Origin of the sequence: Liquorilactobacillus nagelii DSM 13675 (assembly GCF_019444005.1) — a bacterium.
GTDB classification, from domain to species: Bacteria; Bacillota; Bacilli; order Lactobacillales; family Lactobacillaceae; genus Liquorilactobacillus; species Liquorilactobacillus nagelii.
Map to the genome: position 1 here is coordinate 115343 of NZ_CP049304.1, position 115343 is coordinate 230685.

Genomic DNA, 115343 nt, shown 5'->3' on the forward strand with positions numbered 1-115343 from the left:
TAAAGCTAATCAGGAATTTATTCCACCTTATGGAACAGGCGGTTCATTGTATTTACGCCCATTTATGATTGGAACTGAACCAATGGTCGGCGTTAAGCCATCCAAAACATATGTATTTCGTGTATTTGCAACTCCAGTTGGAGCGTACATCAAAGGCCTGACTCCAATGCCATATTTTGTTAGCGAATTTGATCGGGCCGCTTATGCAGGTACTGGTCAAGCTAAAACAGCTGGAAATTATGCAGGTAGTCTTTATCCAGCAATGCAGGCTAAGAGCAATGGCTTTGCGGATTGTTTGTATCTTGATCCACGAGATCATAAATATATTGATGAATTTGGTGGGGCTAACTTCTATGGAATCACTAAAGATGGTCAATTTGTGACACCAAAGTCAGATTCTATCTTGCCATCGGTAACTAAGAAATCATTGTTGGAAATTGCTGGCGATTTGGGAATGAACCCCACAGAAACTCAAATTAAAATGGAAGACTTTGATCAATTTACTGAAGCCGGAGCGATGGGAACGGCGGCCGTTATTTCACCGGTTGGTTCTTTGACTTATAAGGATCAGAAATTTGTACCATTTAGTGAAACTGAAACTGGCCCAGCTACTAAAAAACTTTATGATGAATTAACTGGTATCCAAATGAGTGAACGTCCAGATAAACGTGGTTGGGTCCAGAAAGTAGAACTTTAATTTAATCAAGCGGAGGGAAAAAATGGCACGAAAAATCGGCGTGATCGGCATGGGAAATGTTGGCGCAACTGCAGCCCACTATATTGTGGCAAATGGTTTTGCTGACGAATTGGTGTTAATTGATAAACGTAGCGAAAAAGTCAATGCTGATGCATTGGACTTTGAAGATGCAATGGCAAATTTAAAGAGCCACACCAAGATTATTGTTAATGATTATGCAGCTTTAAAAGATGCTGATGTAATTATTTCTGCGATTGGTAAAATAGAATTGCAAGATAATCAAGATGATGATCGTTTTGCCGAGTTGCCTTTTACTCGAGCAGCAGCTAAAGAAGTTGGTGCTAAGATTAAAGCTGCAGGTTTTAATGGGATAATGGTAGTTATTACTAATCCAGTTGACGTTATTACTTCAATCTACCAAGAAGTCATTGGTTTACCAAAAAACCATGTTTTAGGTACAGGTACATTACTTGACTCGGCGCGTATGAAACGTGCAGTAGCTCGTGAGTTAAAAATTGATCCCCAGTCTGTTTATGGCTATAATCTAGGCGAACATGGTAATTCACAATTTACTGCTTGGTCAACTGTGCGCGTTTTAGGTCATCCAATTACTGAAATTGCCGCGAAAACAGGGTTAGACTTGGCAAAACTAGATCAGGAAGCACGTGAAGGCGGCTTTAAAGTCTTTCATGGGAAAAAATATACAAACTATGGAATTGCTACAGCAGCTGTCAGATTAGCACTTGCTGTTTTAACCGATTCACGGACAGAACTAGCTGTGTCAAATTACCGAAAAGAATGGGAAACATATCTGTCATATCCAGCTATTGTTGGTCGAGATGGTATTGTTGAACAACTTGATTTTGATTTAACTGATGAAGAAATCAAAAAATTAGCTCGGTCAGCAGATTATATTAAGACTAAGTTTGCTGAATCAAGATAAAAATAATTTTACCGCAGTCTGTCAAACGACAGGCTGTATTTTTTTGCCTTTATAAAAGTATATACTTTTATAAACATAGATATTGATATTTTTAAAAACTAAGAATATACTTTAGATGTTCTCGAGAATGAAAACGCTTAAAAGAAGGTGGGAGATTATTGACTGAGCGAAAAATGCCCTCCAATTTTTTCTGGGGAAATTCAGTATCTAGCATGCAAACTGAGGGGGCTTGGAATATTGACGGTAAAGGACTATCAGTTTATGACGTTCGACCAGAAACTGATAAAACTAGTAATTGGCAAGTTGCAATTGATGAGTATCATCGCTATCAAGAAGATCTGGATTTATTAAAAGCAATGAATTTGAATATGTACCGGATTCAAATTTCTTGGTCAAGAGTAAATCCAACTGGTGATGGTGAATTTAATGCAGCTGGGATTGAGTTTTATGATCGCCTGGTTAATGCAATGCTGCGAAAAGGAATCACACCAATGATTTGTTTATATCACTTTGATATGCCACTGGTATTGGCTAAGCAGGAAAATGGTTTTATTTCTCGTAAGACAGTTGCAGCATTTGTACGATTTGCCAAAAAAATTATTGATCATTTTGCGGATCGCGTTAAGTATTGGTTGACTTTTAATGAACAAAATCTTTATTTGACAAGTGCCAGTTTTCGAATTTCTGGTTACCTAAAGGGAAACAAAACTTTATCAGAGATGTACACGATTTTTCATCATACGATTTTGGCACATGCAATGATTGCAAATTATCTTCATCAAAAAGATGCTTCATTGAAAATTGGTGGGATGACAGCGTATACAGGTGTTTACCCTTTGAGCTGTCGACCGGCTGATGTAATGGCAGTTAGAAAACTGCAAGAATTTCAATTTGATAATTTAAATGAAATTTTTGTCAATGGACATTATTCAACGGAAGTATGGCATTTTATTACAGAAAAAAAGTTATCAGTTGAGATCACAGATTCCGATTTAAAAATAATTGCAACCAGTAAGGTTGATTTTTTGGCTTTTTATTACCGTAGCGAAGTTTTGGATGCAAGTAAACTTACGGATAAAATAGCACCTAATCTATATGCTGAAGTGGCAAGTGAAAATAATCCGTTTTTAGAAAAGAGTGAATGGGATTGGACAATTGATCCGTTAGGTTTCCGAAATATTTTGACAGCGCTTTATAATCGCTATCGACTTCCAGTTTTTCCAGTGGAAAATGGTATTGGTTTACGGGAAACTTGGAATGGCAAGGATGCAATCGCAGATAATCAAAGAATAGCTTATCATCGAGATCATATTAAAGCTATGAAAGATGCAATGTTTATTGATGGTGTTAAAGTACTTGGATATTTAGGTTGGGGATTAATTGATATACCAAGTTCACAGGGAAATATGGAGAAAAGATATGGCACCGTTTATGTTGATCGTGGCAACCATGAATTAAGGACAATGCGGAGGATTCCGAAAAAGTCTTTCTATTGGTTTAAATCATTACTTGAAAAAAATGGAGATGAATTATAATGGTAAAAAATAAGTTTGGCGATTTTGTTAATCAAAAAGTCTTACCGCCAATTATGAAATTTGTGAATACCAAGCCAATTACAGCACTAAAGGATGGAATGGTTTATGCTTTACCGTTTATTATTATTGGTTCAATATTCTTAATTTTATCAAACATTCCGATTACTTCGGTAGCTAATGCATTGAAAGCCTCCGGATGGTCTGCGGTTTTCAGTCAGGCTTATACAGCTTCATTTGGCTTGATTTCAGTTTGGGCTTCAATTGGGATTGCATATGTTTATGTTCGCAATGAAGGATATGAACCATTACCAGCTGGACTAACCTCTTTATCAGCTTTTTTAATTTTACAATTCTTGCAAGTAGATAATCCTTTGATTGCGACAATGGGCAAATCAGGTTCTGGAATTGCCAATGCTGCTGGCAGCACTGTTATGTCTGGCAGTCAGGTAGCTCAACATATTGATAAATTACCCCATGCTTTGCAAACATTTCTTTCAGCACCAGTAACCAATACAATTAATATTACTTGGCTTGGTGGACAGGGGATGATTGCTGCAATTATTATCGGTATTTTGGTCGGCTGGTCGTACACTAAAATGTTAAAGGCAGGTTGGAAAATAACTTTACCGGAACAGGTTCCAGCTAATGTAGCTAACCAATTTACAGCTATGATTCCAGCTGGAGTTATTTTAACAGTTTCGATGTTATTGTATGCATTTTTCAAGATGGTAATGAGTACTGATTTATTGCAACTAATTTATAAATTATTACAGACTCCTTTACAAGGCTTATCAGATTCACTTGGTGGTGCTTTAATTATTGCTTTCTTGGTTCCGTTCTTCTGGTTCTTCGGTGTTCATGGTGGGTTAATTATGGGGGCAATCACCAGTGGCTTGTTGATTCCTAATACATTTGATAATGCAAGTTTATATCATGCTGGAAAATTGAGTTTAGCTAATGGCGCACATATTGTTACTAACGAATTTTATAATAATTTTATTAATTTGACTGGTTCTGGAATTACTATTGGTCTAGTAATCTTCACTTTATATGCAGCCCGCTCAGCCCAGATGAAATCATTAGGAAAAATTGAGCTTGTCCCAGCTCTATTCAATATTAATGAACCATTTTTGTTTGGCTTGCCATTGGTAATGAATCCATTTTTAGCGATTCCATTTTTCTTAACTCCGGTAATTGTTGCCTTGACTACCTATTTAGTGATTTATTTTGGAATTGCGCCACCTTTGAATGGTGTTGCGGCACCTTGGACAACGCCACCAATTATTTCTGGGTTTTTGATTGGCGGTTGGAAAATGGCAATTTGGCAAGCAATTGTATTAGTTATGTCGACGGCAATTTATTTTCCATTTGCAAAGAAATACGATAATTATTTATTGGCACAGGAACAAGCAAAAGTAGCCAAAGAAACAAAATAATCAAAAGAAAGAGAGCTGATTTTCAATGAGTGAAAAAACAATTATGTTAGCCTGTTCAGCAGGTATGTCGACATCATTATTAGTATCAAAAATGCAAGCTGCAGCTAAGGAGGCTGGTAAAGATTATCAAATTTTTGCAACTTCAACGGCAGATATCGATCATCAATTGGAAACTGCAAAGCCAGATGTTTTGTTACTAGGGCCCCAAGTAGCTTATATGAAATCAATGGTAAAAAAGAAGACTGACCAAGCAGGTATTCCAATGGATGTTATTAATATGACTGATTACGGCATGATGGATGGAGCTAAAGTGTTAGCAGCAACTGAAAAAATTCTTGAAGGGAAATAAGGTAATGGATAAAGATAAGCGAATGCAGGTAGTCATGGGCTTGATTATGGCTGGTGGAAATGCTAAGGGTAGCAGTATCGCGGCAATTCAGGCTGCAAAAAAAGGTGATTTTTTAGCTGCTGAAAAAAACTTAACAGCTGCAAACCAGGCATTAAACCAGGCACATAATGTTCAAACAGAGATGTTAACTCAAGAAGCCCAAGGACAAAAGACGCCAGTTGATCTGTATTTGGTGCATGCGCAAGATCATTTGATGACAGCAATTGCTTTTAAAGATTTAGCCCAAGAATTTGTAGATGTTTATAAAAGAATTGAAGAGAATCATTAGTTTCTGGATTTTAAGCATAGGAAGGGAAGAAGATTAATGAAGAAATTTCGCTCTGATTTTTTGTGGGGAGGAGCTGTGGCAGCCCATCAATTGGAAGGTGCCTGGAGGACAGACGGGAAGGGACCGTCAGTAGCTGATGTAATGACTGCTGGTTCAGCTTCTCAACCGCGAAAAATTACCGCAGAAATAAAAGAGGAAAAAAATTATCCCAATCATCAAGCAATTGATTTTTATCATCATTATCAAGCAGACTTGAAATTAATGGCTGAAATGGGTTTTAAATGTTTTCGAACTTCAATCGCTTGGAGCCGAATTTTTCCACAAGGCGATGAAGTAACTCCTAACGAGGCTGGATTGGAATTTTATGACCGTTTATTTGCAGAGTGTCTAAAATATCAGATTGAACCCATCGTCACACTATCTCATTTTGAAATGCCTTATTATTTAGTAACGAAATATGGTGGTTGGCGTAATCGTAAAATGATTGATTTTTTTGTTAAATTTGCCGACACATGCTTTAAACGTTATCGAAATCAGGTTAAGTATTGGATGACTTTTAATGAAATTAACAATCAAACTGGCTATCAAAATGAGTTTTGTTTATTTACAAACTCAGGAATTAAGGCTGCAAGTGGTGAAAATGCTGAAGAGTTAATGTATCAGGCAGCTCATTATGAATTGGTTGCGAGTTCAATTGCAGTAGAACATGGACATCAAATTAATCCAGAATTTAAAATTGGCTGTATGTTGGCAATGGTTCCATTATATCCACTTAATTCTCAGCCACACAATATTATGATGGCAGAAAAAGCCATGCAAAAAAGATATTGGTTTACCGATGTCCATGTGAATGGCACGTATCCTAATTTTATGGAGACTTTTTTGAAACACCGTCACTATCGCAATGATATTACCTCAGCTGATCGTTACAATTTACAAAGGGGAACAGTTGATTTTATTGGTTTTAGTTATTATATGTCTAAAACAGTCAGTTTTAGTGAAGATAATCCAGCTTATGATTATGATGATTATAGTAATGACGTTCAGAATCCATATTTACCGGCATCTGAATGGGGCTGGACAGTTGATCCTGAAGGCTTGCGTTATGGGGCTAACTGGTTTAATGATCGCTATCATTTACCATTATTTGTCGTTGAAAATGGTCTTGGCGCGCGCGATGAGGTTACCTCGGATGGAAAGGTTCATGATGACTATCGAGTGAATTATTTAAGAGAACATCTAATTCAGTTGAAGAAAGCAGTTGTTGAAGATGGTATTGATATCATTGGATACACCCCCTGGTCGGCGATTGATATTGTTTCTGCGGGAACAGGTCAGATGGAAAAAAGATATGGTTTTGTTTATGTTGATAAAGATGATCAAGGAAAAGGTTCTTTAAAACGGATTCCTAAAGATTCTTTTTATTGGTATCAGAAGGTCATTGCTTCAAATGGGGAAAACTTGTAGATAATTACTTAACAAATAATTTTCATTGAGATGAAGTCAATAATGACTTCGTCTCTTTTCTTTAGAAATGTTTCTTTTTTTGAAAATTACAGCTTTTTGATTAATAAAGTATAAATCAAACTCAAAAACGATTAAAATAACATTTATATAGGAAATTAATTTTAAGGTTGGATGAATTAATGAAGAAAGCTAAATATCAAATAGTTGCTGAAAAAATTCGGCAACGGATTATAAAAGGAATTTATCAAGCAAAGCAATTGATGCCTGACCAAAATTCAATTGCTAAAGAATTCGATGTTAGTCGCTTGACTGTCAAGAAAGCTTTAGATATGTTGGCGCGAGAGGGATTGATATATAAACAGTCAGGATTGGGCACAATTGTTTTAGGCGTAATTCCAATTAAGGCAGCCAGTGATTCCCCGGCAAATGCATTTGATGGAATGAGTAAACAGCATATTGGTGAGAAAGTTGAAAGCAAGATTATTTCTTTTGAGGTCCATTTTCCGGATGATGATTTACAAGCAAAATTGGATATTGCCAAAGATGAACCAGTTTATGAAATTGAACGGTTACGGATATTGAACGGGGAGCCATTAATCCTAGAACATACTTTTATGCCAGTCAAATTAGTTCCCGGATTGAACGAAGAAATTATGCATCAGTCAATTTATGGTTATTTGCATCAGGATTTGCATCTGAAATTTGGTGGTGCTTATCGTAAGATTCGTGCCAGTCTACCAGATCAATTAGATTTAAAATATTTAAACGCTAAGGAAACAGATCCTATTTTAGAGTTTGAAGAAATTGTTTGGCTTAACAATGGAGAAAATATTGAGTATTCAACTAGCCGTAATCGTTATGATAAACGAAGCTATACTGTGTTAGATGTTAATAATTTTTAAGTAAAAAGGATAAAGCAATGGATGATCTCTTCTTAAAAGCACCAGTTCCTAAAGCATATTTTAAATTAGCTTTACCAGTGGTTTTAGGGATGGTTGCCAGTATGATTTATAATTTGGCAGATACTTTTTTTATTGCTAAAACACAAAACGCTAATTTAGTCGCTGGAGTGACTATTTGAACGCCACTTTTTTCATTAATGTTAGCTTTAGGAGATATTTTTGGCTTGGGTGGAAGTGCTTTGATATCACGTTTGTTAGGCCAACAGAAACATAATGCAGCACGTCAAGCAAGTAGCTTTTGCTTTTATGCTGCATTACTAGTTGGAGCGATAGTTAGTTTACTAATGCTACTAAATGAAAATTTTATTTTACGACTTCTTGGAACTACGGGAGCGACCTATCAATATGCGGCAGAGTTTTATCGGGTGATGGTTGCTGGCTCGGTTTTAAAAATTGTTTCATTAATTCCGGGAAATTTGTTGCGGACTGAGGGTTTAGCTCTAGAATCGATGATTGGAACAATGGTAGGAACAATCTTAACTATTATACTTGATCCAATATTTATTTATTTTTAAATTGCAGTTGGGAGCAACTGGTGCGGCATTAGCAACGGTTATTGGATATGCTTTTTCAGATTTAGTTTTAGTTTATTATGTGTGTTATCGAGCAAAGTTCTTAACAATCAAGCCAATTGGTTTAAAAGTTAATCGAGCGACTTTTAGCTCAATTTTAGTAATTGGGATTCCCGCTTCAATTACTAATTTAATGCAGAGTTTTGGCACAGCACTTTTAAACAATGCCCTCGCAAATTATGGTGCAGCTGCGATTGCAGCATTAGGAATTGCTTTAAAGGTTTATTTAATTGTCATGTTAGTAATGGTTGGTTTTGCTTTTGGCGCCCAGCCACTTTTAGGTTACAATTATGGAGCTAAACAAATGCATCGTTTGGAGTCAGTTATTCGCTTTGATCTATTAATTGAGGTAGTGGCAGCTTTTAGTTTAAGTTTATTTTTGATAGCTGTTGCACCGGCAATAGTTGGCTGTTTTATGCAAAATGCAATTGTTATTCGTGATGGTGCGCAGATATTACGTTGCTTGTTGTTGACAACACCGTTTGTTGGCGCAATTTTGGTTTTTACGACATTGTTTCAGTCAGCTGGTCAAGCACTGGGAGCTTTTTCAATGTCAATTTAACGTCAAGGTGTGCTTTTGTTAATGGTTTTGTTAGTCGCTGTTCCAATTTGGGGATACCCAGCAATTATTTGGGCACAACCAGCAGCAGATGTTGGTACATTCCTGATTGGAGGGCTATTTTATCGACGATTCAAACAAAAAATCAAAAAAATAATAACTAAAAAGCCGGGCTGAAACTAGCCTGGCTTTTTAAGTTGTAGCATGAATTAATTATTGAAGATCGATTGTTTTTATAAAGAATTAGCAACATTTTCCATCATTTTAGCCGTTTCGTTTAGTTCCTCCATAGATGCTAAAACCTGTTCAGCAGCAGCTGATTGTTCACCGATTGTATTAACTGAAGCTGTTAATTTACTAGAAAAGCTATTGACACTTTGATCAATCTCAATTAAAACATCTTCAATTTCACTCACTGATTTAGCTGTACTAGCCGAAAGCTTACGAATTTCTTGCGCAATAACTCCAAAGCCAGCCGACTTAGAATCAGAGGTATGAGCTGCAGCAATTGCAGCGTTGATTCCGAGCATATTGATTTTTTGGGAAACTGATTGAATAAAACTAACTACTTTTTGAATGTCATGCATTTTATTAGTAGTGTCTTCGGCCGTTTTAGCTAAGTCTTGATTATTCTCATTTAATGACTGGGCTCCAGTGGCAATTTCATTAATAGCAGTCGTGGTCTGAGATAAAGCAGTTGCCAAATTTTGAGCACGCTCAAGTATTTGTTGCTTGCGGTTTAAGCTTTTTCCGACTACTAAGACGCCAATTGTTTGTTTCTGGTTGATTAGGGGAAAGGCATATGATTGAAAAGCAACACCATAAACTTTAGCGGGTACTTCACGAATGACAGTTTTACCAGAAATTAGTGCATCATGGACTGCTCCACCATCAGGAACGAGATCTCCAACGTTAGAGTTGATCGGTAAATTAGAATTAGGAATAACTTGAATAAATTTTTGCTGATTTGCGATGGCCACGGACACATCATCGTTAAATAATTGTGGAAAAAGAGGCATTATTTGTTGATAGGCAAACAATTGCTGTTGATCACTGATTTCTTGTTTAGACATATTTAAAGCTCCCCTTAAAAAGTTCTTTTTATATTATGCAACACACAGGTGTAGTATCGGCTAAGAAAACAGCTTTTTAAACGAAAAGCAAAAATTGAAATGACATTATTAGCCAATTAGTTAGGGTTAACCCAGGTCTTAAATAAGTTTTATTTTATTTAACAAATTATAAGCACTTTTAAGTAATTAAAAATAGAAGTTGCAACAATTGGCTTGACAATTTTTGCCCCTTAAACTACCATAAAAGCCATAAGTTTAAGCATTGATGAGAAGAGTATGTTTTTGGCGAAAAAGAAAGCGACCGTTGATAGTGAAAGAACGGATTTCAAAGAAAACTGAAGATGAACTCTAAGCTGTAACCAGGTGCAAGCTTGGTCACCGGGGACACCCGTTACCATGGACGAGTATATTTTTATTGTACTTAAGAGGTATTATTTGTGAAGATAATACAAATTCGGGTGGTACCGCGTAATTTTACGTCCCTCCATGTTTTTTAACATGGAGGGATTTTTTTTGCAAGGAGTGAATAAATATGAGTGAAATTTCGCCACTTTCTGTTCTAGTGGTCAATTTAATGCCAGACAAAGCAAAAACGCAACAGCAATTAACTGCTTTTTTTAAGCAGAGTAAACTGACAATTAAGCCGACTTTTTGTTATCCGGCAACTCATCGATTTCGAACATCGAAGTCGCTAATTGATATAAAGAATTATGTTTCTTTTTCTGAAATTCTGCAGGCCAAATTTGATGGATTAATTATTACTGGAGCAGCGATTGAACAGCTACCATTTACAGAAATTGATTATTGGCCAGAATTATGTAGAATTTTTGAATGGTCCCAGACTCATTGTCGGAAGGTTTTGACAATTTGTTGGGCAGCCCAAGCCGGAATGTATTACTTTGGCGGCGTATCAAAGCATTTACTGAATAAAAAAATTTTTGGAATTTATCCAACGATAATTCAAAAACAACATCCATTATTAAACGGATTTAAACGAGAAATTACTTTACCATTCTCACGATACACTACTAACTTGAATTCTGAAATACCCGAATCATCTTTGCAGATTTTAGCTAGCTCTGCAGCAACTGGACCAGCAATTTGTGCAACTCGTGATGATCACAATTTTTTTGTTACCGGTCATCCTGAATATCAATCAACCACTTTATTAGACGAATATTTACGTGATCAACACCGGGGACGAGTTGTTGAACAACCAGCAAACTACTTTATTAGCAATTCAGTTGAAAAAATTAACGAGTCATGGCTGCCCCAAAGTCAAAGACTATTTAACAATTGGTTTAACTTGTTACAATAGGACAAAACAATAGGACAAAGCAAATTAAAGTGGTTTTAAGTATTTTTAAGGGAAAATCATAATTTATCAGTGAAAAGGGCTTACAAAATGATGGAAATCATTGTATAATGATACCAGTTACAAATTATAAAGGAGAGATTCCAATGGCACATATTTCTTTTGATAGCTCTAACCTCGAAAAATTTGTTCATGATAATGAATTAAGTGAAATGCAGGCAATGGTTACGGCAGCTGATACCGAATTACGGGAAGGCACCGGAGCTGGTAAAGATTTTCGCGGCTTCTTAAATTTGCCGGTTGATTACGATAAAGTAGAATTTGATCGCATCAAAAAGGCTGCTAAAAAGATTCAAGCAGATTCTGATGTTTTAGTTGTAATTGGAATTGGCGGTTCTTACTTAGGAGCACGTGCGGCAATTGAATTTTTGCATCATAATTTCTTTAATTTACTTCCAGCTGATAAACGAAATGCACCTCAAATTTTCTTTGCGGGCAATTCAATTAGTTCGTCGTATGTAGCAGATTTGGTAGATTTAATTGGAGATAGAGACTTTTCTGTTAATGTTATTTCAAAATCCGGGACGACTACTGAACCTTCAATTGCATTCCGAATCTTCAAAGAAAAACTAGTTAAAAAATATGGCGCAGCCGGTGCTAAAGAAAGAATTTATGCTACAACTGATAAAGCTCGCGGAGCACTTAAATCAGAAGCTGATGCTGAAGGTTATGAAGCATTTGTTATTCCTGACGATGTCGGTGGTCGATTCTCAGTTCTTTCAGCTGTTGGTTTATTGCCAATTGCTGCCTCAGGTGCTGATATTGACAAATTAATGCAAGGTGCTGCTGACGCACGAGCAGCATATGCTGATTCGGACTTAACTAAGAATGAAGCCTATCAATATGCAGCTTTACGTAATATTTTGTATCGCAAAGGTTATACAACAGAGATTCTCGAAAATTATGAACCATCACTTCAATATTTTGGTGAATGGTGGAAACAATTAATGGGTGAATCAGAAGGTAAAGATCAAAAGGGAATTTATCCTTCATCAGCTAACTTTTCGACTGATCTCCATTCATTAGGACAGTATATCCAAGAAGGCCGTCGAAATTTGATGGAAACAGTCATCAAAGTTGATAAACCAAATCATGATGTTGAAATTCCAAAAGAAAAGGAAAACTTAGACGGATTGGCTTACCTTGAAGGCAAATCAATGGATTTTGTTAATACCAAAGCTTTTCAAGGTGTGGTATTGGCTCACACTGATGGTGATGTTCCCAATATGATCGTTAATATTCCAGATCGAACTGCATATACATTGGGATACACGATTTATTTCTTTGAAGCAGCAGTTGCAATTTCAGGTTATTTAAATGGAATTAATCCATTTAACCAACCTGGAGTTGAAGCATACAAGCATAACATGTTTGCTTTGTTGAACCGCCCCGGTTTTGAGGAACTTAGTAAAGAACTTAACGGGCGTTTGAATAAATAAAAACTAATTATTTGATGGAATTACCGATTTCTAAGGTTAGTAGGAAAATTAACCTGGGAATCGGTTTTTTTACTAGATTTAAGTTAAATTACGACGAAGTTCTCAAAAAATTCCTTGTCTGAATTACTTTTAGTGTTAAGATGTTCATTAATAAAATTTTTCTGGAGGGGGTAAAAAATTGTCGCATAAGGATGGTATGTTTTTAAAATTGCTTGCAGGGGCAGCAGTTGGCTCCTTTGTTTTTAGTGAGTATCTATTTAAATTGGCTTTCAAACGGGTTAATGAAGTACCGGAAACATCGCCAGAAAAACAGAAGTATGCTGCTAGCTACTGGATGTTTGTTGATTGGTTTAAACATGTTAATAAAGAACATTGGACTTTTTCGTTAACTGGTGAAACTGAACAAATGTCGGCTTATTTTATTCCGGCAAAAGACCCACTGACTAAAAAGGTTGTGGTTATTTCCCATGGCTACAAAGGAAATGGCGAGACAATGGCCAACTTTGCTAAGTTGTTTTATGACTTGGGCTTTAATATTTTGTTGCCAGACGATCGGGCGCACGGCGAAAGTGCGGGTGAATATATTAGTTTTGGCTGGTTAGATCGGCTGGATTACTTACAATGGCTGAATAAAATTATTCAAAGAGTCGGCGAAACGGCACAAATTGTTTTGTTTGGGGTCAGTATGGGAGCCTCAACGGTTGAAATGCTGAGTGGTGAAAAGTTGCCAGTGCAAGTTAAATGTTTGATTGCAGATTGTGGTTATTCAAGTATCAATCAAGAAATGACATATTTACTCAAACAGCAGTTTCATTTGCCAAAGTACCCTTTTTATCCTTTAGTTAGTACAATTAATCATCATCGCTTAGGCTACTATCTTGGGGATGTTTCGGCAACGGAACAGCTTGAGAAAAATCAGTTACCGATTTTTTTTATTCATGGTGAAAAAGATAGTTTTGTACCGAGTGAAATGGCCTTGGAAAATTTTCGAGCTACCACTGCACCTAAAGAATTGTGGATCGTTAAAGATGCCACTCATGCAGAAAGTTACTGGATCAATCCACAAGTTTATCAACAAAGAATTGTAGCTTTCTTAAATAAGTATTTTTATCATTTAAATTCGAAGGGAAGTAGAAATGATGACAAAAATTGATGGTCACACTCATACTGAGCTTTGTCCTCATGGCAGCGGTGAAAAAACGGCGGCAATGATTGAACGGGCTATTCAGCTAGGTTTTGATAATTATTGTATTACAGAGCATGCTCCTTTGCCGCAGAGGTTTGTGACTGACTATCGTGGAGATCCGGCTGGACTAACAACAGCCTCCTTGTCTTGGAAACAATTAGATGAATATTTTTTATTGACAGATCAGTTAAAAAAGTTTTATCATGCGCAAATCAAAATTTCTGTTGGTTTTGAAGTAGATTATTTACCCGGCTATGAAACCGAAATCAAAGAATTCTTAAATCAAGTTGGACCTAAGACAGAACAAAATATTCTCTCAATTCATTTTATGCCAGGTAAAGAGGCTGGTTTATGGTGTGTTGATTATACTACAACTGATTTTGCGGCTGGCTTTTCCCAATGGTTTGATCACCCCCAAGAATTGTATCGACGATATTTGCGTTTGGTTTTACAAGAAGTTACGACGGATTTAGGAGAATTTAGTCCGCAGCGTTTGGGACATTTGAATCTGATTCAGAAATATCAAGATTATTTTCATTTTCCAAATGAATTTGATCAAGAAAATCTTGAATTAATTCACGAAATCTTATTATCAATCAAACAACAGCATCGAGAATTAGATTTTAATACAGCTGGTTTGTACAAACCTTATTGCAACGATTTTTACCCTGGAAAACAAATTACAAGAATGGCTCAACAAATGGGAATTCCATTAGTCTTTGGCTCGGATGCACATGCAATTGTTGAAGTTGGACGTGGTTGGCATTTACAGAGTAGTTACAAACATTAGAAAATAATTAACTGTTTGTGGTTGACAACTTAAAAATCAAAGCGTAGACTAATCATAAATTATTCATTTTATAATTATTATTTAATAATGAAGAACAGAAAAGTAACTGATAGTAGTTTGCACAGAGAGTTTCCGCAGCTGAAAAGGAAATCAAACCTATCAGTGAATCACATCTGGGAATTGAACAGCTGAAGTAAGTAGGTTGATTCCGGTCGGGCCGTTATCCTAGCTGATTAAATAGCAATGAGGCTTATTTTGAAAAAAGTAAGTAAATTGAGGTGGAACCACGGTTGAACGTCCTCTTGGCAAAATGCCAAGGGGACGTTTTTGTTAGGAGGGAAAAAATGCATAAGGTCAATTTACCATTAGGTACAAGAGATGAATTTGGAATTCGTGCCCGTCGTAAAACTAAAGTGATTAGTCTGATTGAACAAGAATTACAAGCAAGAGATTACATGAAAGTTTCAACGCCATTATTAGAGTACCAAGAAGTTTTTGCAGATTTTGATTTGAAGCAGTTAAGAACTTATCAATTGTTAGACCATAACAATGAAACAGTAGTTTTGCGACCTGACTTAACCTTACCGATTGCCCGCTTTTTATCGGCTAACAACTTAAAATTGCCGCAAAAATTTTATTACGTCGGTGATCATTTTAAAATTGCTCCACTACTTTCTGGTAGATACAACCAACTTACTCAAGCAGGTGTTGAAATGGTTGGCTATGGATCTAGTAAAGCTGAATGTGAATGTTTGCTGTTAATTAATCGATTAAGTAACTGTTTGCACTTGAATGATATTCAGGTTGAACTTGGGGATGCCCGTTTTGTTGATGCAGTGTTAACTTCAATTACTTCAAATGAAAAATTGAGTAAAAAAATTAAGCAAGCACTTTATCAGAAAAATTTACCAGTTTATCAACAATTGATTAAGCGATTTGAAGCTGATTCAGTAATGCCTTTTTTGAAAATTTGGCCACGATTGTTTGGCAGTTTTACAGCAGTCTCTCAGCAATTAAATAAGGTTGAATTGCCGACGGCAGCTAAACAAATCTTTGCTGAAACTACTCAATTTGCCAGTTGGGCACAGCGATTGCCCAATCAACAAATTATGCTTGATTTAAGTACAGCACCACCGCAAGATTATTACACTGGTTTAACTTTTAAAGTGTTTATGAAAAATATTTCGGATTATCTGTTTAGTGGTGGCCGTTATGATCAATTGCTTAAAAATTTTCAATCTCAATTAGAACCAGCTGTTGGAATGGGAATTGATATAGATTTATTAGTTGATCTGGAAACCTTGATTACTCGAAATAAAAAACATGATTTACTGTTTTTTGAACCAGATCAATTAGCAACAGTTGCTCAAATTTTTCAAAAATATCCCGAATTAGAGTTGAGCTTAGCTGATGATTTACGCCATGCTCAGCGAAATGCGAGAAATTTACAAGTTAAGCTGTATCGCTTAAATGCAAAAGGAGAGTTGGAAGATGTCACTTAAAATTGCTTTGACTAAAGGGAGGGTAGAACATCAGGTACTACCACTATTGGAGGCGGCTGGGATCAATTGTTCATTGTTAAAAGAAAAAAATCGCAAGTTGATTATTAATACTGCCAACGGTGAGTTTCAATTTATCTTAGCCAAAGGACCAGATGTTACTACTTATTTGAATGCTGGTGCGGTTGATATTGGAATTGTTGGAAGTGATATCTTGACTGAGCAGCGCAATCAACAAGCAGAGTTGTTAGATCTTAAAGTTGGACAATGTCAATTTGTTTTAGCTTCAACTAATAATTTTAATTTTAATCAACCGGGACGTAAGGTAATTGGGACTAAGTATCCATTAATTACTCAACGTTATTTTGAAAAACTTGGACGCGACGTTGAAATCATCAAAATTGAAGGCTCAGTTGAACTAGCCCCCCTAATTGGTTTAGCAGATGCAATTATTGATATTACAGAAACTGGCAGTACTTTACGCGAAAATAATTTATACGTTTATGACTATTTGGACTTAGTATCAACTAGATTAGTAGCAAATCGAATGTCTTTGAAGCAGCATGCAACTGAGATCTTTTCACTTGTTGATCGGTTAATGTCAGTAGTACAAGATTTAAATCAATCTGGAAATCAAGGGAGTCGAATTAAATGAAAATCTATCAAGAATCTTTAGCAAAAATGAAACAAATTGTAAAAAATTATACTCAGCAGACATCAGATTTTACAATTGAACGGCAAGTAAGTGAAATAATTGAAAATGTTCGTCAAAAAAAAGATCAAGCATTGCGGGAATATGAGTTGAAATTTGATCGAACATCAATTGAAGATTTCATTGTCCCTACAGCGGAGATTCAACAAGCCTTGCAAAAAATTTCTCCCGAATTGCGTCAGGCACTGGAGCATGCCAAAAAGAATATTATTAGTTTTCATGAAAAAGAATTAACATCAGGTTTCATTGACACGAGTGTTGCTGGAATTATTCGAGGACAAAAGGTTACCCCATTACAACGAGTTGGTATCTATGTTCCAGGTGGGACAGCGGCTTACCCATCGACGATTTTGATGAGTGCTCTGCCAGCTAAGATTGCAGGAGTTGATCAAATTATTATGGTTACCCCGCCGCAAAAGGGTGGAATTAATCCAGCTGTTCTAGCGGCGGCGGCAATTGCCGGTGTTGATAGTGTTTATCAGGTTGGTGGTGCTCAAGCAATTGCGGCTTTGGCTTATGGAACTGAATCGATTCCAGCTGTTAATAAAATTGTGGGACCGGGGAACATCTATGTAGCTACAGCAAAAAAACAAGTTTTTGGTCAAGTGGCCATTGATATGGTTGCTGGCCCATCGGAAATTGGTATTTTAGCTGATGAGACGGCTGATCCAGCGGAATTGGCAGCAGATTTGTTATCTCAAGCCGAGCATGATCGACGAGCAAGGCCAATGCTAATCACCGATAGCCTTAGTTTAGCAAAAAAAGTTAGTCAAGCAGTTGATCAACAGTTAGTTGATTTGCCACGAAGAGAAATTGCTCAAACAGCTGTTGAAAATCGTGGATTTATTGCGGTAATGCCATCAGTTTCCGAAATGTTTGATTTGATGAACGAAGTAGCACCTGAGCATTTAGAAATTCAATTAGCTGATCCAAGCCAATATTTGAGCTACATTCGTAATGCCGGTTCAGTCTTTCTTGGACGTTATGCTTCTGAACCGTTGGGTGATTATCTGGCAGGTCCAAACCATGTTTTGCCAACTGGAGGAACAGCAAAATTTTCTTCTCCATTGGGTGTCTATGATTTTGTTAAGAAGACATCATTTATTCAATTTTCTCAAGCAGCCTTGGCAGCTGATATAGCTGATATTACTAAATTGGCGCGGACTGAAGGATTAGAGGCTCATGCGCGAGCAGTTGAACAACGCTTTAAAAATCTGAAGGAGGAAAATTAAATGCGAAGTGCGACAATTACTAGAAAAACAGCCGAAACACAAATCATGGTTAACCTAAATCTTGATCAGCAAAGTGAAATTGATATTGATACGGGGATCGGCTTTTTTGATCATATGTTAACACTTTTTGCCAAACATGGACGATTCGGTTTGACCGTTAAAGCTCAGGGAGATTTAGAAGTCGACCCGCATCATACAGTTGAGGATACAGGAATTGTTTTAGGAGAATGCTTTAAACAAGCCTTGGGTGATAAAAAACAAATTGAACGTTATGGCACCGCCTTTGTACCGATGGATGAAACGCTCGGTCGAGTCTGTGTAGATTTGAGTGGTCGAGCCTACCTAGTTTTTCAGGCTGAGTTAGATAATCCCCGTTTAGGGAGCTTTGAAACTGAGACAACTGAAGACTTTTTTCAAGCATTAGCTTTCAGCAACCAAATGAATTTACACGCCACAATTTTATATGGTCGTAATACTCATCACAAAATTGAAAGCTTATTTAAGGCACTTGGTCGGGCAATGAGAACAGCAGTGACCATTAATTCTGAAATTCAGGGAGTTAATTCAACAAAGGGCGTGATTTAGATGTTGGTGATTATCGACTATGATGCTGGCAATACCTATAATGTAAAAAAGGCATTTGACTATCTCAAAATACCCACAACTTTAACAGCTGATCCCCAACAAATAAAAAATTGCGATGGAATGATTTTACCAGGGGTTGGCGCTTTTGGCCCAGCTATGGCAACATTACAAGAACGTGGATTAGCAAACTTGATTAAACATGAGGCACTTGCGGGAAAGCCGTTATTGGGAATTTGTTTAGGGATGCAAATGTTATTTGAAAATTCAACTGAGTATGGTAATCATGCAGGGTTAGGCTTGATTCCAGGAAAGGTAGTAGCCTTTCCAACTGAGACAAACTATCGAGTTCCACAAATGGGATGGAATCAAAATCAATTACTGCAATCTAAAAAGAATTTTGATTTTTTAGCGAATGAATATACCTATTTTGTTCATTCTTATTATGTTAAATGTGATTTAAAATACATTGTTACTGCAGCTGACTATGGCGTTCAAGTTCCAGCATTGGTCCGGCGTCAGCAAATTTATGGAACCCAATTTCATCCAGAAAAAAGTGGTGCAGTTGGTTTGCGAGTACTGCAGACGTTTGCGCAAAAGGCGGTGGCAAAATGATTTTTCCAGCAATTGATTTACAAAATGGTCAAAGTGTGAGGCTATTTCAGGGCGACTTTAATCAGCGGACATTGATTGAACAGAGTCCAGCGGTCCAAGCTGAAAATTTTGAAAAAGCGCACGTAGGTTATTTGCATTTAGTTGATTTGGATGGAGCCAAAACCGGAAAGCCACAAAATGCAACAGTAATTACGAGCATTCGGCAAGCTTTTAGCGGTTTGTTAGAATTGGGCGGCGGTATTCGTAATTTAGCAACGGTAGATTATTATTTAGATTTAGGAATTGATCGAGTCATTATCGGTTCAGCAGCCTTGAGCGATCCAACTTTTGTCAAGACGGCGTTGAAAAAATATGGTCCGAACAAGATTGCAATTGGCATTGATGGACAAAATGGAGAAGTTGCAGTGAACGGTTGGGTGGAACAAACTCAAACTAAGATGACATCATTGATAGCTCAAATAGCGGCAGCTGGTGCCAAAGTTTTCATTGTAACTGATGTTAGTCGTGATGGGACTTTAACAGGCCCAAATTTTGATTTATTAGCAAAACTGCAGCGTCAGTTTGACAACTGTACCATTGTTGCTTCTGGGGGAATTCGCAATTTAACTGATATTAAGCAACTACAACAATATCAAATTAAAGATGTAATTGTCGGAAAAGCGCTTTTTGTTGGTGGCATTTCATTAAAAGAGATTGCCGAGGTGAATGCTAGTGTTAGCTAAAAGAATTATTCCATGTTTAGATGTTGATCAAGGAAGAGTTAAGAAAGGGGTAAACTTTCTTAACTTAACTGATGTCGGAGATCCTGCTGAAATTGCAGCGGAATATCAACGACAGGGAGCTGACGAACTCGTTTTTTTAGATATTACAGCTACTAATCAGCGGCGTAAAACAATGACTGAAGTGGTTGAACAAGTTTCCCGTCAGGTTTTTATGCCCTTAACAGTTGGTGGGGGAATTACATCAATTGCAGAAATTCAAGCTTTGCTTAAAGCGGGAGCTGATAAAATTTCTTTGAATTCGGCAGCAATTAGCAATCCGAGTTTGATTACTGCTGGAGCAAAGAAGTTTGGTAATCAATGTATTGTTGTAGCAATTGATGTCAAGACAGATCAGGCTAGCGGCAAGCACTTTGTTTACACTCATGGTGGTCGGCAAAAAACATCATTTGAGGCAGTTGAATGGGCAAAACGCGCGGTCAATTTGGGTGCAGGAGAATTGCTTATTACTAGTATGGATCAAGATGGCATGAAGACCGGTTTTGCAATTGATTTGTATCGAAAATTAGGCGCAGCAGTTGATGTTCCCATTATTGCTTCTGGGGGTGCAGGAAATTTGCAGGATTTTGTCGATGTTTTTCAACAAGCTGATGTTGCTGGTGCTTTGGCTGCCTCGGTTTTTCACTATCGTGAGTTAACAATAGCTCAGGTTAAGGAGTCACTTAAACAAGCGGGGGTGGTTATTCGATGATTGAACCTGATTTTTCTAAGGGTTTATTGACCACAGTTGTAGTCGATCAAGCCACTAAGGATGTTTTAATGGTTGCATGGATGAACCGAAATAGTTATCAAAAGACTTTGGCGACAGGTCAAACATGGTTTTGGTCTCGCTCACGACAAGAGTTATGGCATAAAGGTGCCACTAGTGGAAATACACAGCAAGTTGTTGAAATGATTTTAGATTGTGATCAAGATACTTTGCTGGTGAAGGTAATTCCAGCTGGGCCAGCTTGTCATACTGGCCAGCGAAGCTGTTTTTTTAATCAAGTTAAAAATTTTTCTAAGGGGTTAGTTAATAATGAAACAAGAAATTGATGAATTATACCAAGATGTTCTAAAACGGCAGCAAAATCCGGTTAAAGGTTCGTATACTGATTACTTATTTGATAAGGGTTTAGACAAAATATTAAAAAAAGTTGGTGAAGAAGCAACTGAAGTAATTGTTGCTGCTAAAAATCCAGATAAAAGTGAAATTGTTTATGAAACAGCAGATCTTTTATATCACTTGATGGTTTTGTTAGTTGAACAGGGAGTTTCTTTTGACCAAATCAAAGAAGAGCTGGGTAAACGTGAAGGCCTGATGAGCAAGACACAAGAAAGACGGGAAATCAAAAAGCTTTAGATGTAACTAAGGAGGCTAAATTTTAATGAAAGAACAGGTCAAAAAAATTGCCAGTTATGTTCCAGAAGAACCGTTAGCAAGCGTAGAAAGGCGCTTAGGATTAAAAAAATTAATTCGTTTATCAGCTAATGAAAATCCTTTTGGTACTTCTGAAAAGGTCAAGGCTGCTGTAACTAGTTGGAGCTTTAGTGAAGCAAATCGTTATCCAGACGGTGATGCTCAAACACTTCGTCAAGCTGTTGCCCAAAAATTACAAATTCCAGCTAATCAATTAGTTTTTGGGGTCGGTTTAGATGAAATTATTACAATGATTTCGCGCATTTTCTTACAACCTGAAGATCAAGTGATTCAGACTAGTCCCACTTTTTCTGAGTATGCACTTCATACTCAAATTGAAGGAGCACAAACGATCGATGTTCCTTGTGATCCAATTACAGGCAAGCATGATTTGACAGCAATTTTGGCAAAAATCAATTCAAAAACCAAATTGATTTGGTTTTGTAATCCTAATAATCCGACTGGGGCTTATACTTCAGTAGCTGAGCTAGATAAATTTTTAAGTAAGGTCCCAAAAGAGACAATGGTAGTTATTGATGAAGCCTATATTGATTATGTGACTCAAAATTCAGCTCCCAGTGCGATTCCACTAGTTGGGAAATTTACTAATGTGATTGTTTTACGAACTTTTTCCAAGGTCTATGGTTTAGCAAATTATCGGGTAGGCTATGCCTATGCAGTTCCTAAAGTTATTAATTATTTACAGGCAATTCGCTTACCATATAATTTGAGTTCTATATCTCAAGTAGCAGCAACAGCGGCACTGGCGGACCAAAAATTTGTCACAGATTCAATTTTAAAAACTGTTCAAGAACGAGAAAAATGGCAAATCTTTTTTAAAAAGCAGCAGATTAAGTTTTTCCCCAGTCAGGCTAATTTTATCTTTTTTTACTATCCTGGAGCACTTGAACTAGCAGAGTATTTGTTGCAGCATGGGTTTCAACTGCGGAAAGGATTGGTAGATGACTGGTTGCGTTTGACTATTGGTGGTGAAACTGAAGGAGAGCAGTTGCGAAAACTAATGAATAATTATCGAAAATAGATTTTTGTCCTTTTTGGATACGAAACTGCCGAATTGTCTGTTACAATAATAACAGGAACCAGATGATTGATTAACTTCAGATGAGGTGAAGAAATGGCAGTTGAAATTAAATATGGTGTTATTGGATCAGCTAAGGATGTTGCTGATTTAGCAACAGCTTTGGCAGAAAGTCAATCAGCTAAGTTAGTTGGCATTGTTGGAAATAGTTCAACCGCAGCAGCACTAGTTGCACAGGATCCGCAAATTAAAGTTTATCCGAATGAGCAGGCTTTATTGCAAGCAGATCTTGATGTAGTCTATCTGGCTGCTTCTCAGCAATCGCGATTTGAAATTGCTAAAAAAGCGCTCAAAAATGGAAAACATTTATTATTAGAAGGGCCACTGACGCGCCATTTTGTTGGTGCTAGCGAATTATATCGCCTGGCTAAACAACAAAAAAGATTAATAGTTGAAAATCAAACCCCACTATTTTCCCCAATTGTTGCGAAAGTTAAGGAATTGCTAACGGATAAGCAGATTGGAAAAATTAAATTTATTGATGTTAAGTGTTTTCTTCCAAACATTCCAAATAATTTTAGTGATTTATCGGCTGGTGGTGGTGCTTTGTTTAAAGGCGGACCAGCAGTTTTGGGTATGATTCAAACATTAACTGGTAATAAAATTGACAATTGGAATGGTTTTGAAAGTAACCAAGTTGGTCAGGCCGATATGCAGTGTAACTTGTCGTTAACTGCAGGCAAAGTTTTAGCAAATGTGATGATCACAGCTGATTTTTCAATTGAAACTAATTTAACACTTTATGGAACTGATGGTACTATTCGTTTGCCAGAGTTTAATCAACAGACTGATACGGCTGTTTTGGAAAAGGCAAGTGGCAGTCAGCGCTTTGTAATTGAGAATCAGCAAGGACGCTTATTTTATGCAGTTGAACATGTAAATAATTGTTTGCAGCATCAAATGGCACTTAGCCCATTAGTTTCACCTGAACTTGCTTTAAATGGAATTAAAGTAATTGATTCGATGTATCAGCGTTGGTATGGTGATCCATTGAATTAATTTATTCTTAATAAAAATCAACTATAATGCATTTATGCTAATAGTTGTTTTTTATTGTGATAGTTGGTTTTATACTGCAAACGTTCTAAAATGAAGTCAGCAGTACAAGGAGGTTTACACTAGTGATTGCCAAATCAGTTGAACATTTGCTAGGTCAGCGACAAGATCGTTTTTTAATTCCCGCTGAAATTGTAGCTAATGTCCAGGACACAAACCATCTCGACCATGCATTTTTAGTTTTGACAAAAATTAAATATTCGAAAATTCCGGTTTTAGATAAACACCAACATTTTAAAGGGTTGTTATCTTTAGCGATGTTGACTGAAACGATGCTGGGGTTAAATGGAATTGACCCTTCAACTTTAGGACGAAAAAAAGTAGCTGATGTTATGCAGACAGAGGTACCGACAATTCAATTACCTTATGATGCCGAAGAAATCTTGCATTTACTAATTGATCAACCTTTTTTAGTCGTTGTTAACCGGGATAATATTTTTACCGGAATTGTTACCAGACGTGAAATTATGAAGGGAATTAACTTCGTTGCTCATGAATTGGAAAAAGATTACACTGTTTCTCCAAAAATACAGACAGTATTAGATACTAAAAATTAATTTTAGGGAGTAAGATAAATGGTTAAATTAGACGCTAATGAAATTATTAAAACAATTGCAACAGCAAAAAAACAAACACCAGTTAAAGTCTATTTGAAAGGTGAATTGGATCAGTTAAAGGTACCAGCAGAAGTTGAGGCCTATTTTGGCACTCAAGCTGGAGTTTTGTTTGGTGATTGGAAGGATGTTGAGCCGTTTTTAAAAGCTAATCAAAATCAGATTACGGCTTACCATCTTGAAAATGATGGACGCAATACAGGTGTACCTTTATTGGATAAGAAAAAATTCAATGCCCGAATTGAACCAGGGGCAATTATTCGTGATCAAGTTGAAATTGGTGATAAAGCGGTAATTATGATGGGAGCGATTATTAACATCGGAGCAGAAATCGGTGATGGCTCTATGATTGATATGGGTGCAGTTTTGGGCGGCCGAGCGATAGTCGGTAAAAATTGCCATATTGGAGCTGGAACTGTCTTAGCTGGCGTGGTTGAACCACCATCTGCTCAACCAGTTGTAATTGAAGATGATGTTCTAATTGGCGCTAACGCAGTTGTTCTAGAAGGTGTTCGTGTTGGTAAAGGTTCAGTTGTGGCTGCAGGAGCAGTTGTAACCAAGGACGTTGCTCCTGGGACGGTTGTTGCTGGCATTCCAGCTCGCAAGATTAAAGACACTGCTGACGTGGCAGCTGGCAAAACGGAGTTGGTGGATGATTTGCGCAACCTGTAAGTTCTTTAATTTGAAAGATTGGAAATGATGTTATGAGCTTAAGCGAACCAGAACTGATTTCTTTACGGCGTGAATTGCACCAAATTCCAGAAATCGGTATGGAAGAATATGAAACACAGGCTTTGTTATTACAAACGATTAAAAAAATGCCCCAGACTTGGTTAGAAATTAAAACTTGGAAAACAGCGATTTTAGTTCATGTAATTGGTCAAAATCATAACTATACAATTGGATATCGGACTGACATTGATGCTTTGCCAGTTACAGAAGCAACAGGTTTACCCTACACCTCAAAACATCCTGGGAAAATGCATGCCTGTGGACATGATATTCATATGACGGTGGCAATCGGTGTCTTGAGTTATTTTGCTGAGCACCAACCAACAACTAATTTGACTTTTATTTTTCAACCGGCAGAAGAAAATGCTAGTGGTGGAAAACAACTTTATGATGCCGGCATTTTAGATCAATGGATGCCTGATGAAATTTATGGCCTGCATGATAATCCGCAATTGCCGGCTGGGGTAATCGGTTGTTGTCAGGGAACTTTATTTGCTGGTACCTGTGAAATTCATGCTCATTTTATTGGTAAAAGCGGCCATGCGGCATTTCCACAAGATGCTAACGATATGGTAGTAGCGGGTGCAACTTTTGTAACACAGATTCAAACAATTGTCAGTCGAAATATTGACCCGATTCAATCGGGAGTGGTAACATTGGGCCACTTTTCTGCAGGAACGATCGGTAATGTGATTGCTGGCAGTGCTCAGATAGATGGCACAATTAGGGCTTTAACACAAAAAAATAATTTGAAAATTCAACAACGAGTCCGCAAGATTGCTGAAGCTATTGCTGCTGGATTTGAATGCCAGTTAGAATTAGATCTGCACCAAGGTGGTTATTATCCAGTGGAAAATAATCCGGAAACAACATCTGCGTTTATTAAGTATATGAAAAATACACCGGGTATTACTTTTCAAGAGACTAATCCAGCAATGACAGGTGAAGACTTTGGCTATCTATTAGCGAAAATTCCTGGGACAATGTTTTGGTTGGGTGTTGATAGTCCATATTCACTACATTCTGAACATATGGCACCAAAAGAAGAAGCTATTCAAAAGGGTGTAGCTGCTATTACCGGGTTTATTTTACAACGACAAACGGAGATTAATTAAAGAACCGAAAGTGAATTGAAATTCGTGATTTAATGAAAGAAGCTAAGAAAGTGGCTAGGTTAATAATTAACTTAGTCACTTTTTTAGCCTTTTTGGATTTTCAAGCAATTATTAATCGGCCGTTGTTAGATTTAGTGGTGAATTGGCAATTTTACAACCGGCTTTAGATAGTTCTTCAAGATAAGTTGCTAAAAAAATTCTTTGAACAGTATACTGAGCACCATTTTTGGTGTAGATAATTACTCGCAGTGCCAGTTGACCATGACCGTTATCAATAGTACCGAGTAAAGTCGGCCCTTGAGTAATTTCTGGATATTTCGGAGCTAGTTCTTGATTAACATTTTTAATAATTTTGGACATTTTAGTAATATCCTCATTGGGATCAAAATAAATATCAATTAAAGCTCGCATATCATTTCGTGAAAGATTGCTGACAATAGTGATATTGCGATTAGGGATAAAGTGTAAAGTCCCATCGTAATCAACAATTTGTGTTGTTCGTAATCCGATAGCATGAATTGTCCCGTTGATGGAGCCAATTTTAACTTCATCGCCAACATCAAATTGTTGCTCCAGTAGAATAAAAAAACCAGTTACTACGTCAGTTACAAAGCCTTGGGCACCAAGACCTAAGGCAACACTCAAGATTCCGGCACCGGCGATCAGTGTTCCAACTGGAATACCCAGTACTGAGAGAACCGCATAGAGATAGAAAAACAAAATACAATAATGAAAGATATTTAATGACAAAGTGTAAATTGTGTTCATCCGATTTGATGTTAGGTGTTGACCACGCTTAGTATGTTTAAAGCTATGACGAATGAATTTCTTCCCGATCCAATTGATTAGAAGAAAAAATATTGATAATAAAATAATTGATATTGCAACACTGATGATTTTACCAAGCACAGTGTCCCAATTAATGCTGGTGAAGTATTTAGTTAAAACATTAGTTTGACGATTCATTTGTTTTGATACAGTTGAGGTTACCGTATCAGCTTTTTTGCTTAAATAAAAAAAATACATTGTTTTTACTCCTTCGCGTCTTGTATTTATGATAACAAAAAAAAGTTCATTTTGCAGGGAACTTTATCAATCAGATGTATCCGCTGTTTTAATTGCAGTTTTAGGCCAGCAATGCTATTCTAAAAGCAAGTGAAAAGATGGGGAGGAAATATCATGACATTTACGTTTGGACAGCTAGCAGGTTTAATTGCGGCACTAGCGTTTCTTTTGCTGGTTATTTTTTTGTGTGCCGTCTTGGTAAAAACAGTAAAAATTATCAGAGAAACACAGCAAAGTATCAAATCATTGACGAGCGATGTTGATTCGATTTCACATGAAGTCGAGGCCTTATTAGCAAAATCAAATGATTTATTAAACGATGTTAATGGAAAAGTCAAAACAATTGATCCGCTTTTTCAAACAGTTGCTGATTTAAGTGAAAGTGTTTCTGACTTGAATGATGCTGGTCGTTCTTTGGCAACTAAAATGACCTCATCTTCGAAAAAAGTTGGCAAGACAGCAGTTGCTTGGAATTTAGCTAAGCACTTTTACCAAAAGCACAACGCAAAAAAGAAATATTAAAAAATTAAATTAAGTAGTCAGGAGGATTTTTAAATGGTTAAAAAGAGTTCAGTTTTCTTTGCAGTTACTGCCGGTATAGCTGCGTATGTGGTTACTAAGAAAGTTTTGCAAAATCAAGAAAATGTAAAAAATAAATTACAAGAGTTAAAGGAAGATGGAACTGAAGCAGGTGTCCGCTATTATCAATATGCACGAGAGTTTTTCAATGATGAAACTTTTAAGCCATCCTTTGAAGGTTTTAAGCAGAAGGTGGTTGATACAGCTAGTGATTTAAAAAATAATGAAAAAATAAATCAGGCATTTGCGTCGTTAAAAACGGCAACTGCTGATTTGCGTTCGGAACTGACGGAGCAAAAAAGAGCAGCTGAGGGTGAAAATTTAGCCGAGAAAACAAAATCAACTGAAGATGAAATTGTTATTGATGGTCGTTCAGCCTTTGGACAAGCTAAAGCAGCAGCTGACTTTGAAGAAGATCATCCAACAGAAACCTTTTTCCCACATGGAGAATAAAAAAATTAAATTGCGCAACTAATAAAAGCTTCCTAATCAAAACTTAATTAGGGAGCTTTTTATTGGCTATTTATTTAATTGGCAATACTCGCAAGTCTTTATTTGTGTGAGTGAAAGGCTCAACCCCGTTTTCCGTTACATGGACACAATCTTCAATTCGTACACCCGCTATGCCAGGAATGTAAATGCCTGGTTCAATTGAAAAGCACATCCCGGGTTGTAATTCAAGATTGTTTCCTTCCATAATTGATGGGAATTCGTGTTCACTTTGGCCCATTCCGTGACCTAAGCGGTGGATAAAGTATTCTCCAAAGCCAGCGTTGGAAATAATGTCCCGAGCAATTTTATCAAGTTCAGCAGCTCGCATTCCCGGTTTAGCAGCAGCTTGAGCAGTTAGCTGTGCTTCAAGGCAAACTTGGTAAATATCTTTTGTTTTTTGATCAATTTCACCAAATGCAACTGTTCGACTAGCATCTGAAATGTATCCCTGATAGACAACACCGAGGTCGAATAAAGTTAATTTGTTTTTTTGAATATAATCAGGTTTAGGTGCTCCATGTGGTTCAGCAGCGTTAGTTCCACTTTGAACGATAGTATCAAAACTAGTATGTGTAATTCCCTTTTTCTTTAGAGCATATTCGATTTCAGCAACAACATCTTGTTCTGTTCTGTGAGTTGATAGAGCATTAAAGCCAACTTTGAAAGCAAAATCAGCCCATTTGCCAGCAATTTTTAATTTTTCAATCTCAGCTGGAGTTTTAATTAAACGTTCCCGTTCAATTACTGGTGTTAAATTACCATTAAACTCAGCTTGCGGAAACTTCTCATGCAGCTGTTCAAAACGCGCTACGTTTAGATTGTTTTTTTCAATTGCCCATCTAACAGGAGCTTTAATACGTTGGAGAACTTGATGTTTAATTATTTCATAAGGATTTTCATGGTCTAAGTAGCCATAAACTGGATACTTCCAGCCAATTTCTTTAACAGCTTCAACTTCTAATGCTGGTGCAAAAATAAATGGATCTTGATCAGCAAAAACCAAAAGTGCTAAAGTTCTTTCAACTGGATCGCTAGCGAATCCGGTATAGTATTGGATGTTTTTGTAATCACTGACATAACCAATTTGATAGTTGTTACTACTTAACCATTCTTGTAGTTTCTCAAGATGTGACATTTCATCGCTTCCTTACCATTTAATAGTCTGATTATAACATAAAAAAATTTTTTACTGCAGACAGTAAAGCTTGATTCATCAATGAAAACTATATGAAAATAGATGATTTCATATGATTAACCGCTTGCAATTCCGAGTGCATTTTGCTAAATTAGACAGTGATAGTGAAAACAAAATGAAAGCGAGAACCTTAAAAATGGAAAAACATACAATTACGATTTATGATGTTGCTCGAGAAGCTGCTGTTTCAATGGCAACTGTTTCACGAGTTGTTAATGGTAACCCCAATGTCAAACCAGCTACGCGTAAAAAAGTTTTAGAAGTTATTGATCGGCTTGATTATCGTCCTAATGCGGTAGCTCGAGGATTAGCTAGCAAAAAAACTACGACTGTCGGAGTAATTATTCCTGATGTAACAAACGTTTATTTTTCCTCATTAGCTCGAGGAATCGACGATGTTGCCACCATGTACAAATATAATATCATTTTAGCTAATTCCGATGGTAATCCTCAAAAAGAATTATTGGTACTGAATACTTTATTAGCAAAACAAGTTGATGGAATTATTTATATGGGAAACAATATTAGTCCGGAATTAAGATCACAGTTTTCACGGAGTAAAACTCCAATTGTCTTGGCGGGTTCAATTGATGACAAAGAGGAGATGGGCAGTGTTCATATTAATTATGTAGCAGCTGTTGAAGAGGCTGTGGCTGACCTGTTGAATCATGGAAATCAAAGAGTAGCCTTTATTTCCGGACCACTGAGCGAACCGATTAATGGTGAGGATCGCTTAAAGGGCTATAAAAATGTCTTGGCTAAAAATGGAATTGACTTTGATCCGGAATTAGTTTTTGAAACAGATTACAGTTATCGTGCTGGGGAAATTTTATGGCCAGCCATTGTATCTGCTGGAGCGACTGCAGCTTTTGTCGGTGATGATGAATTAGCAGCCGGTGTTTTAAATGGTGCGCAAGATGCTGGAGTTAAAGTTCCAGAAGAATTTGAATTAATTACCAGCAATAATTCGAAGATCACAGAAATTGTTCGGCCAAAAATGTCATCAATTACGCAGCCTTTGTATGATATTGGAGCAGTTTCGATGCGTTATCTAACTAAAATGATGAACAAAGAGGAAATGACGGAAAAGACTGTTGAATTGCCTTATGGTTTTATTAAACGTTCAACAACTAAGTAAATTATTGTGAGGCAAAGAAGTTGATTAAGGTTTCAAAAAAGAATACGACAAAGTTATATATATTTATGGCAGTCGGAATTATGGCTCTTTTATTCATCAGTTCATCAATGACGTATCATCAGCAAACAACAGTTCCGTTATTGGAGCGCTATCTAGCAACAAAACCCTTTGAAAATCAGTTAGCTAAACTTTCATTTACTTATGGTGGCCAAACGATTAGCGTTCAAGCGGCAGGGTATTTTAAATTCGTTGAGTTTTTTATGCGTAAAGCGGCCCATTACTTTATTTATCTGGGGTTAGGGGCTTGTTTTACCCTAGCCTTACGGGAACGATTGGGTGGTAAAGTACTAACTATTTTTGTTTGTACATTAATGTCACTAGGCTATGCGGCACTTGATGAATTTCATGAAATGCTAACTGGAGGCAGAACACCACTGTTTCAAGATGTTATTTTAGATGGAATTGGTGCTTTAACTGGAATTTTATTGATAATTTGGTTGAAACGAAAGTAAGCGATTGTAAAACATATTTGCTTTCAGCAGTGGATTTTGCTAAAATTTAAATTGACTGTAACGTCGATTAGTGACTATTAATTTGGAAAGAGGTATTTGAAATGTCAGGACATTCTAAATGGAATAACATCCAGGGCCGGAAAAATGCTCAGGATGCCAAACGCGGTAAAATTTTCCAAAAATTATCACGTGAAATTTATATGGCGGCTAGAAGTGGCGGTCCTGATCCGGATGGTAACCCGCAATTACGCTTGATGCTTGATAAAGCGCGTGCTGCAAACATGCCGAAGGATAATGTTAAACGTGCAATTGATAAATCAACTGGTGCAGATGGTGCTAACTATGAAGAAATCACCTACGAGGGTTATGGCCCAGGAGGCGTTGCAGTCTTAGTTCATGCACTGACTGATAACCGGAATCGAACGGCTTCAGCTGTTCGGGCGGATTTCACACGCAATGGTGGTAATTTAGGCGAAACTGGTTCGGTTAGTTTTATGTTTGATCGACGTGGCTACATTGCAATTGCTCGTGAAGGATTAGACGTTGATGAAGATCAAATGTTTGAAGATGTCATTGATGCTGGTGCTGAAGATCTTCAAACCGCAGATGATGTTTTTGAAATTTATACAGATCCGAAAGATTTTACAGCAGTACGTGATGCGCTCGAGAAAAAATATGATTTGGCTAATGCAGAATTAACAATGATTCCGCAAAATTATGTACCTGTTCCAGCTGATAAAGTTGAACAGTTTGAAAGAATGATCGATCGTTTAGAAGATGAAGATGACGTTTCTGAGGTTTATCATGCTGGAGAGTTATCAGAAGATTAATATTTTAAAATAAGTATAAAAATGAGTCTAAGAATGAATAAAATTTGTTCTTAGACTTTTTTTGTGCAAATTAAAATTTGTCAAGAAAAAGCCTGCTTGTTGCGTATTTAATTGCCAGGGAGGTAAAAAAATGATCGAAAAGTTAATGTTAGAAATGTTACAAGACTTTATAGTTAAGAATGCAACAGATATTTATTTTATGCCAGTAGCAGCCGAATTTGAAATTAAAACTTTGATTAGAAATAAATTGCAAATGTATCGAAGGATACCTCAGAACTTTGGCCTACAACTAATCAATTTTTTGAAATTTAGAGCGGGATTAATGCTGAGTGAACATCGACGACCCCAAACTGGTTCTTTGATTTTCAATGAGCTGTCAAATTCAAAAAAACAAGTTTTTGGTCGGATATCAACAGTAGGTGATTTTCAAGGTAGAGAATCAATGGTAATTCGTTTGATTTATCAGTTATCTTTAGCAAAAGATAATTTTTTCTTTGAAGACCAATACGAACTACTCAAAAATCAATTACCAAAAAAAGGATTAATTTTATTTTGTGGACCGGTAAGTTCCGGTAAAACAACGACGATGTACCAATTAGCAGATTTATGTAAAAATCAACAGGTAATGACGATTGAGGATCCAGTCGAAATTTATGCCCCAAATTTTTTGCAACTACAAGTTAATGAAAAAGCTAATATGACGTATTTAAATCTCTTAAAAGCAGCTTTAAGACATCATCCAGATCTTTTAATTATTGGTGAAATTAGAGATCAGGCAACAGCTAAAGCAGTATTTGATGCTGCTTTAAGTGGTCATCTGGTTTTTTCTACACTTCATGCAAATTGTGCAGCTAGTGCGATAAATCGCTTAATTGACTGGGAAATTCCAGTAACTGATTTAATTGCAGCCATTAGATTAATTAATTATCAAAGGCTTTTACCAACAGTTAAACAGTCATTTAAAATTTTATGTGAACAAGTATTAATTAATTCAGCCGAATTAGAAATTTTAAAACGGGGCTTAATCTCTGATGAATGGGGGAAACAACTTGAAAGATGTTTTCAGAGTAACTGGATCTCTTTGTCAACTAAAAAAATTTTTGCAGCCGGATAGGAATGAGCATTGGAGTATTCGACAGCAGACAGAATTTTTCCAAACTTACTATGTCTTATTACGAGAAGGGTTTTCTCTAAAACAAATTGCTGCTGATTTGCCAGTATTATATCCACAAGATCGTGAAAAATTTTTAAAGATTTACGACTGTTTGAATAAAGGACAGACTTTGAGTAATAGTTTGCGTCCGTATATTAGTCAAGATGTTGCCAACCAACTGTGGATTGCTGAATCTCATGGTATGCTGCTGACCTGTTTAAAGCAATTAGCCAGATTTTATACACAAAAACGTCAGCAACTGGAACACTTAAAAGCAGTTTTATTATATCCGATTATCTTAGTTGCTATGATGTTGTTTTTGCTTTTTAGCATTACTTTTTACTTAAAGCCAGAATTACAATTGATTCAAACAACATCAGTACCGACAAATAGAATAATTTTACGGATTAAAAAAATTTCAATTATTTTGATGAGTATAATTTTGTTGTCATTCATTAGATATTTGTGGAATATCAAAAAGTTATTTAAAAAGCAACATTACCTTTCTAGGTGGGACTGGTTTTGTGATATTCCAGTTTTTAGTAAAATATTTCGCACATATGCTTACTATTACCTAGCTTTTAATCTGGGACTGTTATTGAAAGGGGGATTGGATTTACAAAGTATCTGTAATTTACTAGTTAGGTTTGATCACCGCTCGCTGTTATATCAATTTAATTTAAGTTTGCATAATTTATCAATTTCGGGTCAAGAACTGTCAGTCCTAGCTGATCAAAAGAAATATATTCCTCCTGAATTTCGGCTTTTCTTTAGTAAAGGAAGTACATTAGAAAATTTAAGTAATGAATTGTTGTTCTACGCAAACTTAACTTATGGTCGGTTATTATTTCAACTTAACCGGTTAATTGAATTGATCCAACCAATAATGTTTGTAGTAATTGGAATTGTAATAGTATTGACATATTTAAGTATTTTACTGCCAATGTACCAAAACTTAGGAGGTATAAATTATGATAATGGGTAAGAAAAAAGTTCAAGGATTCACCTTAATTGAAATGTCAATTGTTCTTTTCATAATTGCTCTATTAATACTAATTATCTTACCAAACATCGGCTCACAGCGACAGAGAGCTCAAATGGTAAGCGATCAGGCTTTAGTACATGTAGTTCAAACACAAGCAGATTTATATCGTGATCAGTTCGATACTAAAAATGTTTCACTAGAGGATTTGAAAAAAGAAGGTTTTTTGAGTGAATCTCAGTATAAAAAGGCAATCAAGGAGAAAATTCAAGTTCAAGAATAGAGGTTTCACTTTAATTGAAATGCTGGTTGTTTTGGCTTTAATGGGGGTATTATTAATAATTTCTATCAGGCCAGCGAATAAGACAACCGATAATTATCAAGAAAAAATTTTTTGGCAAGAATTACAGCATGCTTGGAATAATCAAATAACAACAGTTACTCAACAAAAATTAACGGGTAAAGTAGAATTTAACCAAGGAAAAGTAATTTTTTATGTGAATAGTTATAAAAATATGGTTATTAAAATTCCAGCAACATTAGAGATATATCGTGGTTATCGATTTCATATTAATTCGACTGGGCAAACGAATGGAGGTACAGTTGTTTTTAATTCGACTGATCGGCAGCGGAGGTTCTATTTGGTTGTTCAGTTAGGATGGGGGAAATATTATGTCAAGCAGGTCAACTAAATCAGGTTTTATAATGGCAGAGGCAATTATTGGAACAAGTTTGTTTTGTGTCGGTTTGACCTTTTTTTTGGAACAAAACTGTTTTTTGAAATCAAAAATTGAGCAGACTAATCTGGCCGTTACTCAGAGTGAAAAAGATGTTAATTTAAGTTTTCAATTGCTTAATAAACATTCAGCTAAAATAACTGCTGCAGGACAAGAGTTGTTAAAGCAAGTGGAAAAATAGATGAAAAGTTGCAGAGGATTTACTTTATGGGAATGTTTAGTTGCCTTAATTGTGGTTAGTGGTTTCACTTTGATTGTTCAGTTAGCATTGTCAACTATTCAACGGCAAACTTTTTTTCAAAGAGATGAAGATCGATTAAATTGGTATCGGTTTAAGTCAACTTTAACTGGAGATAATTTAGCATTACAATTTGTTTCACAAGATAAGCAACTAGTGTTATATAGTCCTATTACCATGAAAAAATATCAATTAATTTATAATAGTGAAGAACAGCTGTTAAAATTAACTGGTGAAAAAAATGGTTACTTGCCACTCCTTTATCAAGTTTCGACTTGTCAGATTAAGGTTCAAGATAGCTATTTATCAATTAAAGTAGGTATTCATAATTGTGAATATCAAATGAAATATTACTTATTGAAAGCTGGAGAAATCTATGAAAAATAGAAATAGTGGTTTTATAATGGTAGCTGCATTAACGTTTTTGACTTTAATTGCTTTATTATCGGGTGCTCAGTTGTTTGTTTACCAACAAAAACAACAAATTTTACACAGCCAAATTGAATATAATCGAGCAATAATCTTACGTAACATTGCGATTTCAAAACAAATTAAGGATCGGGCAACGATGAGTTTTAGTTATGGGGAGGTTTTAAGACACGGAAAATTTTATCAAGTAAAGTTCAGTAATGGTCGTCAAGTTGAATTGAATAGTCCAGTTGAATAATCAACATAAATTTCATCACCCTTGAATTACATTGAATAACTCTTTAAACTGTTTAAAGTAGTTATAAATACAATTGAGGTGAAATCATGAGTACAGGTGATATTGAACAAGGCTTAAAGTTATTTTTAAAATCGGTTGAATTATTACAAGAAACGTTAGATTCTTCTTTTATAGATGCAGTGATTGAATCTGGTGATAATTTAAATGATAAACAGGTTTTGGTTGAAAATGGAAAACCAGATCAATTGCAGCAAAAAGAATTGCTGAAAATTTATCAGGAAATGTCACAATTGGATTTAAAGCAAGAAGAAAAAAGAAAAATAATCCAGTTTGTTTTACTACGAGCCGAACATGTTGATAAAATTCAAACTAACCATCAATTGACTCCGGATGTTAGTGGAATTCTAATTAGTTCTTTATTACAAAACTTTTTGAGTAAAGATAAGCCAGCAATGATTTTGGACTTAGCAGCTGGAACTGGAAATTTATTGTTTACGATTGCTAATAATTTAAGTCAAACTGGTTTTAAAAAGTTAGAGTTAGCTGGGATAGACAATGATGATACTTTACTGGCGGTTGCTAGTATGAGTGCCCGTTGGCAAAAGTTAGCGGTTGAGTTATATCATCAAGATGCAGTTGAAGCATTGGTGACCTCGAAAGCCGATGTTATTGTAACAGACTTACCAGTTGGTTATTACCCAATTGATCAGCGAGCTGAGAGATTCACTACTCATGCTGCTAAGGGTCACTCGTTAGTACACTTTTTGTTAATTGAACAGGCCTTACTACAATTGAAACCAGGTGGTTTAGGTGTCTTTTTAATCCCCAAGGACGTTTTCAAATCGACTGATAGTAACCTTTTATTGAAGATGATTCAAGAAAATGGTTATTTTCAGGGACTACTAAATTTACCAAGCGAATTATTTACAGATAAAAAAGCCCAAAAAGCAATGTTGATTTTGCAAAAAAAAGGTGGAAAAGCTCATCAAGCTGAACCTGTTTTGATTGGTGAGTTTCCTTCAGTAAAATCTCACCAAGAGATAGCCGATTTTATTCAGCAGATAAGAAGTTGGCAACAGGAAAACTTAAGTTATTAGATCAACAGATAAGTAGGAAGAAAAATGATTAAAGTTCTAGCAATTAATGCAGGTAGTTCATCACTAAAGTGGAAATTGTTTTTAATGCCACAACAAAAAGTTTTGGCACAAGGTTTAATTGAAAAAATTGGTTTGCCTGATAGTCAAGTTAGCTTTATTTTAGGAAAAAAACATTACCAATTTAATTGGATAATTAAAACCCAATTAGCGGCCGTTAAGCAGCTTTTAAAACTGTTACGTGAATATTCTATTGTCACGAATTTAGATGAAATAAAAGCTGTGGGCCATCGGTTCGTAAATGGGGGGAGTTCTTTTTCGGATTCAGTGATTGTTAATGAAAAAGTTTTGCAACAATTAACAGGACTTAATGAACTGGCTCCTCTGCATAATCCAAGTAACATTATGGCTATTAAAGCTTTTAAACAGGCGTTACCAGCTGCAGTTAGTGTTGCAGTTTTTGATACGGGCTTTCATCAATCGTTACCAATTAAGAATTTTTTATATAGCTTACCTTATCAATATTATCAACGCTTTCAGGTCAGAAAATATGGAGCGCACGGAATTAGTTATCGGTATGTTTTTAACAAATTATTAGAATCATCAGGCTTAATAGCTAAAAAAACAAATGCAATAATTATGCATTTGGGTTCGGGAGCATCAATTTGTGCAATTAAAGAGGGACGTTCCTTTGATACTAGTATGGGATTCTCACCAGTTTCTGGAATAACAATGCAAACTAGGGTTGGTGATGTTGACGCATCTGCAATTGTTTATTTGCAAAAAAAATTAGGAATCAATTCAGAAAAGATGTTGGAAATTTTAAATAATAATTCAGGCATTTTGGGAATTTCAGGAATTTCACCAGATATGCGTGATGTCTTGGCTGATACGGCAGCTTCTAAACGTGCGCAATTGGCAATTGAAATTTTTGTAAATCAGATTGTTAAATATATTGGGGCATATATTGCTGAATTGCAACAGGTTGATGCAATAGTTTTTACAGGTGGAATCGGAGAAAATATTCCTTTGATTAGGGAAAAAATTTGTCAACAATTAGGATTTATGGGTGTTAAAGTTGATTCTGAAAAAAATCAAAACCCTCAAAAGTATCCTTTAATTAGTACTCCAAAGTCGTCCTCAACTGTATGGGTAATACCAACAAATGAAGAATTGATGATTGCTCAAGATGCCTATCGGTTAGCAGATTATTAAAGCTTTTGATAATAATGATGAATCTTATTCAATTTTAAATGAATGAATTGAGTTTTACTTCATCATTTAATTAGTTTACAATTATATAAGATTGTGCTTTTTAAATGAATGGAGTTATTTATTACATGAAAAATGATCAAAATTTGGCGCGGGGATTAAAAAATCGTCATGTCCAACTGATTGCACTAGGAGGAACGATTGGCACAGGGCTATTTCTTGGCGCGGGAAAGTCAATTAAATTAGCTGGTCCGGCAATTATCATTGCTTATTTATTGACAGGAGTTATATGTTTTTGGTTAATGAGAGCAATGGGAGAGTTATTGCTATCTGATTTAAGCAATCATTCCTTTATCGATTTCATTAGCAAATATTTAGGAGAAAAGATCGGGTTGGTAACTGGTTGGACCTATTGGTTTTGTTGGATTACAATTGCGATGGCGGATGTTACGGCTAGTGGACTCTATGTTCAATATTGGTTTCCAACTCTTCCCCGCTGGTTACCAGGCTTAATTATTCTTTTAGTATTGTTGATTGTTAATATGACGGCTGTCGGGCTTTTTGGGGAAACAGAGTTTTGGTTTGCGTTAATTAAAATTGTGGCGATTGTTGTTTTGATAGTTACTGGAATTATCTTGGTACTGGTTAATTATCGCACGCCGCTAGGAACAGCATCACTCAATAACTTAGTCAAATATCAAGGCTTTTTACCTCATGGGGTTAGTGGTCTAATTAGTTCATTTCAAATGGTAACATTTGGTTTTATTGGAATTGAATTAATAGGGGTAACTGCATCAGAAACACAAGATCCGCAAATTACAATACCTAAGGCAATTAATGAAATTCCGACAAGAGTAATCTTGTTTTACGTTGGGTCCTTAATGGCTTTAATGTGTATTTATCCTTGGAATCATATTTCACCAACTCAAAGTCCTTTTGTCCAAGTTTTTAAAGGAATTGGAATTTCAATGGCTGCAGGTATTATTAATTTTGTAGTTTTAACCGCTGCAGCGTCAGCCTGTAATAGTTCAATTTTCAGCACTAGCCGGATGATCTTTACTTTAAGTTACGGGAAAAAACATAAACTTTATAATTGGTTGAGTCATTTGTCGCGCCGGCAAGTTCCGGCAAATGCAATTATTTTTTCAACTTTGACAATTGGTTTGGCAGTTGCAGCTAACTTTGTTTTTTCCAATACAGCATTATTTGCTTTTATTTCTAGTGTTGCAACAACATGTTTTCTCTTTATTTGGGCGATGATTATGTTAGCGCATCTTAAATTTAGACATTTAACTAAAACAAAATCGAGTAAGTTTACAATGCCGTGGTATCCTTTTAGTGACTATGCAGTACTGTTATTCTTGGGTTTTGTAGCAGTAATTATGTGTTTGAATAGTACGACTTTTTGGGCTTTGGTGGCTTCAATTTTCTGGTTAGTAATACTCTGGCTGCTGATAGCATTCAAGCAGTTCGAGGAACATTGATATGTATAAAGAATCTGTGATTGTAAAAAAATTACAGGTTCTTTTTTAATTGGTCTTTAGAGCTAATTGAGCCGGTATGTGTGTGAAAAAATTGCTTTGTAGATTTAAAAAAATAAAAGTTTAAGCCAAATATTTAAAAATAAAAAAGGAACGCTAAGAATTGGTAAATAAGATAAATGGTTTTGCAAAATAATAAAAGATTATTAGTCTAGTACAAAGGTATAATAATTTTGGAAGGATATCCAACGCCAGACTGGATCCCACCAAAGTTAAACGCTTCAAGTTTTATAAGATATTCAAAAAAGGAAAAATGTATTAATGATGTTCGATCAACAGGCAAATTTAAAGTATAAATTTGAGAATTGTCATTTGGCGTCAGAAATATATTGTGTTAGCACAAATAGAAATGAAGCAACTGTCAAAAATATATTCAAGATCAAAAAAATGATTATCTAAGTAAATTATGCTCGTTACACTCTCAAGCGAAGGTTCCACAAGCTTGGGGCTTTAAGTTGGGCGTGGTTGATAAACGTGTTCTTTTGTTATTTAGAAGTAAGTTGTAAGATAATAGTAGAGTGGACCCGGTGAAAATGGTGCTGTATTTCACTACAGATACGCTTTTTTTAATAGAAAACCGCTTCATGTTAAAAATTTGGGAGCGTATTAAAAGAAAATAAGAAATGATGGATAACCAGCAAGTTACTGAAAAAGATGTTGTAGATCATTTAAACTTTTTTATTTTGATTTCCATTGAAAGAACAATCTATTAAAAATATTGTGAATGATCATCTGCAAAAGATAAAATTTTCCAAAATGCAATTTTGATTTAGAAAAAATTTAGGAGGAAATTAAATGGCAATAGAAAAATTGGTTGTTTTTCACACAAATGATTTGCATTCACATTTTGAAAATGTTCCTAAAATACGTAGGTATTTGCAACAGACGAGAAAAATGTTAGAAAAAGCCCAGACATCTGTGCTCGCTTTCGATCTAGGTGATGCAATGGATCGTGTTCATCCGTACACCGAAGCAACAAATGGTAAAATTAACATTGAATTGATGAATCAAATTGGTTATGATGCAGTTACAATTGGAAATAATGAAGGAATTGGCAACTCGCATCAACAACTGATGGATCTATACCGGGATGCAAAATTTCCAGTAATCGTTGACAATTTGCTTGATAGAACAACTGGAAAACCGCCAAAATGGACTTGTCAAAAAAAAATATTTACTACTGCAAATAATACTAGAATTGGAATATTAGGCTGTACAGCGCCATTTGATGCAACGTATGATATGAATAACTGGGAAGCTTTATCAGTTGATCAAGTATTACCTGATTTGGTGAGAAGTTTAGCTGCTGAAACCGATTATATTATTTTATTATCGCATTTAGGTATAAATTGGGATCGAAAATTGGCACATGAGTATCCACAAATTAATTTAATTATTGGTAGTCATACCCATCACTTGTTAAAGAAAGGTGAATGGGTTGGAGATACGTTGCTTGGTGCAGCTGGTAAATGGGGTCAATATGTTGGTCAAATTACGCTAAATTTTGATGATCATCATCTTAAATCTGCTCAAGCTGAAACGATCAAAATAGAGGATCAACCGGAACAGGTTGGAGATCAAATTGAAATTACTAATTATCAGCAGACGGGTGAAAGATTGTTGCAACAATTTAAAGTTGCTAACATTCCGAACGCTTTACCAGCATCTTGGCAAAGCTCATCTCCATTAATGAAAGTGACTTTAGCTGCCATTCAGCAGCTGACTAGGACAAAATTAGCAATTTTAAATGGTGGCCTATTTCTTGGTGATTTAGAACAAGGAGTTATTACAAAAAATGATTTACACCGGATTCTACCACATCCGATGCGTGTTGTTAAAGTTCGTTTAAATGGCTATAATTTATGGCGATTAATTCGCGAAATGGAAAAAAATCGTAATCATTTACGAAACGCAATTGTTAAAGGAAATGGTTTCCGGGGCAAAATCTTTGGTGAACTCGTTTATGCAGGAATTAAATTTGATACCGAAGAAAAAAGGGTTATAGTTAATGGTCATTCAATTAATTTAAGCGCAGATTATGAGATTGCTACGGTGGATAACTTTATTTATTGTCCATTTTTTCCTACGTTAGAAATTGCTGGACACGCCAAGTATTGGGGGGATCGCTTTTTGCGAGATATTTTAGGAGAATATTTAGCCGAACTATATCCAGTTAGAAAGGGGTGAAATAGTGAATAGCGAGAAAAAAGAACGACTTGAAGCACAATTGGCCAAAAAGGCAGCAACTTTAAAAGAGTATGCAAGTAAGGTTGAAGTTACTGGAAAAAATGAATTAACAATTGATGGACGTCCTTATTTGTTGATCAAGAATAGTCGTGATGGATTCCAGGTTGAAAAATTAGAAGAACGATTTAGTCAGATCTTAACAAAATACGATTATATAGTTGGCGATTGGGGATTTGATCAATTAAGACTGCATGGCTTTTATGAAAATGATAGTCAACGAGGACTTCCTTCACAGAGTATTTCACATCTTGAGGATTATTTGTATGAATATTGTAACTTTGGTTGTGCGTACTTTATTTTGAAAAATTTATCAGTTGCAGTTCCTGCTAAAAAAGTTAAAAAATTTCGTCGAAAAGATAACATACTGTCCAAAAGTAATAAAACAAAGGAAGTTAAAAAATTATCAGTTGCTAAGAAAAATTCATTTGGGATGGGGCAAAGGGTAAATAAAAAAAGGGCTAAAGAGGTTAGTGACAAACAGAAATTTGAGATTCATCAACGCCAAGATTCTAAAAAAGCTATTAAAAATTCGAAAAAAAATGTTATTAAGCAAAATAAACAGAAACGTCAGCGGAACTTTACTATTCGTCAAAAAAATAAAGAAAATTAGTTTGAAAGAGAGAAAGAAAAATGCAACGGTATCAAGGATATTTAATCGATTTAGATGGTACAATTTATCGCGGGAAAATAAAAATTCCTGCTGCAAAACGATTTATTGAGCGATTACAGAAAACAAAGACTCCTTTTTTATTTGTAACGAACAACAGTACTCAAACTCCTGCAATGGTAGCGGCTAATTTGGTTGAGAATTTTGATATTAATGTTTCAGCAGATAATGTGTACACTACTGCTTTAGCAACAGCCGACTATTTGGCAGATTTAGATTCAACTAAACGAACTGTATATGCTATTGGGGAACTAGGTTTAAAGCAAGCTTTGCTAGATCGTGGATTTCATTTTGAAGAAAAGAAACCAGATTATGTAGTTGTCGGTCTAGATTATGATGTTACGTACCATAAGTTTGAGTTAGCAACTTTGGCTATTAAGCGTGGAGCTAGGTTTATTGGAACTAATGCTGACACTAATTTACCTAATGAACGAGGTTTGGTTCCTGGAGCGGGATCAGTAATTGCACTGGTTGAATGTTCAACACAGCAAAAAGCAACATATATAGGTAAGCCTGAAAAAATAATTATGAAAAAGGCTTTAAAAAAAATTGGCTTAGATAAAGATCAGGTTATTATGGTTGGCGATAACTATCAAACTGATATTAGAGCTGGAATTAATTTTGGAATTGATACTTTGTTAGTTTATACTGGAGTTTCAACCCGTCAGCAGGTCGCACAACAAATTAATCAACCAACTTATGAAGTCGCTTCACTCGATGATTGGAAGCTCTAGATGAAACTGATTAGTTGGCGTAATATAATAAATTGGATATTTCTTGGGATTTTTGTAATTAGTTTGTCGATTGCAATCACTATTAATTTTACGCCTTTGTATTACTTCTTTGTCTATCATTATCATTTAGCTTCTTTAGTTAAAATGACCAATCAGCAATTAATTACGGAATATCATCAGTTGTTATCTTACTTAAATTTTCCCTGGCAAAAGCAATTAAGACTGAGTTTGCCAAGTACAGCTAGTGCGCGAGAACATTTTTTAGAGGTTAAGCATTTATTTGAAATTAATTATTTGTGCTTAATACTAACTTTTTATCCAACACTTAGCTATCTGCATAGATTAAAAATAACTAAGTGTTGGTGGGAATTACTATTTCCTTGCAAAATATTTGGTAGTTTGACAATTGGACTTTTTATACTTGCAAGTTTAGATTTTAATGATTTTTTTGTTTACTTTCATTTAATTTTGTTTCGTAATCAAGATTGGGTTTTTGATCCTCAGAAAGATCCAATTATTAAAGTCTTACCAGAAGAATTTTTTGCGGCAGCTTTTGCACTATTTTTCTTGCTGATAGGTAGTTCTTTCGTATTTTGTTTGATTCAAGGGAAAAAAAGTTTAAAAAAATAGCTTGCCAGTTACTAGTTTGAAAGTAACTGGCAAGCTATTTTATTTTTAATGGCTAAGCTTCTTTTTAAGAAATCCGATAACAGCTGGTAATAATGAAACGACAATGATTCCAATGATTACTAGTGAAAAATGCTCTTTAACAATTGGAAAGTTTCCAAAATAAAAGCCGCCAGCACAACAAAGTGCCATCCAAGCGGTGGCGCCTAGAAAATTGAATTTAAAAAAGTCTTTAAAAGGCATACCACTTCCTCCAGCAATAAATGGAGCCATAGTACGAATAATTGGCATAAATCTTGCTAGGGAAATTGCAATTGCACCATGTTTTTCAAAAAAATTGCGAGTTTTTGTTAGGTCTGATTCTTTGATAAACTTTCCCAGAAAAGAACCCGGTTTAATGTGACTGCCGGTTCGTTTGCCAATTATAAAGTTTAGTGAATCACCCAATAATGGCGCTGACCAAAACAATAAAACTAACAACCAGATATTTAAGTGATAACTCGGATTTGCAGCTAAGGCACTCGCAGCGAATAAAAGTGAATCACCAGGTAAGAATGGTAAAATTACTGCGCCAGTTTCAATAAAAATAATCAGAAATAAAATTAAGTAGGTCCAACCACCAAAAGTATTGACGATTGAAACAAGGTGGTTGTCTATATGCAAAATAAAATCAATTAAAAAATTCATACTGCTCTCCTTAAATATTAGTTGTTCTATTTGGATCTAGGCAAAGATTTAACCAGCTGAGTACTATGCATGGGTTGGCGTTTCTCAGGATAGAGCTCTAAGAGAGCATTATTTACTGCGATTGGAGCTTCACCAAAGCCTGTAGCAATCAAATTTAGTTTTCCATTGTAACTGGCAACATCACCAATTGCGAAAATCTTGGGAATTTCGGTTTCCATTTTCGAGTTTACTTCGATGAGTCCATGTTGAACAGGAATGTTCCAATCTTTCAAATTTTTATTATTTGAAATTATGCCATAATTAACTAGAAGATAATCGGTTTCTAGTTCTTTTTGTACAGTGCCACGAACCTCTTTCAAAATAACTTTAATTCTCTGATTGTCAGCAGGTAGGACTTGGTCAACCAAAAAAGGTGTTTCAAGGATGGCTTTTGACTTTTTCAATTGGCTAACACTACTTTCGAGTGCACGGAAGTTATTGCGTCGATGAACAACATGAAGAGAATTAGCTTTGGAAGCTAATTCAAGCGCCCAATCAACGGCTGAATCGCCACCACCGGCAATAATTAAATCCTTTCCAGCAAATTCTTGGGGATTTTTGATGAAATAGCGTAATTGCTTGTTCTCGAATTGAGCTGCCTCGGGCAAGGCCAGTTTTCGCGGCTGAAAAGCTCCAACACCTGTAGCAATAATTATAGATTTACTAAGTGTTGTGCGTTTTGTAGTAAGCAATTGAAAATAATTGCCTTTTTGCTTGATTTGGGAAACTGCTTCATTTAAAAAGAACTCTGGACCAAATTGTTCAGCCTGATTCTCAAGATTTTCGATTAATTTTGTTCCAGTAATTACAGGATAACCTGGAATATCATAAATTTTTTTTGCTGGGAAAAGTGCGGAAACTTGACCACCAAGTTGATCAAGACTCTCGATAACTTGAACTTTAGCTTGTCGCATTTTTGCATAAGCAGCGGCAAAAATACCAATAGGACCACCACCAATTATTGTAATGTCGTAGTATTCATCTGACATTTATAAGTTACTCCCTTCATCATAATTACACTATGCTACCTTAGCATAGATGGGTATCAAAATAAAATTGAATTGGAAATTTTTTATTTTTTTAGTACAATTAAAAATAAGATTAAATTATATTTATTGAAGGAGTTAATTAAATGTATCCACAAATTAATAAAACAGAGTCAACCAGCTCGCTAGCAAAAATTGTGACTAACTTTGGTGAAATATTGGTCGAACTATTTCCTGAATATGCACCTAAAACGGTAGAAAACTTTACTAAGTTGAGCATGAAAGGTTATTACGATGGAACTATTTTTCATCGAGTAATAAAAGATTTTATGATTCAGGGTGGCGATCCGACAGGTACCGGGATGGGAGGACAAAGTATCTGGCAGCAATCGTTTGAAGATGAATTTTCAAACGAACTTTTTAATCTACGTGGGGCACTTTCAATGGCTAATGCTGGTCCTAATACAAACGGAAGTCAATTTTTTATTGTCCAAAATCAAAATTTACCTTCTCAAATGGAGGAACAGTTAAGACAAGCAAACTATCCACAAGAAATTATTCAGGCATATCTTAAGGGTGGAACACCTTGGTTGGATCATCATCATACAGTTTTTGGACAGGTTAGATCTGGAATGGATGTTATAGATGAAATAGCAAATTTGCAAACTGAGAACGATCACCCAATAAAAGAAGTAGCTATTAAGAAAATTTCTATATCAAATAAATAATATTTTATTTAGAAATTTCTGAATGTGGAGGTGAAAAGTTGACTTACAAAATTGGAATGATAATTAAGGGAAGGGTAACTGGAATTCAATCTTATGGTGTATTTGTAGGCTTAGATAATCAAGCACAAGGATTGATTCATATTTCTGAATGTTGTCAGGGATATGTGTCAGACATTCATAAGTTGGTCAAGGTAGGACAAGTGGTTAAAGTTATGATTATTGATATTGATGAATACACCAAGAAAATAAGCTTGTCTTTAAGATGTGTAACTAAGCCGCCGCAAATAGCAGCTAAAACTAAAGTTAAATGTCTTCACAAGCATTATTGGACAAGCCGTCAGGTTACAACCGGATTTGAACCTATTGCAATTAGGCAAAAAGCTTGGATTGCCGAAGGACTAGAGAATGTTGAAAAAAATAAAAATTGAGTTGTTTTTTAAATTTTTCTTGACTTTTTGATGGCTAAACAGTATCATTTATCTTGTTGCTGCTAAGCAACCGAGATTTTAAAAAATAAAAACTTCAAATTAGTTCTTGACTGATTATGTAATATGTTGTATAATTTAAAAGTTGCGTTATTAAAACAGTAGACCTTTGAAAACTGAACAAAGTTTCGATAAAGCAAATGTGCAGGGCCTTGCGAAAGCAAGGACAAAATTTGCGAAGTCAATTCGCTAGTAATAAAAATGAGTCATAAACTTTAAAATGAGAGTTTGATCCTGGCTCAGGACGAACGCTGGCGGCGTGCCTAATACATGCAAGTCGAACGAAGCTGTTTTAACTGGTGCTTGCACCGACTTAAACAACTGAGTGGCGAACGGGTGAGTAACACGTGGGTAACCTGCCCCAAAGTGGGGGATAACATTTGGAAACAGATGCTAATACCGCATAACCACAGAAACCACATGGTTTCTGTGTCAAAGATGGTTTCGGCTATCACTTTGGGATGGACCCGCGGCGTATTAGCTAGTTGGTAAGGTAATGGCTTACCAAGGCAATGATACGTAGCCGAACTGAGAGGTTGATCGGCCACATTGGGACTGAGACACGGCCCAAACTCCTACGGGAGGCAGCAGTAGGGAATCTTCCACAATGGACGAAAGTCTGATGGAGCAACGCCGCGTGAGTGAAGAAGGTTTTCGGATCGTAAAACTCTGTTGTCAGAGAAGAACGTGTGCGAGAGTAACTGTTCGTGCAGTGACGGTATCTGGCCAGAAAGCCACGGCTAACTACGTGCCAGCAGCCGCGGTAATACGTAGGTGGCAAGCGTTGTCCGGATTTATTGGGCGTAAAGGGAACGCAGGCGGTCTTTTAAGTCTGATGTGAAAGCCTTCGGCTTAACCGAAGTCGTGCATTGGAAACTGGGAGACTTGAGTGCAGAAGAGGAGAGTGGAACTCCATGTGTAGCGGTGAAATGCGTAGATATATGGAAGAACACCAGTGGCGAAAGCGGCTCTCTGGTCTGTAACTGACGCTGAGGTTCGAAAGCGTGGGTAGCAAACAGGATTAGATACCCTGGTAGTCCACGCTGTAAACGATGAATGCTAAGTGTTGGAGGGTTTCCGCCCTTCAGTGCCGCAGCAAACGCATTAAGCATTCCGCCTGGGGAGTACGACCGCAAGGTTGAAACTCAAAGGAATTGACGGGGGCCCGCACAAGCGGTGGAGCATGTGGTTTAATTCGAAGCAACGCGAAGAACCTTACCAGGTCTTGACATCTTCTGATAGCCTAAGAGATTAGGTGTTCCCTTCGGGGACAGAATGACAGGTGGTGCATGGTTGTCGTCAGCTCGTGTCGTGAGATGTTGGGTTAAGTCCCGCAACGAGCGCAACCCTTATTGTCAGTTGCCAGCATTAAGTTGGGCACTCTGGCAAGACTGCCGGTGACAAACCGGAGGAAGGTGGGGATGACGTCAAATCATCATGCCCCTTATGACCTGGGCTACACACGTGCTACAATGGACGATACAACGAGTCGCTAGACCGCGAGGTTGAGCTAATCTCTGAAAGTCGTTCTCAGTTCGGATTGCAGGCTGCAACTCGCCTGCATGAAGTCGGAATCGCTAGTAATCGCGGATCAGCATGCCGCGGTGAATACGTTCCCGGGCCTTGTACACACCGCCCGTCACACCATGAGAGTTTGTAACACCCAAAGCCGGTGGGGTAACCAATAGGAGCCAGCCGTCTAAGGTGGGACAGATGATTGGGGTGAAGTCGTAACAAGGTAGCCGTAGGAGAACCTGCGGCTGGATCACCTCCTTTCTAAGGATAGAAACGGAACCTGCACAAGCACGAAACTTTGTTTAGTTTTGAGAGGTCTACTCTCTTGAGGATGTATGGGCCTATAGCTCAGCTGGTTTAGAGCGCACGCCTGATAAGCGTGAGGTCGATGGTTCAAGTCCATTTAGGCCCATCCTTTTGATATGGGGCCTTAGCTCAGATGGGAGAGCGCCTGCTTTGCACGCAGGAGGTCATCGGTTCGATCCCGTTAGGCTCCATTGATGGTAAAACCATCAGTTTTGTTCTTTGAAAACCAGATAATATCTTTTTTATTAAACCGAGAACACCGCGTATTAAAAGAGTTTTGAACAAGAAGTTCTTGACGCAAACTCATAACCGTTTTACCGCAGGTAAAACAAGGTTAAGTTAATAAGGGCGCATGGTGGATGCCTTGGCACTAGGAGCTGATGAAGGACGGGACTAACACCGATATGCTCCGGGGAGCTGTAAGTAAGCTGTGATCCGGAGATTTCCGAATGGGGCAACCCAATAGCTGTAATGAGCTATTACTGCTAGTTGAATACATAGACTAGTTAGAAGCAAACGCAGGGAACTGAAACATCTAAGTACCTGCAGGAAGATAAAGAAAACTCGATTCCCCCAGTAGCGGCGAGCGAAGCGGGAAGAGCCCAAACTAGAAAGCTTGCTTTCTAGGGTTGTAGGACTGAACATTTGAGTTAACAAAGAAAACGATAGTCGAATGATCTGGGAAGGTCAGCAAAATAAGGTGAGAGCCCCGTAGACAAAATCGTTTTCCCTCAGTTCAGGATCCTGAGTACGGCGGAACACGTGAAATTCCGTCGGAATCCGGGAGGACCATCTCCCAAGGCTAAATACTACCTAGTGACCGATAGTGAACCAGTACCGTGAGGGAAAGGTGAAAAGCACCCCGGAAGGGGAGTGAAATAGTTCCTGAAACCATGTGCCTACAAGTAGTTAGAGCCCGTTAACGGGTGATAGCGTGCCTTTTGTAGAATGAACCGGCGAGTTACGTTTGTATGCAAGGTTAAGTCGTAAATGACGGAGCCGTAGCGAAAGCGAGTCTGAAGAGGGCGAATTAGTATGCAGACGTAGACCCGAAACCAGGTGACCTACCCATGTCCAGGTTGAAGGTGTGGTAAAACGCACTGGAGGACCGAACTCGTGTATGTTGAAAAATGCTGAGATGAGATGTGGGTAGCGGAGAAATTCCAAACGAACTTGGAGATAGCTGGTTCTCTCCGAAATAGCTTTAGGGCTAGCCTCGAAGTTAGGATAATGGAGGTAGAGCACTGTTTGAACTAGGGGCCCGTCTTGGGTTACTGAATTCAGATAAACTCCGAATGCCATATATTTATCTTCGGGAGTCAGACTGCGAGTGATAAGATCCGTAGTCGAAAGGGAAACAGCCCAGACCACCAATTAAGGTCCCTAAATATATGTTAAGTGGAAAAGGATGTGGAATTGCACAGACAACTAGGATGTTGGCTCAGAAGCAGCCACCATTTAAAGAGTGCGTAATAGCTCACTAGTCGAGTGATCCTGCGCCGAAAATGTACCGGGGCTAAACATATTACCGAAATTGTGGATGCAACCGTAAGGTTGCGTGGTAGGAGAGCGTTCTAAGGGCGGAGAAGCTGGATCGTAAGGACCAGTGGAGCGCTTAGAAGTGAGAATGCCGGTATGAGTAGCGCAAGACAGGTGAGAATCCTGTCCACCGAATGACTAAGGTTTCCTGGGGAAGGCTCGTCCACCCAGGGTTAGTCGGGACCTAAGCTGAGGCCGCAAGGCGTAGGCGATGGATAACAGGTTGAGATTCCTGTACCAGCAATGATTGTTTGAGCAATGGAGGGACGCAGGAGGCTAAGCACGCACACTGTTGGAGGTGTGTTCAAGCAACAAGTCTGTTAGTGAGTAAAATGCTTGCTGGCATAAGGACAAGTTGTGATGAGTAGCGAAATTTAAGTAGTGAAGGTGCTGATGTCATACTGCCGAGAAAAGCTTCTAGTGAGATCAAAGCTGCCCGTACCGCAAACCGACACAGGTAGTCGAGGAGAGAATCCTCAGGTGAGCGAGAGAACTCTCGTTAAGGAACTCGGCAAAATGACCCCGTAACTTCGGGAGAAGGGGTGCTGAGCGTAAGCTCAGCCGCAGTGAAAAGGCCCAGGCGACTGTTTATCAAAAACACAGGTTTCTGCAAAATCGTAAGATGACGTATAGGGGCTGACGCCTGCCCGGTGCTGGAAGGTTAAGAGGATGGGTTAGCTTCGGCGAAGCTCAGAATTGAAGCCCCAGTAAACGGCGGCCGTAACTATAACGGTCCTAAGGTAGCGAAATTCCTTGTCGGGTAAGTTCCGACCCGCACGAAAGGCGTAACGATCTGGGCACTGTCTCGACGAGAGACTCGGTGAAATTATAATACCCGTGAAGATGCGGGTTACCCGCGACAGGACGGAAAGACCCCATGGAGCTTTACTGTAGCTTGATATTGGGTGTTTGTACAACTTGTACAGGATAGGTAGGAGCCATAGAAGCCGGAACGCTAGTTTCGGCAGAGGCATTGGTGGGATACTACCCTCGTTGTATGAACACTCTAACCCTCGCCAATAAACTTGGCGGGAGACAGTGTCAGGTGGGCAGTTTGACTGGGGCGGTCGCCTCCTAAAAGGTAACGGAGGCGCCCAAAGGTTCCCTCAGAATGGTTGGAAATCATTCGCAGAGTGTAAAGGCACAAGGGAGCTTGACTGCGAGACAGACAAGTCGAGCAGGGACGAAAGTCGGGCTTAGTGATCCGGTGGTTCCGAATGGAAGGGCCATCGCTCAACGGATAAAAGCTACCCTGGGGATAACAGGCTTATCTCCCCCAAGAGTCCACATCGACGGGGAGGTTTGGCACCTCGATGTCGGCTCATCGCATCCTGGGGCTGTAGTCGGTCCCAAGGGTTGGGCTGTTCGCCCATTAAAGCGGTACGCGAGCTGGGTTCAGAACGTCGTGAGACAGTTCGGTCCCTATCCGTCGCGGGCGTAGGAAATTTGAGAGGAGCTGTCCTTAGTACGAGAGGACCGGGATGGACACACCGCTGGTGTACCAGTTGTTCTGCCAAGAGCATAGCTGGGTAGCTAAGTGTGGATGAGATAAACGCTGAAAGCATCTAAGTGCGAAACTCACCTCAAGATAAGATTTCCCATTCTTTAGAGAAATAAGGTTCCTGAGAGAAGATCAGGTAGATAGGCTGGAAGTGGAAGTTCAGTGATGAATGGAGCGGACCAGTACTAATAAACCGAAGACTTAACCAAAGAAGAAGAACGGAGTTCGAGGGAAAAAGAGAAAGATATTAGCTGGTTTTGAGAGAACAAGATTTTCTCAAAAGAAGAGTGCGGTGGCGATAGCAAGAAGGATACACCTGTTCCCATGCCGAACACAGAAGTTAAGCTTCTTAACGCCGATAGTAGTTGGGGGATCGCCCCCTGTGAGGGTAGGAAGTTGCCGTGCTCACTTCGATGGAGGATTAGCTCAGTTGGGAGAGCGTCTGCCTTACAAGCAGAGGGTCACAGGTTCGAGCCCTGTATCCTCCATTGAGTCGTTAGCTCAGTCGGTAGAGCATCTGACTTTTAATCAGAGGGTCGACAGTTCGAGCCTGTCACGACTCATTATGTTAAATAGTTCAAAGTTGCTATTGACATTTAGTTAATCTTTTGTTACTATAATTAAGTCGTTGTGTTGATTAACTTCTGCCGACTTAGCTCAGTTGGTAGAGCATCTGATTTGTAATCAGAGGGTCGGGCGTTCGAATCGTCTAGTCGGCATTATAGTAATGCGGAAGTAGTTCAGTGGTAGAACATCACCTTGCCATGGTGGGGGTCGCGGGTTCGAATCCCGTCTTCCGCTTGATTTAAAAATTATATTTGCACCCATAGCGCAATTGGATAGAGTGTCTGACTACGAATCAGAAGGTTGTAGGTTCGACTCCTACTGGGTGCATTATCGGGAAGTAGCTCAGCTTGGTAGAGCACCTGGTTTGGGACCAGGGGGTCGCAGGTTCGAATCCTGTCTTCCCGATTAGTGAGAAATTCACTGATTGGCTTTAAAAAAGTCAGATCGCGGCGTAGCTCAGCTGGCTAGAGCGTCCGGTTCATACCCGGGAGGTCAGGGGTTCGATCCCCTTCACCGCGATACCGTTTGGAGCTTGGACCTTTAGCTCAGTTGGTTAGAGCAGACGGCTCATAACCGTCCGGTCGTAGGTTCGAGTCCTACAAGGTCCATTAGGTTCTAATAGACCTTGTGGTTTAAAAAAATTATGGAGGATTACCCAAGTCTGGCTGAAGGGAACGGTCTTGAAAACCGTCAGGTGGTTAACCCCACGCGAGAGTTCGAATCTCTCATCCTCCTTTTTTATTATCGCGGGATGGAGCAGTCTGGTAGCTCGTCGGGCTCATAACCCGAAGGTCGTAGGTTCAAATCCTGCTCCCGCAATATTGGTCCTATGGTGTAGGGGTCTATCACGCCTGCCTGTCACGCAGGAGATCGCCGGTTCAAATCCGGCTAGGACCGTTTATAGAGTGATGGCTCGGTAGCTCAGTCGGTAGAGCAATGGATTGAAGCTCCATGTGTCGGCAGTTCGATTCTGTCCCGCGCCATACATTGTTTTTATGCGGGTGTAGTTTAGTGGTAAAACCACAGCCTTCCAAGCTGTTGTCGCGAGTTCGATTCTCGTCACCCGCTTATTTTGGAGAAGTACTCAAGTGGCTGAAGAGGCGCCCCTGCTAAGGGTGTAGGTCGCGAAAGCGGCGCGAGGGTTCAAATCCCTCCTTCTCCGTTTTTTGACCCGTTGGTCAAGTGGTTAAGACACCGCCCTTTCACGGCGGTAACATGGGTTCAAATCCCGTACGGGTCAGTTTTAATATTATCGCGGGATGGAGCAGTCTGGTAGCTCGTCGGGCTCATAACCCGAAGGTCGTAGGTTCAAATCCTGCTCCCGCAATATTGGTCCTATGGTGTAGGGGTCTATCACGCCTGCCTGTCACGCAGGAGATCGCCGGTTCAAATCCGGCTAGGACCGGTTTTCAAAGCTTTAATTGCAGTTAATTGCAATTAAAGCTTTTTTGGGTCTATACTTTCTGATATTGGTGGAACATAAAAGCCAATATCAGTTTTTTTATTTTATACATTAAAGGACATGGCATCCTATGATACGATTTAAGTGTCTAAACCCAATCGAAAGAAGGATAAACCATGTCCCAGTTAAATTCTATCGCACAATTACTTGAAATAAAAGATCCTAATATTAAATTCTTTAAAGTTGAAGATCTTAGAACTACTAAAAATAGCGTTGTCTACCATTTTAAAGTTATCCATGCCCGCCTTAGTTATCAACTTTTTCATTGCCCTCACTGTGGTTTTACATCGTTGATAAAAAATGGTACCAACTTGACCAAGCTCCGTTTGCCGACACTCAATGGTCCAATGATTTTGATGTATCTGCGGAAACAACGCTATTTTTGTAAATCCTGCCAGATAACTTGCGGTGCCAATACTCCAATTGTTGAAAAAAATCACTCGCTTACCAGAGGTCTCAAATCTGCTGTTGTTAAATTAGCCAAACAATCACTCACTGTTACGATGATTGCCAAACTAGTCGGGATCTCTCCTAGTTCAGTTACACGGATTTTATATCATGATTTTCAAAGACCTCAGCGCCTAGCCAAACTTCCTGAACGGCTTTGTTTTGATGAATTCAAATCAGTTGGCAGATCATATGTACAAAGCTCTTGCAAAATACATAATATTCATTTATTGCCATCGATGCTGAAAATCACAATTTAATCTCAATTCTTGATGATCGCTTGTCTAAAAATATTTGTGCTTACTTTGAAAATCGCTATTCTCTAGAGGAACGTTCAGCTGTCAAATCGGTTGTCATTGATTTAAATGCCAATTACCAGCTTTTCATCAGACGACTTTTCCCGCATGCTAAAATCATTATTGACCGTTTTCATGTTGTTCAATTGATAAATCGAGCGTTTGACCAACTCAGAGTTAAGATTTTAAAACAACAAGGCGATAAGCATAGTCGTATCTATAAAGCTTTAAAAATCAATTGGCGTTTGTTTCATAAAGATACTGAAAAAATCAATCGTTCAAAAACACAATACTTCAGAGGGCTTAACGAATATATGACGCAACAGAACCTGATTGATTTAGGGCTTAGTACTAATTCAAAGCTTAAATATACCTATGAAACAGCTCACCAAATCCAAGAAGCAATTAAAAAACAAGATTCAAAAAAGCTCAGACAAGTTCTAACTAATTACCAAAAACAACAATCTCCAATGGACCTATCGAAGGAATCAATCGTAAAATCAAAGTAATTAAACGTATCTGTTACGGATTCAAAAATATGGATCATTTTTATGCCAGAATTCTTTTAATTGTAAAATAAAGAAGCCCCCCATTCAGAGGACTTCATGGTTCCACCAATATAATTTGACGGAGACCCGCTTTTTTGTAGTGTTTAATGGTTCTATAAAAAATAAACGATTAAAGTAAATGTAAAATTTGAATAAGCAAAACAAATGAGGAGGCAATCAGAATTGTGTACTAGTATTATTCAACAGGCTAAAAATGGAGCCAAAGTTATTTCAAGAACAATGGATTGGAATCAATTAGTTGATTCTCCGGTATTTATTCCAAAAGATTATGAATGGAAGTCTGCATACGATAATCAGTTAATAAAAAACTCATATTCAATTATAGGTGCAGGGCATCGTTTATTTGATGAAATTGATCTTTCAGATGGAATTAATCAATGGGGACTAGCGGTTCAAAAATTGACTTTTAAAAATGGCACGAATTATCCTGAATATTCCAAGAATGGCAAAATAAATTTGGCTCCTTTTGAATTACCCTTGTATTTACTAGGAAACTTTCGCTCGGTTGAAGAAATAGAACGAAAGATTTCTGATTTTTACCTTCTAGACGATCAGTTCGCCCAAAGAAAATATAAACATTTGGAACTTTACTATATTTTAATTGATCGAACGGGTAAAACTATTTTATTACAACCTTCTGGCCAACCAATGAGGATTTTTAACAACCCATTAGGAATAGCAACCAACACATTTAATTTTGAGCAACAATTAGGAAGACTGAAAGCTTATCTTGATCTGAAACCAGACTTTGAAAATAATAAATTAGAAAAGTTTACTAGCCGAATTAGTAGTGGAAGCTTTAATGGCAAAAAAACACCACCTGGTAGTTATACCCCCAGCGGACGTCTCTTTCGCGCTGCTTATTATAAGGAAAGAATTGATTTAGCTGCATCAGAAAAACAAGCACTTAATAATTGTTGGCGTTTGTTAGATTCGGTAACAGTACCTAAAAGTTCTAAATATCAACCAACTTATTCTGTATATCGATCGGCTGCCTGCTTAAGTTCCTTAACTTACTATTTTGAAGAGTATTATAGTTTTAATCCAATTAAAATTAATTTAAATAAGGAAGCCTCAATGAATAGTAGCGTTAAATTTTACACTTGTGATAGTAGTGTAAGATGATTTATAAAAATTAAACTGATTTACGATTCGAATTAATAGCAAAATAAGGGTTGTTTAAATTATAATAAAAGTAGAAAGAATAGAGAGGTGAGGTAAGCTTGAAAAAAATTAAAGGCATTGGTTTTTGGTCGAAGTTATCTCTGTTACTAGCATTGGGGCAATTGCTGCTAACAATTTATAAAGAATTAAATAAAAACAAAGAAAAAAATAGGTGAGTTGGCTTATGGAACTGATTAAAATAATTTTCAAAACTGCTTTTAGTATTTTTTTAGTTATTAGTGGTATATTATTAGCTGGAACAGTAGTGGCTTCAAAAAAAGTCGATGATTTAGGTGATAAGTTACAAGATAAAATTCACCGCTAGAGTCAAGCACAGAAACCATAGATTAACGGCAAACAATTAGTTTGTCTTTTTTATTTTATTGAATAATTTGATATGTGATTTTGTAGTACAATTTAATTAAAACTAATGATCATCCAAGAATTTTTGTTGGTTTAGTTTTGGGGTTGTTTGAAAAATATCTGGCAAGAGCTATATTTGAAAGACTTAACTCCATTGGTTGGTGGCCTAGGCCTAGGTTTAAAATTAAGAAAAGGTGTATATGGTTTGGCACAGTTTTCAGAAAGGATAACGTTCAGGTTCTTCACTAACGGTGGTTTGCCTATAACCAACTGAATGAGATTATAGATGTAGTTACATTCATAAAGAGCCACTATCTGTGCCTTCTTCTTAGAATGATCAATTTAATATTATAAAAATTTAGATTTTTTTAGATGTTATAATGCTTTTATCACCATTGAGAGGCAACTAATTGAGCAAGACTATGGCACAGCTTTTGGTTTGTTGCGGTGTAAATTGCGAAGTTTCCCGTCCATTTCGCAATGTCAAAAATTAGCAGAAACGACGTGAGCTTGTTAAAAGTAGTCAATAGTCATAAAAATCTTTTACACTCTGTTCTGACAACACTTATCAAGAACCGCGATTTGTTTTTTTGGCTGAAAAATTAAGAAGCAAGAATTTGCTGTAAAATTATGACCTAGCTAAGAGCATTTTCTGATGTTGAAATGGGTACGCCTGCCTGTAAAGCTAAGTTGTATGGAAAAAGATTTGTTACAGTTAACTCTAGAAGCACCACTCGATCTTGCCATGATTGAGGTTTTGTCAGAGACACTGGAACAACTAACAAGCTAATATTCGCTGACCATAATATAATATGGTACTCACTATTTTGTGACCTGCAGCTAGATTCAGTCCGTCTGGCAACGGGTAATCAGCGCGTAAGACGTGTTTGCAAGGTAATTGCTGTTGTGGTCGTTGCGCTGTTAGGTGCAGTTTTCACTAACTTTTGACTTTAGTTGGGAGTGGTTGACTTAATGGATTTTGTATTGAGGTGAAATAATTGACAAAAAAAGGATATATTGAAATGATTCGAGAACTAGTTGGTAATACACCAATTATTTTAAACGTTGCGGCAGGGGTAGTTATGAATCAACATAATGAGGTGCTACTTAACTTGCGAACCGATTCTCATAATTGGAGTTTACCAGGTGGCTTTCTTGAATATGGTGAAACTTATCGCCAAGCCTGTTTGCGTGAAATGAAAGAGGATAGTGGGCTAGACGTTGAAATTGTTAAACTATTAAAGACTTTTGATAAAGGAACAGCCACTTATCCAAATGGTGATGTTGCACAAACAATTACAGAGTTATTTTTAGTTAAACCAATCGGTGGTCACTTATTGACAGAAAAAACGGATGAAACTTTGGCATTACAGTATTTTTCTTTGGCTAATTTACCACCATTGTTTAACCAGCAGACAATTGATATATTAACGTGGTTAAGAAAAAGTTATTAGGAAGGAAAGCTGAATGAAAATCATTCATTGTGCAGATCTACATCTCGACTCGCAATTGACAACTCATCTAGCACCCAAAAAAGCTCAAGCAAGACGAGCTGAATTATTAGCTAACTTCAGTCGTTTAGTGGAATATGCTTGGAATAATAAAGTTGCAGCAATAATAATTGCTGGTGACTTGTTTGATACTCCAATTATCTCAGCTACTGCTCGCAATTTGGTTTTAGATAACATCAAAAAATATTCACAGATCCAATTTTATTATTTAACCGGTAATCATGAAAATGATTGTCTAACGACTACGCTAACGGAACTACCCGAAAATTTACATTTATTTTCCAATGAATGGGAAAACTATTATCTAAATCCAGACAGTAACTGGCCGATTGCTATTAGTGGGGTAGATTTAAATGATCCTCGTTTTCAACCACCCTTGCGAGTTCCAAATTTATCAGCCAACAATTTTAATTTGGTTGTTTTACATGGTCAAATTTCAGAATATGGTCAGTTAACCTCGAATGAAAACATTATTCTAAAAGATTTAGTAAATCAAAAAATTGATTATTTAGCGTTAGGTCATTTACACCAATTCCAAACTGGAAAATTACCTCCGCGTGGTATATATTGCTATTCGGGTTGTCTTGAGGGACGAGGTTTTGATGAATTAGGTCAACATGGATTTGTAGAATTAAATATTGACGAAAAGAATCATCGTTGGCAATATCAGTTTGTTCCATTTGCTCAACGTGAACTTTACGAAATCAAAGTCGAAATAACAGGATGTCAAACGACGTCAGCAGTTCTTGAAAAAATAAAATTAGAGTTGAAACATCAAAAGGTTCCCACGACAGCATTGTTAAAAATTATTTTATTAGGACAAGTTTCACTATCAAGTGAGCATGACTTAGTTCAATTACAGAACAATTTGAAGAACACTTATTACTTGGTCAAGCTGGTTGATCGAAGCACCTCACAGGTTGACTATGCTAATTTTACTAATGATATATCTTTAAAAGGTGAATTTGTTCGTTTGTTGCAAGATGATTCGACGCTAAATGAACAGCAAAGAGCAGCCATCATTAAATGCGGTCTCCAGGCCTTAAATGGGGAGGATTTTTGAAGATGAGGTTAATTAACTGCAAAATTAATGATTTTGGCAAGTTACATGATTTTGAATGGCAGTTTGATTCTGGATTAAGTTCAATCGTAGCTGAAAATGGTTGGGGCAAAAGTACTTTGACCGTATTCATAGTTGTTATGTTCTATGGTTTTGCGAATGAGCATAAGCGTAGCTTGGTTGATAATGAACGTAAACATTATCAACCTTGGCAGCAAGGAACTTATGGTGGGAAATTAACCTTTAGGACCGCTGGAAAAAAGTATTTGTTGGAGCGAACTTTTGGTGCTCGACCTAAAGAGGATTATTTTGCTTTATATGATGCAGTTACTAATTTACCTAGTAATGACTTCACGACTAAAATTGGTGAAGAGATATTTGGAATTGACCGGACTTCCTTTGAAAATACATTATTTATTGCCCAGCAAAACTGTCAAACAGATGTTACTCCGGGAATAAATGCTAAAATTGGTAATTTGTCTGGTGAACAGGCGGACATGAATAGCTATCAACTCGTTCAAGCAAGGTTTAAAGAGCAGACTAATCATTTAACACCGCGGCGAAAGACTGGGGAGCTTTATCAGGTGCAAGCCAAAATAGCTGAAATTAAAGTTGATTTAGAACGGCAACCAGTGATATTAAAACAAGTTGCTGAAAAAAAAGAAAAATTATCGCTTTTAAATGAGAAAAGACAACAGTTAAAGCAACAACAAGTTAAATTACAAGAAAGATTACAGCAATCTAGCCAAAATCAAGATCAACAATTGGCAAGTAAAAAGTATCAATTGTTGTTGCAACAAAAACAACAAATTTTAACTAAAATCAATCTGATTAAACAGCAATTTTCTGGACAGGTTCCTTCGTTAATTACTATTGAAAAGCAGCAAAAAAAAGCTGAACAAATTAATTTACTTGCAAACATGATTAAAACACCTGGGTCAACTGACAATGAACGCTTAGAACAATTACTTCAACGTCGAATTGATCAGGTTACAGTAGACCAGTTGACCAAAATGACTGCAAAAAACCAACAATTGCGAAAATTAAAATTGCAAGAACAACAAAGCGGGTTATCAACGGCTGAAATGATGCGCTTGTCAGTTGCACAAACAAAATTTGCTCAGCGACCAATAACTGAAACAAAAATTGCTGAGCTAGAAACTTGGCTTTTAGAACGGCACAAGTTGCAAGATCAATTTGAAAAAAAACAAGCTGAATATCGGGGGTGGCAGCAAGCAACTACAGGTAGTCTAAGGCGCCAAACGAGACCTAAAATATTAAATTCGAAGATTTGGTTGTTTATTAGCATTTTAATGATCGGTTTAGGAATTGTTAATTTTCAAACTAATTTATTTATGGGAATGATTTTATTTTTAATAGGTTGTTTGCTATTAATATGGAAAATACTACAACAACCTGTTCAGCCAAAGCAAGCTAATCTTCAAATTTTGCAGTTGGAAAAAGAATTGCAAGACCTGCAACAGCAAGTAGTCAAAGTTACTAACCGGATTGAACAACGGTTGCAGCAATTTGAAATTAATTGTCCTGTAAATGCGGCTTCGAATGAATTAGCAAAATTTAAAAATGAGTATCTGGATTTTCAGCAATTGAGTCAACGTAAAGCCCGAGGAATATCGGCAGCTGACCTGCAACAAATGCAACAATTACAAACAGAGTTATTGAATTTCATCAATTATTATCAAGTTGACTTGACGGCAGATTATGCAACTGCTTTGCAGCAATTGAAATTTGAAATTCAAGAATATCACCACTTGCAACATCAACAAAGCCAAACAATAGCAGCAAGAAAAAAGTATCAAGTTTTAATGAAGGAACAACAAGATTTTTTAACTAGCTTTAAACAATCAGAGACGGCAAATTTTAGTGATCAGCTACAAATTTTACGTGATCAAGTAATTACTTTACAACATGAAGAACAGCAACTGGCGAATCTGAAAGTAATGATTCAAAATTTTTTAACAGAAAATCCTACGTTTTATGCACAGAATTCTACGACATCGATAACTAACCAGCCAGATTCTCTTAGTGAATTAACTAATGAATTGAACACAGTAAAAGAAAAGTTAGAAAAAAATCAGCAAAAAGCTTGGAAAATTACTACAGTTTTGAGTGAATTTGAAAAAGAAATAAATTATTTTAATCAGTTATCCAGTCAAAAAACTGAATTTGAACAAAAGAATTTGGAACTGACCAAGCGATTTAAACTACTAACAGCGACTAGCAAGTATTTGGCTACTGCAAAAAACAATTTTTCTGCTCGATATATGGATCCGATAATGAAAAATTTTGCTCATTATTATCAAGAATTAGCTCAAGAGAACAGTCAGAATTATCGTTTAGATGCTGAGTTGAATTTAACGGCAGCAGCTTATGGAAAACAACATCAATTAAATCTTTTAAGCGAAGGATATCAAGATTTATTAGGAATTTGTCGACGTTTATCATTAATTGATGCGATGTATCAGCAAGAAAAGCCACCAATTATTTTTGATGATCCGTTTGTGAACTTAGATGCTGAAAAGTTGCAGGGTGGAATGAAGCTTTTACAGGAATTGGCCAAAGAACATCAAATAATCTACTTAACTTGTCATCCAAGTAGAACACTGAAATAGAATAAAAAAGTGAACAGATCTTAAAGCGTAAGCTGAGCAAATTATAAAATCAGGTCATTAATGTTTAAATTAATGACCTGATTTATATTTTAGTATTGTAAATTAATTACATTTAGTTGATTTAAAGAAACTATATTTCGGTATTGTTTAGACTAGTTAAGATTTCATTGAAAGCGGGTTGTTCACTTTCAGTAATTCGATATTGCTGCCGATAGTTATCAACCATTTGATCACCAAATGTTGCTCGATCAACTGGAACAAAACTTGTATCAATTGGATCAACATTCTGAATTTTAGCGTCTAAAACAATTGGTAAGCGGTTGCCATTAGCCTGTAATTCTTTAATCTTTTGCATAGAAGCTGTTAATTCGGCTAAATTAGTTACTTTAAACCCGATGGCACCAAAGTTTTCTGCCGCTTTTGCCCAATCTGCACCCAATAAATCAATTCCATACGGCGCTTGATGGGCGACTAATTTTTCGTGTTGAATAAATCCGAAAACTTTATTTTCTAAAACGACATTAATAACTGGTAACTGATATTTAACTTCAGTCAATAAATCTGGCATTACCATTGCATAGCCACCATCACCTGAGATACTCCAAACCTGTCTGTCAGGATAGCTTAATTTACCGGCCAACCCCGCTGGCAAGCCAAACCCCATTGTTCCATACCAGCCTGACATTGTAAAGCGCTGTTGTCGGTTGAGTGGTAGTTGACGAATGGCCCACTCAGTATTATTGCCGACATCAAGTCCAAAAATAGCATCATCAGTTGAGTTTTCTTTAATTGCTTTCATCACGCCTTCAGCTGTCAAACCAGCTTGATCATCATCTGCTAGTTTATTTAACCAAGCGTCCCAGTTCTTTTTGTCAATCTGGGCAGCTTTTAGAAAATTGGTTGGTGCGATTGAAAAATCAAATTCTAATAACTTTTGAAGAAAGAGTTGAGCATCTGACAAAATAGTAAGATCGGCATCACGCTGTTTACCAAGATCAGCTAAATTGTTATTAACTTGAATGAATTTGATATTATCAGGCAGGTAACGAGCAAAAGGAAAGTTAGTACCAATAAATAAAACTAAATCAGCAGCTTGAGAAACTTCAAATGCCGGTTTTGTTCCAAGGCGTCCGCGCGAACCCATAAAATTAGGATGATCGGTTGGGATTGCTCCAGTTGCCGGAGCAGTTGATAATACGGGTAAACTAAATTTTTCTGAAACTGCTATGATCTCATTTCGAGCTTTAAAAGCTCCTTTACCGACCCAAAGAATCGGATGCTTGGCTGCTTTTAAGGCTGATTTAACTTGTATTAAATCACTTTCTTTGGGGCTTGAATTTTGAACAGTTGCTTTGATTGGAGCAGTTTTGAAGCCAGAAAATTCAATCTTTTGACCGGATAAATCATCGGGAACAATTACTACTGAAACAGACTTTGTGGCATATGCTGAGCGAATCGCCTCATCGACTACATAAGGAATTTGCTCAGCATTAACAACCTGCTTGTGAAATGCAGCTACATCAGCAAAAATTGGATCTTGATTCATTTCCTGAAAGAAGTTCGTATTCATTACACCAGTCGCTGACTGTCCAACGATTGCTAAAACGGGTACGTGATCCATTTTGGCATCGTATAGTCCATTCAGTAGATGGACAGCACCAGGGCCTGCAGATCCAAAACTGACACCGATGGTTCCTGTTAATTTGGCATCTGCAGCAGCAGCTAAAGCTCCAACTTCTTCATGACGTACTTGAATATATTTCAATCGACTTCTTTCTTGATAAAAGCCATCAACAGTATTGTTGATTGAATCAGCTGTAATACCATAAAGATGATCAATATCCCAATCTATTAAAACTTTAGCGATAGCTTGTCCTGCCGTTATTTTTGTCATAAGCAATTCCTCCGTATTTAGCAAATCTATTGTTACTTTTTTTATTACAAGGATTACTATAACACAAATACCGTCATTTACAAGAGACTATTGTTATTTTTTTTATTACACGTAAAAATACTCATTTGGGAGAAGAATTAGTGAACGAATTGAAATAGATTAGTATAAAAAAAGCATTGATTTCTCAATGCTAATCTAGTTCGTTATTCTCTAACAGTAAAGCCCTTAGCTAATAAGGCATTTTTGGAAGATTCATCAGCTGGTATATAGCCAGCTGATAGCAGATCATTTATATAAAGCTTATTATAAATAAATGCAAAAACAATATTTGCAACGCCAGAAACAAGTCCAAATGACCAAAATCCGGTTACTAAATCAATTCCTAGTATAATTAGTAACCATTTCCAATCTCCTCTAAAAAGTGCTGGAAAAAATCCGAAAAAGAATACAGTCCAAGAAAATCCGGCCTTGCATTGTTTGAACTGATTTGTAACAGGATTTTTTAAATTAACCATCATAATAATCAAAGTCCTCCAATAATTTTAAAAATCTATTTAATAATATATTAAATTTATTAGAAAGTAAAGATTGCTCAAAAAAACTGCTACTCAATTTGAGTAACAGTCACTTGCCGCCAGAAGATATTTTGTGGTTTTCTTGTGGTTCTCTTTTATTACCGATTCTTAAAAACAATTAGACACGCTCTAAGCTGAAATTACCTCAACAATGCTATTTTAAGCACCATTACCATCAGTTGAAATTCATTTAATGGATCATGCCGGACTTGAACCGGCGACCTCCTACATGCGAAGCAGGCGCTCTCCCAACTGAGCTAATAACCCAAGACACTGTTATTATATCACTGCTAGTCAGGAGTCGCAAAGAATAATTTATGTTTAAGCGATATTAATCAACTTTTTATTAAAGGCTTGGAGCGGTGAATTGACTATTATAAAGATCTGCATAAAATCCCTTGGCTGCCATCAGTGAGGTATGATTGCCAGTTTCAATTATTGAACCATGATTCATCACTAAAATTTTATCAGCATCACGAATAGTTGATAAACGGTGGGCAACCACAAAACTTGTTCGTCCACTCAATAGACGATCCATAGCATGTTGAATTAAAATTTCGGTTCTAGTGTCAACTGAACTAGTTGCTTCATCAAGAATTAAAATTTCCGGATCAGCTAAAAAGGCTCGAGCAATCGTTAATAATTGTCGCTGACCTTGAGAGATATTTGAAGCTTCTTCGTTTAAAACTGTTGCATAGCCTTGAGGAAGTTGGCGAATGAAAGTATCTGCATGTGCAGCCTTAGCAGCTTGATAAATTTCTGCTTCAGTAGCATTTTCGCGTCCATATTTGATATTTTCATAAATACTGCCAGTAAACAACCAAGTATCTTGTAAAACCATTGCAAAGTGTTTTCTAACTTGGGAACGTAGCAGGTTTCTTGTGTCACGTCCATCAAGTTTTAAAGAGCCACCTTTAATATCATAGAAACGTTCTAAAAGATTAATTAAAGTAGTCTTACCAGCACCAGTTGGACCAACAATCGCAATTTTTTCACCATTAACAACCTTTAAATTCATGTTTTTAATCAAAGTTTCTTTTTGAGCATAGCCAAAGTCAACATGCTCAAATTGGATTTTGGCTGGGGTAGCAGTTTGATTGGCAATTGGTACGCTAGTCTTTTGCATTTCAGGTTCATCAAGAACTTGGAAAATTCTTTCAGCAGATGCAACAGTTGCTTGGATAGTGTTTGCCAAGTTTGCTAATTGGGTAATTGGTTGAGTAAACTGATTAACATATTGTAAAAAGGCTTGGACGTTTCCCAAGGTCAATTGACCATTAGCAACCTTTAAACCACCAACAACGGCTACACAGACATATCCGATGTTTGAAACAAAGTTCATTAAAGGCATAATTAAACCAGAAATGAATTGTGCTTTCCAAGATGAATGATAATAAATTTGATTTTGTTCTTTGAAAGCGGCAATACTTGTTTCTTCACGATTAAAAGTTTTAACGACCGTATGACCAGAAAAGCTTTCTTCAACTTGATCATTCAATAATCCCAAACTTTTTTGTTGGGCAGCAAAGTATTTTTGCGAACGAGGAGCTACAGCAGCAATTACGATGATACCTAATGGAACTGTGATACAGGCAATCAAGGTCATTTCCCAACTGATAGTTAGCATCATGAATAAAACACCGACAAAAGTTACGGCACTGGTAACGATTTGCGCTAAACTTTGCTGCAGTGTTCCTGCGATATTATCCATATCATTAATTGCTCGTGACATGATATCACCATTGGAGTGAGTGTCATAATAGACGATTGGTAGACGCTGCATTTTAGCTTTTAAATCAGCACGTAGTCGATAGACAATCTTTTGCGAAATATTAGCCATAATTAATTGTTGAAAGAATGATAGGATTGCTGAAATTAAATACATAATTCCAACAGTTAATAAAATATTTTTGATTTTAGTGAAATTAATTGGAAAACGGCTTAAATGCTGTCCAACTTTGATTTTTCGATAACCGACTAACAGGCCATTGAAAATCGTAGTTGTAGCTTCACCTAAAATTTTGGGTGAAATAATTTGGAAGATAACTGAACCAATGGCGAATGCAAATACGATAAATAAGAACCATTTCCAAGGTGCCATATACTTGCATAAACGCCAAGTAGTTTGCCAGAAATTTTTGGGCTTTTCGACTTCCTTGCCAATGTTAGCGGCAGGTCCATGTTGTGGCATTAAATCTCCTCCCCACGTAATTGTGACTTGATAATTTCTTGATAAGTTTGGTTGTGCTGTTTAAGTTCAAGATGAGTTCCTTGTCCCACAACTTGTCCACCGTCTAAAACAATGATTTGATTTGCTTGAGTAACTGTTGCAATTCTTTGGGCAACAATGATAACAATACTTTGTTTAATTTGCGGATCATTAGCTAAAGCTCGACGCAATTTAGCATCTGTCTTAAAGTCAAGAGCAGAAAATGAATCATCAAAGACATAAACAGCTGCAGGTTTAATGACTGCACGAGCAATTGCTAATCGCTGACGTTGTCCACCGGAAAAATTACTCCCATTTTGTTCAACAACTGCATCTAAACCTTGCGGTAAATCAGCGACAAAGTCTTTAGCTTGCGCGATTTCTAAAGCATGCCACATTTCAGCTTCAGACGCGTCAGTTTTTCCAATGGTTAGATTGCTGCGAATAGTTCCTTTAAAGAGAAATGCTTTTTGTTGAACTAGGGCAATTTGTTGATGCAATTCTTTTTGTGTTGTTTGACTGATATTTTGACCATTAAGCTTGATTGTTCCCTTTTCGAGATCATATAAGCGTGGAATTAAGTTGATCAAAGTTGATTTTCCTGCACCAGTTCCACCAATGATTGCCAAGGTTTGTCCACCAGTTAACTGAAAATTAACATCGCTTAGCGCAGGGTTTTCGGCATGATCATAGCGGAAGAAAACATGTCGAAATTCAAGTTTAGGCTGGTGTCTAATTGTTAATTTAGTCGGCTGTTGTTGATCCTGAATAGAATATTTGGTATCAAGCACTTCTTGAATTCTTGTTGCGGCTGCTTGTGCCCGAGGAATAAAGACAAAAACCATAGATAGCATCATGAAGCTAAATAAAATCATAGCTGCATAAGTCATGAAAGAAACTAAGTTACCAACTTGCATCGATCTTTTAGCAATTAAATTAGCACCAAGCCAAATAATTCCAATATTGGTAGCATTTAAAATTAAAGTCATGATTGGAAACATTAAAGAGACTAAGCTAAAGGCTTTAATCGCCGTGTCAGTATATGATTTATTGGCCACTTTAAAACGATTTTGTTCGAAAGTATCTTGTCTGAAAGCGCGAATGACACGAACACCAGTTAGTCCTTCACGGAAAACCAAATTAATGCGATCAATTCTTTTTTGCAGGCTTTTAAAAAGAGGGACAACAAAATACATAATTAATCCAACAGCAATTCCAAGCAAGGGCAGTGAGATTAAAAAAACACCAGTTAATTTTTTTTCACTCAAAAAGGCCATAATAATTGCTCCAATTAACATACTTGGTGCTTGGAGCATCATTCGTAAAATCATGACGGTAACATTTTGAATTTGTAAAACATCATTTGTTGTTCGGGTAATTAAAGAAGATGCACCCAATTGATCAACTTCATGGCCACTAAAGTAAAGTACTTTTTCAAAGAGTTCATCTCTTAATTTAGTACCAAGTTTTTGAGCTTGAGTTGAAGCAAAATAGACATTGCCTGCTGAAGCAATGATTCCAATTAAAGCAATCAAGAGCATTTCTTTGCCGATTTTCCAAATGTAAGCTGTGTTACCAACTGCGACACCCTTATTAATCATTGTCGATGTTAGGGTTGGTAAGTTAAGATTACAAAAAACTTGAATCATCATGAAAATCGTTGCTCCTACGACAGCCCAAGGTGCTAATCGTTGACGTACAATTTTGTACATAGGAAACCTCCAATTTGTAAATAATGTTAATTAATTGCAACACCGTTAGCTAACCAGTCGAGCATTAACAAACAGCGCTTTTTAATTTGTTCAACAGTTGGTTGAGTTTGTGAACGGCTATTAATAAAATAGCTGCCAATTGAGCGGAAAAAAATATTTAAAATCATTTCAATTAAATAACGAAAATCTTCTAAATTGTTGACTTTCAGTCGACTGAGATCAGTCTGTTGATAGAGATCATTTACTAATTGTTGACGACTGCCATGGTGCAAAAAGCGATGCAAACGAAAATCATGAGCGGTAATCATGGTTTGATAAAAATCAGCATACGTACCATGGAGAACATCTTCAATACTGATAGTAAAGAAGTGTTTAGTGGCGGCAATTAAATCACCTTGGTTGGCAATTAAAGTATCTAAAAATATTTGGTTACGTTCATTTTGAATTTGACCGACAAAATAAAGGTAGCAGTCAAGTTTGTCCTCAAAGTATTGATAGAAACTACCTCGAGAAATACCAGCCATTTTAACAATTTCGCTAATTGCCGAATCAGCAAAGCTTTTATGTGAAAATTCCGCTTTACTAGCCACGAACAAACGTTGTTTCTTTGCCGGTTCAAGATTGTAAAATGTATCTTTAGGCATAGCATAAATCCTTTCTATTAATTCATGACGCAGTGTCACATGACGACATGTCACATTATAAAAGATCTTTTGTGAAAAAACAAGGATTGAGGGGGAATTATTTTCTTTATTAACGAAGAAAACCGTTTCATGCTATACTTGATTCAGGACAAAAATTTAAATAACGGGTAATTTGGAGGCAAATATGATAGAACCCTTGTTTTTAAAACCATATTTTCAAGAAAAGATGTGGGGTGGGACTCGGCTGAAAAGTGAATTTGGTTACCAAATACCAAGTGATCACACAGGCGAATGTTGGGCAATTTCGGCACATCCTCACGGCCGGGCAATTGTTGAGAATGGAGAATTTTCAGGCGTACCGCTTGATCAACTTTGGCAAGAACACCGTGAACTTTTTGGAAATGCTAAAGGAAAAGTTTTTCCATTGCTGACTAAAATATTAGATGCTCACAGAGACTTGTCAGTACAAGTTCATCCAGATGATAATTACGCGGCCGAACATGAACATGAATTAGGCAAAACTGAATGTTGGTATATTATTGCAGCCAAACCAGATGCTAAACTAATTTATGGTCATACCGCTCAAACACGTGCCGAGTTAGCTGAAATGATTAAGCAGCAAAAATGGCAGCAATTATTACGTTATGTTCCAGTTAAAGCTGGTGATTTCTTTTATGTACCTAGTGGCACAATCCATGCTCTCGGCGCGGGAATTATGGCATTAGAAACACAACAAAGTTCGGATACGACTTATCGAGTTTATGATTTTGACCGAGTTGATCCAACAACTCATCAAAAGAGACAGTTGCATTTGCAACAGTCAATTGACGTCACGAATGTTCCACACGTTGATCCGAGATTACAATCGAAAAAATATCGAGTGGGGGATGCACAAGTGATCCAATACGTGGAGACTGACTTTTTTGCGGTTTATCGTTGGGACTTGACTGGTGGTGGAACAGCAAATTTTGTTCGAAAAGACGCACCTTATACGTTGATGTCGGTTTTATCTGGAAGTGGCCAATTACAAATTAATGGACAAGACTATTCTTTGAAAAAAGGTCAGCATCTAATTTTGCCATTTCAAGTTAAATCATGGAAAATTAGTGGTCAATTAGAAATTATTGCATCAGAACCCGGGGAAAAGTCTTAGTACTTAGCTACATGGACAAGATTAAGATATAGGTCAACGTGAAATTTTCTCAAAACTAAATGAGCGGTTAGGTCAAAAGGTACTTTTTGACCTAACCGCTCATTAATTAGCAAAGTTATTCAATTTCAATATGACTCGCACTATCTTCAACTTTTTCAACCTTTGGCAAAGTTAAATTTAAAACACCTTCATTATATTTTGCACTAACTTTGTCACGATCTACATCGGGTAAATGATATTGTCTTGAAAATTCGCCATAGGAACGTTCACTGTAGACAGTATTTCCTTCTTTGTCGCTTTCATCACTAAAACTATCACGTGTTCCAGCAATTGATAAAACATCATTATCATAGTTGATATGAATATTTTTTTTATCAAAACCCGGCATATCAATTTTTACTTGATAGGCATCTTTAGTCTCTTTAATATCTGTTTTTAAATCACCTTTAATTGGCAATTTATTGAAAACATTTTTTCCAAAGTTCTTAAAGAAGTCATCATTCATCCAGCCACCTAAATTATCCAGTAAACCATTATAACGATTTAAATCATTAGCCATCTAAAATCATCCTTTCTTTAATTCCTCGCTTCATCTTCTATAATAAACATTTTGGCCATAAATGCAATTAATTAGCACTCTTAATTATCGAGTGCTAATTAATGATGATTATCAAGAAAAATCTATTCAAAAACTGCATAAAGCACTACGATCAAAATTGCAGGGAGCATATTAGCGACTCGTATTTTGCAATTTAAAAGAAGATTCAGACCGATGCAAAAAATGAGCATCGAACCTACCAGGGAGATCCCATTCGTCATTGAAGTACTCAACCAAGGTGAAATAATTGCCGCTAACAAGGTAATGCTACCCTGAAAAATAAAAATTGGCAAAGCACAAAAAATTGCGCCAATTCCAAGCGCAGCTGTGTATAATGCTACAATTACACCATCTAAAATTGCTTTAGTAAACAGCATAGTTGGATCATGTGCTAAAGCATCTTGTAATGGACCGATGATTGCCATGGCTCCAACGCAAGTCGTCAAAGTAGCAATTACAAACGCATCAATGAATTTTGAATCATTTTGTCGACCAACACGTGTACGTAACCAATTTCCTAAACGATTAAATTGCCCCTCAATATTTAACAGCTCACCAATAAAGGCTCCCAGAGCTAATGAAATTGCAGCCATCATAGTGCCTTTAGTTGTTAAAAGATGGTGTTGAATCACTAAAATTTGACTTAAGGCACCAGAGATACCAATAAAAATTACAGCTGTTCCAAGTGCTTGCATTAAAGTTTCTTGCATTTTTTTGGTTAAAATCCGTTGAAAAAGATAACCACCCAATCCTCCAGCAATAACAGCTCCAGTATTGACGATAGTTCCAATTCCGATAAACATTAAAATCCCCCCAGGTTAAAAATCTCGCATTAACGATGTTAAACTATTCTAACATTTTCTAACGGAAAACGGCTGTATTTTTTTAAGATCATAATACGGAATTGAAATAAAAAAAGCTGCAGTTAGTTGCTGCAACCTTTTTAATCAGTCCTAGTTTGTTCTAGAGTGTTATTTTGAGTGAAGTTAAAAGTTAATTTTTGAGTTTTGCCGGTCACATAACAATAAATTTCTTGTAAATGTCGAATATAGTTTCTAACATCAAACATTTTAATAGTTTGTTGGACTTGCTGATGGTTATAGGCAAAGCGATTAAGATAAAGCCAAGTACAGGCATTAGCAAAAGCAGTAGCATCATTCATTGGAGTTAAAATTCCATTTTTTTGATTGATAATATCTTGTGGACCAGTAGGACAATTGGTCGAGATAACCGGTAATCCTCGAGAAATTGCTTCAACAAGCACCATCGGAAAACCTTCATAATTTGAGCTTAGTAAGAGAGCATCAGCTTGACGGATTTTTTCCCAAGGATCTGGCAGCCAACCATGCCAAGTGATTTTTTCTGCGATGTTTAATTTTTGAGCATAATACTTAACTTTTGCTAAATCATAGCCTTTGCCAAACATATCTAATCGCCAAGGAATTTGTAATAATTTGAGAGAGTCAAATAACAACCGAATATTTTTTTGACCATCAAGGATCATTCGACCGATGAAGACTGGATGGAATGGCTGATTTTTGGGGGGAATGGGAATAATAGGTTGACGTTCAATGGTTACAGGGTTGTATATAAGAAAAATTTTAGCAGCTGGAACGCCTAATTCTTGCAGTTGCTTTTCAATACCAGAACTGATAGCTAGATGATAATCTGGAAACTGTAAATCATCTTGACTGAAAAAATCTGTTTCCTTAATGGAAGTATGTCCCCAAGAAACAATCTGATAATTCAAATGGTATTGTTGCCTTATTTTAGCAGCTAATCGATTGGCTTTTCCCTCTAATCCTAAAACGATATCTGGTTGATAAGTAAGTAAGTTTTGTGTAATAAATTCTAGCTGCTCATTTTTCGTGACAGTTGAACAAATTTTAACCTGTTGACCAGTTGTTCGTTTAATCCATTGAAGCCACTCGGGATGATCGCCACTGTGTGGAACTAAAACTAAATAAGTGTTGTTTAAATCATGGTTTAGCAATTCAGTAATTACACGTTCGGTGCCACCATGGCCTTCAAGATATTGTGTTATTAGAGCAATTTTCATAAAACAGCGGCTTCCTTTCTGAAAAATAAATAGTAAGTAAAAAATAGGTAGTTACGACCAGTCGTTGGTCTGTAAAAATTAAATTGGGAGGTTATCATTAGGTTAGACATTTCATAAATCAAAGTTAGTAGCAATTATCCATAATAGACAACCAATAAAGAATTTCTATTTCCTGAGATTAAAATAAATAATCTAGTATATATCAATCAGGCTAAATTAAAAAATATTATTTAATAATATTATATGTCAGTATAAACCTATTGTTAAATATAATGAACTTTTAGTAATCTTTATTCTATTTACTTATAATGGAAATTTTTATTTGTGATATTTTGCTATTTGGAATATTTGTTTCAGAAAATAGTTAGCTCAAGTTTATTTGTGTACAATCAATTGAACTTGAAATTAAATCATAGTAATCTTGTAGTAAGGGAGTGTTTGAACAATTAATCATAAGGAGAGCAATTATGAATAGACAACGAAAATTGACTAAATCGGCTGATAAAATAGTTTCTGGTGTATTTGGTGGAATTGCTGAATACTTTTCATGGGATAAATCTTGGACGAGAATTATCGGAGCACTTTTGATTATTTTCCCTGGACAGATATTTTTAGGAATTTTATTATACGTGATTGCGGCTATTGTAATGCCTGATCAGCAAAAACCTTTAAAGCAGAAAGATGACACTATTATTGATGGTGATTTTCGCGAATAATTAATTTGGCTTATACCAGTCAACAAGCTTGTTAAAACGGTTGAGAGGGAGCTGTTAAATGAAATTCGGTGTTATAGGTGTTGAAGAACAAGCGTTAAAATTGTTTTTGCCGTTATATTTTGAAAATCGTAATCAAGGCGAATTCCTGTTTGTGGTTAACAAACCAGAAATAAAAGAAAAGTTAATGCAGCAATATCAAATTAGTTGCCCGTATCAGAGTTTGGATCAATTGATTGCTAACGGAATTGATGCTTGTTTTATTCATGGTTCCTCCGCAGAACAATTGAAATTGGCTGAGCACTGTTTACAGAAAGGGATTCATGTCTTTATTGATCGGCCAGTTGGAGAATCATTAACAGAGATAAAAAATTTACAAAAGTTGGCGCTAGATAACCGCCGAATTTTTATGTTAGGTTTTAATCGCCGATTTGCACCAATGGTTGATCGTTTGAAGGAAGTTCCTAATAAACGACTATTAAATGTTCAAAAGAACTTGATGAACTTTAAACGACCTGTGGGTGATATGATAAATGAAATGTTCATTCATCTGCTTGATACGGCAGTATACCTAATTGATGAGCCAATTCAAAATGTTACAAGTCAAATCAAAGCCAACGAGGGCTATTTAACAACAGCCGTTATGCAATTAGAAACAGAACATACGACAGCCTGGATTGCTTTGGATGCTCAGGCTGGTGCTGAGAACGAACAAATTCAGTTAACTAGTGGTTCTGGTTATGGTAATTTAAAGAATTTGCAGCAATTAGAATTAGAAACGGGAACGACCAAAAGAATTTGGACACCAGAAAAATGGGCGACACCATTAGCTGTTTATGGCTTTTCACAAATGGTAACGGCTTTTATACAAGCTGTTCGCTCGCAAACCTCAACAAAACTCAAACAAAAAAATATCTGTTTAAGTCATCGACTATGTACTGAGATGTGGCAAAAGTATCAGCAACGATAAAATCATTTGATCCAGATAAGAACTTGACAAATTTTAGGAGAAAAACTGGGAAATTTTCCCAGTTTTTTTGTTAGATTTACAAATTAAAAAAAGTCTTGAAATATTTGTTTTATAAAAATGTAATCGGTTCCTTAATTGCTTTATAAGAGATTATTTAAGTTTGGGTTATGAAAGCACGAAAAATTTAGCGAATTAACGTTGGATGTAAGTTATCTCTAATTAGTTCTGTGTTAGAATGATTAAAAATTATCTTAGAAAGTATTAAGGAATGGAGGATTTAGCATGACAGACACTTTTCGTAAAGAGTTCACTTTAGCTGGACAGCAATATTATTACTATGATATTGCTGCTTATTTAAGTTCAATAGCAGTTCAGATTGAAACACTTCCGTACTCCATTAGAGTTTTGTTGGAACTAACTTTACGTCAGAGTTTTAAAAAACCGGCTTTAAGAAAGTATCTAACAGTTTTCCGAGCTTGGGATGAACATCATAGTAACGATATTCCATACAAGCCAGAAAGAGTTATTTTACAAGATTTTACTGGGGTACCAGCACTTGTTGATTTAGCAGCAATGCGTGAGGAAGTTCAAAAGCGTGGTGGTGATCCGACTGTGATTAATCCTGATGTGCCAGTTCATTTAGTAATTGATCATTCGGTTCAGGTTGATATGGCTGGGAATGAAGCGGCACTTGAATATAATATTAAGCAGGAATTTAAACGAAATCAAGAAAGGTATTCTTTCTTAAAATGGGCGCAGGCAAGTTTTGAAAATTTGACAGTAATTCCACCAGATACAGGAATTATTCATCAAGTTAATTTGGAATATCTTTCACCAGTTGTTCGTCAATCTGAAGCTGCCAAGCCCTTAGTTTTTCCTGATACACTGGTCGGAACTGATTCGCATACGACAATGATCAATGCTTTAGGTGTTTTGGGTTGGGGTGTTGGTGGAATTGAAGCGGAAGCAAGTATGTTAGGTCAAGAATCATACTTCCCAATGCCCGAAGTAGTTGGTGTTTATTTGATAGGACAATTACCAGCCACGGCTACGGCAACTGATTTGGCGTTGACTTTGACGCATCTTTTGCGGGAACGAAAAGTAGTTGGAAAGTTTGTTGAATTTTATGGTCCAGGCTTAAAAGCCTTACCATTAGCTAACCGGGCAACTATTGCTAATATGGCACCGGAGTATGGGGCAACTTGCGGCTATTTTCCGATAGACCAGCGAACTATAGAATATTTGCGGTTAACGGATCGCTCGGAAGATCAAATTAAATTAGTTGAGAAATATGCCAAAATAAATCATTTATGGTATCAAGAAAATGAAGATCAAAACAAGCATTATTCTGAAATGGTTGAATTAGATCTGAGGACGGTTACCAGCAGTGTTGCTGGTCCTAAACGACCACAAGATTTAGTTGAGCTATCGAAATTACCACGAAATTTTAAAAAGTACACTCAATTGTCAGACTGTAAAGTAGAATCAGCTGGACAGTCATTTAATTTACAACCAGGTTCTTTAGGAATTGCTGCCATTACGAGTTGTACCAATACCTCTAATCCAGAGATTTTAATTACAGCGGGATTGCTGGCAAAAAATGCTGTCGCTGCTGGTTTAAGTGTACCCGCTTATGTTAAGACTTCCTTTGCACCAGGATCAAGAGTTGTGGCAGCTTATTTGCAGGCAGCTGATTTACAAGACGCACTGAATCAATTGGGATTTAACATTGTTGGGTACGGTTGCACGACTTGTATTGGTAATTCCGGTAAGCTGCAGCCGGGAGTTCAAGAAATAGTCAGTCAGACCAATTACCCGTTGGCAGCAATTGAAAGTGGCAATCGAAATTTTGAGGGTCGGGTTAATCCCTTAATCAAGGATACCTACTTAGCTTCACCACCTCTAGTGATTGCTTATGCTTTAGCAGGAACACTTAATATTGATCTTTTACATCAACCTTTAGGAAAAAATCAGCAAGGACAAGATGTTTTTTTGAGTGATTTATGGCCTTCGGCGTCTGAAATCAGTGAGGTTATTCATCAATATGTTAAACCGCGACTTTTTTCAAAAAATTATCAAAATATTTTCAGCCAAAATGCAGCTTGGAATGCCTTGCCAATTACCAAATCGGTGACATATCCATGGAATGAAAAATCAACTTATTTAGCATCGCCGCCTTTATTTCATCAGCGGACTGCTAATCTAGTCAATTTGCGACTTTTAGCCAAGTTGGGTGATTCAATTACAACTGATCATATTTCACCAGCCGGTTTTATTGGACAAACGACACCAGCTGGCAAGTATTTGCAAGCTCAAGGTGTTAGAATTGAAGATTTTAATTCTTACGGCTCACGACGTGGAAACCATGAAGTGATGATGCGTGGGACCTTGGCTAATATTCGATTACAAAATCAATTAACTCCTAAATTACAAGGTGGTTATACTAAGTCATGGTTGACTGGAAAGGAAACTACCATTTATGAGGCTGCAATGGATTATCAACGAGATGGTATAGGTACGATTATCTTAGCTGGCAAAGACTACGGAATGGGTTCTTCACGCGACTGGGCAGCCAAAGGAGTTGAATTGTTAGGTGTTAGGGCCGTGATAGCTGAAAGCTTTGAACGAATTCATCGATCTAATTTAGTAATGATGGGGGTATTACCGTTACAATTTTTAACAGGAGACACAGCTGAAAAATTAGGTCTAATCGGTAACGAAACATTCAAAATTGTTTTAAATGGTAAAACAGCAAATGTTTCAGCCAGTTCACCAGAGCACCAAATTAATTTTACAGCCCAAGTTAGATTTGATGCTCCAATTGATGCTGAATATTTTAAAGCTAGCGGAATTTTGCCCTATGTAATTAGTGAAAAAATGAAATAATTAAAGTAAGGAGAAATGTTTAATGGTAAAAAACCATGGGTTAGCTGGAATTGTTGTTGATGAAACCAAGATTAGTTCAACAAAAAATGCGCATTTAATTTATGTAGGTTATCCAATTGAAGAAATTGCACAAGCTTCATTTGAAGAAGTTGTCTTTTTGCTGTGGTACAAGCATTTGCCTAAGCAAACAGAATTAGTTGCTTTTCGACAGGATTTAGTTAATAAAATGGTTTTACCAGCCGAAACAATTCGACTTTTATTATATATTGCTAAAGAACCGCAACATCCAATGAGCATTTTACGAACCACAACCTCTTTACTGGGCACGACAAACGACGTTGAACATGACGAACCACCAAAAATCCTAGCAAAAATGTTGACGGCAATTGCAGCAATTATTCGAATTCGTGATAATGAACCATTAATGGAAATTGATCCAGATTTGGGAGTGGTTGAAAACTTTTTGTTGATGATGACTGGGAAAAAACCAAGCAAACGTTTAGCAAAAATGTTTTCAACTGTCATGATTTTGCATGCTGATCACGAATTTAATGCTTCAACTTTTACAGCTAGAGTGGCAGCCTCGACCTTGACAGATTATTATTCCTGTTTAACAGCAGCAGTTTGCGCTTTAAAAGGACCATTACATGGCGGAGCAAATGAAAGAGTGTTCGAAATGCTGGAGACGATTCAGCAACAACAAATCGATCCATTAAAGTATCTGCAAGACCAATTAAAAGCCAAACGAAAAATAATGGGATTTGGTCATCGAATATACAAGGATGGGGACCCACGAGCTAGAATTTTAAAACAGATTGCAGCTGAATTGGCTCAAACAACAGATAATCAAGTTTACTATCAACTACAAATTAAAATTGCAGATTATATGTTTGCGAGATTTAATTTGCATCCCAATGTCGATTATTACACAGCCTTAATTTATCATTGCATCGGTTTGGAAAAAGAAACCTTTACGATGATTTTCGCAGCATGCCGAACTGTTGGATGGCTGGCTCATATCATGGAACAACGGCAAGAAGGTAGTTTAATTCGTCCAAGTTCAGTATATATTGGACCGACTGGAAGACATTATTTAAGAAAAGTGGGTGATCATAATGAATAAACCGGAAAATGTGACTCTTGCGGGCGGGAAACTGCAAGTACCAGCTTTTCCAATTATTCCATTTATTGCTGGTGATGGAATTGGTCCTGAGATTTGGTTAGCTGCAAAAAAAGTTTTTGACCAAGCAGTAACGAAAGTTTACGGGAATTCTAGAAAAGTAATTTGGCAAGAATTATTGGCGGGAGAAGTTGCTTTTAAAGAAACAGGACATTGGTTACCTGAAAAAACTATTAACAGCTTAAAACAGCATTTAGTAGCAATTAAAGGGCCATTGACAACTCCAATCGGTCAAGGACATCGTTCATTAAATGTAGCACTTCGACAGGAACTAGACCTATTCGCCTGTGTTCGACCAGTGGCTTATTTTCCTGGAGTGCCCTCACCGGTAAAATTCCCTGAAAAAGTAGCAATGACAGTTTTTCGTGAAAACACGGAGGATATTTATGCTGGGATTGATTTCGCAGCAGGAACAACAGGAGCCACTGAACTGTTAGAACTATTGACACAACAGCATCAATTAGCAAAAGTCCGTTTTCCAAAAAGTTCAGCTTTTGCTATTAAACCAGTTTCAAAAGAGGGTTCCATTAGACTGGTAAAAGCAGCGATTCAGTACGCAATTGATTATCATTTACCACGAGTTACTTTGGTTCACAAAGGAAATATCATGAAGCAAACAGAGGGTAGTTTTAAAAAATGGGGCTACCAAGCAGCAGCATTTTTTGGCAACCAAGTTTTTACGAGTGAAGAATTTGCAAAAATTAAACTCAAAAAGGGGTTAGCAGCGGCCAACGAGGCGCAAACGGAAGCAATTAAGGAGAAAAAAATCTTTGTGAATGATCTGATTGCTGATAATTTTTTCCAACAATCTTTGTTGCATCCCGAAAAGTTTTCGGTAATTGCTACGTTAAATTTGAATGGTGATTATATTTCTGATGCATTAGCTGCTCAAGTGGGTGGAATTGGGATTTCTCCAGGCGCAAATATTAATTATCAAAGCAGACAGGCGATTTTTGAAGCAACTCATGGAACTGCTCCAGAGTTTGCGGGGAAAAATAAACTTAACCCAACCTCGCTGATTCTTTCTGGTGTGATGATGTTTGAGTATCTAGGATGGCAACCAGTAGCTGATTTAATTAGGTCGGTAGTAAAACAAGCGTTGTTTAAACAACATGTTACTATTGACTTTGCGCGACAACTACCAACAGCGGTTGAGTTATCAACCAGTGATTTTGCAGATTATTTAGTAACGTTAATGCAGTAAATGAATTTGGAGTTGTTTATTTTATTTGTAAAAATTAGTTGAAAATTCACACAAAAAAAAACGAAATCAAACAAGAAACACTCAGTAATAATAAATCTGGTTATTATTACTGAGTTTCTTAAAACGATTTCGCTTTTTTGATTTACCATCGGCCACCGTGGACTTTAACAACATTGGAAGTAATGATAAAGACGTTAGGATCAATTTGATGAATCTGTTTGATTAGCGGACCATAGTTTTGGTTATCGGTAACTAGTAACAAAATATCTTTGTTTTTTCCGCTATAACCGCCTTCCGCGTGATAAATTGTTAAACTTTGTTGCTGACTAAGCAGCATTTGTTTGATTTCTGGGAGCTTTGTTTCACTGACGATTTGCAATTGGTATTTGTGATCCAAGCCAGTTTCGATATATCGCATGACTAAAGATGTAATAATCAAAGAGAAGCTGGCAAGAACAAACGAATTAAAACCAGCAACTGGAATATTAAATAAAGTTACGCCAAGATCAATTAGTAACAGCGAAATTGCTGGATTAACATGAAAATACTTTTTAATAATCATCGGCGGGACAGTTGTTCCCCCACTAGAGGCATTAATGCGATACAAAATGGCAATTCCAGCAGCAAAAATAGTTCCACCAGCAATTGCGGCTAGCAAAGAATCATTGACAACTTTAAAGCTGGGATTTAGATAAAGCAGTAAAGGTAAGATAAAACTGCCAGCCAAAATTTTTTGCAAAATTTGTTTGTTTAAGAAAAAGTATGCCAAAATAATCATTAGGATATTAATTAATAACACAGTAAATGCCCGATTTACACCCCAGACTTCATCAATGATGATCGCGATCCCAGTAGCTCCTCCAGCTGCGACATTGATGGGTGCGTAGAAGAAATTAATTGAAATAGTAATTAATTCTAGGCCCGCTAATAATAAAAGGGTTTGTCCCCAAAATCTCTTTCCTAGGCGGGTAATCATAAATGACCTCCTTTAATTTCTAATTGTAAATTGATTTTAACAATAAAAAATTTTTTTAGCAAAAAATAAGTTTGAACAGTTTAATTGGAGTTAGTTGTTATTTTGAAAGAAACGTTTTTTCCAAATAAATTTGAACAGTGAGATTGTTAGCAGCAAAATAAAACTTATACCACTTAACCTGGCTGCAAATTTTAAGCCTGGGGTATGATAATCTAAGATAACGTGGTGGTTACCAGCACTTAGATACAATCCGACAAAAGCTTGGTTGGTTTTTAAAACTTTGACTGGTTTGCCATCAACTTTAGCTGTCCAACCAGTAGAGTAAGGGATTGATGAAGTCAAAATTCCATTTTTGCTAGTTGTAATTTTTCCAGTTACTTGATTGGTTTTGAATTTCAAATCCTTAAGTCGTTGTTTTTGTAGTTGCTGAACTTGTTTCGAATAACTGTGATTAATTTCGACAGCTACGATTTTTAATTTGAAATGATAATAACCTAATTTTGAAAGATTTAATGATAAAGTTTTTGGAAGATTATTTTCAAAATACCCAAGATTCAAGACACCACCAGTGACAGTTTTATAAAATGATAATTGATCTTGCTGAGGTTGAAACAGACTCTCATCGCTCAAGGAAGAGCTAACAGTCAATTTGAAGCTGTTATCAGGTGTGCCTTGTAAAATATGATAACGAAGGTAACGATAATATTCTAACTGATTGTTATTTGACAAAAGACCTTCATCAGCGGCAGTTTGCTGGTGGATTTCTTCAAGCTTTAGTTGTTGGCTAAGTTTTAATTGCTGATATTTTAAATCAGAAATTTCAACATGCAGTTCAACGTTTTTTAATGACTGTGTGGGATCTAAGATGAGACGGTATGTTTCAGCACTATCAAATTTAGTAATTTTATGTGAATCAAGCAAATTTCCTCGACTAGAAATTAATTGATATTTGATTGTTTGTTGTTTTTTAGGAGTTACCCGAGCTGAACGGAGACCATAACTTTTAGTTGTTTGGACGCCTTTTACAAGGGCTTGTTCTTTTTGGGTAGCGGACAACTGCTGATAAACTTTTGCACTAAAAACTTTATTTTGCCAATAAATCAAGGGAAAAGCATTTTTGGTCGTATAACGTTCAGTTTGGTTACTCAATTGATTACTTTGATTAGCATCAGGTATTTGATTTGAAACCCGATCAAGCTGATAACCAGCCGGAACTTTTTGACTGTTTGTTTGATTTTTTTTGACAAACAGATATTTAACACCTAAAAAATTATTTAAAATTGATCGATCATCAACTTGACCTAAGGGAATATTAGCTTCATATTGGTTAATTCCTAAAGATTCTGCCCAATTGCCTAAATATTTATTCTGGAGTGAATAATATGAACTAATGGAATTGAGCTTGCTAGGAACAGCGTTATACATATGAACACCATTACCGAGATAATAATTTTGACTAATTGTTGAGACACGATAGCCCTTGCCAGTTAAATTTTGATCCAAACCAGCATAACGTTTTTTGACTAATTTCTGGAAACCGCCAGAAGGTAGCATTTCATTGGAATAACCACCATTATAAGGGGCTTCAAAATAAACCGCATTAGCGACTACATTTAATAAAATTGCTCCAACGAAAACTAATTTTGTTAGCCGAATGGGAATTTTGTGGTGAACAGCTGCCACTAGTAAAAAATAGCTTAAAAAGAGAAAAATTAGTGGAATAAATAGTCGTTCATTATTTTGAAAATAATAACTGCCAGCTAACCACGTACTATAAAATATTAAGCTCCAACTAAAAAGTTTAAGAACTTTGGACGTGATTCGTGTAACTTGTTCAATTGTAATTGCTACAGACAATGCTATTGGCAAGCAAAGCATTAATGTCCAGCGATTGGAAGGAGACAAAAACCCGTTTAAACTAGCTCCAGCAGCTGGAAGTAATAAAAATATTCCTCCTAAAAGCAAACTGCTAACAATTACTGGATAATGACGAGCATGACTAAAAATAAAAACAATCGCAAAAAAAGCAAAACTTGCAAACCCCAATGCACTCCAAAAGTAGAAATCACGATTTCCTCCATTGATTAGTTGAGATGGTAACGCAATGTAGTAGTAGAGTGGATAAAGCTTTAAACCGTTGGCAAAGGGGCCATTGCCGCGAGTAGAGTTTTGGACAGCGATAACTTCAGGCAGCCAGACAACAGCTGTTACTAATAAACTGATTACACTGCTATATGCTAATTTAACTAAGGTTTTCCCAACAGAAATTTTTTTACGATAATTGAAACAATAACGCAGGCAAAGAAAAATAAAGCTGCCGATTCCTAAGATATAGGCAAAATAAAAATTATTAAACAACATCCAGCTGAACATTAAAATTAAGGGCCAGCAAGCTCCTCCTTGGAGGACTTTTTCAATTGCTAAAAGTAATAAGGGAAAAATAATGAAAGGCAAAGTGAAAAAGGGTTGAGCAACATTAGAGTAAAGAAGAAAAGCATTAAAAATGTAGACTAACGTGCCACCTAAAATAGCTGGTCGGTGCAATTTAAAATGATTAGCAAAAAAGCAAAATGCTAATCCTGCACAATATAGGCGTAAAATAATTAGAAATTGATATGCGGCTACAATTTTATTGGCCGGAAAAAGTAAAATTAAGTAGTTAAAAATATCGCCGATTGTATAATATGCGAAAATTTGATATAAATCACTACCCAGACCCATTTTCCAAGTCCATTGTTGCAAAGGACTAAAAGGATGTTGGAAACGATAAATTAAAAATTTTCGATACGTTTGTAATAATGGTAAATGCTGTTGGGCACCATCAAGCCGCCAAATTAAAGAATGGCCAGTTAAAAAATAAGTTCCATAAACAAAGACGGCCGCTAAGCAAAAAATTAAACTATAGTATATGTATAATTTTAAATTTTTTTCTTTTTTGAAAAAGATGGGCAAAGAAAAAACCTCCTTACTTCAACTATATCATTGTAACTTAAAGCGACATAATTGCGAAGTAAGGAGCTAAAATTTATTATTATTTTATTTTTTTTCTTGAATTAAGTAAATTGGTCGGTGTTTGACTTCTAAAAAGATTTTGCCGATATATTTTCCAACAATTCCCAGACAAAAAAGTTGAATACCACCAACAAAAAGAATGAAGCAAACTAAAGAGGGCCAGCCAGCCGTTGGATCACCATATAATAATGCTCGCAAGATAATCCAAACAATTGCAATTCCGGATCCTAGACAGGAGATGAAACCAACAATTGCTGCAAGGTCAAGTGGAATTTCAGAAAAAGCGACGATTCCATCGATAGAATATTTAAAGAGGCTCCAGAAATTCCAACTAGTTTGGCCGGCTTGACGCTCAATATTCGTATACTCTAAATAAGTTGTTCGAAAACCAACCCAACTAAAAATCCCTTTGGAAAAACGATTGTATTCTTGGACTGATAAGATTGCATCAATCATTTGCCGATTCATCATGCGAAAGTCGCGGGCGCCATCGATAATCGGGGTATCAGAAATACGATTAATTAAACGATAAAATAGTTTGGCGAAGAATGATCTGATGGGAGGCTCATTTTTACGATTTGTTCGACGTGTACCCACACAATCATAATTGCCACTGCGAATTAGTTCCAGCATTTGTGGTAATAACTCAGGGGGGTCTTGCAAATCAACATCCATAACTACTACTAAATTTCCAGTTGCTTGCTGAAGACCACAAAAAAGTCCAGCTTCTTTTCCAAAATTGCGTGAAAAAGATGCATAATGAACATGTTGCGGATCAGACAGATTCAAATTTCGCAATTCGTTTAATGTATTATCACTTGATCCATCGTTAATAAACCAATATTCTAATTCAACTTGTTTAAGTTGTGGTTTGATTTTTTGTACAGTTTGATAAAAAAGTGGAATAGCCGCTTCCTCATTATAACAAGGTACAATTATTGACAGTTTGTCGGTCATTGTTGCACTCCTCTTCTAAAACGACTATGAATTTGATTTTTCGTAAGTAGAAATTAATTGGTCGGCAAAGGTAGTTAATTTTTGAATATCTTCTTCAGAGTCGGGTGCTAGATTGATTTTAACAGCGGGAGCACCTTGCACAGCACCTGCTTTTTCAAAGGCTTTGGCAAAATCATCAACGGCTGTGCAAAAATATTCGCCATAAAATGTGTCACCAGAACCTGCCACGCCAAAAATTTTACCTTTCAAATCTAATTCATTTAAATCATCATAAAAATCCATTCCCTCATCGGGCAAAGCTCCTTCGTCATAGGTGTATGGTGTGACGATACATAGGTCAACGTCTTCAAAATCGGCTGCGTCACATTGAGAAATTTCATCGGTTTCAACTTCGACACCTTTTTTTTCAAGTTCCTCGGCAATAATATCGGCTACATCTTCATTATTGCCGGTAATTGATGCAAAAACTACTTTTGCTTTAACCAAATTAAATCATCCTTCCTATAAAGCTTTCAATCAATTATAACAAAATAGTGTTTAAGTTGGTAAAAAAATTCGCCTAGAAGTAATCTGCGCGAACCTACAAATTATAGGTTATAATAATTACTGAATACTAATTGGAGGCAATAAAAAATGATTACACTTAAGTCACCACGAGAAATTGCAGAGATGGCAAAATCCGGAGCTATTTTAGCAGGCATGCATCAGGGCTTGCGAAATATTATCAAACCTGGGATTTCCAGCTGGGAAATTGAGGAATTTGCTCGTAAATATTATCGACAGCATGATGCGGTAGCTGCCCAAATTGGTTTTGAAGGTTATAAATATGCCACCTGTGTCAGTGTCAATGACGAAATTTGTCATGGATTTCCCCGAAAAAGTTTAATCTTAAAAAACGGTGATCTGGTCAAAGTCGATACGGTTGTTGATTACCACGGTGCTATGAGTGATTCATGTTGGAGTTATGCGGTCGGTACTCCGTCACCAGAAGTTGCTAAATTAATGGATGTAACTAAAAAGGCATTGTATTTAGGGATTGATCAGGCCAAGGTAGGCAAGCGGATAGGAGATATTGGAGCTGTTATCCAGCACTATACTGAGGATGAAAATGGTTATGGTGATGTCCGTGAATTCGTCGGACATGGTATTGGACCAACGATGCATGAAAGCCCAAATGTTCCTCATTATGGAGAAGCAGGCCATGGTTTACGCTTGCGAGCGGGGATGACAATCACAATTGAACCAATGATTAATATCGGTACTTGGAAGGCAGAAATGGATGATCCAAATGGATGGACTGCGCGAACCGCAGATGGTAGTTTATCATGTCAATATGAACACACCTTAGTAATTACTGACGATGGTCCAAAAATATTAACATCACAAGATGCCACTTTTGATCAGAAGTATTTGTTGAATTATTGATAAAATCTTAACAAAATGTTTTTAAAGATAACGTTTTTATTCAACTAAAAACCGTGATATAATAATCTTGTTCTGTTATGAAGTGATAAAGGAGTTTTTTTAATGAAAGTAAGAAAAGCAGTCATTCCGGCAGCTGGTCTTGGAACACGTTTTTTACCGGCTACAAAGGCTTTGGCTAAAGAAATGTTTCCAATTATCGATAAACCAACGATTCAATTTATCGTTGAAGAAGCAAGAAAATCAGGAATTGAAGATATTTTGGTAGTTACTGGTAAGGGGAAACGCTCAATTGAAGACCACTTTGATTCTGTTCCTGAATTGGAACAAAATTTAAAGGAAAAGGGCAAGACTGATTTATTAAAATTAGTTGAACAAACGACAGACATTAATTTGTACTTTATTCGTCAGCCTCATCCTAAAGGCCTTGGGGATGCTGTTTTAATGGCTAAGGATTTTGTTGGTAATGAACCATTTGTTGTTATGCTTGGCGATGACTTAATGCGTGATCGTGTACCGTTAACGAAACAATTAATTAATCGTTATGAACAAACACATGCTTCTACTTTAGCAGTTATGCGTGTCCCACATGATCAAGTTTATAAATATGGAGTTATTGATCCTGGTTCAGAAACTAGTCAGGGCTTGTATGATGTCAAAAAATTTGTTGAGAAGCCACCGGTTGCTAAAGCACCAAGTGATCTGGCGATTATTGGCCGCTACTTGCTGACACCAGAAATTTTTGGAATGCTAGAAACCCAAAAAGTTGGCGCCGGTAACGAAATTCAATTGACTGATGCAATTGATCGTTTAAATAAAATCCAACGAGTATTTGCCCATGAATTTAAGGGTGAGCGCTTTGATGTTGGCTATAAATTTGGTTTTCTTAAAACTTCAATTGAGTTTGGACTGGATCATCCAGAAGTTAAAGACGATTTGAAAGCATATATTAAAGAATTGGCAAAAAACTTGAAGTAATTATTGGGCTTTAAGTCGAGCTGTAGCAAAACTTTGATTTTGCTACAGCTTTTTGTTTTTGAAAATTTTCAATGACACAAATTTAGCTTGAAATAAAAGTGATAATATTCGATAATTATTATATAATTTTAAGTTGCTTTTTGGAGGGGAAAGTATGTCACGAAGAAGTAAACATCAAGTAAATAAAAAAGTTTGGTTTGGAATTTTATTGGTTGTAATACTATTAATTGTTGGTTTTATTGGTTTTCGCAGTCGAGTAGTTAACGCGAGAATTCAGAGCTTTTTTGGGGATAATCAAACGGCGCAAAAGATTGAGTATCAAAAACAAAGACAAACTGCTCAGAAAAAATATGGAAAGGTTAGTCAATCAAGTAATTCAAGTTCAACAAAAAAAACGCAGAAAAGTTACTCCTCAACAAACCGCACTGAAAAACATAGCAGTTCTAGTGCGATTACAAGCAGTTCAAAAAATGGTTCTTATCGCTACTATGTGGTAAAATCGGGTGATACATTATCCAGTATTGCAGCTAATTACGGGACGACAGCCACAGCCATTATGAATTTAAATGATTTGACTACAGGCACAATCTCAACAGGGACTACTTTGAAGCTTCCTGCTGCTGCCTCATCAACTGGAACAAATTCAACATACACGTCTTCAAATACAACCACAAATGAGTAAATTTAGCGTGGCTAATTGTTACGTGTTGGAGGTCGATTAGCCTGAAGAAGATAAGTCTTGACTTTTTTAGAGAGTTGTTCAAACAAATTTTAAAACGATTAACGGCGATCAATATTAACAATGCGGCGATTGTAATTGCTTATTATGCATTGCTAGCTATTTTCCCGACAATTATTTTGATTGGAAACTTATTACCGCTGCTCAACGTGAAGGCAGCAACAATTTTGACATATTTGGAGAATGCTGTTCCTAAAACAATTTACCATACTTTAAGCCCAATCATATTATCTTTCTTGGATCATGGCAGCGGTGGGTTAATTTCCATTAGTGCTCTAGTAGCATTATGGGCAGTTAGTCGAGGAATCAATTCTCTTAAATTAGCATTTAACACAGCGTATGGAGTTGAGAATATACAAAATGTTTTAATGACTAGACTATTTTCAATTGTGATTACGTTTTTATTATTAGCTTCATTAGCAATAATAATTATTCTTTTTAGTTTTGGACAGCTAGTATTAGATTATTTAACGCCAATTTTAAATATTTCTGAAAATTTAACTGGCTTGTTCATTCAAGTTAAATGGCCGGTAACTGTTTTGGGCTTGCTGTTTATCTTAGGTGCAATGTATTTCTTTTTACCGAATGCCAAAGTACATTTTTGGCTGATTATCCCCGGAACAATCCTTGCGACAATCAGCTGGATTTTGTTGGCTCAAGGATTTTCGATTTATGTTCGTTATTTTGCGCGCTCAGTTTTAAGTTATGGAACGTTGGGAACTTTTATTGTACTCTTATTTTGGCTTAACTATTCTGGTTGGGTTGTGATGTTAGGCGCAGTTTTAAATGCTACTTTAGAAGAAGTCGTTTATCATCAAATAATTCCACGCAAAAACCGTTTTAAGCGTTATTTAATAAAGAAAATTAAAGAAAAATAGGCTTAATTTTCAGTCATTTCTATTAAAGCTTGATCAATTTTTTCGAGCGGGAAGCCTTTACGAAATAAAAATTGCTTAGCTTTTTGTTTACGTTTGGCAACTGGTAATGAATTATATCTCTGCCAGGTTTTTGACAGAAGTTTTTGAAGTACTTGGGTTTCTTGTTCAGGATCTTCGTCAGGAGAAATCTTTACCAATGCAGCGTCTATCGAGGTGCTAGTAAATCCCTTGATCATTAGGCGTTGTTTAGTCTTAGTGATCTTTTCTTTAAAAGAGCAGTTTTGATAGTGAGTAAGATATTTTTCAACTAGTTTAACTAATAATTCTTGTTCATTTTGTAGATCATACTCGTTAAATGCTTTTTCAATTAGCTCGGGCGGAATTCTTTTCTCCTGTAGCTTTTTTTTAATTTCGTAAGGACCTTTACTTGCAGTTCTTTGCATTGTTTTTAAATAAGCTAACGCAAATTGATAATCGTTTAGTAGATTTTGTTGTTTAAGTTTACTAATCGTTGCAGAAATAATATCATCAGGGTAATCTTTACTACGTAATTTTTTCTTGACTTCTGCAGAACTACGCATGCGGTAAGTTAAATAGTTCAGACTTGCTTGATAAGCTTGATTTATTTGTTCATCATTTCTGATTTGTTCAAGAACTTTTTGAGAGATAGTCTGTCCTTTATGGAGCTGAAAGCTAATTAGGGTATCTTCACTAATACCGAAAGCAAATGTTTGATTAAGATATAAGTTAAACCGATGTGGCCTTTTCTGGGCTTCAATACTTGTAATTATTAATTTCAAGTCAGTCACTCCTTTATAATAAAATATAACATAAGAATAAAATTTAGGAACTAGGAGCAAAAAATGAATAATTTTAAGCAAAAGAAAATTTCGTCAGTTCAGTTGGAAGAAGGACAAAAAATTCCGCTAACAATTAAGCGTCTGGGAATTAATGGAGAAGGTATCGGCTACTTTAAACATAAGATTGTTTTTGTGACTGGAGCACTGCCTAATGAAGTTGTTGTTGCTAAGGTTACTAAAGTTTTGCCTAAATATGCAACCGCTGAGATTCATCGAATTCGTCGAACAAGTTCTGATCGTGTATCTCCACGAGATGTGTATCAGGTTGGTGGAATTGAATTGGAGCATTTAGCTTATCCACAGCAGTTGAATTTTAAGCGAGATTTGGTTAAGCAAGCGCTAGAAAAATATCGCCCACAGGGTTTTAAAAAATACCAAATTCTATCTACAGTTGGGATGAAAAATCCTTACTTCTATCGTAATAAAGCTCAATTTCAAGTTAGAGAGAAAGGTGGCAAAATAATTGCGGGGTTATACCGCCGTGGAACGCATGAAGTAATTGATTTACCCGATTTTAGCACGCAAGGATTATTAACCATGAAAGTTGTTCGGCAGGTTTGCCATTTGATTGAGAAGCTTGGTATCCCGGCCTATAATGAAAAAAATAATTCCGGAATTATTAAAACGCTAATTGTTCGTGAATCATTCAGTACGCGCCAAGTTCAATTAACGATTGTTACCAATTCAGCAAAATTAATTCACCAGACAGCCTTAATTCAAGAAATTCATCAAACATTACCGGAAGTAGTATCGATCTTTCAAAATGTTAATCCTGGTCGACAATCACTAGTCTGGGGAGAGAAAACAAAGATTCTGTTTGGTCAGGAGAAGATTACTGAACAACTTGGCACCAAAAAATATAATTTATCTGTTCGCGCTTTCTTTCAGCTAAATCCACAACAAACAGCTAAAATGTACCAAATCGTTGCGGATGCATTAGCTTTAAAACCAACGGATCATTTGTTAGATGCTTATTGCGGTGTTGGAACAATTGGAATTTTTTTAGCTGATCAGGTTAATTCAGTTCGGGGAATGGATACCATTCCTGAAGCAATTAATGATGCTAAAGAAAATGCTTCAATAAATAATTGTTCAAATACAGAATATGTTTGTGGAACGGCTGAAGATGTTTTGCCTTTATGGTTGCACCAAGGATTTCATCCTGATGCAGCGATTGTCGATCCCCCACGAGTTGGCTTGGATCAACGATTACTTGAAGCTTTACTGCAGTCAAAACCTCAGCGGTTGGTTTACATTTCATGTAACCCTTCAACCTTGGCACGTGATTTGGTTAAACTGGCGCGAATTTATCAAATTAATTATTTGCTGCCGGTGGATATGTTTCCTCAAACACCCAGAGCAGAAGTTGTAGTTAAACTAACTTTGAAATAAATGCCGTATTTTAGAAAATTAGCTTTTTATTCCAGATAGTTTTGGGCTTTTACTGCTATGTTTGGTATAATAAAAGAGATATCGGTGTAAGTTACACCTGTCTGTTTTAGAAAGCAGGTTTTTTTATGCGGCAGTCTAAGGAACCTAAGGAAGGTGATTTTATCACCATCAAAAGTTATAAACACGACGGAAGTTTACACCGAACTTGGCGTGATACAATGGTTTTGAAAACAAGTGAGAATGCTTTAATCGGTTGTAATGATCATACATTGGTTACTGAAGCTGATGGTCGTAGGTGGGTGACTCGAGAACCAGCACTTGTTTACTTTCATAAACACTATTGGTTTAATATTATCACTATGATTAGGGATAATGGCATTTCTTATTATTGCAACCTAGCATCACCAGCTGTTTTAGATCGTGAAGCACTTAAATATATCGATTATGATCTCGATGTCAAAGTATTTCCTAGTGGAGAAAAAAAACTACTGGATGTTGATGAATATCAGCTTCATGGAGCACAATGGCATTATTCAACAGAAATTGATCGAATATTGAAACATAATGTTTTGACTTTGGTTGATTGGATCGAACATAAAAAAGGTCCTTTTTCTCAAGAATATGTTGATATTTGGTATAGTCGCTATTTAGAATTATCACGTCAAGAGCAGTAAGTTGAACAAGGCTGTGTTTATAACGAGGCTGTGGTCACGTCGACGGTGACCGCAGTTTTTTAATTTGTCTTTAGACTTGGTTGGGCTTGTATACGCGCAATCTAAAAACCTACCTGCATTTTTGGTCAGAAGGATGTTATGTTAGTATAGTAGGAATGAATGAGACAATCTTCAAAAAATATCCAAGATCAAGCAGTACGATAGTCTACAGGTTTAACTTTTTCTTTGATAAATAAGAGGTAATCGAATGTTTAATAAAATGCAACGTTCAAAGTTATTATGGGTAACGCTAGAATTATTGTTAATAGCTACTTTAATTTTTGTTTGTAGTAAAATTGACTTTATTTTTAAGCCGATTGGAACATTTATTTCAACTTTATTTGCTCCAGTTTTGATTGCTGGTTTTTTGTATTATCTAGTGAATCCGATTGTAAAACTTTTAATGAAAGTAAAGGTAGGAAAGCATCGAATTTCTCGGACAGTAGCTGTTAGTATTGTATTCATTTTATTAATAGGAATTGTTGCCTTAATTGCGGCGATCGTAGTTCCTTTATTGATTAATGAAATTGGACAATTAATTAAGCAAATGCCACAATATATAGCTGGACTGCAAAAAATTGGCAATGATTATTACCAGCACTTAAGTCACGTTGAATGGGTAAAAAAACTAAAACTTACCAATTATACGACTAAAATTCAGAATAATTTTTTGAAAACTCTTGAGAGCTTTGCGGGTTCTTTAACCAATAGTTTAGGGGTAGTTATTGGAACAATAACTACCATTACGGTTACGATTATCACTATCCCATTTATTTTGTTTTATATGTTGAAAGATGGACAACAATTAATTCCTAATTTGCAAAAGATTTTTCCTTCGAGACATGAAAAGCAGGTTGCAGAATTAATGAAGAAATTAAATACTACACTTTCACGTTATATAGCTGGTCAAGTTATTGAATGTTTGTTTATTGCCACTTTTACGTCGATCGGTTATTGGATTATTGGATTGCCATATGCCTTTTTGTTAGGTGTAACGGCAGGAATGACAAATATTATTCCATATGTTGGACCTTATATTGGAATTTTTCCAGCATTGATTTTAGGCTTAACTTTTTCAACGGGAAAGGCATTGCTGGTAATCATTGTTTGCGTTATTGTGCAACAGGTTGATGGTAATTTAGTGTATCCGAATGTTATTGGCAAATCATTAGCAATTCACCCATTAACAATCATTATTTTATTACTAGTGGCTGGAAACTTAGCTGGAATTATTGGCATGATTTTGGCTGTACCGACCTATGCCGTTTTAAAAACCGTAGTAAAATATTTGATAGATTTATATCATTTACATCAAGCTGAATAACTATTGTCCAACTTGACGATGGAGAATTAGCGTGATAGCTTTATTGTATGTAATTAAAATTGATTAATCATAAAGGATAAATAAAAATGAAAACAGTTTTAACATATGGAACATTTGATTTATTGCATAAAGGACATGTTCGTTTACTCAAACGTGCTGCTGATTTAGGAGATAAATTAATTGTAGGATTGTCTAGTGATGAGTTTAATGCTTTGAAGGGAAAAAAGGCATATATGTCTTATGAGGATCGTAAATATGTTTTAGAAGCGATTAAATATGTTGATTTAGTTATACCAGAAAATAATTGGGAACAAAAAGTGAAAGATGTGTTAGAGTACAAAGTTGATGTTTTTGTTATGGGAGATGATTGGCAAGGCAAATTTGACTTTTTAAATGATTATTGTCAAGTTGTCTATTTGCCCAGAACAGAGGGTATTTCAACTACAAAAATTAAAAAAGATTTGGGTACGGATTAGTACTTTTGAGAAGCTTTGGACTCCTATACTACAAATGGCCAAAGCTTTTTTATGATAAAGAAGATTTTGGGTGTAAAAATGAAAAAAATAGAAATAAAATATATAACTAAAGAACAACCACTGATTACTGAAAAAAAAGAGTCAGTTAATAAGAAAAGTCCACTAGCAAAAAATAAGTCATTCTGGCCATTGCAAGGAGTTTCTTTGACAGTTAATCCTGGGGAAGCGGTTGGGTTAATCGGAATTAATGGCTCAGGAAAACGAACTTTAACCGAAATATTGGCTGGAAGATTAAAACAGACAACTGGTTTTACGACCTTAAATGCCAAAATAAATTATGCAAGCAGCCGGGCCGGACTAGATGAAAACTTTACGGGATTAGAGAATATTAAGTCACAAATTACTAAGATGGATATTGATGAATTTAAAGCTAAACATTTATTAAATGGTATAATTGACTTTTGTGAGTTAGGTAACTGGTTGGAACGACCGGTTAGAGAATATTCAGTAGGAATGTATGCTAGACTTTCTTTAACGATTGCAATGTTTACCGAGCCAGAAATGATTGTTTTAGATAATGTCTTAAATGCACTGGATATTCCCTATAGTCAGCAAGTAAATCAAAAGTTGCAAGAATTAAAAGATTCAGGAGTTGCTTTGCTAGTCGCTGACGTTAATTTAGTGAATGTTGAACGCTTTTGTGAAAGGACCTTGTGGTTGCAATTTGGTAAGGTTCAACAACTGGGGCCGACTCCGGATGTTATGTTGCAATATGAATATTTTCAAGACTGGCTACGAAATGCAACTTTACCGGAAAAAAATAAGTATTTTGCAAAGAAAAAGAAAGACAGTCAAAACTTTGATATAGCTCAGATTTATGAGGAATTTAAAGTTGAACAATTTAAACACGGATTTACTCGTAAAGACGAACCTAAAATGCGCCGCGCCTTTTTTAAAGAAAGAGGTGCTGATCCTGTAGCAGCAATAGAAAAAAATGCTGCAAAGAAAACTCCGGCAAACAAAAAAAAGATGTCTAAAAGAAATAAGCAGCGCCTAATTTGGATAGTTGTACTACTTGGTGTAATTGGATTAGGAAGTTGGGGATATTTGTCACAGGCAAATAAATCTAAATTGAAGAGTGAACAAAAAACGACTTTGACGAGTAGCGAAAAACGAGTTAGTTCATTAAAGGAACAGCGCAGTTCCAAGAAAAAACAGTCATCTTTAGCTGCAAGTAAGGCAGCCGCAAGTTCTAAAAGTGTTTCAGAAAGTTCAGTGAAAGCAGCTAGCGCGGCTTCTGAGAGTTCAGCCAAAGCGGCTTCAGCTTCCAGTGCAAGTGAGTCATCCTTGAAAGCTAACACACAGACGATTAACGTTAATAGTGGAGATACGTTGGAAGGCTTAGCTGAAAAATATGCAACCGACGTTAACACAATTAAGAAAATTAATAATATTTCTTCAGAAGCTGATTTAAAAGCCGGTTCCGTAATTCGCGTTCCAAAGTAAATAAAAGTTAAATGCTATACAAAACCTTAATATTGGAGTTGAAATTATGAATTCTGATGCTGGACCGGCAGAGGTCAGCTTGATGATTATTTTATTTTTGTTAGTAAACGGGCAACTAGTCCGAATGATTAGAGTTGCTTGTCAACAATTGAACGAAACTTTTCCAAGGTTAGATGACTTACAAAGAGAAAAAATTTTACTGTTGAAACAGCAACTTACAAATTTAAATTTGATTAATATATTGTGTGACTGGATTGGATTTGGGTTGTTGGGTCTTTTAATCGGTCAGAATTTGTCAAGTTTTGATTGGTGGTATTTAGTATTAACAGTGTTAGCATTTGTTGTAATCAATATTTGTTTAACTGAGTTGGCAAGGCGTAGACCATTATTAGTTGGTTTACGATTAATAAAATGGACAATACCCATACGCTTTATTTGCTATCCTTTAACTAAACTCTTTTTGATTGTTAAAAAGTATTCAATTAATGATAAAAAAAAATTAGAGATTTCAGGGCAGCAGAAAATAATTGCGAATTTTCAAGAAATGTTGTTAAAAGAATCCACGGATAATGATTTCAAACCCGAAACTTTTAAAATGGTAGAGGGAGTAATTTCAATTCACCAAAAAATGGTGCGAGAGATTATGATTGCGCGAACAGATGCATTTATGGTTGATATTCAAAATGACAATGATCGTAATATTGATGCAATTATTCAACAGCCCTATTCAAGAATACCTGTTTTTAATGAAACAAAGGATAATATTGTCGGAGTGGTGCATATTAAAAACCTTTTACGTTCTGCTCGTGAAGAAGGCTTTGAGCATTTAAAATTGCGACGCATTATGCAAGCGGCTCTATTTATTCCGGAAACGATGACAGTCGATGATTGTTTGATTGAATTAAAGAGGACGCATAATCAAATGGCAATTCTGTTTGATGAATACGGCGGAGTAGTGGGATTAGTAACACTTGAAGATATTATTGAAGAAATTGTCGGAGAAATTAGTGATGAGTCAGATATTCCAAATCAACATTATCAAAAGATAGCCGATAATCAGTATATTGTTGAAGGACGACTACCATTGGATGATTTTAATGAAGAATTTGGAACTCACTTATATGATAATGAGGTTGATACAATTGCTGGATATATTATTGCCGGATTAAGTGCAATACCAGCTGATGGAGAAAAAGTTGAGCTGAGAACGCCAGAAGATGTGATTTTGTTGACGGAAAAGATTGAAGATTCTCGTATTCTTCAAGTTAAAGTAACTTTGCCATCGGGCTTAGCAATTGCCCATGTTCAACATGAAAAACAAATTAAGCAGTCAGTAAATAATTAATAAAGAGAGGTTATTTATGAAAAGCGATAGTTTAACAGCAGAGGTTAGTAAAAGACGAACCTTTGCGATCATTTCTCACCCTGATGCAGGAAAAACAACCATTACGGAGCAATTATTATTGTTTGGTGGGGTCGTTCGCAAGGCTGGGACGGTAAAAGCAAAAAAGTCAGGTAATTTTGCAAAATCAGATTGGATGGAAATTGAAAAAAAACGTGGTATTTCGGTCACAAGTTCGGTAATGCAATTTGATTATGCTGGGAAAAGAATTAATATTTTAGATACACCGGGGCATGAAGATTTTTCAGAAGATACTTATCGAACACTAATGGCAGTTGACTCTGCAGTCATGGTAATTGATTCTGCTAAAGGAATTGAACCGCAAACAAAAAAATTATTTCAAGTTTGTCGAATGCGGGGGATTCCGATTTTTACTTTTATTAATAAACTTGATCGTGACGGCCGGGCACCTTTAGATTTAATAACTGAACTGGAAGAGGTTTTACAGATCGATGCTTACGCAATGAATTGGCCAATTGGTATGGGGAAAGGTTTGAAAGGAATTTATGATCTGTTTAACCATCGAATTGAATTGTATCGTCGAGAAGATCATTCAGAGTCTTTTTTGACACTTAATCAAAATGGTGAACTGACTGAGGATAATCCGTTAAAAGGGGAAAGCATTTACCGGCAAGTTTTAGAAGAAGTTGAACTACTACAAGCTGCCGGAAATCAGTTAGATACAGATAAAGTTGCTACTGGGAAGTTGACGCCAGTGTTCTTTGGTTCAGCATTAACAAATTTTGGTGTAAAAACATTTTTAGATGCGTATTTGAAATTTGCACCTGCGCCAGCCAGTCATCAGACAGAAGCTAAACAATTGATTGAGCCGAGTGACCATGCATTTAGTGGATTCATTTTTAAAATTCAGGCTAACATGAATCCTAATCACCGTGATCGAATAGCTTTTGTTCGCGTCTGTTCGGGTCGCTTTGAGCGCGGAATGGATGTTATTTTACAACGCACAGGGAAAAAATTGCGTTTAGCGAATTCAACACAGTTTATGGCTGATTCTCGTGAAACGGTTGAAGAAGCAGTCGCTGGTGATATTGTTGGGTTATATGATACCGGGAATTTTCAAATAGGTGATACAATTTATACAGGAAAGCAAGCTGTTAAATTTGAAAAATTACCACAGTTTACGCCAGAACTTTTTGTAAAAGTTACCGCTAAAAATGTGATGAAGCAAAAATCATTTCATAAAGGGATAGCACAATTGGTTCAAGAAGGTGCGGTTCAGCTTTATCAAAGTTATTCAACTGGGGAGTACATTCTTGGCGCAGTCGGACAATTACAATTTGAAGTTTTCCAATTCAGAATGAAAAATGAATATCATTCTGATGTCGTGATGGATTCTATCGGTCATAAAATTGCTCGCTGGATTGACCCAGAACAATTAGATGAAAAAATGTCTTCATCTCGAAATCTACTGGTTAAAGATCGTCTAGGAATGCCATTATTCTTATTTGAAAATGAATTTTCTGAGAGATGGTTTAAGGATAAGTATCCTGATATTAAATTAACAGCAAAACTTTAGATAATATTAACCCGAATAAACAAAGGAGTTTAGATACTTTTTATCTAAACTCCTTTGCTTATTTTTAAAAGTTAAGGTAGTGTGCTGGTAGCCAACCATAATCAGCTAGTTCATACCATAAAATATCATCAATTTTTATTTTGGTAGTTATGCTGACTTTTGTTTGATTAGCGATTTTTCCAATCCATTGTCCATTGGGATAATCAAAATAATGGACCAAAGAAGTATCAGTAAAATTGATTTTAGCTGGCTGATTAACCGGACTTGCTTTTCCTAATAAAAGAAAATCAGAATTATCAATTAAAGGTTGCTGTTTTTTCTGAATAGACATGGCTTCTGGCTGATATTTTATCCAAAAGGCTCCTAAACTATACCAAATTTCTTGGGAATATAAAATAATTCGTTTAAAAGTTTGCCAAACAGTTCCAGCTCTTAAAAGTAACAGGGGATTGGAATCATCAATTCTTGTAAAGCAAAAAATATCTTTTAATAAAACAAAAGAAATGTCTGATTTTTCAACAGACTCCCACTCATTGTAACGATAATACAAAGTTACTTGTTGAAGTTGGTGAGTAAAAAAACCCTTAATTTTTCCATCAACAGTTTGTAAATTGAAATTATTAATTTCTGGTGAAAAAATTTGATAAGCTTCTCCAATTTTCCCCTTTAAAAGTTGAGCAGGTAATAAACTATTATTATTATCGTAATTTTTAAAAGTAATTCGGATTGGAGCTCCGTCTTGTTTTTGATAGAGTAACACCATAATTGCATATTGGGAAAAGAAGTGGTCATTAAACCCCTTGATGTTTATTAAGTTGTAATTCGATAATTTACGAAGCTTAAATTGAATCTTTTGTCCAATTAAACCACTAATTAGTTGTGGACGAGCAATTTCGTGTTGCTGTTCGTCTTGATAAATTAGCAAAAGAACAGCATTTTGTTTTTCTTGACTAATTTCATTAGGCTGCTTTAATTCTACTTTATTATTAGCTAATTGTGAAAGGGATTTCTGCTGTTCTGGCTTTTTCGTTGCCTTAGTGGAGACTTCGTCAGTTGATTTTGGGGGAATTTGGTTGGCAGTTGCTGAATCACTGCTTTTAAAAGTTTGGAAAACTTTCTTTAGAAAACTACTGACTGACAAATTTGATCACCACCTTTATAACAACTAATATAAACATTAATTAATGAACTGTTAGGCTAATTTGGACAACACTATCTGTTCGTGTAACTTTAGCAGCATCTTTTTTATTTTTAACGAGTTCATTTAAAATAAATTTTATTTCATCGTCAGAAATACTTCGATTTTTGTTAGAAATAATTATTTCTTCATCCAGACTGTTTCTTTTGAAAACGACTCGACTATTACCTAAAGTGTAAACTTTAATGAAATGAGTTGCTGAATTTTCTAATTCATGTTTGATTTTTCGTGAGTAGCTATTGCTAACATCAATTAAATGCATAGATATCTCCTCCTCTATTCTATAAGTTTATTATAGCCAAAAGTGTTGAATAAATGAACTAAAAGGTCAAGATAAATTGATAATTTTTTAACTTAGCCAAATAAAAAAGAGATTAGGTAGTAAATTCCCTAATCTCTGCAATTTCTTAATTATGTTAATTTGCTTTTTTGCTTGTTGGCTTTTTTTCGACAGGTTGTATTTTTATTTTATTATCTATTGTTGTAGCTAATAAAGATTTGTTTTCGGGATGTTCTAAATAGTAATCTGCGATTCCATCTTCAATTTGTTCCTGAATAATGCGTCTTAACGGTCGCGCACCCATTTTGGGATCATAACCTAATTCGACTAATTTTTCTTTGGCTGGAGTTGTAACTTTTAAACTGATTTCTTGAGGCACTAGCATTTTTTCAACATCAGTCAACATTAGTGAAACAATTTTTAGTAAATCTGGTTTGGTTAGTGGGTTAAATTCGACAATGTCATCAAAACGATTAAGAAATTCTGGCTTGAAATATTTAGACAAATTATCGATTACAGAGTGATTTTTCCCCGAAGCTGTAGCACCAAAACCAACATTAGCGACTGCATCACCGCTACCAGCATTAGAAGTCATGATAATAATCGTGTCTTTAAAGCTGACAGTTCGACCCTGAGAATCAGTTAAACGGCCATCATCAAGAATTTGCAAGAACATGTGCATGACATCCGGATGAGCTTTTTCAATTTCATCTAATAAAATTAAACTGTAGGGATGACGCCGAACCTGTTCAGTTAATTGACCGGCTTCTTCATAACCCACATAGCCAGGAGGGGATCCAATCAATTTTGAAACAGAATGTTTTTCCATATATTCACTCATATCGAAGCGGATTAAGGCATCAGTGGTTCCAAATAATTCACGAGCCAATTGTTTAGCAGTTTCAGTTTTTCCAACACCGGTCGGGCCAACGAATAAGAAGGAACCAATTGGACGACCAGATTTATTGAAACCAATTCGATTGCGCCGGATTGCCCGGGCAACTTTATCAACAGCTAAATTTTGACCAATAACATGTTTTTCAAGCGACTTTGCTAGGTCTCGTAACTGTTGTTGTTCTTTTTGCTTGAGTTCACCAACTGGAATGTTAGTTTTTTCCTCAATGATTTTTTCCATGTCTTTTTCGGTTACAGTTGGAGTCGTAGTTTCACCTGTTTTTTGTTCACGCATTTGTGAAAATTTATTAGCTTGGTCGCGATAATAAGCAGCTTTTTCGTAATCTTCTCTTTTTAAAGCTGCTTGCTTTTGATTTTCAGCTGTTTTGATTTTTTGTTCAATGACTTGCGGATCAACGGCTTGAATTGTTAAATTTTTTCTCGAACCGGCTTCATCTAATAAATCGATTGCCTTATCAGGCAAAAAACGATCTTGAATATATCGGTTAGACAATTCAACCGCTGATTTCAAAGCCTCAACTGTGTATTTAACATGATGGTATTTTTCGTATTTTGTTTGAATGCCCTTTAAGATTTGTACGGTTTCTGCCACAGAAGGTTCGTCAACTTGGATTGGCTGAAAGCGCCTAGCTAATGCTGCATCTTTTTCAATTTTGCGATATTCATTAAGAGTGGTTGCTCCAATTAATTGAATTTCACCACGTGCTAGAGCTGGTTTTAAAACATTACCGGCATCCATCCCACCTTCTGCATTACCAGCACCCACGATTTCATGGATTTCATCGATAAACAAAATAATCTCTGGTTGTTTGCGAAGTTCTTGCATCAATTGTTGCATTCGTTGTTCAAATTGACCACGAATACCAGTACCCTGAACCAAGGAAACAACATCCAGTCGAAAAACTCGTTTGTTTAAAAGTTTTTGTGGGACGTCTCCATTAACAATTTTTTGAGCTAAGCCTTCGACAACAGCTGTTTTGCCTACTCCAGCTTCGCCAATTAAAACAGGGTTGTTTTTAGTTCGACGATTCAGAATCTCAATTACACGAGCGATTTCTTTATCGCGACCAATAACTGGATCGATACGATTATTTTTTGCTTCAGCGGTTAAATCAAGCCCGTATTGTTGTAAGATTCCGCCGCCTCGGTTATTTCCATTACCTGCAGCAGCTTGGGGCTGTTGAAATTGGTGCTGAGCAGCAGAACTTCCATTGCTCATGGAACGAAAAAGATCATCCAAGCTACCAAATCCAAATGGATCTTGCATCATCGCTTGAGGATTATTTTGCTGAGCATGATCTTTTAGTTCTCGATAACAATTTTGACAGAGATCAATCGAGGTTTGTCGACCATTTACAGTGGTTGATAAATGAATTGTCGCGGGATTTTGATGGCAATTTTGACAAATCATCGTCTTTCACTACCTTTCATAAAATTAACTAAAGGCCTCTTTGACTATCTTTGACCTTTGACTATAAGTATACTACATCTGATTTTTAGCGCAAGTTGGAAGCTTGTGTGATATGATAAAAAAAACATGTGAGGGTGATTTTTTGGAAGAACGCAATTATCAGGAATTATTAGATAAATTAGTAGCCGGGGAAATTGATGAAATCAAAATCGAACCGAAAGAGTTCATGAGTTTTCAAGTGGCTTTCATGAATTTCCGACAAAGAAAGCGCATTGTCGGGATTGCTCATCAACAAGGAATAGTTTATTACCATTATAATGATAATCCAACACAATAATGCTTTATAAACTTGTTTTATCAAGCAATTCATGCTAACATTTACTTCAGCAGGGAAAGTATTGCCAATTCTGATGAAAACGCGTTCTTAAAAGGCTTTTCAGGAATTGAAGTGCTGTTCTTGAATTTTCTATCAACATTACAAAAGGAGCTTGATTTAAATGGAAAAGAAAGACTTTCATATTATTGCAGAAACAGGTATTCATGCACGTCCAGCAACTTTATTAGTTCAGGCGGCCAGCAAATTCAACTCAGATATTACTTTGACTTACAAAGATAAGTCAGTTAACTTGAAGTCAATCATGGGTGTAATGTCACTCGGCGTAGGCCAGAATGCTGATGTTACAATTGCAGCTGACGGTGATGATGCAGCTGATGCTTTGGCAGCTATTGAAGAAGCAATGAAGAAAGAAGGACTTGCTGAATAATGACGAAAGTGTTAAAGGGAATAGCTGCCAGTGATGGAGTTGCTGTTGCTAAAGCATACATGCTGGTGCAGCCAGACTTGACTTTCCAAGAAGAAAATGTTGAAGACCCAACTTCAGAAATTGCACGTTTAAATCAAGCAGTTGCTGATTCCGAAAAAGAATTGCAGTTGATTAAAGAAAAGGCAACTGCAAATCTGGGTGAGGCTGAGGCAGCCGTTTTCGAAGCACATTTGACTATTTTAGCTGATCCTGAGTTTTTCGGTAAAATTAAAAGTAAGATCAAAGATGAGAAAGTTAATGCTGAGAAGGCTTTACAAGATGTAGCTACTGAGTTTATCTCAATTTTTGAAAATATGACTGACAATAAATATATGCAGGAACGGGCAGGAGATATTCGTGATGTTTGTAAGCGAGTATTAGCTCATTTACTAGGAGTTAAATTACCTAATCCAGCATTAATTAATGAAGAAGTAGTTATTGTTGCTCATGATTTGACGCCTTCAGATACTGCTCAACTTGACCGGAAATATGTTAAAGGATTTATAACTGACATTGGTGGGCGGACTTCTCATTCTGCAATTATGTCACGAACTTTGGAAATACCAGCTGTTGTTGGCTCACAGTCGGCAACAAAGGACATTGAAGAAGGACAATTAGTGATTATTGATGGTATTGGTGGCGAAGCATTAGTTGAACCTACCAAAGCTGAAATTGAACACTACCATCAAAAAGCGGCTGATTTTGCTAAACAAAAAGCTGAATGGAAACAGTTAAAATCAGCAGATTCTCTAACAGCGGATGGAAAGAAATTGATTTTAGGAGCTAATATTGGGACACCTAAGGATGTAGTGGGTGCCACTGATAATGGTGCAGAAGCTGTCGGCTTATTCCGTTCGGAGTTTCTGTATATGGATGCAAGTGAATTGCCTACTGAAGATGATCAGTTTGAAGCCTACAAAAAAGCTGTTGAAGGCATGAATGGTAAACAAGTAGTGATTCGAACGATGGACATCGGTGGTGACAAAGAGTTGCCATATTTACCGTTACCTGATGAAATGAATCCTTTCTTGGGTTATCGTGCTATTCGAATTAGCTTAGATCGTCAAGATATCTTCCGGACGCAATTACGTGCTTTATTACGTGCTTCTCATTATGGTAAGTTAGCTATTATGTTTCCAATGATTGCTACTGTTAAAGAATTTAAAGCAGCTAAAGCGATTTATGAGGAAGAAAAAGCTAAGTTAGTTAAGGCTGGCGTACCTGTAGCTGATGATGTTGAAGTAGGTATGATGATGGAAATTCCAGCAGCTGCGATGATAGCTGATAAATTAGCAAAATATGCTGACTTCTTCAGTATTGGAACAAATGATTTAATTCAGTATTCAATGGCAGCAGATCGTGGAAACGAACGTGTGTCATATCTTTACCAACCATATAATCCATCGATTCTTCGCTTGATTAAGAATATTATTGAGGCATCTCATGCTGAGGGTAAATGGACTGGTATGTGTGGTGAAATGGCTGGAGATCAGATTGCAGTTCCATTATTGGTTGGTTTAGGCTTAGATGAATTTTCGATGAGCGCCACATCAATTTTGAAGACCCGTAGTTTGATGAAAAAACTTAATACCGCAGAAATGAAGCAGTTAGCTCAAAAGGCGGTTACTGAGTGTGAAACAACGGAAGAAGTTGTTTCATTAGTTAAAAACTTATCACTCTAGATTAAGAGTGATTCTTTTAGAAGAGTAAAAAGGGGAGCGTAAGCCAAATTGGCATTGCTCCCTTTTTTCTTTAAAATCATTAATTGTTTTGAATTAAGTAGAGCTAATCTTTCCTTAAGATTTTATGTTAATTTAAATGAAGGCCTTTTGAATGATTGCATATATTGGATAGAAACAATATAATTAATGTGATTAACTTAGTTAAGGAGGATACACGTGAATATCGGGATTTTTACAGATACTTATTATCCGCAAGTCAGCGGTGTGGCCACCTCCATTAAAACACTTAAAGAACAACTTGAAAGTCAGGGGCACCACGTCTATATTTTTACGACTACTGATCCTAAAGTAGCTTCTGATGAATATGAAAAAAATATATTTAGATTTACCAGCATCCCATTTATTTCATTTACTGATCGTAGAATTGCTGTTCGCGGTTTATTTAGAGCGTATCAAGTTGCTAAAGAACTGCAGCTTGATATTGTCCATACACAAACGGAGTTCTCAATGGGATGGATTGGCAAATTTGTTGCTAAAAATTTAAAAATTCCTTGCATTCATACTTATCACACGATGTATGAGGATTATTTGCATTATGTTGCCAAAGGAAAACTGTTAAAGCCGCACCACGTTAAGCAAATGTCGCGTTCTTTTTGTTACCATATGACCGGGATAATTGCTCCAAGTGAAAGAGTCTTAACTACACTTGAGGGGTACGGAGTCAAGTCGCCAATTACAGTTATCCCAACTGGTGTAAATTTACAGAAGTATCGTCAACCGGTAAAATTGGATATTCGAAAAAAATATCAAATAAAAGAACAAACACCTTTGCTGTTAACTTTGAGTAGACTAGCGTATGAAAAAGATATTGACCGGTTAATTAGTGTTATGCCCCAATTGTGCCATCTGTTACCAAATGTTTTATTGATGATTGTTGGTGATGGACCGGCGAGAGAAGATTTAGAGCAGCAAGTGGCGGAGTTGAATATCCAGCCAAATGTTTTGTTTACTGGTGAGATATCTAACGATCAAGTTGCTGACTATTATCATGCTGCTGACCTTTTTGTATCAACATCAGTTTCAGAATCTCAAGGTTTAACATATATTGAAGCATTGGCATCGGGATTGAAAGTTGTTACAACACATAGTCCATATACAGACGACTTACTAAGTGACAAAGAATTCGGAATGACGTTTGAAAAGTTGGACGACTTGGCTAATATTCTATTTGAATATTTAACGACGAGTCAGCAATCGATTGAAACGAACAAATTGAATCAAAAATTATCAGCGATTTCGGCTGCTGATTTTGGAGAAAAAGTAATTCAATTTTACCATGACTGTCAGGCTATATATTCAAAAGAAAGAGAAACAAGTCATTCAGGAGAGATCAGTTAGGTTTATAAAGGGGTTTAACGAATGCTTAAAGTGAACATGTTTTCTTCGGCTACGAAAATCAAAGGACAGGGAGTTGGAAGTGCCTATACTGAGTTAATTGGTTTGCTGCAACGGAACTTTTCAGATAAATTGATAGTTTCTTACAACAAATATTCTCGTACAGATATTAGTCACTACCATACAGTTGACCCGCAATTTTACATTTCAACGTTTTTCCCTGGACGTGGTCAAAAAATTGGATATGTTCATTTTCTTCCAGAAACTCTAGAAGGTAGTTTAAAGTTGATTCAGCCTTTTAAAGCTATTTTTTGTCATTATGTTATTTCCTTTTATCGACGAATGGATCATTTAGTAGTTGTTAATCCGAGTTTTATTCCGGCACTTGCTAAATATGGTATTAGTCCTGAAAAAATAACTTATATTCCTAATTTTGTTTCTAAGAGTGACTTTCATCAAGTTGATCAAAATCAAAAGAATAACTTGCGTCAACAGCTTAATATTCCCTTAAATAAATTTGTTGTTTTAGGAGTCGGCCAAATTCAGGAGAGAAAAGGTGTTTTTGACTTTATCAAATTGGCGAAAAAATTTCCTGAACTCCAATTTATTTGGGTTGGTGGTTTTTCATTTGGGAGAATAACAGATGGTTTTGATAAATTAAAAGAGATTGTTAAAAATCCACCACAAAATTTACAGTTTCCCGGCATTGTAGAACGTGATCGGATGGGTGATTACTACAATGCGGCTGATTTGTTTTTGCTACCATCTTTTAATGAACTTTTTCCAATGAGTATTTTGGAAGCTGCCAGTTGTGGCTTGCCAATTTTATTGCGAGATCTGGATCTTTATCAAGCTATTATAAAAAGCAACTATCTGGCAGGAAAAAATTTTGCTGAATTGGCAGAGAACATATTAGCTTTAGTTAAGGATCGAGATTTGCTAGTGAAATATCAAGCTAAGGCAGCTAAGATAGCTAAAGAGTATTCTGAAGAAAGGCTTGCTAATCAATGGCTGAATTTTTATGTCCAGCAAAGTAGGTTAAATAAAAAATGACAAGTCGAAATAAAATAGTATTAATTTTAATGTTATTATTTGGCTTAGCTATTACAGCTTTCTCTTTGCGTGATATTTCATTTAACTCCTTAATCAGAGATTTAGCAACTTTGAAATGGGGTTGGTTAGTAGCTGCTGTATTTAGTATGCTGATTTCATATTTTTTAGAAGCCATAGTTGTCAAAGTTTTATTGCGACGTGAGACGATGGACTTTCCGTTACAATCTGCTTTAAGAATCCCGTTAGTTGAGCAGCTTTTTAATGGCATTACGCCATTTTCTTCTGGAGGCCAACCAGCTCAGTTATTTGCTCTAGTTCAAGCAGGTGTTGATGCTGGACAAGCAACATCAGTTTTATTAATGAAATTTGTTGTCTATCAGTCAATGATTGTTGTTAATTTCATTGTGGCATTATTTATTGGTTTCCATTTTCTAGCTAGTAAAATGCATGCTTTGTCATTGCTTTTTTTATTTGGTTTTTTAATCCATTTTGCAGTGATAATTGGTTTATTGTTAGTGATGTATTGGTATTCTTTTACGAGAAAATCAGTAAAACTCCTGTTTAAGTTACTTAGACTTTTTAGGAATTCTTCTAAAATTGATCGCTGGGAAGAGATTCTAGATGAAAAAATAAATAATTTCTACCAAGAAAGTTTGCGGTTAAAGCGAGATGGTCGCTTATTGATGAAAATAGGGATAATAACTTTAATCCAGTTAATGTTTTATTATATTGTTCCTTATTTTATCTTATTATCATTGGGCGAACAGCATGTAAGCTTGCTGCTCGTTACGACATTTCACATTTTGATTGTAATGGTTATTTCTCTATTCCCAATTCCTGGCGGCTCTGGTGGAGCAGAATACAGTTTTTCAACTATTTTTTCTAGTTTTATTACTAACTCCAGTAAATTAGTTTTAGCAATGTTACTGTGGCGGTTACTGACTTATTATTTAGGAATATTGCTGGGAATGATAGCTTTAGTTGTACGACCTAAAAAGATTAAGCAGTAATCTGATAAAGATTTTCTAAAAAGAATACTTTTTGCTGGTTTAGTGTTTAAATTCTGGTAGAATTGATAAAGCGTAGTATTTGGGAATGATAAAATATAAAGGAGTGTATTGAAGTGAGTTCAAAGTTAGCAGCTATTATTTCGCGACTTGATTCTATGACAACTGATGTTGAAGAGGAACAAGCAAGTCGAAGGTTTGAAAAAAACGGACAACAGGTTGCAATTGTTACTTATGATAGTGCAACAAAAACATTCAATTTAGCCGAAATCAAAAGTCAGCAAAAATTTGAATTTGATGATATTGATTTAGTAGCGATGGAAATATATGATCTTTTGACAGATTAATAATTCTGCTGAAAAGCAACTTTATTCCAATTTTTTTAAAATTAGTTATAATAAATAATCAAAGATATGTAATTGGAGGATGTTAGATGAGTTCGATTTTGAAGCCATTAAGAGCTTTGCGGAATAGAACTGTCGGGGAAAATAATGGGGACAATCACGATAGTTCTTCCAAAAATTGGAAGAATAGTTTGAATACTAGGACAGGATTCTTTCTATTAACACTATTTTTGTTTTGGATAAAGACATATTTTATCTATTTGACTAAGTTTAACTTGGGTTTGAGTGATACAGCTCAAAAAATTATTTTGTTTTTTAATCCAATTCCAGTGGCATTGTTACTGTTAGGCATTGCTCTTTATTTTCGAGGTAAAAAGTTTTATTGGATTCTCTTGATAATTGATTTGTTGAGTTCACTTTGGTTGTTCGCTAACATTTTGTATTATCGGGAGTTTTCTGATTTCCTGTCAATAGGAATCATTAAGTCATCAAGTTCCGTTTCGAATCATCTAGGCCTGAGCATTATGGAAATTATTCATCCTACTGATTTTATGGCGTTTGTAGATATTCTAATTTTGGTATTGTTGTTGCTTTTTAAGGTTATTAAAGTTGACAAGCGTAAAGGAAAGTTACTTAATTCAATTACTGTAAGCTTGTTGGCGGTTGCCCTGTTTGGATTGAATTTAACAGTTGCAGACAAGGATCGCCCACAATTATTGACTAGAACGTTTGACAATAATTATATTGTCAAATATCTAGGAATAAATTTTTACGCTGGTTATAATGCTTATCAAAATTATCGACAAAACTCTACTAGAGCTAACGCTAGTAGCAATGATTTAAATAGCGTTCTTTCTTTCTTAAAGAAAAACCGTGTTGGTGATAATATAAGTTATTACGGTAAAGCAAAAGGCAAGAATGTTTTTATTTTTCATTTAGAAAGTTTTCAACAGTTTTTGATTGATTATAAAGTTGATGGTCAAGAAGTAACACCGAATATTAACAAGTTTTATCATGATCAGAATACGTTATCTTTTGATAATTTCTTTAATCAAGTTGGTCAAGGCAAGACTTCTGACGCAGAAACTATGTTAGAAAATTCGCTTTTTGGATTACCTACTGGTTCAGTTATGACTGAATATGGTACATCGAATACTTTTCAAGCCTTACCCGCTATTTTGGATCAAAATGGTTATTCAACGGCTGCTTTTCATGGGGATGTTGGAAGTTTTTGGAATCGTGATAATACGTATAAATCATGGGGATATCAATACTTTTTTGATGAAGATTTCTATAAGGAAAAAACCAATTACAGTATTGGTTATGGACTGAAAGATAAGATCTTTCTTAAACAGGCTGTCCAATATTTACAACAGTTGCCTCAGCCATTTTATGCTAAAATTATTACATTAACTAATCACTATCCATATGAATTGGATAAGATAAATCAAAGCATACCTAAAACTAAAACGGGTGATCAAACAGTTGATGGCTATGTTCAAACAGCTCATTACTTAGACCAGGCTTTTGGTGAGTTTATTCAATATTTGAAGAAGTCTGGACTGTATGATAACTCAATGATTGTGGTTTATGGGGATCACTACGGTATTTCAAATAATCATAAAAAGGCAATTGCACAGCTTTTGAATAAAAAGTCTGTTTCTAGTTATGATTTAGCGATGTTCCAGAAAGTTCCCTTTATGATTCATTTGAACGGACTTAAGGGTGGAGTTAATCATACCTATGGCGGCGAAATTGATGTTATGCCAACTTTGATGGATTTGATGGGTCTCAAGGATGACGACTATATACAATTAGGTCAAGATCTTTTGGCAAACAACCGTAATCAGACGGTTGCCTTTAGAGATGGAGATTTTGTTTCGCCGACATATAGTAAGGTTGGAAGCAAGGTATATAATAACCAAGGGCAACAGGTTACGAATTTGTCGGGTTCTGAAAAGCAGCAAGTGGATACAATGCAGAATCGAACCGACAAAGTTTTGTCCCTGTCAGATAAAATCATTACTGGGGACTTGTTACGTTTCTATACACCAAGTGGTTTTAAAAAGGTTACCCGAAGTGATTATAATTATAAGTACAATGAAACAATGAAACAGCTTAAGGTGGCACAACAAAAAAAGAAAACTAGTTTGCAAGATAAAAACAATGGAAAATCAACCGTCGATTTATTTGAGACTGATGCACCTGAATTGAAGTAATTTAGTTACTTTTAGATGAAAATTAATATATTTTGAGTAAAAGGTTAGCCGTTTTGAAGAATGGTTAACCTTTTTTTGTTTCATATGGTATAAAGTTCAATACTAGGTGAATTTTTTGTAAACGGTATAGTCAAGACTAAATGGTCTGCAGTAAAATGGAATTTTAAGAAGACTAAAACGAAGTACTGAAATGACGAATAAAATTGGAAAATAAATAGAGTTAGGAAAAAGTGTAAGATGTATTATTTGAAGATATCATAGTAGAGGTGGTAGTGCATGGTAACCCAGAGAAAATTGATCATCAGTTTATGACAAAATTCAGATGTGGTCGTTCAGTGTCAACTAGTCAGTTAGGATTGCGGTATTACATTAAAAATAACATTGCTGGATCACGTGTTTTGAAATTCATCACGATAGCATTGAAATTAACACTCAATCAAAAGACACAAGTTTTGATTCACTATTTTTAAGCGTCTGGTTTTCATTTGCTGTAGATAAAGCTGGTGCAATGCTTTTGATCGTATAAAGCCATGAAATAAAACAATTCAAAAGATGGCTTACTGCAATTAATGAATAGTTTGATAGCATTGATGAAAGAGGCTAGTAAAAGATGGATTTATGTAGCAGTATCGGTGAACTTATATGAATTACCATTTCAAGTGTAACAACCGCGGAGTATGTATGAGCTAACTTACTGGTGTGTCCTTAATGAATTTAACAGCGGTATTGAAGATTCATTGTATCGTGAATCTTTGCTATTTTATGTAGATAGTGATTGGCGTTTGAGAAAGATACCTTCGACTAAGAACATTTTCACAACTACGACGTTGTCATGCTGAATAAGAATGGGTAAAGCAGATCTCACAACCTTGAACTTGATCTAAGGGTTTGAACTTAGAACAATTATCAAAAAGATTTTTTTGAAATAGTTGGAAAATTTATATAAGTGGCTAGGAGTTCATTTAAACAAATGTCGGCAAGGTAACTTGGAATCTTCACTATAATTTAGAAACGCATTTGTCTTTTAGTCGAAGTTATCAGTGCTGATTCATTGATTTGAGTTTTCCCCGCTACTAAAGAACTCTCTCAATTGTTGATAAAGTCTGGTGCTTGAAAAAGGTGTGGCTTTTTAAAAGATAGTAACACTCTCAATGCATAGCCGACGCTTGAGTGACGATTTAAACAACTTGAAAAGGAGTCAGTAAGGTTTTCTAAATCTTTAAAATATTGTTTTTACCTTTTTTTATTACAAAGAGTCTGAATGTTTTCGGCAAACTGCTGCTTTAAAAATTAATAATCAAAATTATGTTAATGAATAGTGCTACGCTTGATATCATAAAAAAGGTACTGCGATTTCAACTAATTAAGCATATAATGTGATGTCTGCCGGTAACTTTTCAACATGCTTCGATCCTTTCTTTTTCTTCAGGTGAGATTTGTTGATAACGTTTAGCAGTGTTTTTTAGAGTGGATCATGGAGATTTACTTTCTTTAGGTTTTTCTCACTTTAATTGCGGCCTTCGATGACCTATTTGTGTATTTCTTTTGTTGCATTTAGCTTGTAAATTAGGAAACAAAAAATAAATTCAAATGAATTAAAAAAAGACTTGACCTTGTATAATAATGTTGGTATTATATTAAATGTCGTTGAGTTACGAAAGTTAATCAAGTAAACGTAATTAACTAATTAAATTTCTCTTGACAAACAGCCTGCTACAAGATATAATGAAATGGTTGTTGAATTTAAGTAGACCTTTGAAAACTGAACAAAGTTTCGATAAAGCAAATGTGCAGGGCCTTGCGAAAGCAAGGACAAAATTTGCGAAGTCAATTCGCTAGTAATAAAAATGAGTCACAAACTTTAAAATGAGAGTTTGATCCTGGCTCAGGACGAACGCTGGCGGCGTGCCTAATACATGCAAGTCGAACGAAGCTGTTTTAACTGGTGCTTGCACCGACTTAAACAACTGAGTGGCGAACGGGTGAGTAACACGTGGGTAACCTGCCCCAAAGCGGGGGATAACATTTGGAAACAGATGCTAATACCGCATAACCACAGAAACCACATGGTTTCTGTGTCAAAGATGGTTTCGGCTATCACTTTGGGATGGACCCGCGGCGTATTAGCTAGTTGGTAAGGTAATGGCTTACCAAGGCAATGATACGTAGCCGAACTGAGAGGTTGATCGGCCACATTGGGACTGAGACACGGCCCAAACTCCTACGGGAGGCAGCAGTAGGGAATCTTCCACAATGGACGAAAGTCTGATGGAGCAACGCCGCGTGAGTGAAGAAGGTTTTCGGATCGTAAAACTCTGTTGTCAGAGAAGAACGTGTGCGAGAGTAACTGTTCGTGCAGTGACGGTATCTGGCCAGAAAGCCACGGCTAACTACGTGCCAGCAGCCGCGGTAATACGTAGGTGGCAAGCGTTGTCCGGATTTATTGGGCGTAAAGGGAACGCAGGCGGTCTTTTAAGTCTGATGTGAAAGCCTTCGGCTTAACCGAAGTCGTGCATTGGAAACTGGGAGACTTGAGTGCAGAAGAGGAGAGTGGAACTCCATGTGTAGCGGTGAAATGCGTAGATATATGGAAGAACACCAGTGGCGAAAGCGGCTCTCTGGTCTGTAACTGACGCTGAGGTTCGAAAGCGTGGGTAGCAAACAGGATTAGATACCCTGGTAGTCCACGCTGTAAACGATGAATGCTAAGTGTTGGAGGGTTTCCGCCCTTCAGTGCCGCAGCAAACGCATTAAGCATTCCGCCTGGGGAGTACGACTGCAAGGTTGAAACTCAAAGGAATTGACGGGGGCCCGCACAAGCGGTGGAGCATGTGGTTTAATTCGAAGCAACGCGAAGAACCTTACCAGGTCTTGACATCTTCTGATAGCCTAAGAGATTAGGTGTTCCCTTCGGGGACAGGATGACAGGTGGTGCATGGTTGTCGTCAGCTCGTGTCGTGAGATGTTGGGTTAAGTCCCGCAACGAGCGCAACCCTTATTGTCAGTTGCCAGCATTAAGTTGGGCACTCTGGCAAGACTGCCGGTGACAAACCGGAGGAAGGTGGGGATGACGTCAAATCATCATGCCCCTTATGACCTGGGCTACACACGTGCTACAATGGACGATACAACGAGTCGCTAGACCGCGAGGTTAAGCTAATCTCTGAAAGTCGTTCTCAGTTCGGATTGCAGGCTGCAACTCGCCTGCATGAAGTCGGAATCGCTAGTAATCGCGGATCAGCATGCCGCGGTGAATACGTTCCCGGGCCTTGTACACACCGCCCGTCACACCATGAGAGTTTGTAACACCCAAAGCCGGTGGGGTAACCAATAGGAGCCAGCCGTCTAAGGTGGGACAGATGATTGGGGTGAAGTCGTAACAAGGTAGCCGTAGGAGAACCTGCGGCTGGATCACCTCCTTTCTAAGGATAGAAACGGAACCTGCACAAGCACGAAACTTTGTTTAGTTTTGAGAGGTTTACTCTCAAACTTGTTCTTTGAAAACCAGATAATATCTTTTTTATTAAACCGAGAACACCGCGTATTAAAAGAGTTTTGAACAAGAAGTTCTTGACGCAAACTCATAACCGTTTTACCGCAGGTAAAACAAGGTTAAGTTAATAAGGGCGCATGGTGGATGCCTTGGCACTAGGAGCTGATGAAGGACGGGACTAACACCGATATGCTCCGGGGAGCTGTAAGTAAGCTGTGATCCGGAGATTTCCGAATGGGGCAACCCAATAGCTGTAATGAGCTATTACTGCTAGTTGAATACATAGACTAGTTAGAAGCAAACGCAGGGAACTGAAACATCTAAGTACCTGCAGGAAGATAAAGAAAACTCGATTCCCCCAGTAGCGGCGAGCGAAGCGGGAAGAGCCCAAACTAGAAAGCTTGCTTTCTAGGGTTGTAGGACTGAACATTTGAGTTAACAAAGAAAACGATAGTCGAATGATCTGGGAAGGTCAGCAAAATAAGGTGAGAGCCCCGTAGACAAAATCGTTTTCCCTCAGTTCAGGATCCTGAGTACGGCGGAACACGTGAAATTCCGTCGGAATCCGGGAGGACCATCTCCCAAGGCTAAATACTACCTAGTGACCGATAGTGAACCAGTACCGTGAGGGAAAGGTGAAAAGCACCCCGGAAGGGGAGTGAAATAGTTCCTGAAACCATGTGCCTACAAGTAGTTAGAGCCCGTTAACGGGTGATAGCGTGCCTTTTGTAGAATGAACCGGCGAGTTACGTTTGTATGCAAGGTTAAGTCGTAAATGACGGAGCCGTAGCGAAAGCGAGTCTGAAGAGGGCGAATTAGTATGCAGACGTAGACCCGAAACCAGGTGACCTACCCATGTCCAGGTTGAAGGTGTGGTAAAACGCACTGGAGGACCGAACTCGTGTATGTTGAAAAATGCTGAGATGAGATGTGGGTAGCGGAGAAATTCCAAACGAACTTGGAGATAGCTGGTTCTCTCCGAAATAGCTTTAGGGCTAGCCTCGAAGTTAGGATAATGGAGGTAGAGCACTGTTTGAACTAGGGGCCCGTCTTGGGTTACTGAATTCAGATAAACTCCGAATGCCATATATTTATCTTCGGGAGTCAGACTGCGAGTGATAAGATCCGTAGTCGAAAGGGAAACAGCCCAGACCACCAATTAAGGTCCCTAAATATATGTTAAGTGGAAAAGGATGTGGAATTGCACAGACAACTAGGATGTTGGCTCAGAAGCAGCCACCATTTAAAGAGTGCGTAATAGCTCACTAGTCGAGTGATCCTGCGCCGAAAATGTACCGGGGCTAAACATATTACCGAAATTGTGGATGCAACCGTAAGGTTGCGTGGTAGGAGAGCGTTCTAAGGGCGGAGAAGCTGGATCGTAAGGACCAGTGGAGCGCTTAGAAGTGAGAATGCCGGTATGAGTAGCGCAAGACAGGTGAGAATCCTGTCCACCGAATGACTAAGGTTTCCTGGGGAAGGCTCGTCCACCCAGGGTTAGTCGGGACCTAAGCTGAGGCCGCAAGGCGTAGGCGATGGATAACAGGTTGAGATTCCTGTACCAGCAATGATTGTTTGAGCAATGGAGGGACGCAGGAGGCTAAGCACGCACACTGTTGGAGGTGTGTTCAAGCAACAAGTCTGTTAGTGAGTAAAATGCTTGCTGACATAAGGACAAGTTGTGATGAATAGCGAAATTTAAGTAGTGAAGGTGCTGATGTCACACTGCCGAGAAAAGCTTCTAGTGAGATCAAAGCTGCCCGTACCGCAAACCGACACAGGTAGTCGAGGAGAGAATCCTCAGGTGAGCGAGAGAACTCTCGTTAAGGAACTCGGCAAAATGACCCCGTAACTTCGGGAG

100 protein-coding genes, 20 tRNA genes, 5 rRNA genes, 3 pseudogenes and 2 other annotated features (2 of these 130 running past the window's edge) are annotated in these 115343 nt (G+C 36.6%); of the genes and pseudogenes, 106 read left to right on the forward strand and 22 right to left on the reverse strand.

Annotated features, from left to right (window positions below):
• The 9 genes and pseudogenes from G6O73_RS00550 to G6O73_RS00590 all read left to right on the forward strand — a co-directional run.
• Window positions 1-697, forward strand: the 3' portion of a protein-coding gene (locus G6O73_RS00550; protein WP_057884746.1) for a branched-chain amino acid aminotransferase. 332 nt of this gene lie to the left of the window's left edge; the window shows 697 of its 1029 coding nt (coding positions 333-1029); its start codon lies beyond the left edge, outside the window; the stop codon is at window positions 695-697.
• Between the two features lie 22 nt (window positions 698-719).
• Window positions 720-1640, forward strand: coding sequence for an L-lactate dehydrogenase (locus tag G6O73_RS00555; RefSeq protein ID WP_057884747.1), 921 nt, complete (start codon window positions 720-722; stop codon window positions 1638-1640).
• 173 nt (window positions 1641-1813) lie between these two features.
• Window positions 1814-3175, forward strand: a complete 1362-nt coding sequence (locus tag G6O73_RS00560) for a glycoside hydrolase family 1 protein (protein WP_057884800.1) — start codon at window positions 1814-1816, stop codon at window positions 3173-3175.
• Complete coding sequence (locus G6O73_RS00565) at window positions 3175-4611, forward strand: PTS sugar transporter subunit IIC (protein ID WP_057884748.1); 1437 nt, start codon at window positions 3175-3177, stop codon at window positions 4609-4611. The genes G6O73_RS00560 and G6O73_RS00565 overlap by 1 nt, the downstream gene beginning before the upstream one ends.
• Before the next feature lie 25 nt (window positions 4612-4636).
• Entirely contained in the window at window positions 4637-4960 is a 324-nt protein-coding gene (locus G6O73_RS00570; RefSeq protein WP_057884749.1) for a PTS sugar transporter subunit IIB, read from the forward strand.
• A gap of 4 nt (window positions 4961-4964) precedes the next feature.
• Window positions 4965-5288 carry a PTS lactose/cellobiose transporter subunit IIA gene (locus tag G6O73_RS00575; protein WP_057884750.1) on the forward strand — a complete coding sequence of 108 codons (324 nt, stop codon included), beginning with the start codon at window positions 4965-4967 and terminating at the stop codon, window positions 5286-5288.
• Between the two features lie 36 nt (window positions 5289-5324).
• Window positions 5325-6755, forward strand: coding sequence for a 6-phospho-beta-glucosidase (locus G6O73_RS00580; RefSeq protein ID WP_057884751.1), 1431 nt, complete (start codon window positions 5325-5327; stop codon window positions 6753-6755).
• A 179-nt stretch (window positions 6756-6934) separates the two neighbouring features.
• On the forward strand, window positions 6935-7657 hold the full coding sequence (locus G6O73_RS00585; protein WP_057884801.1) for a GntR family transcriptional regulator: 723 nt from the start codon (window positions 6935-6937) through the stop codon (window positions 7655-7657).
• A 17-nt stretch (window positions 7658-7674) separates the two neighbouring features.
• Window positions 7675-9025 (forward strand): annotated as a pseudogene (locus G6O73_RS00590) (MATE family efflux transporter).
• Between the two features lie 56 nt (window positions 9026-9081).
• On the opposite strand, the gene G6O73_RS00595 reads toward G6O73_RS00590, so the two are convergent.
• Window positions 9082-9921 carry a methyl-accepting chemotaxis protein gene (locus G6O73_RS00595; RefSeq protein WP_057884752.1) on the reverse strand — a complete coding sequence of 280 codons (840 nt, stop codon included), beginning with the start codon at window positions 9919-9921 and terminating at the stop codon, window positions 9082-9084.
• 253 nt (window positions 9922-10174) lie between these two features.
• Window positions 10175-10408 (forward strand) — a binding site (T-box leader).
• Between the two features lie 45 nt (window positions 10409-10453).
• Between G6O73_RS00595 and G6O73_RS00600 the strand changes: the two genes are divergently transcribed.
• The 18 genes from G6O73_RS00600 to G6O73_RS00685 all read left to right on the forward strand — a co-directional run bounded on the left by G6O73_RS00600 (window position 10454) and on the right by G6O73_RS00685 (window position 26145).
• Window positions 10454-11239, forward strand: coding sequence for a homoserine O-acetyltransferase/O-succinyltransferase family protein (locus G6O73_RS00600; protein WP_057884753.1), 786 nt, complete (start codon window positions 10454-10456; stop codon window positions 11237-11239).
• Window positions 11240-11382: 143 nt separating this feature from the next.
• Entirely contained in the window at window positions 11383-12735 is a 1353-nt protein-coding gene (locus G6O73_RS00605) for a glucose-6-phosphate isomerase (RefSeq protein ID WP_057884754.1), read from the forward strand.
• A 196-nt stretch (window positions 12736-12931) separates the two neighbouring features.
• Window positions 12932-13888 carry an alpha/beta hydrolase gene (locus tag G6O73_RS00610; RefSeq protein ID WP_057884802.1) on the forward strand — a complete coding sequence of 319 codons (957 nt, stop codon included), beginning with the start codon at window positions 12932-12934 and terminating at the stop codon, window positions 13886-13888.
• Entirely contained in the window at window positions 13875-14711 is an 837-nt protein-coding gene (hisJ, locus tag G6O73_RS00615) for a histidinol-phosphatase HisJ (RefSeq protein WP_390624797.1), read from the forward strand. Before G6O73_RS00610 ends, hisJ begins: the two co-directional genes overlap by 14 nt.
• 81 nt (window positions 14712-14792) lie before the next feature.
• Window positions 14793-15016: a binding site (T-box leader), on the forward strand.
• Window positions 15017-15055: 39 nt separating this feature from the next.
• Window positions 15056-16213 carry an ATP phosphoribosyltransferase regulatory subunit gene (locus G6O73_RS00620; protein ID WP_057884756.1) on the forward strand — a complete coding sequence of 386 codons (1158 nt, stop codon included), beginning with the start codon at window positions 15056-15058 and terminating at the stop codon, window positions 16211-16213.
• A complete protein-coding gene (gene hisG, locus G6O73_RS00625; protein WP_057884757.1) occupies window positions 16203-16865 on the forward strand; it encodes an ATP phosphoribosyltransferase in 663 nt (220 codons plus the stop codon). The genes G6O73_RS00620 and hisG overlap by 11 nt, the downstream gene beginning before the upstream one ends.
• Window positions 16862-18154, forward strand: a complete 1293-nt coding sequence (hisD, locus tag G6O73_RS00630; protein WP_057884758.1) for a histidinol dehydrogenase — start codon at window positions 16862-16864, stop codon at window positions 18152-18154. The genes hisG and hisD overlap by 4 nt, the downstream gene beginning before the upstream one ends.
• Window positions 18155-18739 carry an imidazoleglycerol-phosphate dehydratase HisB gene (gene hisB, locus G6O73_RS00635; protein WP_057884759.1) on the forward strand — a complete coding sequence of 195 codons (585 nt, stop codon included), beginning with the start codon at window positions 18155-18157 and terminating at the stop codon, window positions 18737-18739.
• The gene (hisH, locus tag G6O73_RS00640; RefSeq protein WP_057884760.1) at window positions 18740-19351 is read left to right on the forward strand and encodes an imidazole glycerol phosphate synthase subunit HisH; all 612 of its coding nucleotides are present in this window, start codon (window positions 18740-18742) and stop codon (window positions 19349-19351) included.
• Window positions 19348-20073, forward strand: coding sequence for a 1-(5-phosphoribosyl)-5-[(5-phosphoribosylamino)methylideneamino]imidazole-4-carboxamide isomerase (gene hisA, locus G6O73_RS00645; RefSeq protein WP_057884761.1), 726 nt, complete (start codon window positions 19348-19350; stop codon window positions 20071-20073). Before hisH ends, hisA begins: the two co-directional genes overlap by 4 nt.
• A complete protein-coding gene (gene hisF / locus G6O73_RS00650; protein ID WP_057884762.1) occupies window positions 20063-20821 on the forward strand; it encodes an imidazole glycerol phosphate synthase subunit HisF in 759 nt (252 codons plus the stop codon). Before hisA ends, hisF begins: the two co-directional genes overlap by 11 nt.
• The gene (gene hisI / locus G6O73_RS00655; protein ID WP_083478415.1) at window positions 20821-21165 is read left to right on the forward strand and encodes a phosphoribosyl-AMP cyclohydrolase; all 345 of its coding nucleotides are present in this window, start codon (window positions 20821-20823) and stop codon (window positions 21163-21165) included. Before hisF ends, hisI begins: the two co-directional genes overlap by 1 nt.
• Window positions 21149-21472, forward strand: a complete 324-nt coding sequence (gene hisE, locus G6O73_RS00660; RefSeq protein ID WP_057884764.1) for a phosphoribosyl-ATP diphosphatase — start codon at window positions 21149-21151, stop codon at window positions 21470-21472. Before hisI ends, hisE begins: the two co-directional genes overlap by 17 nt.
• A gap of 25 nt (window positions 21473-21497) precedes the next feature.
• Window positions 21498-22571 (forward strand): histidinol-phosphate transaminase, encoded by a 1074-nt coding sequence (gene hisC / locus G6O73_RS00665; RefSeq protein ID WP_057884765.1) that lies wholly within the window; start codon window positions 21498-21500, stop codon window positions 22569-22571.
• Window positions 22572-22664: 93 nt separating this feature from the next.
• Complete coding sequence (locus G6O73_RS00670) at window positions 22665-23627, forward strand: Gfo/Idh/MocA family protein (RefSeq protein ID WP_057884766.1); 963 nt, start codon at window positions 22665-22667, stop codon at window positions 23625-23627.
• Between the two features lie 122 nt (window positions 23628-23749).
• Window positions 23750-24241, forward strand: coding sequence for a cyclic-di-AMP-binding protein CbpB (gene cbpB / locus G6O73_RS00675; RefSeq protein ID WP_057884767.1), 492 nt, complete (start codon window positions 23750-23752; stop codon window positions 24239-24241).
• An 18-nt stretch (window positions 24242-24259) separates the two neighbouring features.
• Entirely contained in the window at window positions 24260-24970 is a 711-nt protein-coding gene (gene dapD, locus G6O73_RS00680) for a 2,3,4,5-tetrahydropyridine-2,6-dicarboxylate N-acetyltransferase (protein WP_057884768.1), read from the forward strand.
• 32 nt (window positions 24971-25002) lie between these two features.
• Window positions 25003-26145 carry an N-acetyldiaminopimelate deacetylase gene (locus tag G6O73_RS00685; RefSeq protein ID WP_057884769.1) on the forward strand — a complete coding sequence of 381 codons (1143 nt, stop codon included), beginning with the start codon at window positions 25003-25005 and terminating at the stop codon, window positions 26143-26145.
• 111 nt (window positions 26146-26256) lie between these two features.
• Here the strand turns inward: G6O73_RS00685 and G6O73_RS00690 are convergent, their stop codons facing one another.
• A complete protein-coding gene (locus G6O73_RS00690; RefSeq protein ID WP_057884770.1) occupies window positions 26257-27171 on the reverse strand; it encodes a mechanosensitive ion channel family protein in 915 nt (304 codons plus the stop codon).
• Window positions 27172-27324: 153 nt separating this feature from the next.
• On the opposite strand from G6O73_RS00690, the gene G6O73_RS00695 reads away from it, so the two are divergent.
• Together G6O73_RS00695 and G6O73_RS00700 are read left to right on the forward strand one after the other, a co-directional pair.
• Window positions 27325-27732, forward strand: a complete 408-nt coding sequence (locus G6O73_RS00695) for a DUF948 domain-containing protein (protein ID WP_057884771.1) — start codon at window positions 27325-27327, stop codon at window positions 27730-27732.
• Between the two features lie 33 nt (window positions 27733-27765).
• A complete protein-coding gene (locus G6O73_RS00700) occupies window positions 27766-28242 on the forward strand; it encodes a hypothetical protein (protein WP_057884772.1) in 477 nt (158 codons plus the stop codon).
• Between the two features lie 70 nt (window positions 28243-28312).
• Here the strand turns inward: G6O73_RS00700 and G6O73_RS00705 are convergent, their stop codons facing one another.
• Window positions 28313-29416 (reverse strand): M24 family metallopeptidase, encoded by a 1104-nt coding sequence (locus G6O73_RS00705; RefSeq protein WP_057884773.1) that lies wholly within the window; start codon window positions 29414-29416, stop codon window positions 28313-28315.
• Between the two features lie 196 nt (window positions 29417-29612).
• On the opposite strand from G6O73_RS00705, the gene ccpA reads away from it, so the two are divergent.
• The 18 genes and pseudogenes from ccpA to G6O73_RS00790 all read left to right on the forward strand — a co-directional run bounded on the left by ccpA (window position 29613) and on the right by G6O73_RS00790 (window position 43858).
• Window positions 29613-30614, forward strand: coding sequence for a catabolite control protein A (gene ccpA / locus G6O73_RS00710; protein WP_057884803.1), 1002 nt, complete (start codon window positions 29613-29615; stop codon window positions 30612-30614).
• A 65-nt stretch (window positions 30615-30679) separates the two neighbouring features.
• A complete protein-coding gene (locus G6O73_RS00715; protein ID WP_057884804.1) occupies window positions 30680-31126 on the forward strand; it encodes a VanZ family protein in 447 nt (148 codons plus the stop codon).
• Between the two features lie 101 nt (window positions 31127-31227).
• Window positions 31228-31956 carry a YebC/PmpR family DNA-binding transcriptional regulator gene (locus tag G6O73_RS00720; RefSeq protein ID WP_057884774.1) on the forward strand — a complete coding sequence of 243 codons (729 nt, stop codon included), beginning with the start codon at window positions 31228-31230 and terminating at the stop codon, window positions 31954-31956.
• 130 nt (window positions 31957-32086) lie between these two features.
• Complete coding sequence (gene comGA, locus G6O73_RS00725; protein WP_057884775.1) at window positions 32087-33070, forward strand: competence type IV pilus ATPase ComGA; 984 nt, start codon at window positions 32087-32089, stop codon at window positions 33068-33070.
• Window positions 33006-34094 (forward strand): type II secretion system F family protein, encoded by a 1089-nt coding sequence (locus G6O73_RS00730; protein WP_057884776.1) that lies wholly within the window; start codon window positions 33006-33008, stop codon window positions 34092-34094. Before comGA ends, G6O73_RS00730 begins: the two co-directional genes overlap by 65 nt.
• Window positions 34081-34374, forward strand: coding sequence for a competence type IV pilus major pilin ComGC (gene comGC, locus G6O73_RS00735; RefSeq protein ID WP_057884777.1), 294 nt, complete (start codon window positions 34081-34083; stop codon window positions 34372-34374). Before G6O73_RS00730 ends, comGC begins: the two co-directional genes overlap by 14 nt.
• Window positions 34322-34783: a prepilin-type N-terminal cleavage/methylation domain-containing protein gene (locus G6O73_RS00740; protein WP_157056629.1), complete on the forward strand. Its 462-nt coding sequence runs from the start codon at window positions 34322-34324 to the stop codon at window positions 34781-34783. Before comGC ends, G6O73_RS00740 begins: the two co-directional genes overlap by 53 nt.
• Window positions 34764-35009, forward strand: a complete 246-nt coding sequence (locus G6O73_RS00745; RefSeq protein ID WP_057884779.1) for a hypothetical protein — start codon at window positions 34764-34766, stop codon at window positions 35007-35009. The genes G6O73_RS00740 and G6O73_RS00745 overlap by 20 nt, the downstream gene beginning before the upstream one ends.
• Window positions 35010-35453 carry a competence type IV pilus minor pilin ComGF gene (locus tag G6O73_RS00750; protein WP_057884780.1) on the forward strand — a complete coding sequence of 148 codons (444 nt, stop codon included), beginning with the start codon at window positions 35010-35012 and terminating at the stop codon, window positions 35451-35453. It begins immediately after the preceding gene.
• Window positions 35443-35733 carry a hypothetical protein gene (locus G6O73_RS00755; RefSeq protein ID WP_057884781.1) on the forward strand — a complete coding sequence of 97 codons (291 nt, stop codon included), beginning with the start codon at window positions 35443-35445 and terminating at the stop codon, window positions 35731-35733. Before G6O73_RS00750 ends, G6O73_RS00755 begins: the two co-directional genes overlap by 11 nt.
• An 86-nt stretch (window positions 35734-35819) precedes the next feature.
• The gene (locus G6O73_RS00760; protein ID WP_057884782.1) at window positions 35820-36830 is read left to right on the forward strand and encodes a class I SAM-dependent methyltransferase; all 1011 of its coding nucleotides are present in this window, start codon (window positions 35820-35822) and stop codon (window positions 36828-36830) included.
• A 24-nt stretch (window positions 36831-36854) separates the two neighbouring features.
• The gene (locus G6O73_RS00765) at window positions 36855-38042 is read left to right on the forward strand and encodes an acetate/propionate family kinase (protein WP_057884783.1); all 1188 of its coding nucleotides are present in this window, start codon (window positions 36855-36857) and stop codon (window positions 38040-38042) included.
• A 125-nt stretch (window positions 38043-38167) separates the two neighbouring features.
• Window positions 38168-39523, forward strand: coding sequence for an amino acid permease (locus G6O73_RS00770; RefSeq protein WP_157056630.1), 1356 nt, complete (start codon window positions 38168-38170; stop codon window positions 39521-39523).
• A 212-nt stretch (window positions 39524-39735) separates the two neighbouring features.
• Window positions 39736-39966: pseudogene (locus G6O73_RS13040) on the forward strand (transposase); the annotation flags it as partial.
• A 409-nt stretch (window positions 39967-40375) separates the two neighbouring features.
• Window positions 40376-41767 carry a bifunctional metallophosphatase/5'-nucleotidase gene (locus G6O73_RS00775; RefSeq protein WP_057884785.1) on the forward strand — a complete coding sequence of 464 codons (1392 nt, stop codon included), beginning with the start codon at window positions 40376-40378 and terminating at the stop codon, window positions 41765-41767.
• A gap of 4 nt (window positions 41768-41771) precedes the next feature.
• Window positions 41772-42437: a YutD family protein gene (locus tag G6O73_RS00780; RefSeq protein WP_057884786.1), complete on the forward strand. Its 666-nt coding sequence runs from the start codon at window positions 41772-41774 to the stop codon at window positions 42435-42437.
• A gap of 20 nt (window positions 42438-42457) precedes the next feature.
• Entirely contained in the window at window positions 42458-43228 is a 771-nt protein-coding gene (locus G6O73_RS00785) for a TIGR01457 family HAD-type hydrolase (protein ID WP_057884787.1), read from the forward strand.
• Complete coding sequence (locus G6O73_RS00790) at window positions 43229-43858, forward strand: TIGR01906 family membrane protein (RefSeq protein WP_057884788.1); 630 nt, start codon at window positions 43229-43231, stop codon at window positions 43856-43858.
• A 45-nt stretch (window positions 43859-43903) separates the two neighbouring features.
• Here the strand turns inward: G6O73_RS00790 and G6O73_RS00795 are convergent, their stop codons facing one another.
• Together G6O73_RS00795 and G6O73_RS00800 are read right to left on the reverse strand one after the other, a co-directional pair.
• Window positions 43904-44542 carry a VTT domain-containing protein gene (locus tag G6O73_RS00795; protein ID WP_057884789.1) on the reverse strand — a complete coding sequence of 213 codons (639 nt, stop codon included), beginning with the start codon at window positions 44540-44542 and terminating at the stop codon, window positions 43904-43906.
• A gap of 26 nt (window positions 44543-44568) precedes the next feature.
• A complete protein-coding gene (locus G6O73_RS00800; RefSeq protein WP_057884790.1) occupies window positions 44569-45570 on the reverse strand; it encodes an NAD(P)/FAD-dependent oxidoreductase in 1002 nt (333 codons plus the stop codon).
• 143 nt (window positions 45571-45713) lie between these two features.
• Between G6O73_RS00800 and G6O73_RS00805 the strand changes: the two genes are divergently transcribed.
• From G6O73_RS00805 to G6O73_RS00960, 31 genes and pseudogenes are all read left to right on the forward strand, one after another.
• Complete coding sequence (locus tag G6O73_RS00805) at window positions 45714-46295, forward strand: peptidylprolyl isomerase (RefSeq protein ID WP_057884791.1); 582 nt, start codon at window positions 45714-45716, stop codon at window positions 46293-46295.
• Between the two features lie 38 nt (window positions 46296-46333).
• Window positions 46334-46723, forward strand: coding sequence for a CvfD/Ygs/GSP13 family RNA-binding post-transcriptional regulator (locus tag G6O73_RS00810; protein WP_057884792.1), 390 nt, complete (start codon window positions 46334-46336; stop codon window positions 46721-46723).
• Window positions 46724-46996: 273 nt separating this feature from the next.
• A 16S ribosomal RNA gene (locus G6O73_RS00815) occupies window positions 46997-48556 on the forward strand.
• A gap of 76 nt (window positions 48557-48632) precedes the next feature.
• Window positions 48633-48707, forward strand: a tRNA-Ile gene (locus G6O73_RS00820).
• A 12-nt stretch (window positions 48708-48719) separates the two neighbouring features.
• Window positions 48720-48792, forward strand: a tRNA-Ala gene (locus G6O73_RS00825).
• Window positions 48793-48933: 141 nt separating this feature from the next.
• Window positions 48934-51850, forward strand: a 23S ribosomal RNA gene (locus tag G6O73_RS00830).
• A gap of 79 nt (window positions 51851-51929) precedes the next feature.
• Window positions 51930-52046, forward strand: a 5S ribosomal RNA gene (gene rrf, locus G6O73_RS00835).
• Together the 16S, 23S and 5S rRNA genes with 19 tRNA genes alongside form the textbook arrangement of a ribosomal RNA operon.
• A gap of 10 nt (window positions 52047-52056) precedes the next feature.
• A tRNA-Val gene (locus G6O73_RS00840) sits at window positions 52057-52129 on the forward strand.
• A 2-nt stretch (window positions 52130-52131) separates the two neighbouring features.
• A tRNA-Lys gene (locus tag G6O73_RS00845) sits at window positions 52132-52204 on the forward strand.
• An 83-nt stretch (window positions 52205-52287) separates the two neighbouring features.
• A tRNA-Thr gene (locus G6O73_RS00850) sits at window positions 52288-52360 on the forward strand.
• Between the two features lie 10 nt (window positions 52361-52370).
• Window positions 52371-52442, forward strand: a tRNA-Gly gene (locus G6O73_RS00855).
• Window positions 52443-52461: 19 nt separating this feature from the next.
• Window positions 52462-52535: transfer RNA gene (locus tag G6O73_RS00860), tRNA-Arg, on the forward strand.
• 4 nt (window positions 52536-52539) lie between these two features.
• A tRNA-Pro gene (locus G6O73_RS00865) sits at window positions 52540-52613 on the forward strand.
• 40 nt (window positions 52614-52653) lie between these two features.
• Window positions 52654-52727 (forward strand) — tRNA-Met (locus tag G6O73_RS00870).
• Window positions 52728-52742: 15 nt separating this feature from the next.
• Window positions 52743-52816 (forward strand) — tRNA-Ile (locus tag G6O73_RS00875).
• A gap of 37 nt (window positions 52817-52853) precedes the next feature.
• Window positions 52854-52943: transfer RNA gene (locus tag G6O73_RS00880), tRNA-Ser, on the forward strand.
• A 10-nt stretch (window positions 52944-52953) separates the two neighbouring features.
• Window positions 52954-53027, forward strand: a tRNA-Met gene (locus tag G6O73_RS00885).
• 4 nt (window positions 53028-53031) lie between these two features.
• Window positions 53032-53105, forward strand: a tRNA-Asp gene (locus tag G6O73_RS00890).
• A 13-nt stretch (window positions 53106-53118) separates the two neighbouring features.
• A tRNA-Phe gene (locus G6O73_RS00895) sits at window positions 53119-53191 on the forward strand.
• Between the two features lie 14 nt (window positions 53192-53205).
• Window positions 53206-53276, forward strand: a tRNA-Gly gene (locus G6O73_RS00900).
• Window positions 53277-53282: 6 nt separating this feature from the next.
• Window positions 53283-53370, forward strand: a tRNA-Ser gene (locus G6O73_RS00905).
• Window positions 53371-53376: 6 nt separating this feature from the next.
• Window positions 53377-53448: transfer RNA gene (locus tag G6O73_RS00910), tRNA-Glu, on the forward strand.
• A 13-nt stretch (window positions 53449-53461) separates the two neighbouring features.
• Window positions 53462-53535, forward strand: a tRNA-Met gene (locus tag G6O73_RS00915).
• A gap of 4 nt (window positions 53536-53539) precedes the next feature.
• Window positions 53540-53613: transfer RNA gene (locus G6O73_RS00920), tRNA-Asp, on the forward strand.
• A gap of 173 nt (window positions 53614-53786) precedes the next feature.
• Window positions 53787-54377, forward strand: coding sequence for a helix-turn-helix domain-containing protein (locus G6O73_RS00925; protein WP_057885731.1), 591 nt, complete (start codon window positions 53787-53789; stop codon window positions 54375-54377).
• Between the two features lie 20 nt (window positions 54378-54397).
• Window positions 54398-54993, forward strand: a pseudogene (locus G6O73_RS00930) (transposase).
• A gap of 151 nt (window positions 54994-55144) precedes the next feature.
• Complete coding sequence (locus G6O73_RS00940) at window positions 55145-56107, forward strand: linear amide C-N hydrolase (protein WP_057884805.1); 963 nt, start codon at window positions 55145-55147, stop codon at window positions 56105-56107.
• Between the two features lie 223 nt (window positions 56108-56330).
• Window positions 56331-56471 carry a hypothetical protein gene (locus G6O73_RS00945; RefSeq protein ID WP_162254584.1) on the forward strand — a complete coding sequence of 47 codons (141 nt, stop codon included), beginning with the start codon at window positions 56331-56333 and terminating at the stop codon, window positions 56469-56471.
• A gap of 1060 nt (window positions 56472-57531) precedes the next feature.
• Entirely contained in the window at window positions 57532-57963 is a 432-nt protein-coding gene (locus G6O73_RS00950) for an NUDIX hydrolase (RefSeq protein WP_057884847.1), read from the forward strand.
• 13 nt (window positions 57964-57976) lie between these two features.
• Complete coding sequence (locus G6O73_RS00955; protein ID WP_057884806.1) at window positions 57977-59083, forward strand: metallophosphoesterase family protein; 1107 nt, start codon at window positions 57977-57979, stop codon at window positions 59081-59083.
• A 2-nt stretch (window positions 59084-59085) separates the two neighbouring features.
• Window positions 59086-61713 (forward strand): AAA family ATPase, encoded by a 2628-nt coding sequence (locus G6O73_RS00960; RefSeq protein WP_057884807.1) that lies wholly within the window; start codon window positions 59086-59088, stop codon window positions 61711-61713.
• Between the two features lie 130 nt (window positions 61714-61843).
• Here the strand turns inward: G6O73_RS00960 and G6O73_RS00965 are convergent, their stop codons facing one another.
• From G6O73_RS00965 to G6O73_RS00990, 6 genes are all read right to left on the reverse strand, one after another.
• Complete coding sequence (locus G6O73_RS00965; protein ID WP_057884808.1) at window positions 61844-63607, reverse strand: thiamine pyrophosphate-dependent enzyme; 1764 nt, start codon at window positions 63605-63607, stop codon at window positions 61844-61846.
• Between the two features lie 203 nt (window positions 63608-63810).
• Window positions 63811-64125 (reverse strand): hypothetical protein, encoded by a 315-nt coding sequence (locus G6O73_RS00970; protein WP_057884809.1) that lies wholly within the window; start codon window positions 64123-64125, stop codon window positions 63811-63813.
• Window positions 64126-64376: 251 nt separating this feature from the next.
• A tRNA-Ala gene (locus G6O73_RS00975) sits at window positions 64377-64449 on the reverse strand.
• A 79-nt stretch (window positions 64450-64528) separates the two neighbouring features.
• Window positions 64529-66373 (reverse strand): ABC transporter ATP-binding protein, encoded by a 1845-nt coding sequence (locus G6O73_RS00980; protein ID WP_057884810.1) that lies wholly within the window; start codon window positions 66371-66373, stop codon window positions 64529-64531.
• Window positions 66373-68103: an ABC transporter ATP-binding protein gene (locus tag G6O73_RS00985; protein WP_057884811.1), complete on the reverse strand. Its 1731-nt coding sequence runs from the start codon at window positions 68101-68103 to the stop codon at window positions 66373-66375. The genes G6O73_RS00980 and G6O73_RS00985 overlap by 1 nt, the downstream gene beginning before the upstream one ends.
• Before the next feature lie 26 nt (window positions 68104-68129).
• Entirely contained in the window at window positions 68130-68747 is a 618-nt protein-coding gene (locus G6O73_RS00990; RefSeq protein WP_057884812.1) for a TetR/AcrR family transcriptional regulator, read from the reverse strand.
• Window positions 68748-68931: 184 nt separating this feature from the next.
• Here G6O73_RS00990 and manA point away from each other — a divergent pair, with 184 nt between their 5' ends.
• Window positions 68932-69900: a mannose-6-phosphate isomerase, class I gene (gene manA / locus G6O73_RS00995; protein WP_057884813.1), complete on the forward strand. Its 969-nt coding sequence runs from the start codon at window positions 68932-68934 to the stop codon at window positions 69898-69900.
• 115 nt (window positions 69901-70015) lie between these two features.
• On the opposite strand, the gene G6O73_RS01000 is transcribed toward manA, so the two are convergent.
• The 3 genes from G6O73_RS01000 to G6O73_RS01010 all read right to left on the reverse strand — a co-directional run bounded on the left by G6O73_RS01000 (window position 70016) and on the right by G6O73_RS01010 (window position 72557).
• A complete protein-coding gene (locus tag G6O73_RS01000) occupies window positions 70016-70459 on the reverse strand; it encodes an Hsp20/alpha crystallin family protein (RefSeq protein ID WP_057884814.1) in 444 nt (147 codons plus the stop codon).
• A 122-nt stretch (window positions 70460-70581) separates the two neighbouring features.
• Complete coding sequence (locus tag G6O73_RS01005) at window positions 70582-71301, reverse strand: DUF554 domain-containing protein (protein WP_057884815.1); 720 nt, start codon at window positions 71299-71301, stop codon at window positions 70582-70584.
• A 140-nt stretch (window positions 71302-71441) separates the two neighbouring features.
• Window positions 71442-72557, reverse strand: a complete 1116-nt coding sequence (locus G6O73_RS01010; protein WP_057884816.1) for a glycosyltransferase — start codon at window positions 72555-72557, stop codon at window positions 71442-71444.
• A gap of 467 nt (window positions 72558-73024) precedes the next feature.
• Between G6O73_RS01010 and G6O73_RS01015 the strand changes: the two genes are divergently transcribed.
• The 5 genes from G6O73_RS01015 to icd all read left to right on the forward strand — a co-directional run bounded on the left by G6O73_RS01015 (window position 73025) and on the right by icd (window position 79510).
• A complete protein-coding gene (locus G6O73_RS01015; RefSeq protein ID WP_057884817.1) occupies window positions 73025-73273 on the forward strand; it encodes a PspC domain-containing protein in 249 nt (82 codons plus the stop codon).
• 58 nt (window positions 73274-73331) lie between these two features.
• Complete coding sequence (locus tag G6O73_RS01020; protein WP_057884818.1) at window positions 73332-74240, forward strand: Gfo/Idh/MocA family protein; 909 nt, start codon at window positions 73332-73334, stop codon at window positions 74238-74240.
• A gap of 282 nt (window positions 74241-74522) precedes the next feature.
• The gene (acnA, locus tag G6O73_RS01025) at window positions 74523-77126 is read left to right on the forward strand and encodes an aconitate hydratase AcnA (protein WP_057884819.1); all 2604 of its coding nucleotides are present in this window, start codon (window positions 74523-74525) and stop codon (window positions 77124-77126) included.
• Between the two features lie 22 nt (window positions 77127-77148).
• On the forward strand, window positions 77149-78249 hold the full coding sequence (locus tag G6O73_RS01030; RefSeq protein ID WP_057884820.1) for a citrate/2-methylcitrate synthase: 1101 nt from the start codon (window positions 77149-77151) through the stop codon (window positions 78247-78249).
• The gene (icd, locus tag G6O73_RS01035) at window positions 78242-79510 is read left to right on the forward strand and encodes an NADP-dependent isocitrate dehydrogenase (RefSeq protein ID WP_057884821.1); all 1269 of its coding nucleotides are present in this window, start codon (window positions 78242-78244) and stop codon (window positions 79508-79510) included. Before G6O73_RS01030 ends, icd begins: the two co-directional genes overlap by 8 nt.
• A gap of 142 nt (window positions 79511-79652) precedes the next feature.
• Here the strand turns inward: icd and G6O73_RS01040 are convergent, their stop codons facing one another.
• The 4 genes from G6O73_RS01040 to G6O73_RS01055 all read right to left on the reverse strand — a co-directional run bounded on the left by G6O73_RS01040 (window position 79653) and on the right by G6O73_RS01055 (window position 84941).
• Window positions 79653-80486, reverse strand: coding sequence for a YitT family protein (locus G6O73_RS01040; RefSeq protein ID WP_057884822.1), 834 nt, complete (start codon window positions 80484-80486; stop codon window positions 79653-79655).
• Between the two features lie 90 nt (window positions 80487-80576).
• Window positions 80577-83438 (reverse strand): YfhO family protein, encoded by a 2862-nt coding sequence (locus G6O73_RS01045; RefSeq protein WP_057884823.1) that lies wholly within the window; start codon window positions 83436-83438, stop codon window positions 80577-80579.
• Window positions 83439-83522: 84 nt separating this feature from the next.
• Complete coding sequence (locus G6O73_RS01050; protein ID WP_057884824.1) at window positions 83523-84455, reverse strand: glycosyltransferase family 2 protein; 933 nt, start codon at window positions 84453-84455, stop codon at window positions 83523-83525.
• A 24-nt stretch (window positions 84456-84479) separates the two neighbouring features.
• Entirely contained in the window at window positions 84480-84941 is a 462-nt protein-coding gene (locus G6O73_RS01055) for a flavodoxin (protein WP_057884825.1), read from the reverse strand.
• A gap of 147 nt (window positions 84942-85088) precedes the next feature.
• Here G6O73_RS01055 and map point away from each other — a divergent pair, with 147 nt between their 5' ends.
• The 4 genes from map to G6O73_RS01075 all read left to right on the forward strand — a co-directional run bounded on the left by map (window position 85089) and on the right by G6O73_RS01075 (window position 88472).
• Window positions 85089-85880, forward strand: coding sequence for a type I methionyl aminopeptidase (gene map, locus G6O73_RS01060; RefSeq protein WP_057884826.1), 792 nt, complete (start codon window positions 85089-85091; stop codon window positions 85878-85880).
• A gap of 102 nt (window positions 85881-85982) precedes the next feature.
• Window positions 85983-86855 (forward strand): UTP--glucose-1-phosphate uridylyltransferase GalU, encoded by an 873-nt coding sequence (gene galU, locus G6O73_RS01065; RefSeq protein WP_057884827.1) that lies wholly within the window; start codon window positions 85983-85985, stop codon window positions 86853-86855.
• Window positions 86856-87009: 154 nt separating this feature from the next.
• Window positions 87010-87537, forward strand: coding sequence for a LysM peptidoglycan-binding domain-containing protein (locus G6O73_RS01070; protein WP_057884828.1), 528 nt, complete (start codon window positions 87010-87012; stop codon window positions 87535-87537).
• Between the two features lie 74 nt (window positions 87538-87611).
• Window positions 87612-88472 carry a YihY/virulence factor BrkB family protein gene (locus tag G6O73_RS01075; protein ID WP_224288671.1) on the forward strand — a complete coding sequence of 287 codons (861 nt, stop codon included), beginning with the start codon at window positions 87612-87614 and terminating at the stop codon, window positions 88470-88472.
• A 2-nt stretch (window positions 88473-88474) separates the two neighbouring features.
• On the opposite strand, the gene recX is transcribed toward G6O73_RS01075, so the two are convergent.
• Window positions 88475-89272, reverse strand: coding sequence for a recombination regulator RecX (recX, locus tag G6O73_RS01080; RefSeq protein ID WP_057884829.1), 798 nt, complete (start codon window positions 89270-89272; stop codon window positions 88475-88477).
• A 63-nt stretch (window positions 89273-89335) separates the two neighbouring features.
• On the opposite strand from recX, the gene rlmD reads away from it, so the two are divergent.
• The 7 genes from rlmD (at window position 89336) to G6O73_RS01115 (ending at window position 97682) form a co-directional block, all read left to right on the forward strand.
• Complete coding sequence (gene rlmD / locus G6O73_RS01085; RefSeq protein WP_057884830.1) at window positions 89336-90724, forward strand: 23S rRNA (uracil(1939)-C(5))-methyltransferase RlmD; 1389 nt, start codon at window positions 89336-89338, stop codon at window positions 90722-90724.
• 125 nt (window positions 90725-90849) lie between these two features.
• Window positions 90850-91398: a nucleoside tri-diphosphate phosphatase gene (ntdP, locus tag G6O73_RS01090; protein ID WP_057884831.1), complete on the forward strand. Its 549-nt coding sequence runs from the start codon at window positions 90850-90852 to the stop codon at window positions 91396-91398.
• Between the two features lie 247 nt (window positions 91399-91645).
• Window positions 91646-92761 (forward strand): AI-2E family transporter, encoded by a 1116-nt coding sequence (locus tag G6O73_RS01095; RefSeq protein WP_057884832.1) that lies wholly within the window; start codon window positions 91646-91648, stop codon window positions 92759-92761.
• An 86-nt stretch (window positions 92762-92847) separates the two neighbouring features.
• Window positions 92848-93237 carry a glycerol-3-phosphate cytidylyltransferase gene (tagD, locus tag G6O73_RS01100; RefSeq protein ID WP_057884833.1) on the forward strand — a complete coding sequence of 130 codons (390 nt, stop codon included), beginning with the start codon at window positions 92848-92850 and terminating at the stop codon, window positions 93235-93237.
• Between the two features lie 78 nt (window positions 93238-93315).
• Window positions 93316-94743: an ATP-binding cassette domain-containing protein gene (locus tag G6O73_RS01105; RefSeq protein WP_057884834.1), complete on the forward strand. Its 1428-nt coding sequence runs from the start codon at window positions 93316-93318 to the stop codon at window positions 94741-94743.
• A 46-nt stretch (window positions 94744-94789) separates the two neighbouring features.
• A complete protein-coding gene (locus tag G6O73_RS01110) occupies window positions 94790-96088 on the forward strand; it encodes a hemolysin family protein (RefSeq protein ID WP_057884835.1) in 1299 nt (432 codons plus the stop codon).
• A 16-nt stretch (window positions 96089-96104) separates the two neighbouring features.
• Window positions 96105-97682: a peptide chain release factor 3 gene (locus tag G6O73_RS01115; protein WP_057884836.1), complete on the forward strand. Its 1578-nt coding sequence runs from the start codon at window positions 96105-96107 to the stop codon at window positions 97680-97682.
• Between the two features lie 64 nt (window positions 97683-97746).
• On the opposite strand, the gene G6O73_RS01120 is transcribed toward G6O73_RS01115, so the two are convergent.
• From G6O73_RS01120 to G6O73_RS01130, 3 genes are all read right to left on the reverse strand, one after another.
• The gene (locus tag G6O73_RS01120; RefSeq protein ID WP_057884837.1) at window positions 97747-98823 is read right to left on the reverse strand and encodes a MucBP domain-containing protein; all 1077 of its coding nucleotides are present in this window, start codon (window positions 98821-98823) and stop codon (window positions 97747-97749) included.
• 40 nt (window positions 98824-98863) lie between these two features.
• Window positions 98864-99142, reverse strand: coding sequence for a DUF1827 family protein (locus G6O73_RS01125; protein WP_057884838.1), 279 nt, complete (start codon window positions 99140-99142; stop codon window positions 98864-98866).
• Window positions 99143-99296: 154 nt separating this feature from the next.
• Window positions 99297-101486, reverse strand: coding sequence for an ATP-dependent Clp protease ATP-binding subunit (locus tag G6O73_RS01130; RefSeq protein WP_057884839.1), 2190 nt, complete (start codon window positions 101484-101486; stop codon window positions 99297-99299).
• A 112-nt stretch (window positions 101487-101598) separates the two neighbouring features.
• On the opposite strand from G6O73_RS01130, the gene G6O73_RS01135 reads away from it, so the two are divergent.
• The 11 genes from G6O73_RS01135 to G6O73_RS01185 form a co-directional block, all read left to right on the forward strand.
• The gene (locus G6O73_RS01135) at window positions 101599-101823 is read left to right on the forward strand and encodes a hypothetical protein (RefSeq protein ID WP_057884840.1); all 225 of its coding nucleotides are present in this window, start codon (window positions 101599-101601) and stop codon (window positions 101821-101823) included.
• A 160-nt stretch (window positions 101824-101983) separates the two neighbouring features.
• Window positions 101984-102250 carry a phosphocarrier protein HPr gene (locus G6O73_RS01140; protein WP_057884841.1) on the forward strand — a complete coding sequence of 89 codons (267 nt, stop codon included), beginning with the start codon at window positions 101984-101986 and terminating at the stop codon, window positions 102248-102250.
• Window positions 102250-103971 carry a phosphoenolpyruvate--protein phosphotransferase gene (gene ptsP / locus G6O73_RS01145; protein ID WP_057884842.1) on the forward strand — a complete coding sequence of 574 codons (1722 nt, stop codon included), beginning with the start codon at window positions 102250-102252 and terminating at the stop codon, window positions 103969-103971. Before G6O73_RS01140 ends, ptsP begins: the two co-directional genes overlap by 1 nt.
• A gap of 216 nt (window positions 103972-104187) precedes the next feature.
• Window positions 104188-105369, forward strand: coding sequence for a glycosyltransferase family 4 protein (locus G6O73_RS01150; RefSeq protein ID WP_057884843.1), 1182 nt, complete (start codon window positions 104188-104190; stop codon window positions 105367-105369).
• A 21-nt stretch (window positions 105370-105390) separates the two neighbouring features.
• Complete coding sequence (locus G6O73_RS01155; RefSeq protein WP_057884844.1) at window positions 105391-106419, forward strand: glycosyltransferase family 4 protein; 1029 nt, start codon at window positions 105391-105393, stop codon at window positions 106417-106419.
• Window positions 106416-107429: a lysylphosphatidylglycerol synthase transmembrane domain-containing protein gene (locus G6O73_RS01160; RefSeq protein ID WP_057884845.1), complete on the forward strand. Its 1014-nt coding sequence runs from the start codon at window positions 106416-106418 to the stop codon at window positions 107427-107429. The genes G6O73_RS01155 and G6O73_RS01160 overlap by 4 nt, the downstream gene beginning before the upstream one ends.
• 107 nt (window positions 107430-107536) lie before the next feature.
• On the forward strand, window positions 107537-107773 hold the full coding sequence (locus tag G6O73_RS01165; RefSeq protein WP_083478420.1) for a YkuJ family protein: 237 nt from the start codon (window positions 107537-107539) through the stop codon (window positions 107771-107773).
• Window positions 107774-107859: 86 nt separating this feature from the next.
• Window positions 107860-109989 carry an LTA synthase family protein gene (locus G6O73_RS01170; RefSeq protein ID WP_083478421.1) on the forward strand — a complete coding sequence of 710 codons (2130 nt, stop codon included), beginning with the start codon at window positions 107860-107862 and terminating at the stop codon, window positions 109987-109989.
• 308 nt (window positions 109990-110297) lie between these two features.
• Window positions 110298-110459, forward strand: a complete 162-nt coding sequence (locus G6O73_RS01175; RefSeq protein WP_157056633.1) for a hypothetical protein — start codon at window positions 110298-110300, stop codon at window positions 110457-110459.
• A 1392-nt stretch (window positions 110460-111851) separates the two neighbouring features.
• Window positions 111852-113411: ribosomal RNA gene (locus G6O73_RS01180) — 16S ribosomal RNA — on the forward strand.
• Between the two features lie 188 nt (window positions 113412-113599).
• Window positions 113600-115343: ribosomal RNA gene (locus tag G6O73_RS01185) — 23S ribosomal RNA — on the forward strand; it runs 1173 nt beyond the window's last position.

Bases quoted from the DNA above. Each gene is read 5' to 3' on its own strand.
- G6O73_RS00555 (WP_057884747.1), top strand. From the start codon at position 720: ATGGCACGAAAAATCGGCGTGATCGGCATGGGAAATGTTGGCGCAACT.
- G6O73_RS00560 (WP_057884800.1), top strand. From the start codon at position 1,814: ATGCCCTCCAATTTTTTCTGGGGAAATTCAGTATCTAGCATGCAAACT.
- G6O73_RS00565 (WP_057884748.1), top strand. From the start codon at position 3,175: ATGGTAAAAAATAAGTTTGGCGATTTTGTTAATCAAAAAGTCTTACCG.
- G6O73_RS00570 (WP_057884749.1), top strand. From the start codon at position 4,637: ATGAGTGAAAAAACAATTATGTTAGCCTGTTCAGCAGGTATGTCGACA.
- G6O73_RS00575 (WP_057884750.1), top strand. From the start codon at position 4,965: ATGGATAAAGATAAGCGAATGCAGGTAGTCATGGGCTTGATTATGGCT.
- G6O73_RS00580 (WP_057884751.1), top strand. From the start codon at position 5,325: ATGAAGAAATTTCGCTCTGATTTTTTGTGGGGAGGAGCTGTGGCAGCC.
- G6O73_RS00585 (WP_057884801.1), top strand. From the start codon at position 6,935: ATGAAGAAAGCTAAATATCAAATAGTTGCTGAAAAAATTCGGCAACGG.
- G6O73_RS00595 (WP_057884752.1), bottom strand. From the start codon at position 9,921: ATGTCTAAACAAGAAATCAGTGATCAACAGCAATTGTTTGCCTATCAA.
- G6O73_RS00600 (WP_057884753.1), top strand. From the start codon at position 10,454: ATGAGTGAAATTTCGCCACTTTCTGTTCTAGTGGTCAATTTAATGCCA.
- G6O73_RS00605 (WP_057884754.1), top strand. From the start codon at position 11,383: ATGGCACATATTTCTTTTGATAGCTCTAACCTCGAAAAATTTGTTCAT.
- G6O73_RS00610 (WP_057884802.1), top strand. From the start codon at position 12,932: ATGTTTTTAAAATTGCTTGCAGGGGCAGCAGTTGGCTCCTTTGTTTTT.
- hisJ (WP_390624797.1), top strand. From the start codon at position 13,875: ATGACAAAAATTGATGGTCACACTCATACTGAGCTTTGTCCTCATGGC.
- G6O73_RS00620 (WP_057884756.1), top strand. From the start codon at position 15,056: ATGCATAAGGTCAATTTACCATTAGGTACAAGAGATGAATTTGGAATT.
- hisG (WP_057884757.1), top strand. From the start codon at position 16,203: ATGTCACTTAAAATTGCTTTGACTAAAGGGAGGGTAGAACATCAGGTA.
- hisD (WP_057884758.1), top strand. From the start codon at position 16,862: ATGAAAATCTATCAAGAATCTTTAGCAAAAATGAAACAAATTGTAAAA.
- hisB (WP_057884759.1), top strand. From the start codon at position 18,155: ATGCGAAGTGCGACAATTACTAGAAAAACAGCCGAAACACAAATCATG.
- hisH (WP_057884760.1), top strand. From the start codon at position 18,740: ATGTTGGTGATTATCGACTATGATGCTGGCAATACCTATAATGTAAAA.
- hisA (WP_057884761.1), top strand. From the start codon at position 19,348: ATGATTTTTCCAGCAATTGATTTACAAAATGGTCAAAGTGTGAGGCTA.
- hisE (WP_057884764.1), top strand. From the start codon at position 21,149: ATGAAACAAGAAATTGATGAATTATACCAAGATGTTCTAAAACGGCAG.
- hisC (WP_057884765.1), top strand. From the start codon at position 21,498: ATGAAAGAACAGGTCAAAAAAATTGCCAGTTATGTTCCAGAAGAACCG.
- G6O73_RS00670 (WP_057884766.1), top strand. From the start codon at position 22,665: ATGGCAGTTGAAATTAAATATGGTGTTATTGGATCAGCTAAGGATGTT.
- dapD (WP_057884768.1), top strand. From the start codon at position 24,260: ATGGTTAAATTAGACGCTAATGAAATTATTAAAACAATTGCAACAGCA.
- G6O73_RS00685 (WP_057884769.1), top strand. From the start codon at position 25,003: ATGAGCTTAAGCGAACCAGAACTGATTTCTTTACGGCGTGAATTGCAC.
- G6O73_RS00690 (WP_057884770.1), bottom strand. From the start codon at position 27,171: ATGTATTTTTTTTATTTAAGCAAAAAAGCTGATACGGTAACCTCAACT.
- G6O73_RS00695 (WP_057884771.1), top strand. From the start codon at position 27,325: ATGACATTTACGTTTGGACAGCTAGCAGGTTTAATTGCGGCACTAGCG.
- G6O73_RS00700 (WP_057884772.1), top strand. From the start codon at position 27,766: ATGGTTAAAAAGAGTTCAGTTTTCTTTGCAGTTACTGCCGGTATAGCT.
- G6O73_RS00705 (WP_057884773.1), bottom strand. From the start codon at position 29,416: ATGTCACATCTTGAGAAACTACAAGAATGGTTAAGTAGTAACAACTAT.
- ccpA (WP_057884803.1), top strand. From the start codon at position 29,613: ATGGAAAAACATACAATTACGATTTATGATGTTGCTCGAGAAGCTGCT.
- G6O73_RS00715 (WP_057884804.1), top strand. From the start codon at position 30,680: ATGGCAGTCGGAATTATGGCTCTTTTATTCATCAGTTCATCAATGACG.
- G6O73_RS00720 (WP_057884774.1), top strand. From the start codon at position 31,228: ATGTCAGGACATTCTAAATGGAATAACATCCAGGGCCGGAAAAATGCT.
- comGA (WP_057884775.1), top strand. From the start codon at position 32,087: ATGATCGAAAAGTTAATGTTAGAAATGTTACAAGACTTTATAGTTAAG.
- comGC (WP_057884777.1), top strand. From the start codon at position 34,081: ATGATAATGGGTAAGAAAAAAGTTCAAGGATTCACCTTAATTGAAATG.
- G6O73_RS00745 (WP_057884779.1), top strand. From the start codon at position 34,764: ATGTCAAGCAGGTCAACTAAATCAGGTTTTATAATGGCAGAGGCAATT.
- G6O73_RS00750 (WP_057884780.1), top strand. From the start codon at position 35,010: ATGAAAAGTTGCAGAGGATTTACTTTATGGGAATGTTTAGTTGCCTTA.
- G6O73_RS00755 (WP_057884781.1), top strand. From the start codon at position 35,443: ATGAAAAATAGAAATAGTGGTTTTATAATGGTAGCTGCATTAACGTTT.
- G6O73_RS00760 (WP_057884782.1), top strand. From the start codon at position 35,820: ATGAGTACAGGTGATATTGAACAAGGCTTAAAGTTATTTTTAAAATCG.
- G6O73_RS00765 (WP_057884783.1), top strand. From the start codon at position 36,855: ATGATTAAAGTTCTAGCAATTAATGCAGGTAGTTCATCACTAAAGTGG.
- G6O73_RS00770 (WP_157056630.1), top strand. From the start codon at position 38,168: ATGAAAAATGATCAAAATTTGGCGCGGGGATTAAAAAATCGTCATGTC.
- G6O73_RS00775 (WP_057884785.1), top strand. From the start codon at position 40,376: ATGGCAATAGAAAAATTGGTTGTTTTTCACACAAATGATTTGCATTCA.
- G6O73_RS00785 (WP_057884787.1), top strand. From the start codon at position 42,458: ATGCAACGGTATCAAGGATATTTAATCGATTTAGATGGTACAATTTAT.
- G6O73_RS00790 (WP_057884788.1), top strand. From the start codon at position 43,229: ATGAAACTGATTAGTTGGCGTAATATAATAAATTGGATATTTCTTGGG.
- G6O73_RS00795 (WP_057884789.1), bottom strand. From the start codon at position 44,542: ATGAATTTTTTAATTGATTTTATTTTGCATATAGACAACCACCTTGTT.
- G6O73_RS00800 (WP_057884790.1), bottom strand. From the start codon at position 45,570: ATGTCAGATGAATACTACGACATTACAATAATTGGTGGTGGTCCTATT.
- G6O73_RS00805 (WP_057884791.1), top strand. From the start codon at position 45,714: ATGTATCCACAAATTAATAAAACAGAGTCAACCAGCTCGCTAGCAAAA.
- G6O73_RS00925 (WP_057885731.1), top strand. From the start codon at position 53,787: ATGTCCCAGTTAAATTCTATCGCACAATTACTTGAAATAAAAGATCCT.
- G6O73_RS00945 (WP_162254584.1), top strand. From the start codon at position 56,331: ATGGAACTGATTAAAATAATTTTCAAAACTGCTTTTAGTATTTTTTTA.
- G6O73_RS00950 (WP_057884847.1), top strand. From the start codon at position 57,532: ATGATTCGAGAACTAGTTGGTAATACACCAATTATTTTAAACGTTGCG.
- G6O73_RS00955 (WP_057884806.1), top strand. From the start codon at position 57,977: ATGAAAATCATTCATTGTGCAGATCTACATCTCGACTCGCAATTGACA.
- G6O73_RS00960 (WP_057884807.1), top strand. From the start codon at position 59,086: ATGAGGTTAATTAACTGCAAAATTAATGATTTTGGCAAGTTACATGAT.
- G6O73_RS00965 (WP_057884808.1), bottom strand. From the start codon at position 63,607: ATGACAAAAATAACGGCAGGACAAGCTATCGCTAAAGTTTTAATAGAT.
- G6O73_RS00970 (WP_057884809.1), bottom strand. From the start codon at position 64,125: ATGATGGTTAATTTAAAAAATCCTGTTACAAATCAGTTCAAACAATGC.
- G6O73_RS00980 (WP_057884810.1), bottom strand. From the start codon at position 66,373: ATGCCACAACATGGACCTGCCGCTAACATTGGCAAGGAAGTCGAAAAG.
- G6O73_RS00985 (WP_057884811.1), bottom strand. From the start codon at position 68,103: ATGTACAAAATTGTACGTCAACGATTAGCACCTTGGGCTGTCGTAGGA.
- G6O73_RS00990 (WP_057884812.1), bottom strand. From the start codon at position 68,747: ATGCCTAAAGATACATTTTACAATCTTGAACCGGCAAAGAAACAACGT.
- manA (WP_057884813.1), top strand. From the start codon at position 68,932: ATGATAGAACCCTTGTTTTTAAAACCATATTTTCAAGAAAAGATGTGG.
- G6O73_RS01000 (WP_057884814.1), bottom strand. From the start codon at position 70,459: ATGGCTAATGATTTAAATCGTTATAATGGTTTACTGGATAATTTAGGT.
- G6O73_RS01005 (WP_057884815.1), bottom strand. From the start codon at position 71,301: ATGTTTATCGGAATTGGAACTATCGTCAATACTGGAGCTGTTATTGCT.
- G6O73_RS01010 (WP_057884816.1), bottom strand. From the start codon at position 72,557: ATGAAAATTGCTCTAATAACACAATATCTTGAAGGCCATGGTGGCACC.
- G6O73_RS01015 (WP_057884817.1), top strand. From the start codon at position 73,025: ATGAATAGACAACGAAAATTGACTAAATCGGCTGATAAAATAGTTTCT.
- G6O73_RS01020 (WP_057884818.1), top strand. From the start codon at position 73,332: ATGAAATTCGGTGTTATAGGTGTTGAAGAACAAGCGTTAAAATTGTTT.
- acnA (WP_057884819.1), top strand. From the start codon at position 74,523: ATGACAGACACTTTTCGTAAAGAGTTCACTTTAGCTGGACAGCAATAT.
- G6O73_RS01030 (WP_057884820.1), top strand. From the start codon at position 77,149: ATGGTAAAAAACCATGGGTTAGCTGGAATTGTTGTTGATGAAACCAAG.
- icd (WP_057884821.1), top strand. From the start codon at position 78,242: ATGAATAAACCGGAAAATGTGACTCTTGCGGGCGGGAAACTGCAAGTA.
- G6O73_RS01040 (WP_057884822.1), bottom strand. From the start codon at position 80,486: ATGATTACCCGCCTAGGAAAGAGATTTTGGGGACAAACCCTTTTATTA.
- G6O73_RS01050 (WP_057884824.1), bottom strand. From the start codon at position 84,455: ATGACCGACAAACTGTCAATAATTGTACCTTGTTATAATGAGGAAGCG.
- map (WP_057884826.1), top strand. From the start codon at position 85,089: ATGATTACACTTAAGTCACCACGAGAAATTGCAGAGATGGCAAAATCC.
- galU (WP_057884827.1), top strand. From the start codon at position 85,983: ATGAAAGTAAGAAAAGCAGTCATTCCGGCAGCTGGTCTTGGAACACGT.
- G6O73_RS01070 (WP_057884828.1), top strand. From the start codon at position 87,010: ATGTCACGAAGAAGTAAACATCAAGTAAATAAAAAAGTTTGGTTTGGA.
- rlmD (WP_057884830.1), top strand. From the start codon at position 89,336: ATGAATAATTTTAAGCAAAAGAAAATTTCGTCAGTTCAGTTGGAAGAA.
- ntdP (WP_057884831.1), top strand. From the start codon at position 90,850: ATGCGGCAGTCTAAGGAACCTAAGGAAGGTGATTTTATCACCATCAAA.
- G6O73_RS01095 (WP_057884832.1), top strand. From the start codon at position 91,646: ATGTTTAATAAAATGCAACGTTCAAAGTTATTATGGGTAACGCTAGAA.
- tagD (WP_057884833.1), top strand. From the start codon at position 92,848: ATGAAAACAGTTTTAACATATGGAACATTTGATTTATTGCATAAAGGA.
- G6O73_RS01105 (WP_057884834.1), top strand. From the start codon at position 93,316: ATGAAAAAAATAGAAATAAAATATATAACTAAAGAACAACCACTGATT.
- G6O73_RS01110 (WP_057884835.1), top strand. From the start codon at position 94,790: ATGAATTCTGATGCTGGACCGGCAGAGGTCAGCTTGATGATTATTTTA.
- G6O73_RS01115 (WP_057884836.1), top strand. From the start codon at position 96,105: ATGAAAAGCGATAGTTTAACAGCAGAGGTTAGTAAAAGACGAACCTTT.
- G6O73_RS01125 (WP_057884838.1), bottom strand. From the start codon at position 99,142: ATGCATTTAATTGATGTTAGCAATAGCTACTCACGAAAAATCAAACAT.
- G6O73_RS01130 (WP_057884839.1), bottom strand. From the start codon at position 101,486: ATGATTTGTCAAAATTGCCATCAAAATCCCGCGACAATTCATTTATCA.
- G6O73_RS01135 (WP_057884840.1), top strand. From the start codon at position 101,599: ATGATAAAAAAAACATGTGAGGGTGATTTTTTGGAAGAACGCAATTAT.
- G6O73_RS01140 (WP_057884841.1), top strand. From the start codon at position 101,984: ATGGAAAAGAAAGACTTTCATATTATTGCAGAAACAGGTATTCATGCA.
- ptsP (WP_057884842.1), top strand. From the start codon at position 102,250: ATGACGAAAGTGTTAAAGGGAATAGCTGCCAGTGATGGAGTTGCTGTT.
- G6O73_RS01155 (WP_057884844.1), top strand. From the start codon at position 105,391: ATGCTTAAAGTGAACATGTTTTCTTCGGCTACGAAAATCAAAGGACAG.
- G6O73_RS01160 (WP_057884845.1), top strand. From the start codon at position 106,416: ATGACAAGTCGAAATAAAATAGTATTAATTTTAATGTTATTATTTGGC.
- G6O73_RS01170 (WP_083478421.1), top strand. From the start codon at position 107,860: ATGAGTTCGATTTTGAAGCCATTAAGAGCTTTGCGGAATAGAACTGTC.
- G6O73_RS01175 (WP_157056633.1), top strand. From the start codon at position 110,298: ATGACAAAATTCAGATGTGGTCGTTCAGTGTCAACTAGTCAGTTAGGA.